96 protein-coding genes, 1 tRNA gene, 1 rRNA gene and 1 pseudogene (1 of these 99 only partly in view) are annotated in these 103,282 nt (G+C 44.3%); 53 read left to right on the top strand and 46 right to left on the bottom strand.

Annotated features, from left to right (window positions below):
- The first annotated feature begins 11 nt into the window (after positions 1 to 11).
- Positions 12 to 123: ribosomal RNA gene (gene rrf / locus L0659_RS20850) — 5S ribosomal RNA — on the top strand.
- Positions 124 to 287: 164 nt separating this feature from the next.
- Here rrf and L0659_RS20845 read toward each other — a convergent pair.
- From L0659_RS20845 to hpt, 3 genes are all read right to left on the bottom strand, one after another.
- A tRNA-Leu gene (locus L0659_RS20845) sits at positions 288 to 371 on the bottom strand.
- A gap of 74 nt (positions 372 to 445) precedes the next feature.
- Complete coding sequence (locus tag L0659_RS20840; protein WP_235128509.1) at positions 446 to 1,846, bottom strand: MBL fold metallo-hydrolase RNA specificity domain-containing protein; 1,401 nt, start codon at positions 1,844 to 1,846, stop codon at positions 446 to 448.
- Between the two features lie 12 nt (positions 1,847 to 1,858).
- Positions 1,859 to 2,386, bottom strand: coding sequence for a hypoxanthine phosphoribosyltransferase (gene hpt / locus L0659_RS20835; protein ID WP_235128508.1), 528 nt, complete (start codon positions 2,384 to 2,386; stop codon positions 1,859 to 1,861).
- 174 nt (positions 2,387 to 2,560) lie between these two features.
- On the opposite strand from hpt, the gene L0659_RS20830 reads away from it, so the two are divergent.
- Complete coding sequence (locus L0659_RS20830; RefSeq protein WP_235128507.1) at positions 2,561 to 3,787, top strand: lipopolysaccharide assembly protein LapB; 1,227 nt, start codon at positions 2,561 to 2,563, stop codon at positions 3,785 to 3,787.
- A 15-nt stretch (positions 3,788 to 3,802) separates the two neighbouring features.
- Here the strand turns inward: L0659_RS20830 and L0659_RS20825 are convergent, their stop codons facing one another.
- The 4 genes from L0659_RS20825 to prmA form a co-directional block, all read right to left on the bottom strand.
- Positions 3,803 to 5,176: a dipeptidase gene (locus tag L0659_RS20825; protein WP_235128506.1), complete on the bottom strand. Its 1,374-nt coding sequence runs from the start codon at positions 5,174 to 5,176 to the stop codon at positions 3,803 to 3,805.
- 103 nt (positions 5,177 to 5,279) lie between these two features.
- Positions 5,280 to 5,933, bottom strand: coding sequence for a glycerol-3-phosphate 1-O-acyltransferase PlsY (gene plsY / locus L0659_RS20820; protein ID WP_235128505.1), 654 nt, complete (start codon positions 5,931 to 5,933; stop codon positions 5,280 to 5,282).
- Between the two features lie 153 nt (positions 5,934 to 6,086).
- Complete coding sequence (locus L0659_RS20815; protein WP_235128504.1) at positions 6,087 to 10,766, bottom strand: hypothetical protein; 4,680 nt, start codon at positions 10,764 to 10,766, stop codon at positions 6,087 to 6,089.
- Between the two features lie 11 nt (positions 10,767 to 10,777).
- Positions 10,778 to 11,608 (bottom strand): 50S ribosomal protein L11 methyltransferase, encoded by an 831-nt coding sequence (prmA, locus tag L0659_RS20810; RefSeq protein WP_235128503.1) that lies wholly within the window; start codon positions 11,606 to 11,608, stop codon positions 10,778 to 10,780.
- Positions 11,609 to 11,733: 125 nt separating this feature from the next.
- On the opposite strand from prmA, the gene L0659_RS20805 reads away from it, so the two are divergent.
- Positions 11,734 to 11,967: a hypothetical protein gene (locus tag L0659_RS20805; protein ID WP_235128502.1), complete on the top strand. Its 234-nt coding sequence runs from the start codon at positions 11,734 to 11,736 to the stop codon at positions 11,965 to 11,967.
- Positions 11,967 to 12,365, top strand: coding sequence for a type II toxin-antitoxin system VapC family toxin (locus L0659_RS20800; RefSeq protein ID WP_235128501.1), 399 nt, complete (start codon positions 11,967 to 11,969; stop codon positions 12,363 to 12,365). The genes L0659_RS20805 and L0659_RS20800 overlap by 1 nt, the downstream gene beginning before the upstream one ends.
- A gap of 50 nt (positions 12,366 to 12,415) precedes the next feature.
- On the opposite strand, the gene L0659_RS20795 is transcribed toward L0659_RS20800, so the two are convergent.
- A complete protein-coding gene (locus L0659_RS20795; protein ID WP_235128500.1) occupies positions 12,416 to 14,230 on the bottom strand; it encodes a glycogen synthase in 1,815 nt (604 codons plus the stop codon).
- Positions 14,231 to 14,610: 380 nt separating this feature from the next.
- Here L0659_RS20795 and L0659_RS20790 point away from each other — a divergent pair, with 380 nt between their 5' ends.
- Both L0659_RS20790 and L0659_RS20785 read left to right on the top strand, forming a co-directional pair.
- Positions 14,611 to 16,128, top strand: coding sequence for a glycoside hydrolase family 10 protein (locus L0659_RS20790; RefSeq protein WP_235128499.1), 1,518 nt, complete (start codon positions 14,611 to 14,613; stop codon positions 16,126 to 16,128).
- Positions 16,129 to 16,131: 3 nt separating this feature from the next.
- Positions 16,132 to 17,349 carry an NADH-quinone oxidoreductase subunit D gene (locus L0659_RS20785; RefSeq protein ID WP_235128498.1) on the top strand — a complete coding sequence of 406 codons (1,218 nt, stop codon included), beginning with the start codon at positions 16,132 to 16,134 and terminating at the stop codon, positions 17,347 to 17,349.
- A gap of 58 nt (positions 17,350 to 17,407) precedes the next feature.
- Here L0659_RS20785 and L0659_RS20780 read toward each other — a convergent pair whose 3' ends face one another.
- Positions 17,408 to 18,418: an aspartate-semialdehyde dehydrogenase gene (locus tag L0659_RS20780; RefSeq protein ID WP_235128497.1), complete on the bottom strand. Its 1,011-nt coding sequence runs from the start codon at positions 18,416 to 18,418 to the stop codon at positions 17,408 to 17,410.
- Positions 18,419 to 18,571: 153 nt separating this feature from the next.
- Positions 18,572 to 19,153 (bottom strand): 5-formyltetrahydrofolate cyclo-ligase, encoded by a 582-nt coding sequence (locus L0659_RS20775; RefSeq protein WP_235128496.1) that lies wholly within the window; start codon positions 19,151 to 19,153, stop codon positions 18,572 to 18,574.
- Positions 19,154 to 19,309: 156 nt separating this feature from the next.
- Between L0659_RS20775 and L0659_RS20770 the strand changes: the two genes are divergently transcribed.
- Together L0659_RS20770 and L0659_RS20765 are read left to right on the top strand one after the other, a co-directional pair.
- On the top strand, positions 19,310 to 20,521 hold the full coding sequence (locus L0659_RS20770) for an NADP-dependent isocitrate dehydrogenase (protein WP_235128495.1): 1,212 nt from the start codon (positions 19,310 to 19,312) through the stop codon (positions 20,519 to 20,521).
- 193 nt (positions 20,522 to 20,714) lie between these two features.
- A complete protein-coding gene (locus L0659_RS20765) occupies positions 20,715 to 21,878 on the top strand; it encodes a hypothetical protein (protein WP_235128494.1) in 1,164 nt (387 codons plus the stop codon).
- Here the strand turns inward: L0659_RS20765 and L0659_RS20760 are convergent.
- Positions 21,875 to 22,342, bottom strand: coding sequence for a type II toxin-antitoxin system VapC family toxin (locus L0659_RS20760; protein WP_235128493.1), 468 nt, complete (start codon positions 22,340 to 22,342; stop codon positions 21,875 to 21,877). The genes L0659_RS20765 and L0659_RS20760 overlap by 4 nt on opposite strands.
- Positions 22,332 to 22,550 (bottom strand): hypothetical protein, encoded by a 219-nt coding sequence (locus tag L0659_RS20755; RefSeq protein WP_235128492.1) that lies wholly within the window; start codon positions 22,548 to 22,550, stop codon positions 22,332 to 22,334. Before L0659_RS20755 ends, L0659_RS20760 begins: the two co-directional genes overlap by 11 nt.
- 197 nt (positions 22,551 to 22,747) lie before the next feature.
- Here L0659_RS20755 and L0659_RS20750 point away from each other — a divergent pair, with 197 nt between their 5' ends.
- Both L0659_RS20750 and L0659_RS20745 read left to right on the top strand, forming a co-directional pair.
- Positions 22,748 to 23,977, top strand: a complete 1,230-nt coding sequence (locus L0659_RS20750; RefSeq protein WP_235128491.1) for a pyridoxal phosphate-dependent aminotransferase — start codon at positions 22,748 to 22,750, stop codon at positions 23,975 to 23,977.
- Positions 23,978 to 24,073: 96 nt separating this feature from the next.
- On the top strand, positions 24,074 to 25,141 hold the full coding sequence (locus L0659_RS20745) for a ferredoxin--NADP reductase (protein ID WP_235128490.1): 1,068 nt from the start codon (positions 24,074 to 24,076) through the stop codon (positions 25,139 to 25,141).
- A gap of 61 nt (positions 25,142 to 25,202) precedes the next feature.
- Here the strand turns inward: L0659_RS20745 and L0659_RS20740 are convergent, their stop codons facing one another.
- The 7 genes from L0659_RS20740 to L0659_RS20710 form a co-directional block, all read right to left on the bottom strand.
- Complete coding sequence (locus tag L0659_RS20740; protein ID WP_235128489.1) at positions 25,203 to 27,119, bottom strand: M56 family metallopeptidase; 1,917 nt, start codon at positions 27,117 to 27,119, stop codon at positions 25,203 to 25,205.
- Positions 27,120 to 27,121: 2 nt separating this feature from the next.
- Positions 27,122 to 27,496 (bottom strand): BlaI/MecI/CopY family transcriptional regulator, encoded by a 375-nt coding sequence (locus tag L0659_RS20735; RefSeq protein ID WP_235128488.1) that lies wholly within the window; start codon positions 27,494 to 27,496, stop codon positions 27,122 to 27,124.
- A gap of 254 nt (positions 27,497 to 27,750) precedes the next feature.
- Complete coding sequence (dnaN, locus tag L0659_RS20730) at positions 27,751 to 28,875, bottom strand: DNA polymerase III subunit beta (protein WP_234606011.1); 1,125 nt, start codon at positions 28,873 to 28,875, stop codon at positions 27,751 to 27,753.
- A gap of 107 nt (positions 28,876 to 28,982) precedes the next feature.
- Positions 28,983 to 30,635: a gliding motility-associated ABC transporter substrate-binding protein GldG gene (gldG, locus tag L0659_RS20725; protein ID WP_235128487.1), complete on the bottom strand. Its 1,653-nt coding sequence runs from the start codon at positions 30,633 to 30,635 to the stop codon at positions 28,983 to 28,985.
- Positions 30,636 to 30,738: 103 nt separating this feature from the next.
- On the bottom strand, positions 30,739 to 31,746 hold the full coding sequence (locus L0659_RS20720; RefSeq protein ID WP_235128486.1) for a phytanoyl-CoA dioxygenase family protein: 1,008 nt from the start codon (positions 31,744 to 31,746) through the stop codon (positions 30,739 to 30,741).
- Between the two features lie 83 nt (positions 31,747 to 31,829).
- Complete coding sequence (locus tag L0659_RS20715) at positions 31,830 to 32,723, bottom strand: DUF1080 domain-containing protein (RefSeq protein ID WP_235128485.1); 894 nt, start codon at positions 32,721 to 32,723, stop codon at positions 31,830 to 31,832.
- An 85-nt stretch (positions 32,724 to 32,808) separates the two neighbouring features.
- Positions 32,809 to 33,180, bottom strand: a complete 372-nt coding sequence (locus L0659_RS20710; RefSeq protein ID WP_235128484.1) for a GxxExxY protein — start codon at positions 33,178 to 33,180, stop codon at positions 32,809 to 32,811.
- Between the two features lie 54 nt (positions 33,181 to 33,234).
- On the opposite strand from L0659_RS20710, the gene L0659_RS20705 reads away from it, so the two are divergent.
- Positions 33,235 to 33,450: a hypothetical protein gene (locus L0659_RS20705; protein WP_235128483.1), complete on the top strand. Its 216-nt coding sequence runs from the start codon at positions 33,235 to 33,237 to the stop codon at positions 33,448 to 33,450.
- Here the strand turns inward: L0659_RS20705 and rnr are convergent, their stop codons facing one another.
- Genes rnr through lipB form a run of 4 tightly spaced genes read right to left on the bottom strand, consistent with a single transcriptional unit; the run spans position 33,451 to position 37,796 of the window.
- Entirely contained in the window at positions 33,451 to 35,838 is a 2,388-nt protein-coding gene (gene rnr / locus L0659_RS20700) for a ribonuclease R (protein ID WP_235128482.1), read from the bottom strand.
- Between the two features lie 57 nt (positions 35,839 to 35,895).
- Positions 35,896 to 36,630 (bottom strand): 3'-5' exonuclease, encoded by a 735-nt coding sequence (locus L0659_RS20695; RefSeq protein ID WP_235128481.1) that lies wholly within the window; start codon positions 36,628 to 36,630, stop codon positions 35,896 to 35,898.
- 27 nt (positions 36,631 to 36,657) lie between these two features.
- The gene (locus L0659_RS20690; RefSeq protein ID WP_235128480.1) at positions 36,658 to 37,071 is read right to left on the bottom strand and encodes a hypothetical protein; all 414 of its coding nucleotides are present in this window, start codon (positions 37,069 to 37,071) and stop codon (positions 36,658 to 36,660) included.
- Positions 37,072 to 37,082: 11 nt separating this feature from the next.
- Complete coding sequence (lipB, locus tag L0659_RS20685; RefSeq protein WP_235128479.1) at positions 37,083 to 37,796, bottom strand: lipoyl(octanoyl) transferase LipB; 714 nt, start codon at positions 37,794 to 37,796, stop codon at positions 37,083 to 37,085.
- A gap of 166 nt (positions 37,797 to 37,962) precedes the next feature.
- On the opposite strand from lipB, the gene L0659_RS20680 reads away from it, so the two are divergent.
- From L0659_RS20680 to L0659_RS20670, 3 genes are read left to right on the top strand one after another with little or no spacing between them, the layout of a single operon-like run.
- Positions 37,963 to 38,169 (top strand): hypothetical protein, encoded by a 207-nt coding sequence (locus L0659_RS20680; RefSeq protein WP_235128478.1) that lies wholly within the window; start codon positions 37,963 to 37,965, stop codon positions 38,167 to 38,169.
- Positions 38,159 to 38,485 carry a type II toxin-antitoxin system RelE/ParE family toxin gene (locus L0659_RS20675; RefSeq protein WP_235128477.1) on the top strand — a complete coding sequence of 109 codons (327 nt, stop codon included), beginning with the start codon at positions 38,159 to 38,161 and terminating at the stop codon, positions 38,483 to 38,485. The genes L0659_RS20680 and L0659_RS20675 overlap by 11 nt, the downstream gene beginning before the upstream one ends.
- 16 nt (positions 38,486 to 38,501) lie before the next feature.
- On the top strand, positions 38,502 to 38,861 hold the full coding sequence (locus L0659_RS20670; RefSeq protein ID WP_235128476.1) for a YraN family protein: 360 nt from the start codon (positions 38,502 to 38,504) through the stop codon (positions 38,859 to 38,861).
- A gap of 5 nt (positions 38,862 to 38,866) precedes the next feature.
- On the opposite strand, the gene L0659_RS20665 is transcribed toward L0659_RS20670, so the two are convergent.
- From L0659_RS20665 to L0659_RS20655, 3 genes are read right to left on the bottom strand one after another with little or no spacing between them, the layout of a single operon-like run.
- Positions 38,867 to 39,202 carry a DUF86 domain-containing protein gene (locus tag L0659_RS20665; protein WP_235128475.1) on the bottom strand — a complete coding sequence of 112 codons (336 nt, stop codon included), beginning with the start codon at positions 39,200 to 39,202 and terminating at the stop codon, positions 38,867 to 38,869.
- Positions 39,195 to 39,497 (bottom strand): nucleotidyltransferase family protein, encoded by a 303-nt coding sequence (locus L0659_RS20660; RefSeq protein WP_235128474.1) that lies wholly within the window; start codon positions 39,495 to 39,497, stop codon positions 39,195 to 39,197. Before L0659_RS20660 ends, L0659_RS20665 begins: the two co-directional genes overlap by 8 nt.
- 49 nt (positions 39,498 to 39,546) lie before the next feature.
- Positions 39,547 to 40,416 carry an AraC family transcriptional regulator gene (locus L0659_RS20655; protein ID WP_235128473.1) on the bottom strand — a complete coding sequence of 290 codons (870 nt, stop codon included), beginning with the start codon at positions 40,414 to 40,416 and terminating at the stop codon, positions 39,547 to 39,549.
- A gap of 136 nt (positions 40,417 to 40,552) precedes the next feature.
- Between L0659_RS20655 and L0659_RS20650 the strand changes: the two genes are divergently transcribed.
- The 3 genes from L0659_RS20650 (at position 40,553) to L0659_RS20640 (ending at position 42,299) form a co-directional block, all read left to right on the top strand.
- The gene (locus L0659_RS20650) at positions 40,553 to 41,371 is read left to right on the top strand and encodes a phytanoyl-CoA dioxygenase family protein (RefSeq protein ID WP_235128472.1); all 819 of its coding nucleotides are present in this window, start codon (positions 40,553 to 40,555) and stop codon (positions 41,369 to 41,371) included.
- 95 nt (positions 41,372 to 41,466) lie between these two features.
- Positions 41,467 to 41,787, top strand: a complete 321-nt coding sequence (gene rhaM / locus L0659_RS20645) for an L-rhamnose mutarotase (RefSeq protein ID WP_235128471.1) — start codon at positions 41,467 to 41,469, stop codon at positions 41,785 to 41,787.
- A 65-nt stretch (positions 41,788 to 41,852) separates the two neighbouring features.
- Complete coding sequence (locus tag L0659_RS20640) at positions 41,853 to 42,299, top strand: barstar family protein (protein ID WP_235128470.1); 447 nt, start codon at positions 41,853 to 41,855, stop codon at positions 42,297 to 42,299.
- Here the strand turns inward: L0659_RS20640 and pnuC are convergent.
- Positions 42,281 to 42,895: a nicotinamide riboside transporter PnuC gene (gene pnuC / locus L0659_RS20635; protein WP_235128469.1), complete on the bottom strand. Its 615-nt coding sequence runs from the start codon at positions 42,893 to 42,895 to the stop codon at positions 42,281 to 42,283. The two genes, L0659_RS20640 and pnuC, sit on opposite strands and share 19 nt — an antisense overlap.
- 255 nt (positions 42,896 to 43,150) lie before the next feature.
- On the opposite strand from pnuC, the gene mfd reads away from it, so the two are divergent.
- The gene (gene mfd / locus L0659_RS20630; RefSeq protein ID WP_235128468.1) at positions 43,151 to 46,504 is read left to right on the top strand and encodes a transcription-repair coupling factor; all 3,354 of its coding nucleotides are present in this window, start codon (positions 43,151 to 43,153) and stop codon (positions 46,502 to 46,504) included.
- A 133-nt stretch (positions 46,505 to 46,637) separates the two neighbouring features.
- On the top strand, positions 46,638 to 47,909 hold the full coding sequence (locus L0659_RS20625; RefSeq protein WP_235128467.1) for an SUMF1/EgtB/PvdO family nonheme iron enzyme: 1,272 nt from the start codon (positions 46,638 to 46,640) through the stop codon (positions 47,907 to 47,909).
- Between the two features lie 51 nt (positions 47,910 to 47,960).
- Here L0659_RS20625 and L0659_RS20620 read toward each other — a convergent pair whose 3' ends face one another.
- Complete coding sequence (locus L0659_RS20620; RefSeq protein WP_235128466.1) at positions 47,961 to 48,653, bottom strand: ComF family protein; 693 nt, start codon at positions 48,651 to 48,653, stop codon at positions 47,961 to 47,963.
- Between the two features lie 47 nt (positions 48,654 to 48,700).
- Between L0659_RS20620 and L0659_RS20615 the strand changes: the two genes are divergently transcribed.
- Positions 48,701 to 50,062, top strand: coding sequence for a dihydroorotase (locus tag L0659_RS20615; RefSeq protein WP_235128465.1), 1,362 nt, complete (start codon positions 48,701 to 48,703; stop codon positions 50,060 to 50,062).
- On the opposite strand, the gene L0659_RS20610 is transcribed toward L0659_RS20615, so the two are convergent.
- The 3 genes from L0659_RS20610 to L0659_RS20600 all read right to left on the bottom strand — a co-directional run bounded on the left by L0659_RS20610 (position 50,045) and on the right by L0659_RS20600 (position 54,399).
- The gene (locus L0659_RS20610; RefSeq protein WP_235128464.1) at positions 50,045 to 50,470 is read right to left on the bottom strand and encodes a (deoxy)nucleoside triphosphate pyrophosphohydrolase; all 426 of its coding nucleotides are present in this window, start codon (positions 50,468 to 50,470) and stop codon (positions 50,045 to 50,047) included. The genes L0659_RS20615 and L0659_RS20610 overlap by 18 nt on opposite strands.
- 83 nt (positions 50,471 to 50,553) lie before the next feature.
- Entirely contained in the window at positions 50,554 to 51,579 is a 1,026-nt protein-coding gene (gene ruvB, locus L0659_RS20605) for a Holliday junction branch migration DNA helicase RuvB (RefSeq protein WP_082216826.1), read from the bottom strand.
- A gap of 57 nt (positions 51,580 to 51,636) precedes the next feature.
- Positions 51,637 to 54,399 carry a PKD domain-containing protein gene (locus L0659_RS20600; protein WP_235128463.1) on the bottom strand — a complete coding sequence of 921 codons (2,763 nt, stop codon included), beginning with the start codon at positions 54,397 to 54,399 and terminating at the stop codon, positions 51,637 to 51,639.
- 335 nt (positions 54,400 to 54,734) lie between these two features.
- Between L0659_RS20600 and L0659_RS20595 the strand changes: the two genes are divergently transcribed.
- The 3 genes from L0659_RS20595 (at position 54,735) to L0659_RS20585 (ending at position 57,677) form a co-directional block, all read left to right on the top strand.
- Positions 54,735 to 55,766 carry a type IX secretion system membrane protein PorP/SprF gene (locus L0659_RS20595; protein ID WP_235128462.1) on the top strand — a complete coding sequence of 344 codons (1,032 nt, stop codon included), beginning with the start codon at positions 54,735 to 54,737 and terminating at the stop codon, positions 55,764 to 55,766.
- Between the two features lie 143 nt (positions 55,767 to 55,909).
- The gene (locus tag L0659_RS20590; protein WP_235128461.1) at positions 55,910 to 56,656 is read left to right on the top strand and encodes an NIPSNAP family protein; all 747 of its coding nucleotides are present in this window, start codon (positions 55,910 to 55,912) and stop codon (positions 56,654 to 56,656) included.
- A 10-nt stretch (positions 56,657 to 56,666) separates the two neighbouring features.
- Positions 56,667 to 57,677, top strand: coding sequence for a zinc-binding dehydrogenase (locus L0659_RS20585; protein WP_235128460.1), 1,011 nt, complete (start codon positions 56,667 to 56,669; stop codon positions 57,675 to 57,677).
- A gap of 3 nt (positions 57,678 to 57,680) precedes the next feature.
- On the opposite strand, the gene murQ is transcribed toward L0659_RS20585, so the two are convergent.
- Entirely contained in the window at positions 57,681 to 58,484 is an 804-nt protein-coding gene (gene murQ / locus L0659_RS20580) for an N-acetylmuramic acid 6-phosphate etherase (protein WP_235128459.1), read from the bottom strand.
- A gap of 321 nt (positions 58,485 to 58,805) precedes the next feature.
- Here murQ and ilvD point away from each other — a divergent pair, with 321 nt between their 5' ends.
- The 14 genes from ilvD to L0659_RS20510 all read left to right on the top strand — a co-directional run bounded on the left by ilvD (position 58,806) and on the right by L0659_RS20510 (position 73,845).
- Positions 58,806 to 60,491, top strand: a complete 1,686-nt coding sequence (ilvD, locus tag L0659_RS20575; RefSeq protein WP_235128458.1) for a dihydroxy-acid dehydratase — start codon at positions 58,806 to 58,808, stop codon at positions 60,489 to 60,491.
- A gap of 357 nt (positions 60,492 to 60,848) precedes the next feature.
- Positions 60,849 to 62,609 carry a biosynthetic-type acetolactate synthase large subunit gene (gene ilvB, locus L0659_RS20570; protein ID WP_235128457.1) on the top strand — a complete coding sequence of 587 codons (1,761 nt, stop codon included), beginning with the start codon at positions 60,849 to 60,851 and terminating at the stop codon, positions 62,607 to 62,609.
- Positions 62,610 to 62,627: 18 nt separating this feature from the next.
- Complete coding sequence (gene ilvN / locus L0659_RS20565; RefSeq protein WP_026631940.1) at positions 62,628 to 63,161, top strand: acetolactate synthase small subunit; 534 nt, start codon at positions 62,628 to 62,630, stop codon at positions 63,159 to 63,161.
- Between the two features lie 61 nt (positions 63,162 to 63,222).
- Positions 63,223 to 64,269, top strand: a complete 1,047-nt coding sequence (ilvC, locus tag L0659_RS20560; protein ID WP_082216817.1) for a ketol-acid reductoisomerase — start codon at positions 63,223 to 63,225, stop codon at positions 64,267 to 64,269.
- A 102-nt stretch (positions 64,270 to 64,371) separates the two neighbouring features.
- The gene (gene ilvA / locus L0659_RS20555) at positions 64,372 to 65,628 is read left to right on the top strand and encodes a threonine ammonia-lyase (RefSeq protein ID WP_235128456.1); all 1,257 of its coding nucleotides are present in this window, start codon (positions 64,372 to 64,374) and stop codon (positions 65,626 to 65,628) included.
- 1 nt (position 65,629) lies between these two features.
- Entirely contained in the window at positions 65,630 to 66,478 is an 849-nt protein-coding gene (locus L0659_RS20550; protein ID WP_235128455.1) for a helix-turn-helix domain-containing protein, read from the top strand.
- Positions 66,479 to 66,529: 51 nt separating this feature from the next.
- Positions 66,530 to 66,817, top strand: a complete 288-nt coding sequence (locus L0659_RS20545; RefSeq protein ID WP_235128454.1) for a nucleotidyltransferase family protein — start codon at positions 66,530 to 66,532, stop codon at positions 66,815 to 66,817.
- Positions 66,810 to 67,151, top strand: a complete 342-nt coding sequence (locus L0659_RS20540) for a DUF86 domain-containing protein (RefSeq protein WP_235128453.1) — start codon at positions 66,810 to 66,812, stop codon at positions 67,149 to 67,151. Before L0659_RS20545 ends, L0659_RS20540 begins: the two co-directional genes overlap by 8 nt.
- A gap of 201 nt (positions 67,152 to 67,352) precedes the next feature.
- Entirely contained in the window at positions 67,353 to 68,756 is a 1,404-nt protein-coding gene (gene leuC, locus L0659_RS20535) for a 3-isopropylmalate dehydratase large subunit (RefSeq protein ID WP_235128452.1), read from the top strand.
- Between the two features lie 18 nt (positions 68,757 to 68,774).
- Positions 68,775 to 69,371, top strand: coding sequence for a 3-isopropylmalate dehydratase small subunit (gene leuD, locus L0659_RS20530; RefSeq protein ID WP_235128451.1), 597 nt, complete (start codon positions 68,775 to 68,777; stop codon positions 69,369 to 69,371).
- Between the two features lie 21 nt (positions 69,372 to 69,392).
- Positions 69,393 to 70,964 (top strand): alpha-isopropylmalate synthase regulatory domain-containing protein, encoded by a 1,572-nt coding sequence (locus L0659_RS20525; protein WP_235128450.1) that lies wholly within the window; start codon positions 69,393 to 69,395, stop codon positions 70,962 to 70,964.
- Positions 70,965 to 70,985: 21 nt separating this feature from the next.
- Positions 70,986 to 71,264 (top strand): nucleotidyltransferase family protein, encoded by a 279-nt coding sequence (locus L0659_RS20520; RefSeq protein ID WP_235128449.1) that lies wholly within the window; start codon positions 70,986 to 70,988, stop codon positions 71,262 to 71,264.
- A gap of 88 nt (positions 71,265 to 71,352) precedes the next feature.
- Positions 71,353 to 72,423, top strand: coding sequence for a 3-isopropylmalate dehydrogenase (gene leuB / locus L0659_RS20515; protein ID WP_235128448.1), 1,071 nt, complete (start codon positions 71,353 to 71,355; stop codon positions 72,421 to 72,423).
- A gap of 264 nt (positions 72,424 to 72,687) precedes the next feature.
- Positions 72,688 to 73,845 carry a 2-isopropylmalate synthase gene (locus L0659_RS20510; protein WP_235128447.1) on the top strand — a complete coding sequence of 386 codons (1,158 nt, stop codon included), beginning with the start codon at positions 72,688 to 72,690 and terminating at the stop codon, positions 73,843 to 73,845.
- Positions 73,846 to 73,984: 139 nt separating this feature from the next.
- Here L0659_RS20510 and purU read toward each other — a convergent pair whose 3' ends face one another.
- Positions 73,985 to 74,794, bottom strand: a complete 810-nt coding sequence (gene purU, locus L0659_RS20505; RefSeq protein WP_235128518.1) for a formyltetrahydrofolate deformylase — start codon at positions 74,792 to 74,794, stop codon at positions 73,985 to 73,987.
- A 143-nt stretch (positions 74,795 to 74,937) separates the two neighbouring features.
- On the opposite strand from purU, the gene L0659_RS20500 reads away from it, so the two are divergent.
- Complete coding sequence (locus tag L0659_RS20500) at positions 74,938 to 75,423, top strand: GAF domain-containing protein (RefSeq protein ID WP_235128446.1); 486 nt, start codon at positions 74,938 to 74,940, stop codon at positions 75,421 to 75,423.
- A 59-nt stretch (positions 75,424 to 75,482) separates the two neighbouring features.
- Here the strand turns inward: L0659_RS20500 and L0659_RS20495 are convergent, their stop codons facing one another.
- Entirely contained in the window at positions 75,483 to 75,779 is a 297-nt protein-coding gene (locus L0659_RS20495; RefSeq protein WP_234605939.1) for a muconolactone Delta-isomerase family protein, read from the bottom strand.
- A gap of 279 nt (positions 75,780 to 76,058) precedes the next feature.
- On the opposite strand from L0659_RS20495, the gene L0659_RS20490 reads away from it, so the two are divergent.
- The 5 genes from L0659_RS20490 to L0659_RS20470 all read left to right on the top strand — a co-directional run bounded on the left by L0659_RS20490 (position 76,059) and on the right by L0659_RS20470 (position 81,590).
- Positions 76,059 to 76,628 (top strand): RNA polymerase sigma factor, encoded by a 570-nt coding sequence (locus L0659_RS20490; RefSeq protein ID WP_235128445.1) that lies wholly within the window; start codon positions 76,059 to 76,061, stop codon positions 76,626 to 76,628.
- Positions 76,597 to 78,174, top strand: a complete 1,578-nt coding sequence (locus tag L0659_RS20485; protein ID WP_235128444.1) for an outer membrane beta-barrel protein — start codon at positions 76,597 to 76,599, stop codon at positions 78,172 to 78,174. The genes L0659_RS20490 and L0659_RS20485 overlap by 32 nt, the downstream gene beginning before the upstream one ends.
- A 78-nt stretch (positions 78,175 to 78,252) precedes the next feature.
- Positions 78,253 to 79,488 carry a serpin family protein gene (locus tag L0659_RS20480; RefSeq protein WP_235128443.1) on the top strand — a complete coding sequence of 412 codons (1,236 nt, stop codon included), beginning with the start codon at positions 78,253 to 78,255 and terminating at the stop codon, positions 79,486 to 79,488.
- A gap of 194 nt (positions 79,489 to 79,682) precedes the next feature.
- Positions 79,683 to 80,975, top strand: coding sequence for an LVIVD repeat-containing protein (locus tag L0659_RS20475; protein WP_235128442.1), 1,293 nt, complete (start codon positions 79,683 to 79,685; stop codon positions 80,973 to 80,975).
- A gap of 27 nt (positions 80,976 to 81,002) precedes the next feature.
- On the top strand, positions 81,003 to 81,590 hold the full coding sequence (locus tag L0659_RS20470; RefSeq protein WP_235128441.1) for a hypothetical protein: 588 nt from the start codon (positions 81,003 to 81,005) through the stop codon (positions 81,588 to 81,590).
- On the opposite strand, the gene L0659_RS20465 is transcribed toward L0659_RS20470, so the two are convergent.
- Both L0659_RS20465 and L0659_RS20460 read right to left on the bottom strand, forming a co-directional pair.
- Entirely contained in the window at positions 81,587 to 82,699 is a 1,113-nt protein-coding gene (locus L0659_RS20465; RefSeq protein WP_235128440.1) for a glycosyltransferase family protein, read from the bottom strand. The two genes, L0659_RS20470 and L0659_RS20465, sit on opposite strands and share 4 nt — an antisense overlap.
- Complete coding sequence (locus tag L0659_RS20460; RefSeq protein WP_235128439.1) at positions 82,696 to 83,568, bottom strand: UDP-2,3-diacylglucosamine diphosphatase; 873 nt, start codon at positions 83,566 to 83,568, stop codon at positions 82,696 to 82,698. Before L0659_RS20460 ends, L0659_RS20465 begins: the two co-directional genes overlap by 4 nt.
- A gap of 177 nt (positions 83,569 to 83,745) precedes the next feature.
- Here L0659_RS20460 and L0659_RS20455 point away from each other — a divergent pair, with 177 nt between their 5' ends.
- The 5 genes and pseudogenes from L0659_RS20455 to L0659_RS20435 all read left to right on the top strand — a co-directional run bounded on the left by L0659_RS20455 (position 83,746) and on the right by L0659_RS20435 (position 89,323).
- Complete coding sequence (locus tag L0659_RS20455) at positions 83,746 to 85,197, top strand: energy transducer TonB (protein ID WP_235128438.1); 1,452 nt, start codon at positions 83,746 to 83,748, stop codon at positions 85,195 to 85,197.
- Positions 85,198 to 85,330: 133 nt separating this feature from the next.
- Positions 85,331 to 86,194: pseudogene (locus L0659_RS20450) on the top strand (SPFH domain-containing protein).
- Between the two features lies 1 nt (position 86,195).
- Positions 86,196 to 86,357, top strand: a complete 162-nt coding sequence (locus L0659_RS20445; RefSeq protein WP_235128437.1) for an Arc family DNA-binding protein — start codon at positions 86,196 to 86,198, stop codon at positions 86,355 to 86,357.
- A 36-nt stretch (positions 86,358 to 86,393) separates the two neighbouring features.
- Positions 86,394 to 88,574: a DPP IV N-terminal domain-containing protein gene (locus L0659_RS20440; protein WP_235128436.1), complete on the top strand. Its 2,181-nt coding sequence runs from the start codon at positions 86,394 to 86,396 to the stop codon at positions 88,572 to 88,574.
- An 11-nt stretch (positions 88,575 to 88,585) separates the two neighbouring features.
- On the top strand, positions 88,586 to 89,323 hold the full coding sequence (locus L0659_RS20435) for a hypothetical protein (protein ID WP_235128435.1): 738 nt from the start codon (positions 88,586 to 88,588) through the stop codon (positions 89,321 to 89,323).
- A 47-nt stretch (positions 89,324 to 89,370) separates the two neighbouring features.
- Here L0659_RS20435 and L0659_RS20430 read toward each other — a convergent pair whose 3' ends face one another.
- The 5 genes from L0659_RS20430 to L0659_RS20410 all read right to left on the bottom strand — a co-directional run bounded on the left by L0659_RS20430 (position 89,371) and on the right by L0659_RS20410 (position 93,454).
- Positions 89,371 to 90,903, bottom strand: coding sequence for a M20/M25/M40 family metallo-hydrolase (locus tag L0659_RS20430; protein ID WP_235128434.1), 1,533 nt, complete (start codon positions 90,901 to 90,903; stop codon positions 89,371 to 89,373).
- 37 nt (positions 90,904 to 90,940) lie between these two features.
- Positions 90,941 to 91,348 (bottom strand): PIN domain-containing protein, encoded by a 408-nt coding sequence (locus tag L0659_RS20425; RefSeq protein WP_235128433.1) that lies wholly within the window; start codon positions 91,346 to 91,348, stop codon positions 90,941 to 90,943.
- Between the two features lie 3 nt (positions 91,349 to 91,351).
- On the bottom strand, positions 91,352 to 91,588 hold the full coding sequence (locus tag L0659_RS20420; protein ID WP_235128432.1) for a hypothetical protein: 237 nt from the start codon (positions 91,586 to 91,588) through the stop codon (positions 91,352 to 91,354).
- A gap of 58 nt (positions 91,589 to 91,646) precedes the next feature.
- Positions 91,647 to 92,633 (bottom strand): porphobilinogen synthase, encoded by a 987-nt coding sequence (gene hemB / locus L0659_RS20415; protein WP_235128431.1) that lies wholly within the window; start codon positions 92,631 to 92,633, stop codon positions 91,647 to 91,649.
- A 134-nt stretch (positions 92,634 to 92,767) separates the two neighbouring features.
- Positions 92,768 to 93,454: a response regulator transcription factor gene (locus tag L0659_RS20410; protein WP_235128430.1), complete on the bottom strand. Its 687-nt coding sequence runs from the start codon at positions 93,452 to 93,454 to the stop codon at positions 92,768 to 92,770.
- Positions 93,455 to 93,517: 63 nt separating this feature from the next.
- Here L0659_RS20410 and L0659_RS20405 point away from each other — a divergent pair, with 63 nt between their 5' ends.
- The 3 genes from L0659_RS20405 (at position 93,518) to L0659_RS20395 (ending at position 96,419) form a co-directional block, all read left to right on the top strand.
- Positions 93,518 to 94,537, top strand: coding sequence for a carboxylesterase (locus tag L0659_RS20405; RefSeq protein WP_235128429.1), 1,020 nt, complete (start codon positions 93,518 to 93,520; stop codon positions 94,535 to 94,537).
- 113 nt (positions 94,538 to 94,650) lie between these two features.
- Complete coding sequence (locus L0659_RS20400) at positions 94,651 to 95,472, top strand: enoyl-ACP reductase (protein WP_235128428.1); 822 nt, start codon at positions 94,651 to 94,653, stop codon at positions 95,470 to 95,472.
- A 170-nt stretch (positions 95,473 to 95,642) separates the two neighbouring features.
- A complete protein-coding gene (locus L0659_RS20395; protein WP_409019298.1) occupies positions 95,643 to 96,419 on the top strand; it encodes a hypothetical protein in 777 nt (258 codons plus the stop codon).
- 6 nt (positions 96,420 to 96,425) lie between these two features.
- Here L0659_RS20395 and L0659_RS20390 read toward each other — a convergent pair whose 3' ends face one another.
- From L0659_RS20390 to L0659_RS20375, 4 genes are all read right to left on the bottom strand, one after another.
- The gene (locus L0659_RS20390; RefSeq protein ID WP_235128427.1) at positions 96,426 to 97,001 is read right to left on the bottom strand and encodes a Uma2 family endonuclease; all 576 of its coding nucleotides are present in this window, start codon (positions 96,999 to 97,001) and stop codon (positions 96,426 to 96,428) included.
- Between the two features lie 45 nt (positions 97,002 to 97,046).
- Complete coding sequence (locus L0659_RS20385; protein WP_235128426.1) at positions 97,047 to 98,588, bottom strand: YifB family Mg chelatase-like AAA ATPase; 1,542 nt, start codon at positions 98,586 to 98,588, stop codon at positions 97,047 to 97,049.
- A 93-nt stretch (positions 98,589 to 98,681) separates the two neighbouring features.
- On the bottom strand, positions 98,682 to 99,530 hold the full coding sequence (locus L0659_RS20380; protein WP_235128425.1) for a TIGR01459 family HAD-type hydrolase: 849 nt from the start codon (positions 99,528 to 99,530) through the stop codon (positions 98,682 to 98,684).
- 47 nt (positions 99,531 to 99,577) lie between these two features.
- A complete protein-coding gene (locus tag L0659_RS20375) occupies positions 99,578 to 100,618 on the bottom strand; it encodes a hypothetical protein (protein ID WP_235128424.1) in 1,041 nt (346 codons plus the stop codon).
- Between the two features lie 148 nt (positions 100,619 to 100,766).
- Between L0659_RS20375 and L0659_RS20370 the strand changes: the two genes are divergently transcribed.
- The gene (locus L0659_RS20370) at positions 100,767 to 101,741 is read left to right on the top strand and encodes a 1-acyl-sn-glycerol-3-phosphate acyltransferase (protein WP_235128423.1); all 975 of its coding nucleotides are present in this window, start codon (positions 100,767 to 100,769) and stop codon (positions 101,739 to 101,741) included.
- On the opposite strand, the gene L0659_RS20365 is transcribed toward L0659_RS20370, so the two are convergent.
- Entirely contained in the window at positions 101,738 to 102,793 is a 1,056-nt protein-coding gene (locus tag L0659_RS20365) for a VOC family protein (protein WP_235128422.1), read from the bottom strand. The genes L0659_RS20370 and L0659_RS20365 overlap by 4 nt on opposite strands.
- A gap of 293 nt (positions 102,794 to 103,086) precedes the next feature.
- Between L0659_RS20365 and aroB the strand changes: the two genes are divergently transcribed.
- Positions 103,087 to 103,282 carry the beginning of a 3-dehydroquinate synthase gene (gene aroB / locus L0659_RS20360; protein ID WP_235128421.1) on the top strand. It continues 839 nt past the right edge of the window, so the window shows 196 of its 1,035 coding nt (coding positions 1-196); it begins with the start codon at positions 103,087 to 103,089; its stop codon lies beyond the right edge, outside the window.

The following is a 103,282-nucleotide window of genomic DNA, read 5'->3' as shown; positions in this document are numbered from 1 at the left end:
ACAAAGACCTTGTTGGTGACTATTGGCCTGGTGTTCACCTCTTCCCATCCCGAACAGAGAAGTTAAGCCCAGAACCGCCGATGATACTTGGATCAAACCTGGTAAAGTAGGTAGTCGCCACAATACCATTAATCTAAAAGCCTCCCAGAAATGTGAGGCTTTTTTTGTGCTTAAGGAAATTTCGAAATAATAATGCAAGGCAATTATAAGCCGAACATCTATATCATTGAAAAGGCACAAAAAAACCTCAACTTGCTACTTACTAGCTCATTGAGGTTTAAATGTTGTGCCGAAGATGGGACTCGAACCCACACAGGGCAACCCCCACACGCCTCTGAAACGTGCGTGTCTACCAATTTCACCACTTCGGCATAAAAAACTGGTTGGCAAAAATAGTAATGTTTTCTGCTTTACCAGATGTCAAAGCGCAAAAAGTGAAAACTTTTTAAACTTTGACGTTTTCGAACTGTGCAGGGATATGAATGTCCTTAAAACCCGCTGCCTGCAATTTTAATTTAAAGGCAACTTGTGTTTCATATTCTCCGTGAACCAGAAAGATTTTTTTCACCCTTTCTGGAGTCTGGCAGGAAAGGAACGACAGCATTTCATTGTAGTCGCCGTGCCCGGAAAATGATTCCATTGAATCTACATGGCAAACAACGTCAAACTGCTCACCGAAAATATTGACGGTTTTGTCTCCACGTTTTAGCGCGCCTGCAAGCGTGTTACCCGATGCATAGCCAACTAAAAGGATCGTGCACCTGGCATCGCCAATGTTGTTTTTGATATGATGTTTGATCCGACCAGCTTCTGCCATTCCCGACGCGGAAATAATGATACACGGCTCATCTTTGTCATTCAATGCTATGGAATCATTTACGTCGGAAATATATTTTAGATATGGAAAGGCAAATGCGTCGCCGTCTTTCTCAATATATTCCAGGATTTCCGGATTGAAGCATTCATCGTGCTCCTTCATGATCTTCGTCGCCCGGATTGCCAGTGGACTATCAATGTATACGGGAATCTGCGGAAGCTTTCCTGAACTGGAAAGTTGATCTAATGCGTAAATCAGCTCTTGTGTGCGGTCAATAGCAAATGCCGGGATAATGAGCTTACCTTTACGGACAACACAGGTTTCATGGACGATTTTGAGAAGATGTCCTTGCATATCCGTTTGCTTCTCGTGCAACCTATCTCCATAAGTTGATTCGCATATAATGAAATCTGCTTGTGGAAACGCATCTGGCTTTCGCAAAATGCGGTCTTCCGGCCTGCCTATATCTCCGGTAAATGTGAGTTGCTTAAATGAGCCTGCATCCGGAATGGTGAGGTGAACAGCAGCGCTGCCAAGGAGATGTGCAGCGTCCGTTAACAAAACGGCCACTTCTTTGTCCGGCCCCAGATAAAAAGTCTCGCCGTACTGGGCTGTTTTAAATAGACTTAATGCATGAACAGCATCTTCGGTGTTGTATAGCTCATCCAGCAACGGCCGGCCTTGTTTTTCCCGGCGCCTGTTGATACGTTCCAAATCCTTTTCCTGAATGTGGGCACTATCCAGCAGCATAACCCGGCATAAATCTGCCGTTGCCGGTGTACAATAGATTCCACCACTAAATCCTTGCTTTACAAGGCGGGGAATCAAGCCGGAATGATCAATGTGCGCGTGTGATAAAACAAGATAATCCACATCAGCAGGCTTGAAACCAAATCTTTCATTGAGCTCATCTGTCTGAATGCCTTGAAACAGTCCGCAGTCAAGCAGTATTTTTGTTCCTTTTTCTGTTGTAATCAGGTGCTTGCTTCCAGTGACTGTTCTGGCAGCTCCAAAAAATTGAATATTCATAAGTTTTTTAATTCAAGCTAAAACATATAGAGCGTCAAGGTTCCGGCCTAAACCATCATAATCCAGGCCATAGCCCACGACGAATTTATTTTCAATATCAAATCCTGTATAGCGAATTTCAATCGGGGTTTTTAATGCATCCGGTTTATGTAACAGAGTTGCGATAGCGACCGATGCAGGGTTGAGATTTTCGATTTGTTTTACCAATTGTGCCATGGTAAGGCCAGTATCCACAATGTCTTCAATAATGATGATATCCCGTCCTGTAATGTTATCGTCCAGCCCTATAATTTCCCTTACGGATCCCGTAGACATTGTTTTGGAATAGGAAGCCAGTCGTATAAATGTAATTTCGCAGGATAGGGCGGTCCGTTTGACCAGTTCACTCGCAAATAAAAACGCACCATTCAGAACAACAATAAAAAGCGGACAACTTCCTTCGTAATCTTTCGTGATCTCAGCGGCGATCTGAGCGATCCTGCTTTCTATAACTTCCCTGGAAATCAGTGGGGTGAATTTTTTATCAAGAATATTGATCATAATTTGAGGTGTCGTTTTATCAAAGGCCATAAAAAGTCGATGATAACATTATAAATATATTGTCAAAAACCGCGGAAGGGTCTGAGGATCAATATTAACTCTTTTTTCAAAAACCCTGCCCGTGGCAAACGTAAAATATAAATCCCGCGTTAAATAGGGAGATTTACCCCTGATATGAAAAGTCTAATAACACATATAGCCACATACTGTCTTTTAACTGCATTTTCAATCCAATTTGCCTCAGCTCAATTGTATTCGTCCGCTGAACTGGACAAGAACTACGATATGATCCTGAAAAACCCGAGCGTTCAGATTGAATCGACGGAGGCAATTAATATGTTATACAATTACAAATTTGCGGAAGCGGACACTGAATTCCGCTGGTTAAAATACAGATATCCAAAGCATCCGATGCCCCATTTTCTGATGGGCCTGGCGGAATGGTGGAAAATTGTGCCGAACACGGACAACGAAACGCATGATAAGGCGTTTCTGGCGCAAATGGACTCTACCATTAATCTTGCCGAACAGCTTTACGACAAAGAAAAAAACAAGGTAGAGTCGGCATTCTTCCTGGCTGCGGCCTATGCGTTTAAGGGAAGGTTATATGCCGAACGCGAGAGTTGGACAAAAGCAGCATTCGCAGGTAAAAAGTCTTTGAAATATTTCGAACAATGTAAAGGAAACGGCGATCTGACGCCAGAGTTGCTCTTTGGTGATGGACTTTACAATTATTATGCAGAATGGGTGCCAAAAGAATATCCGATCTTAAAGCCTGTTATGTCGCTTTTTCCAAAAGGAAACAAAAAGCTCGGTGAACAACAATTGGAGAAAGTAGGGAATAATGCATTCTACACGCGGGTTGAAGCCAGGTATTTTCTGTTGCAGATTTACAGCATGGAGAATGAGTATGGAAAGGCTTACGAAATGGCCAAATACATGTGGCAGACCTTTCCTAATAACCCCTATTTTGAAAGATATTTCTGCCGCACCGCATTTGTAACCGGAAAGATGGCCGAAGCAGAAAAAGCTGCATTGAACATTATCGAAAAGATCAGCTCAGGCATGCCTGGATACGAGGGAGTAAGCGGACGAAATGCGGCTTATGTGCTGGCTTATTACAATATGACATATCACAAAAATTATGATGCGGCATCCAAGTATTATCAAAAGGCAATCGACTATTCTACCCAAACGAATTCGCTAAACGCAGGTTACTACGTTTCGTCGCTCATAGGATTGGGCAAAATAGCTGAGATCAAGAAGGATTACGATGAAGCCCTTCGCTATTACAAGCAAGCGGCCGATAAAGCTGATAAGAAAACCAGTCAGGATCGGGAGGCAAAAGCAGCCATTGCTAACCTGAAAAAAATGAAAAGGGATCAGCGGAGAAAAAGATGATTGAAATTAACCCGGCTATGATTTAGCTGGGTTTTTTAATGCTGCATAATGTTTGAAAAACAGAGGAATTGTTTCTATTCCTTTATAATAATTAAAGAGCCCGTAACTCTCGTTCGGAGAATGCAAAGCATCAATGTCCAGGCCAAAGCCCATCAGAATGCTTTTGCAGCCCAATTGCTGCTCGAATAGCGCCACGATAGGAATGCTGCCGCCTCCTCTTGTAGGAATTGGTTTTTTACCAAATGATTCTTCCATCGCCATTTCTGCCGCTTTATATTCCAGGGAATCTGTTGGTGTCACATAAGGCAAGCCACCATGATGTGGTGTAACCTTTACCTTCACCGAAGCTGGTGCAATGGATTCGAAATGTTTGGTGAATAATGCCAGGATCTCTTCATCGGTCTGATGCGGGACCAGGCGCATGGAAATTTTAGCATTAGCCTTTGATGGAAGCACCGTTTTTGCGCCTTCACCAATATATCCGCCCCAAATTCCATTCACATCCAATGTCGGCCGAACGGAAGTCCGCTCAATGGTTGAGTAACCGTCCTCGCCCATAATGTCATCAATTTGAAGATCTTTCTTATATTCTTCCAGATCAAATGGCGCTGCGTTTAATGCTGCACGTTGTTCGGATGAAAGTTCTTCAACATGGTCATAAAAACCAGGAATAGTAATGTGTCCTTTCTCGTCTTTTAGCGAAGCGATCATTTCACACAATACATTAATCGGATTTGCTACGCCGCCGCCGTAAACACCGGAATGCAAGTCCCGGTTAGCGCCAACGACCTCCACTTCCACATATGTGAGTCCGCGAAGCCCCGTTTCAATGGAAGGCACGTCATTGGCAATGATGCTGGTGTCGGAAATCAGGATCGTGTCGCATTTCAGCATTTCCCTATGTTCGCTCACAAATGACGCGAGGTTGGAGGAACCAATTTCTTCTTCACCTTCGATCATGATTTTTACATTGCAAGGCAGATTACCGGTCGCCAACATGGTTTCCAGTGCTTTGATATGCATATAAAACTGCCCCTTATCGTCGCAAGATCCCCGTGCATAAATGCGCTCGTTTTTGATTACAGGCTCAAATGGTGGCGAATTCCATAGCTCATACGGATCGGCGGGCTGCACGTCGTAATGTCCGTAAATGAGGACGGTAGGAAGATTTTGGTCAATAATTTTTTCCCCATAAACCACCGGATGCCCCGCTGTTTCGTAAATCTCAACGCGATCGGCCCCGGCTTCTGAAATTCTGTCTTTTACAAATTCGGCCGCTTTGAGCATATCCTGCTTGAATTTGGAATCTGCACTTACCGATGGAATGCGCAGCAGGTCCAGAAGCTCGTTCAGAAATCGGTCGCGGTTGTCGTTGATATAATTTAGCATTGCTGTGTTTTTATCGTGTAATGTGCCTTAAATGGCGTGTCAAGATAAAAAAATAGCCCCTAAGGTCGTCCCTCAGAGGCTGTTTTTTTGATATTAGTTTAAACTATTTGCGGTTTCCTGACTTTTTTGAAAATAGGTTAACCCTGTTCTCATTTCCATTTACAAGCCTGACAATGTTTTTCTGATGCGTAAAAACAACAAGAACGAACATAGTAAATCCGAAAACGATTAATAGCGGCTCGGGATGGCCAAAAACGCCGATCCAGGAAAGCACAGGGAAAGCCAACGTCGCTAATATAGAACTCAATGAAACATATTGAGAAGCAAGCAGTGTCAGAATAAAGATCGTGATACAAACAGAAGCAAGTTCGGGATGGATAGCGAGCACCATACCCAGCAATGTAGCAATTCCCTTTCCGCCTTTAAACCGGACAAAAACAGGAAATATATGGCCGATGATCGCGATTATACCAAACAAGATCTTGAACATCAGCAGCTCGGTCTCGCCGATTGCATTCATATAAAATAACATCGAAGCGAGGCAGGTCGCAGTCCAACCCTTCAATACGTCAATAAGCATTACAATTGTTCCGGCACGTTTGCCTAAAACCCGGAAAGTGTTGGTAGCGCCGGCATTTCCGCTGCCATGTTTTCTTACGTCAATTCCAAAATATCCTATTCCGTACCAAACTGAACTCGGGATTGATCCTAACAAATAGGCAGCGATAATCGTAGTTATTAATAAGGCAATACTCATATTGTACTATTCGCAGAAAATTTTAAACGTTAAATTGTTTTGTTCAAAAATACGATAGTTGAGGGATTTTACAAGCAAAACGGATACAAAACTAACATTATACAAGCGATTTTTCAAGTTGTAGCATTAAGTATTGCGAATTCTACATTAACATCAAAATCCTTCGGTAGGCTCCACTTTTTTCTTTTTTTCCACCGGAACCACTTTTTTCTTGGTTGTTTTAGCAGCCAATTTGGCTTTTTTAACAGCCGGCTGGTAGAAATCGTCAAACCGGTTTACAAACGCATCTTTCTCCTCCGATCCGATCGACACCAGCGACATATCCTTCGATTTTACGTTTTTCGACTTTGCAGTAATCTGATCATTGAAGTCGACCTGCGACGAGACTACGCCAAGCTCTCCGAGTTTGTAATCAAAATAATACCACACATCTGGCGAAGCCTGTAAAAACAAACTGAATTCGTCTCCATCCACCGAACGCCTGATCTCCAGAACACCTTCCATCTGCGCATTAATGTTGTTTCTGCCCAAATTCGCTACGCCAATTGGACCTTGCGAATAATACGCACCATGCGAAGCCGACCAGTTCAAATTTACATTGGACAGCAACATAGGGACGTCCAGCGCCGGAGAAGCGTCATATAGTGGTTTGTAGCCCGCAGCAGTAAGCTTAATGTACGCATCCAGAGCCTGCGGCCCGATTAGTGCCGATAACTTATTATTCAATTGCTCCGCATCATCATCGGCTGCTGTGCTGTTTTGCTCTTCGAGATTCACTTCAACAATTTTCGCAGCCAATGGTTGTGAAATAGGTTCCAATGCGGGCAGTTTCATCAACAACATTGTATTAAATGAAAACCTGGAACTATCCACCTGCGCTTCGCCGGTTCCCACAGCTTGCAGCCAGGTGGCGCCAGTTAGTTTAAGCGGGCCTGAGAATGTTGCGAGTCCGGTTTTGTCATCAAAACGCAATGCATTTGCCTCGTCAACTAAACCATCAGCTCCTGGCGGCGGCATTACTTTGAAGGCTTTTTCGTCCTCATCATAGTTCAATGCGCCTTGCGCCTGGTAAATGTCTTCGTCCCCATCCGAATCCTTCGGCGAGAGGAACGACATATACATTCCTTTTGCCTCATTATAATGCAAGCCCACCGAAAGCGGAATGTCGTGCTCGTTTTTCAGGTCTTTATCAATTTTAATGGCCACAGTCTCACCGGGCGCATCTTTATAGACAATCCACGAACTCTGGAAATCCTTCCTGAATTTGATAACTGGCTTCACAAACCCATCCAATTGCAAGGAAGGCTCATAGGCAATCAGGTTAATTCCTCCTTTATATTGAATACGAGGGGAAAGAAGCAGGTTTTCGGTCTCCTTAATGTCTGCACGGGCCGTTGTATAGTATTTTACAGTTGAAGGAGCCTGATTGTCAGAACGTTTTTTCTTGCCTTCCTCGGCCGCACCAATTTCTCTCAATTCGAAATTCTGCATTTTGATATTGAAAGTGTCTTTTCTGGCCGTGATATATTGGTATGTAGCCGAACCTTCGAAATGGTTACGGGAATCGATGCGGATGTCTGCATCGCGCATTCTGTGGGACGTATTTAATGTATCAATCTCAATGCGCGCTTTCTTTAAAGGAGCGATTTTTCCTTTGCTATCCACACTCACCAATCCGCCATCCGGAATGATCTTCACATCCGCAGTTTGAATAAAAGGAACGCCCTTAATATTCAATGTCACTTTTTCCACATCATAAATCGCCTCAGATCCATTGAATGTCAGCCCTTCCTGATCCGGATCCATCGATGTGTAAGATGAGGTTTCGCCAAACCCTTTCATCAGGATCGTTTTCTTAGTCATATCCCACTTTGCGCTTCCGATCAATGTCTTGTAAGAAGCAGTTGGGATTTCCATCCCGGATGAGTCGGAGCCAAAGCCCGTCTCGTCCGTTAAGAAGTTGGCAATGCCGGTTTTGAAGTTGAAATCAATGTTTACATTTTTACCGGTAAGCAGCTTTTTTGTCGATTTTTGGTCAACACTATTGATTGCAAATTCGGAGCGATTGGCCAGATAACCATCCTTGTTGAACTTAATATCAGGCGAAGAAAGCTCAGAATCAGGTCTTTTCAATTTTCCATTTCCGTATAATCCCGTAGAACGCAGCAAAAGCCCGCCTTCCAAGCTGGTTGTTCCATTGTAAAATGAAAACGATTTGCCTTGCGTGTTGATGAACATACTGTCTGTATTAGGATACCATTTCAATGCATAATCCTTTAACTGAACAGCCGGAAAATAGCCCTTTCCGATGGTTGCTTCTTTAATGCTTGCCACTTCTCCGGATGCCATTAAGGAATCGGCTGTAAGCAACATGTCCTTCGCAGTCATGGAAGCAGATAAGTATTTCAAAATCCCTTTGGAATGCAAACCTGTGTTGTCCATCGTCAGCGTATCCGTAAATTTCGCCAGTGCTTTTCCCTCGTAAAGCTTCATATCCGTCACCGGCGGCTTGTATTCAAACCCAAGCGAGTTGTCCGGCATGCTTTTCAGGACCGTCTGAATGTTGGGAATGATGCCATTTGCATTGAATGTTCCTTCAAAAATCACATCGCGCTCATCCAGACCGCCCATATCGATCTTGGGAATTTTGAAATTGACTTCTCTCGGATAAACGACAGTTCCGCGCTCAGGTTGATCAAAATAAACCATCATCCCTTCCTCAACAACCAATCGCGGTGATTTCTTAACCCCTTTTTGCAGCCCGGATTTATTCTTCGGATCACTCAAATAGAATGTTCCCCCTTTTTCATATTTCACGTGACCGCCCACTTCGCCTTTCTGCCCTTTCGCAAACTTATCCCTCGGCGTAAATGTGATGGAATCGGAAGGGGCAACGTTCACAAAGAACTGGTTGTAGTCAAATTTGATGTTCTGCCCCCTGAACTGATAGTTGGAGGCGACCATTTGGCCGTTTAATGTGAAATTCCTGTTTTTACCAATGATCAGTTTTTTATCCTGAGGAACTGCGTAGATTTTCAGCGAATCACTGACCACGAACCGCGAAACACCCATAACGGTAAGCATTGTATCAGGCAGATAGATCGTGGCATTAGCAGTTTCGTCATTGGCTGTAAACTGAGAAGTTACCTGGAAGTTGTCATAATCGGCCTTATCCAGGTTTGCCAGCACAAACAGGATCCCTTTTTTACTTAACCCAAATTCATCCGTTGATTTATTGTAGATAAAATATTCTTCGAGCGTAAGCCTTTGCAGCGCATTACGCATGATTTCGGGTTTCTGCTTAAACTTCCGCGCAAGGTCATCCGCTAGGAATGCTGATTTTTTTTCCGTCTGCGTATAATTGGCAGCCATAATCAGCGGCTGGAATCCATATTCTTTACTAATGTCTTTAAAACGCTCCTTTTTGAAATAATCCAATGATTCCAGCTTTACAGGAGCAACCTGCTTACCATTAATGCGGAAAAATTCAACCTTATCATTCGGAAACCGCCACCGCATCGCCTGCGACCAGATGTTCATTTTATGATAAGTGTCTTTATAGGGAAGTGGCGCGTAATCCGTTCTTTCAACGCGGCCTAATTTTACCAATCCTTCGTCATCATTATACCTGAATGTCACACCCGGATGATACAGCGAATCGCCGCCGAGCGGCATGGAATAGGTCGCAAAGGAGGCAGCAATGACCGAATCTTTCAATTCAAACTTCTTGCTCTGAGCCGTGAAAGCGAGCTTATCCTTATATTTTACCTTGATTGTTGATGGAAGATCGCTCAATGACGAACTATACATTTCCGTCCCGATCAATGCGAAACCACCCTTATAATCAATGTTCTTGCGCGTATCTTTCAACCGGGCGTCAATTCCGTTAGAAACAAAACGCGGATAGGGAGCAGGCTGGCCTTTTACTTTCTTAACGCCGCGATATTCGAGCGTTCCTTTGATCGGCGCGGCAAGTTGTGCGTCGCTGTGCAGCGTCACATTCTCCGCTACAAGTTTGGGTTGGGAAATATTAAAGGAATAACTGTCCAGATCGGCGTAGATCGACGAGTCCCCGGCGGCCTGCCAGTTGAGCTTGCCACTTTTACCTACAAAAATTCCGTCTTTGAGCGAAACACTGCCATTAGCCGGCCCAAAAACAACCGAATCACCCGCCGTAACCATGGCAAATGTGGCATTCTGCAAATCCATTAAAGCGCCGGTAATGGCAGGCAGCGGATTGGATTTGGGTGTAATTACATAATTCGAGTCAACCGGCGTGTCCCAGCTGTCATTAGCAGCGGCAACATTTGCCTCTGTATTCGCTGTTACCGCATTCGTGGTGTCAAAACGATATTTATAGGTTCCGTTTAAAAGGTAAAGTGAGTTATAATTCGCAGCGTAAAGTTTATTGGTCTCATTAATCGTCCTGACCGTTTCCAGCACTTTCTGCAATGTTTTACCATCATATTTCTCTCCGGAACTAGCCGCAAGGCTCAGGAATCCTTCCAGATTTTCGGGGGATTGCTTCGCAAATGCATGCGTATTCCGAATTAAGAGGAACATGACAGGCCCTGCTTTCTGGCCTTTGGAGATCTGTGTCTTAACAATGTTGATGAACTTCGTCTGCTGGGAAGCATTCAGCGCAGACATCCACACGCTGTCGAGCTGCGCGGTGGATCGAATGTATTGCGGGTTGCGGCTGCCGTCCATGAGTTTGCGCAATTGCACCATAAACTGCCCCGGATCATCCGAAAGTTTTAGGTTTTGAGCAGACGCGGTTGAGCCCGCCCATGCCAGAATGCAGAAAAGTAACGCAGTACGAAGTATCCTCATTTGTTTGTTTCTCAACTTTTAAATACAACACAGGCCCATTGATTCCGGGTATTGGAATTGATCTTAGTTAAACCGTTTTCAAATGCACATTGCTCAATATCAGCCTGATCTGTTTCATAAAATCCGCTTGTTACCAGCCAGCCGCCGGGCTGCAAATGCTTCACGTAAGCGGGTATTTCGCTTAATAATATATTTCTGTTGATGTTTGCCAGAATGCCGCCAAACATGCGCTCCTCAGGCACCTCAGTGATTGTTCCCTGGAAAACCTCAGCCTCTGAACCCAGATTATTCATTAAAAAATTCTCCTTGGTATTTTCAACGGCCCATTCATCAATGTCAAAACCCAGTAAATGCGTTGCGCCTAATTTCGAAGCAAGAATCGACAGGATTCCCGTTCCACAACCCACGTCCATTACAGCCAATCCTTCATTTGGCAAACTTAGCTGCTCGTTCATCACGAGCCACGTTGTTTCGTGGTGTCCTGTACCAAAAGACATTTTCGGCTGGATCAGCAAATCGTATTTAAATGCAGGGTCCGGCTCGTGAAAGGTGGCCCTCACCCGGATTTGGTCACCAACTTCTATTGGCTCGTAGCTTTTTTCCCACTCCTCATTCCAATTTCTTCTTTCTAACGATTTCCACGTCGCCGCTATTGTCGTTAATTCCAGGTATTTGGCAGTAAGATCGTGCAAGTTTTGTGCATCAAAATCATTTTCCTGAATATAGGCCAAAAGCCCCTCATCCGTCTCCACAAAAGACTCAAACCCAGCCTCCCCCAACTCCGCCATCAATATTTCCGAAAAATCCGGGTCAACTTTAAGATCAACTTCTATGTAATTCATGTTCCACTAAATTTTGATTTTTAAGGCCACAATATCATCCGACCCTTATCCGTATTGATTAATATAGTAGGCTTTTTGGATACTGACGCCTATTATGTGTAAATTTAGGATAAAGCTTATCTCTTATGTATACTGCCGTTAAAGGAATTTACGAGAATGGTGAACTGAAATTCACAGAAACGCCGCCTTCCATCGAAAAATCGGAGGTCGTAATTCTGTTTATGGATGAAAAAGATGAAAGCGTGTTTTTAGACGAAAAGCCTAGGTTTGGAGTAATTTTGGGAAGTTTGGCTAACAAGGGATTGAGACTTCCTGATGACTTTAATGATCCTATGGATGATCTGAAAGACTACATGTAATGCAGAGATATTTAATAGATACTCAAATTCTCATTTGGTCTCTTATTTCTCCCGACAAACTCAGCGCTGACATTTTGAAGCGCCTATCGTCAGGTCAAATCTACATTTCCCAATTAAGCCTTCTTGAAATTGCAATAAAGCAAAAGATCAATAAGCTTCCTGAATTACAAATCGCGATTGAGGAATTGCAGCAAATCATTATTACAGACGGGTTTCAAATCATTCCATTGAAATTAAAGCACATAATCGCTTACAAAGAGATTCCGTTATATGCTCATCACCGAGATCCATTTGATCGTCTCTTGCTAGCAACAGCGTATGCTGAAAACATTTCAATTATCTCAGCCGATCTCAATTTCAAACTTTACGGCGATGTGATTCAACTCGTTGAAGCATAAAAAACGCGCTCACATCATTAAGACATAAGCGCGCTTCTCCATTATTATCATCAAGGCTTCCGCCGCTTCGCGGCTAAATCATGCGCGGTATCGTAATATGATCTTAAATTCATCCAGTCGAACACGTCTGAAATGTTTTCGACGCGGTTGCGCTGCATGATGCGGTCGCGGCGTTGCATTCTTACGAATTTGAAGAGGATATCGGCGAGCTGGTCGGCGGCCTGTGTGAATGTTTGAGATTTTCGGTTGATTACATAAATGCCGCGGTTTTCGTAATCCCTCATGATCTGCATAATGTAATCCCCAAATCCGGAAAGATCGCTTGTCACCGTCGGCACACCGCGAACGACGCATTCCAGCGGCGTATAACCCCAAGGTTCGTAGTAACTCGGGAAGACGCCTAAGTGACAACCCCGGACAAATTGTCCATAATCAAGCCCGAAAAGTGGGTTTGTTGAGGAAATAAAATCGGGGTGATAGACGATTTTTACGCGGTCACGCTCATTGTTGACAAGATTTGCCGTCTTGCAAAATTCTGTAATGCCGTCTTCTGCTTTCAGATCATGCGTGACGAAAGCGGGCAATTTGTCTGTTTTCCAGGTTTGAATGGTCCTTCTGAGCCTTAATCTCCAATATTCATCAACGAAATTGTTAAGATCTGGCATTTTATGGTCTGCACCTGAGGCTGTTGCCAGGAAAAGCTTTTCGCCAACCTCTTTTTCGATGGCTGTACAGGTCTCCTGCAACTCATTTAAAACAGCTCTTGATTGCAAAACATCCGGGTTAACGGAGTAATAAGGCTGTTTGGTCACAATGAACATCACGACCGTCATATCCATATTAGCCTGCACCATTTTCCAGTTTAACCTCGCCAATGCTTCCAGCGTGAGGTCATAACCCTTATTACTATATTCGTAACGGCCCGAAGTGAAGAAATAAAGCGTTTTATCCAGATCAAATGAATAGCTCGGGAAAAAATGTCCCAGCACAAATTCATGAATGCGCTCCTTATGCTTTAAATGCAGATTCTGAAATTCATGGACTGCCTGAAAACGCACGACATTCAGACCATTAGGCGTCACCAGATCCGGCATCCTGCCGAGGAAAACCTCACATTCACGTGCTGTAACATCGCTTACCGTTGTCAAAACATGCGCGCTTAATGCTGCTTGTCGTTCAACCGAACATTGTGCGAGAATCCCGTAATTTTTGGCTTCCTGTTCCCAGTCAAAGAAGGGGAGCTTGCTGTAAAATCCGCTTACATTCTGCGCCAGATAGCGGCCCAGCATGGTGGCGTGGGTCGTAAATGTGGTTGCGATTTTGACATTATCCCGTTTCAGATCCGGCAGGCCGCTGCTGGCCATCCACTCGTGGAACTGGGCATAAATTTCTTCGCGCTTCGCATTTTCTTCGGCGTACTCCTTTAAAAACAACCGTACAAATTCGCCAAAACAAAGTGTTTGATTGACCAGCGGCTCAACATTAATGGTCGGAATACGGCTGCGTTCCCAGAGATTAAATTTAATGGTATCCAACTCATGTGCAATGCTTTCCAGGTCAAAAAGGATCACACGCGGCTTTCCTGTAACCAGCCAATAGCCATAAAAAACATTATAGCCCATGTCGCGCATGCGTTTCACGACGCGGCCGGCAGGCGAATCTTCCAGATCAGCAATTATTTCAAATTCGGATGACGCTTTTTTCTCGAAATATGGGCCTAGCAAAAAGTAGTTATCTTCCCACTTTTCTACCATTGCAGGGACCTTGGTCCGTATTACAGTATAAATTCCTCCAACTTGATTACAAACCTCCCATGCAATTTCAAACAGGACGTTTTTCTTAGTGGTTTTGACAAATGGTTCCAATACGGGATGTAGGTTTAAACGTTATTAGCTGCATTTGCAAAGCTTGTTGTTTTCTTTAAGTCACAAAAATCCTTGTAATTACACAATAAATATGCAGAAAAATTATTCAGAATTACAACAATCCATTGTTTGTTTCTTTGTCCTCTAACAAAGTAGAATCAGCGTCTGCACGCTCAAAATATAACAAAGTCAAGAATGTGGCTTATATTAATATGTCCTCGGACAAAGCCAAATGAAACCCTCATGACATGAATTTAAGACGGTTCTCGGCTAACTTTGTTCCAAATTACGTTACTTTGGTTGGATTAACATTTTGCATTGGTTAGATAGTGAAAAAAATTAAAATAGTTGCGCTTTCCTTTACATTCCTTCTGTTTATAATGGAAAGTTGTATTGCCCAAAGTGCCGAAACTGAAGAAATTTTACCTCCAAAAAGGGAATTCAGGGCAGTTTGGATCGCTACTGTTGATAATATTGATTGGCCTAGCAGCAAAAATCTTATACCAGAGGAACAGCAACAGGAGTTTTCGGCGCTTCTTGATTTCCATAAAAAAGTAGGGATGAACGCCGTATTCGTACAAGTGCGGGCGGCCGGTGATGCATTCTACGCTAAAAGTCCTGAGCCCTGGTCGGAATGGCTGACGGGGCGGCAGGGAAGGCAGCCATTCCCGATGTGGGACCCGTTGGATTATATGATTACAGAAGCCCATAAGCGCGGGCTCGAATTTCATGCATGGCTTAACTTAAACCGGCTTGTACACAAATCTTCAACCAGCGTTTCAGCCGATAATGTCAGTAAAATACATCCCGAGTGGATCCTGAGCTATGATGGATACAAACTCTTTAATTTCGGGATTCCGGAAGTAAGGCAGTTTATCACGGATATGACGGTGAATGTGGCCAAAAATTATGATGTTGACGGGATCCACTTTGACGATTATTTCTACCCGTACGCCGCGCCCGGGCAAGTTATCCAGGATGAGGCAACGTATCAAAAATATGGAGAAGGTTTTGCCACCAAAGCAGATTGGAGAAGGCACAACATTGATTTATTGGTTAAACAAATTCACGACGGGCTGGCAGCAGTGAAGCCAAAGCTGAAATTCGGGATCAGTCCTTTCGGGGTGTGGCGAAATAAAGACCGCGACGCGGAAGGGTCCAAAACCTATGGTGCACTGGCTTCCTATGATGATCTTTTCGCTGATAGCAGGCGCTGGATCAAGGAAGGGTGGGTCGATTACATCGCGCCGCAGGTTTATTTTTCTTCCGGATTTTCACGTGTTCCGTATAAAAACCTGGTCGATTGGTGGACAGAGAATTCTTACGACAGACATTTGTATATAGGAATGGGCGCTTACCGCGTCGGAAATAAGGATAGGGACAAACATTGGAATAACCCCCTCGAGATTCCTAATCAAGTCCGTTATTTCAGGGAAACCGAGACTGACGGGGCGATCTTTTTCAGTTCCCGTTCTTTAAGAGGCAATAGCCTGGGTTTTGTGGATTCGCTCCGCCGCGATTTTTTCCGTTATCCTTCGCTGGTTCCTACCATGCCCTGGAAAGACCGCATTGCACCATTATCCCCAAGAAGTTTAAAAGCAACATTGCTGACAAAGGGCCTGGAACTGACGTGGGAACGGCCAGAGCCTGCGTCTGATGGTGATTTGGCCTGGTATTATGTAATCTATCGTTTTGGGCCGGATGAAAAGGCAACAGCGCATGACCCGAGGCGCATTATCGGCATGTGTTATGAGGGTGAAAGATATGTAGACATGACGGCCGAGGCAGGAAAACGATACATATATTATGTTACGGCAGTCGACCGGTTGCATAACGAAGGACGCCCGATTGGGCCGTTAAAAGTGGAAGTCCACGATCAAAAGCTTGTGAGATTTTAGCATATGAGCAATACAATTCAATACGAATATAAACCTGAATATCTGGCGGTTTCAGTACCAACAAAATATAACTCCGAAACACTTCGTAGCGAGGAAATGGTGTTGAATATGGGTCCGCAACATCCTAGTACTCATGGTGTTTTGCGTTTAGAAGTGGTTACCGACGGTGAGATTATCGTGGATGTAGTTCCGCACCTCGGATATTTGCACAGGTGTTTCGAAAAGCATGCAGAATCATTGCCATTTAACCAGGTTATACCTTATGTAGACCGCCTGGATTATGTGGCTGCTATGAATTCTGAGCATGCCTATGTAATGGGTGTGGAAAGGATGCTGGGCATTGAAAACGACATCCCAAAACGCATTGAATACATCCGGGTTGTTGTTGCGGAATTAAACCGGTTGGCTTCACATTTTGTAGCATTAGGAACCTACGCCATGGACATTGGTGCTTATACGCCTTTTCTGTGGATGATGCGCGACCGGGAGCAAATCCTGCGCTTGCTGGAATGGACTTGCGGCGCCCGAATGCTTTATAACTATATCTGGATAGGCGGATTATTTTACGATCTGCCCGTTGGTTTCGAGGAACGCTGCCTGGAATTTATCAAATATCTGAAACCCAAATTGACAGAGTTACAGCAACTCGTAGTCGACAATAAAATCTTTATCCAACGCACAGCCAATGTTGGCGTCCTGCCGTTGCCCGTTGCCATTAATTACGGTTGCACAGGCCCAATGTTACGCGGTTCGGGTTTGCGGTATGATCTCAGAAAAGTGGATGCATACTCCGTTTATCCCGAGCTGGATTTTGAAATCCCCATTGGAGAAGGCGCTATGGGCACAACAGGCGATTGCTGGGACAGGACCTGGGTTCGTGTGGTTGAATGTTGGGAATCTGTGAAGATCATTGAGCAAAGTCTGGAACAGCTCACCGGAAATTTCAAACGCACCCGCGACTTCGATCCACAAGCCGTTGTACCCAAGAAAATCCGCCCGAAAGCAATGGATTTTTACGTTCGGGGAGAAAGCCCGAAAGGCGAACTGGGCTTCTTTTTCCGATCCGACGGCCGTTCCGATGTCCCAATCCGCTGCAAGGCTAGGTCATGCTGCTTTCATAACCTCTCGGTGATTGGTGAAATTACAAAAGGATCATTATTGGCGGATCTGGTGGCGGTTATTGGTTCAATAGACGTAGTGATGGGGGAAGTGGATCGCTAGGGCAAAAAAGAAGCCGCCTTTCAGCAGCTCCTTCTTTCTCTCCTATTTTTTTCTAAACTTAAACAGCCTGCGCAACGCCTACCAAATCATGCTTGGCCAAAAACTCGGCAATCTGAACTGTATTTGTTGCTGCTCCTTTGCGAAGGTTGTCCGCTACAATCCACAAGTTCAATGTTTTAGGCTGCGATTCGTCGCGGCGGATGCGGCCTACGAAAGTTTCGTCTTTTCCGTGAGCGGTTAATGGCATTGGGTAAAGTGCTTTTTTAGGATCATCCTGCAAAATCACACCTTCCGCCTCGCTCAGAATCTGACGCACTTCGTCAATATCAAATTCGTTTTCAAATTCAATGTTAACCGCCTCAGAGTGACCACCGATCGTTGGGATACGAACCGTCGTTGCAGTTACTGCAATGCTGTCGTCGCCCATGATCTTTTTCGTTTCATTGGTCATTTTCATTTCTTCCTTCGTGTAGCCGTTATCCAGGAACACATCGATGTGCGGCAACACATTCAGGTCGATTTGGTGCGGGTAGACTTTTCCTTTGCTATGATCGCCGGCGCGTTCCGAAAAAAGCTGGTCAACTGCCGCCTTACCCGTTCCGGTTACAGACTGGTAAGTGGAAACGACAACCCGTTTGATCTTATATTTTTGATGCAAAGGATTCAAAACCACCACCATTTGAATGGTTGAGCAGTTTGGGTTTGCAATGATTTTATCTTCTCTCGTCAATTCACCCGCATTGATTTCAGGAACAACCAGTTTTTTGGTCGGGTCCATTCTCCATGCCGAGGAATTATCGATTACTGTAATGCCGGCTTCTGCGAATCTTGGGGCAAGCTCCAAGGATGTGCCGCCGCCAGCTGAAAATATCGCTATCTCAGGTTTGGCTGCAATGGCTTCCTCAAATCCGATCACCTTTATCTGTTTACCCTTGAATGTAACTTCCTTACCAACAGATCTTTCAGATGCAACGGCTAATAATTCCGTCACCGGGAAATTACGCTCTTCGAGCACTTTGAGGATTTCGCCGCCTACCAAACCGGTAGCGCCTACTACTGCGATTTTCATTCTAGCATTAAGATAAAAAGTGAATAGAAAATTGATCTTGCTTTTGCACTGCCTGAGCAGGTGAAAAGTGCCGCAAATTTACGAGGAATTTTAGAATGAATGTGGATTTTTACATTTTAAGCATTGAACTTCCGGCCAAGAAAGCCAAATGCATTACCAAAACCAGGTTTTTTCAGGTGTTATGCAGGCATCCATGCGAATGTCATAAATATCAACATCGCTAATGTTAGCAACAGGTCCGAAGTATGAAAGTCCCGTTTTAACCGCATCGGGCCGACATTTAGCTAAAAACCGATCATAATATCCGCCACCATAACCGACTCTGTAACCTTGCTCATCAAAAGCCAGCAGGGGAATAAAAATATGGTCAATCTCCTGAACCGGAATAGTTTGAGAAGTCAAAGGATCGGGTTCAGGAATGCCCCACTGGTTGGTGATCAGATGGGTTTGTGTGTTGAGAATATAGTGTTCCATTTCCTTTGTTTTCGGGATTACGTAAGGAACTGCAATGCGGATGTTAGGAAAGGCAATCTGTAACTGCCTGATAATGTTCCAGGTGTCGATTTCCTTTTTGTTTATTTGGGGTAAAAAAATGTGAATGTTTTCCGTGCCGCTTAATGTGAGCGATTCCAGCACATTTCGACAAATAAGATCATTTTTAATGGCGGCCTCCTCCGGCGTCAGACTTATTCTCTTTAAAAGAAAATCCTTACGCAATGTTGCCTTATCCATCATTTGAGTGTTTTAATTCTTTTGGCAATATCAAAATTTAGGTCTTAGCCGCCAAAGTTAACTCCTTAACAATGTTGTCCTTTTTTCGCCTTTTTACGCTATTGTTCGTACTTTCACGCTCGCATTTTAAATTCTTTAACCATAGTTTATAAACAAGACATGAGCAAAATTAAAGTTGCAAATCCCGTAGTGGAGCTTGACGGAGACGAAATGACCAGAATTATCTGGAAGTTTATTAAAGAAAAACTTATTCTGCCATACCTGGAACTGGATATCAAATATTACGATTTGGGCGTGGAATACCGCGATGAAACGAATGACCAGGTTACCATAGATGCAGCGAATGCGATTAAGGAATATGGTGTGGGTATCAAATGCGCTACGATCACACCGGATGAAGACCGCGTGAAGGAGTTCAACCTGAAACAAATGTGGAAATCACCAAACGGAACAATCCGCAATATTTTGGACGGAACCGTTTTCCGTGAGCCTATCGTAATGAGCAATGTGCCTCGTTTGGTAACAAACTGGACTGCGCCTATCATCGTTGGACGTCACGCATTTGGTGATCAATATAAAGCAACTGATTTTGTTGTTCCTGGAAAAGGAAAGCTTACCATTAAATTTGAAGGCGAAGATGGCAATGTGATTGAGCACGAAGTGTATCAGTTCAAAGGCCCGGGCGTTGCGATGGGAATGTACAACATTGATGAGTCCATCCGTGGATTTGCTTATGCTTGTTTCAATGTGGCATTGGACAAGGGATGGCCATTATATCTTTCTACAAAAAACACGATCCTTAAAAAATACGACGGTCGCTTCAAAGACATTTTCCAGGAAGTTTACGAAAGCGATTACGCAGGAAAAGTGCATTACGAGCACCGTTTGATCGATGACATGGTTGCTTCTGCATTGAAATGGGAAGGAAACTTCGTTTGGGCTTGTAAAAACTATGATGGTGACGTTCAGTCAGATACAGTTGCACAAGGTTTCGGTTCATTGGGTCTGATGACTTCTGTTCTGGTAACACCAGATGGCAAAACCATGGAAGCGGAAGCAGCGCACGGAACGGTAACACGTCACTATCGCGAGCACCAAAAAGGAAAACCAACTTCTACCAACCCGATCGCGTCTATTTTTGCGTGGACACGCGGCTTGGCTTTCCGTGGTAAATTGGATGGAAACCAACCATTGATCGATTTCAGCCTTGCCCTTGAAAAAGTGTGTATTGAAACGGTTGAAAGTGGAAAAATGACCAAGGATCTTGCGGTGAACATTCACGGAAACGACGTGAAACACGGCGAACATTACCTTTATACTGAGGAATTCCTTGACGCAATTGATGAAAATCTGAAAGCTGCATTGGCTTAATCCATTTATAATTGTTTACAAAACGCCACTGATTCATTGCGGATCGGTGGCGTTTTTGTTTAGGTATCATTTTGGTATAATAGGATTTATTACAAATGTTACCCCCATCAATACATTGAAGCGCAATTTTCTACGCATATGGCTGCTGTTTCTGTGCCTGTCGCTCACAGGTCTGAAATTGTATAGCCGTCCCATGCAAATCTCTGACCATAAGCCTGTTGCTAAGGCAGATTCTGTCGAAAAGATTGTTTTGCAAAAAGACATTATCGATGTACTCAAAGGCCTGCGTAAAAAGCATCGCCAGGATTCGGTAAAAGTGGATACGGTTTTGAAAACGGGGAAGGTTCTGTTCTCCATTGTTCCGGCGTTCGGGTATACCTTAACCTCCGGTTTAATCGGGTCGATGAATGTGAATTCTGCATTTTATTCCAGCAATCCGCATAAAACGAGGTTATCGAGCATTACTGCAAACTTCATTTACACCCAATACAAACAAATCACCATTCCCCTCCAGGCCAGCATCTGGACGCGGGATAATGACCTTAATATCCTGACCGATTGGCGTTATTTCAAATATCCGCAAGACACGTATGGACTCGGACCAAACAGTGAAGTAAGTAATGCCTCAAAGATCGATTACAAGCACATTCGGCTGCATCAAACGGTTTTGAAGAAAGTAACAGAGTCATTTTATGCCGGAATCGGGTATTTTTACGACTATCGCTGGAAGATTCTTCAGGAAGACAGCAATGCAGACGTCACCAGATACGGGCTAACACCGAAATCAATCTCGTCCGGGCCGGTTGCCACATTGGTTTACGACAACCGCATCAACTCCATCAATCCAGAAAAAGGCTTTTACACCAGCGTCCAATATCGGTCGAGCCTTAAAAAGCTTAATAGCACGAGTAACTGGAATTCAGTTGTTGTTGATATCCGAAAATACTTCAATCTCCCGCAAGGCAGCAGAAACACACTCGCATTCTGGAATTATAACTGGCTGGTTGTAAGCGGCAAGGCGCCCTATCTCGATCTTCCCAGCACCGGCTGGGACCCGGCCACTGCCATGGGGCGCGGCTACATTCAAGGCCGCTTCCGCAGTCCGAAATTGCTCTACTTTGAAACAGAATACCGCATGTCCCTCACTCAAAACGGCCTGATAGGAGCAGTAGTTTTCGGCAACGCCCAAAGCGTCTCCAACTGGCCCGCCAACAACTTCACCAAAATAGCCCCCGGCGGAGGCGTCGGACTAAGAATTAAAGTCAACAAAAAATCCAGGGCGAATGTTGCTATTGATTATGGGTTTGGAATGAATGGGTCTAGGGGGTTGTTTGTGAATTTGGGGGAGGTGTTTTAGCCGGGGAGATCGGAAATGTCCTGAATGAGCCGAATGTTTTCCATCTGGCAGGCCTGGGTGAAATCGGTCTTATCAAATGTTGCTAATGCGTTAACATTATGAAGCTTGCAAGAAGATAGTATCAAGGCATCATTAGGTAAAAGATTATATCGCCGCATCATCCTCAGGTACAAAGGAATTATCTCATTTCCGTTTTGTAAGACTTTAAAAATAGAGAGGAATTCTTCCGGCTGGTCATGATCCAGGATATGTCGTATCTCCTGACTTTCTTTAACAGAGCGAGGCGATTTTTCGCCCTCAATGGCAAGGAGATAAAACGTATATTCGCTCAAAACGATTGGATTGACCAGGAGTTCTAAGTTGGGGAAGGTTAGAAAGTGGAGAAGCAGTTCCGGACGGGAACGTTTTTTAAACTCTACCAATATAGAACTGTCAACAAAAATGCGTGTTATTTCACTGCTCATGGGGGTCAAACTTATCTGGATCAAATGAGGATTTTTTAGATCGATCGAGATATTGTTGAGCAGTGTTAAAGCGGGAATTTTGAGAAGCTGTCTCCTTATTCTCCAATGAAAGGATAATTACTTCGACCATATCGTCATCAAAATAATCAGGAAGCGAAATCTTGATCTCCCTGTTTTGAGGTTTTTCGATAAGTCTTAAAGCATTCATCAGGACTGTGTTTTTTCAAATTTAATAAATAATAGTCACTATTCCCGGCTTTGGTTGAAGGTAAAGCCAGATCCTTAACAACTTTCTCAATAATCTTTCTTCGCATTACACAATACAACTTCTAAAAAACACGTACCTTTGCGGGCAATTTGTTCATACAGATCGCAGTACCTTCTTTAACTAAATTATTTGTTGCAATGTCCGCAGTAGCAGAGCAAACCCAGGTTGCACCCCGGTTATTGGCCGACCGGATCAACGCACTCGAAGAATCTTCGACGCTTGCGATGACGAAAATGGCGCGTGAATTGGCCGCACAAGGCCATAGAGTAATCAGTCTGAGCGTTGGAGAGCCGGATTTTAAGACGCCCGCACACATTTGCGAGGCTGCTAAGAAGGCCATCGACGATGGTTTTCACGGTTATTCACCCGTTGCAGGTTATCCTGATCTGAGAAAGGCAATTGCGGATAAGTTAAAGCGCGACAATAATATAGATTGGAAACCGGAGAATATAGTCGTTTCAACAGGGGCGAAACATTCACTGGCTAATGTGATCCAGGTTTTGATCAATCCGGGCGATGAGGTTGTCATCTTTGCACCTTACTGGGTTAGTTATTCCGAAATGGTGAAACTGGCTGAGGGTAAATCAGTTATTGTCAATGGTGCTTTTGATAATGATTTCAAAGTGACCGCAGCGCAATTGGAAGCGGCTATCACACCACGCACAAGAATCGTAATGTATGCTTCTCCAAACAATCCAACGGGAGCAGTTTACTCAGAAAAAGAATTGAGAGAAATCGCAGCAGTGATCGAAAAACACGAAGATGTGTACGTTCTGGCTGACGAAATCTATGAATATATCAACTTTACAGACGAAGGACATTTCAGCATTGGCTCTATTCCAGCATTGAAGGATCGCGTGATCACTGTGAATGGTGTTGCAAAAGGTTATGCGATGACGGGATGGAGAATCGGGTTTACGGCTGCTGCGAAATGGATCGCCGATGGCGTTGAAAAATTGCAGGGCCAGGTTACATCCGGAACAAATTCCATCGCCCAAAAAGCGGCAACAGCTGCATTCAACGGCCCTATGGAACCTTCTATCGAGATGACAAAAGCATATGCACGTCGTCGTGATCTGGTTGTTGGTCTGCTGAGAGAAATTCCAGGATTTAAAGTTAATATGCCCCAGGGAGCGTTCTACGCGTTTCCGGACGTAAGCTATTATTTTGGAAAATCAGATGGGACAACACAGATCAATGACTCAGACGACTTCTCTAACTGGCTGCTAAACAATTCATATGTTTCGACAGTGGCCGGTTCAGGGTTCGGCGCACCGGATTGCATTCGTATTTCAACGGCTGCTGCTGATGAAGCACTTGTGGAAGCAGTTCAGCGGATTAAAGACGCGGTTGCGACTTTAAAATAATAAAAATTGAAATCATAAAAGCCTCATAGGTGTTACCTGTGAGGCTTTTGTATTCCCCGGCAAGCGGAATTGGCCGTTCATCGCAACATTATATCAATGAGTAAGTATTATTTTTTGAAGGTTAAGGAAATTGAGAAAGAGACTGAGGAAGCTTCTACGCTGCATTTTTGGCACCCGCTAAATGAGGTGGTGGCTTACCGACCGGGACAATTCCTGACTTTACTTTTGCCGGCTGATGATAAGAAGATCAGGCGTTCCTATTCCATGTCGAGCTCGCCTTACACGGATGTTTCCCTAGCCATTACAATCAAAAGGGTTCCGGGTGGTTACGCTTCCAATTTGTTGCTTGATTCCATTCAAGTAGGCGATACATTGGAGGTTATGGAGCCTATGGGCGCATTTTTTCCAAAACAGAGCGATGACCAGATGCGGCAAGTTGTCTTTATAGGGGCCGGAAGTGGCGTTACACCATTGTTTTCTATTTTGAAATCAATATTGATGGTGGAGCCGGAAAGCGAGGTTTTCCTTATTTATGGTAGCAGAAATGAAGAAAGCATTATCTTCAAAAATAAGCTGGAAGCATTGCAGGCCAAATATGGTGAGCGCTTAAAAGTGGTGCATACATTAAGCCAGCCTTCGGAAAACTGGGAAGGGGAGAAGGGACGGTTGAATAAAAGCCATTTGCTTAAAATCGTTGAGAAACTGCCAACATTGAATAAGTCCGAAGCCGAATTTTTCCTATGCGGACCGGAAGATATGATGGAAGAAGCGCACCGTGCATTGGCAATTTTAGCCGTTCCTGAAAACAAGATTCGGAAGGAAAGCTTTATGACAGCAACTGCTGCACAACCGGGCGAAGTGACTTTGGAAGAGGAAGATGACACATTAAAAACCCGCGAAATCACATTGTTTTATGAAGGCGCGGAATATAAGCTATCCGTAAAACCGCACGAAACAGTGCTGGAAGCAGCATTGAATATGGACATCGACTTGCCATACTCATGTCAGGCGGGCATGTGCACAGCTTGTTTGGGCAGGTGTACGTCCGGAAAAGTGCATTTGGATGAGGAAGACGCCCTTTCCGAAGCAGAATTAAAAGAAGGTTTCATTCTGACTTGCGTAAGTCATCCAATGAGCGATGATGTGATCATTGAGGTGGAATAATATAGAATAGCAGGTCAAAAATAAAGCGGACAATGATCACATTGTCCGCTTTATTTTTGACCTATTTGTTTGGAATGGGAGGTTTCGGTGCCGCAGGGGCTTTTGCCGGCTTGGCAGAAGCAGGAGCAGGCGGTGGTAGCGGTGGTGCTTGTCCGCGGCGGATTGTGGTCGTTTTCGCCGGACGCGCGCCTTGGACAACCCTTACTTTTGGAATGGATCTGGCTTCATATCTAGCAAGACCAAGTGATTCAATGCCCATTTTCTCACTGATAGACTCCATTTTTTCGCGAAGTCCTTCAACCTCTTTTTCAAGATTACGGATAGGCTCTTCGGCTTTTAATGTTTCTTTTCTTGTGGAGGCGATTTGTGCATTCAAATCTGAGATGGCTTGTTCCTGCACTTTGATTTGCTGCTCAAAATCATTCAGTTGCTTTTCCAGCTCCGATTCATTTGTTTTGGCGTCGTCAGACCGGGACCTTTCCAGAAGAGACGATCTTTTTTCCATCAGATCTTCGCGCAGTTCCATTGCGCCTTCCTTCTTCCATTCGAGTTTTTCCATATTTCTCTCCACACGCTCAACATCAAAACGGTATTTTTCCATTTCCAGATTGATTTCTTCAATGCGCTGATTATATGGCTCCATCTCAGCTTGAAGCGCTTGCAACTTGCGATGGATCTCGTTCATTTTCTTCTGCGTCGAGTCGTTCATAAATGGAACATCCGCCATACCAGCGAGATCGATATCAGGGATTTCAAATTCCGGGATTTCAAATTCTGCCATGTCGATGTCCGGGATTCCGATTTCGGCCAGTTCAACATCAGCGTCGATGTCGCTTGCTTCTGAGATCGATTGGCCGCTTGATTTAAATTTATGTGTCGACTGCTTTTTCTTCGCAGCATGCTGTACCGATTTCTTCGCCTTTTCCTTTTCGCTTTTTTGGGCAACAGCATACATGGAAACGCCAATCACCAAACTCAAAGCAACGAGCATGATCGGGAAGTTTCCGAATGTCCTCGAAGGTTTGGTTTGAAGTCCGAGCACCCGCTGCACTCTTTGTAATAGCAATGGTTTTTTTGAAGCAAAAGCCATTGCCATACGAGGCGTTGCCTGCCATTCAGCCACTTTTACGAGTGCATGCGCCAGTGACATTTTATCTCCGCAAACAGCCAGCGCAATGTCGTCGCAGCAATGTTCACGCTCAGCACGGATGCGGTCCGATAGCCACCAGATGGCAGGATGGAAGAAGAAAACAACTTCCACGAATGATTGCAACATATTGATCAGATAATCATTACGTCTGATATGCGCCAGTTCATGTGCTAAAATCGCCTCGACTTGTGCAGTTGAAAACCCGGATAGCAACCCGATCGGAATTAATACAACCGGACTGAAAGCGCCGATGACCATGGGCGTGACAATTTTTGCCGTCTCCCGAAATTCAACGGATTGTGTAATGTTCATCTTAGCAGTAATTACACCGAAACGTGCCCGCCATTCCCTGTCCATTACAATGTTAGCTTTGGCGCGCAATCTTTCTGTGAAAATCCAACCGCCCGCAAATCGCAAAAGAAGAAATGCCGCGCCGATAAGCCAGCAAACGACAAGCTCGTTCAAATGAGCAGACAACCATAGTTGCACCTTAAAGGAAAGGGGAAGTTTGTAGTTGGTTGCGAAGCTTACGGTTGAACTGGCCAAATGCATAATTCCAGCAGATTTTGCAAAAGTTGCTGCACCCGCTAATGGCGCTGAGGTTGCTTTAAAATAATAATAAATAAATGTAAGTACGGATACGAAAACCTGGGCCGACATAAAACCGACGCCGGCAATGTATTTCAAATTGGCAGATTTACGACGAAGCAGGTAAAAAGCTGCGAAAGCGATGAACAAGATGAATGCCCCTTGCCAAATCGAATGGATCAATGTCCATCCAAAGCAAGTAATGGCTGCGTCAGAAAGAAGGTTTTGGATAAGTTTCATGGCTAACGATTGTTTTCGAGGTTGTTTAATAACGCACGTATTTCATCTAATTCTTCTTTCGAAGTCGAGTGATTCCCCAGCGCTTGCATTACCACTTGCGCCGCTGATCCTTGAAAAGCAGTCTCCACTAATTTACCCAACAAGTTTTGCTGTGTCTCCTCTTTTCCAAGTAACGCCACATAAATATGTGATCGTCCCTGCTCTGTACGATATAAAAGTCCTTTGTCATGCATGATTTGCATCAGCTTCAATGTGGTTGTATAACCTACATCTTTGGTTGCAGACAAAGCATCATGAACAGCACGAACCGTACTCGGCCCGGCTTGCCATAAGTAATTTAAAATTTCCAGTTCGGAATCGGTTGGCTTAATATACATGGCGAGAATGTTATACGATAATCTTCGTATCAAATGTCTACGAAAAAAATCGTACATGCAAGGCTTAACTACGATTTTTTTCGTAGTAAGATGTTAAATTAACTTAAAGAGCTGATTGAGAGGGTAAAAACGAAACATCCGGCTAACCTAGCCGGATGTTTCGTTTGGGTATTTAAACCCCTAAATCCCTAATGGGACTTTGCATTGCGCATATCTTATTATTCAATCCCTCAAAGCGTTGGGGGAAATCTAGTCTACACGTAAGTATTCAACATCACCGGCATCACCAACATCAGAATATCTTCATTCTCTTCCTGATCAACCGGGATGATCAGACCTGCGCGGTTTGGAGCGGATAATTCGAATGTGATTGTTTTGCTTGAAAGGTTACCTAACACTTCGATCAGGAACTTAGCATTGAAGCCGATTTCCATGTCGTCGCCATTGTATTCGCACATTAAGCGCTCGTTTGCTTCATTAGAATAGTCTAAATCTTCCGCAGAGATAACGAGGTCGTTTAACGACATTTTCAGGCGAACCTGGTGCGTTGTTCTGTTGGAATAAATGGAAATACGTCTTAGCGAGCTAAGGATTTCCATTCTGTTAATCGTAAGCGTATTTTGATTATTGGTAGGAATTGCATTTTCATAATCTGGGAACCGCTCGTCGATCAGACGGCAGATCATACGGATATTTCCAAAGCTGAAAAATGCATTGCTGGAAGTAAATTCAGCTTTAACCGGCAGATCCTCAGACGGAAGACATGATTTTAACAAGTTCAATGCTTTGCGCTGAATGATCATCGACGTGTCCACTTCCGACTTAATGTCTGTGCGGCGATATCTTACCAACCTGTGACCGTCTGTTGCCACGAAAGTTGCGTTTTCAGTTCCCATTTGAACAAAAACACCCGTCATAGCAGGACGTAGATCGTCTGTGCTTGTTGCAAATAATGTATTTGCAATGGCTGCGCCTAAGGACGACGAAGAAAAGTCTACGGATTGACCGCGATTAACGGCTGGTGTTTTCGGGAAATCAATCGGATTTTCGCCTGACAGCTTATAGCGACCATTGTCAGAAATGATTTCCGTTCCAAATGTTTCGCTGTTTACCTGCAATGTAATCGGTTGTTCAGGCAGCCCGCGCAGCGTGTCCAGCAATAATTTTGCAGGAATGGCGATGGCTCCTTTTTCGGACGATTCCACTTCAATTTCAGTAATCATCACCGTTTGAAGGTCGGAGGCCGTCACCGTTAATGTATTTCCTTCCAGTGATAAAAGGAAGTTTTCGAGAATAGGCACAATTGGGTTCGTTGAAACGACACCGTTTATAGCAGACAGCTGTTTTAATAGAACTGATGACGAAACGACAAACTTCATAATTCGTGACGTAAGTGTTTAGATGATAAATTTATAGAATCACAGATTTCGAAAATCTGTTTTGTAGGGGACAAAAGTATGAAAAATAACCGACGAAGCAGCCTCTATCAACTGAATTTTCGAAGCCGGAAATAATAACGTAATGCTCCGAAAATGCCGATCAAAGCGATTGGCAGCAGTAAATTAAGTGCCTGCCAGAATTTCTTGCTTTCCTGGATCTGGATTTTGTCCAATGCCCGGATATCGATCTGTTTGTTGCGGGCTTTGATCAATCCGTTGGCATCTGTCATGTAATCGAGGGCGTGCATCACGAAGTCCTTGTTTCCGAATGTCTGTTTTGTTACGCGGTCGTAGCCGAGCGGAAGCGGCGCATTCCTTTTATAATCATAATTATTCACGATCAGATCGCCGTCCGAACATATGATTACTTTCGCCGGATTTCCTTTGGATTTAAATTTTGCAGCACGCGGATCTCCCGGCAAAATCCTGTTAGCAAAAAGAGAAGTGAACGATCCTTCCAAGAGCACGCCCGCCAATTTTTCACCATTATTGTAAGTTGCTGGATCCGGATCTTTTCTCGCTTCATTATAACCAACCAGCGCAGGCGCATTAACCACCTGCGTGTAACCGGAAGTCATCAGCAATGGAATTTTATTAATCTCCGGAGCGCCGCCAACCGTGTCAATAGAACTTAAAAATCTGGTATAAACAGCATTAAGGTTCCTCGTGATTGTATGCTGACCAAAATTATTAAGCAACGGGAAAAAACGCCAGGGCATTGGCCGGATCTCGGGTTTATCACCCATATTACCAACATTCAACAGGATTTCTGCACACTTCAAATCCTTAACAAGGTTCGTGTTAACACGCGCACCCCATTTGAAAAACAGATCATTCAGGTTAAGATCCTGTGGCTGGGCATAATTTCCATCCAGACTAACGCTGTCCACCCGCGCGCCATCAATGAAGAAAAGTGCTTTACCTCCTCCCACAATGTATTGGTCTAGCTTATATTTTTCATCGTCCGAAAAAGCGCTGTCGGGTTTCAGCACAAGCAATGCGTCCAGTCCTTCATAAGACTCGGGGTTATTCATGTCCAGGAACACGTCGTAGCTCTGCTGAATGGTCGCGATTAAATCGCTCAGTCTCGCCGGCGAGATTTTGGTATGGCTCACAACGAGCCCCACTTTTTTATGTTCCTGATTGCCTAACAGCCTGATTGCGGATGCAATTTCGAATTCTACGCCTTCATAAGACTGGTTGAGCTGCTCTTCGGGAGAGCTGGATTTATTTCCTTTCAAGAGCTGTACCGGCACGGATAATGTGTCCGCCTGAACGATAACGCCAGGGAAAATGATCTTTTCTGTCCGCTTACCATCTTCATGTGCAAAGACATTTGTGGGTGTTAACCCTCTGTCGACCAAATTTAAATATTGCTTTTGCCTTTGCTCTTCACGGGTTGCCTCGGAAGGGTCCGAGTAGTTGACGATCAGATGACCGTTTGAGTAGGTTTTAAATTCCTCTAATGTTTCCCGCGTCGCGCTTTCCAACCGTTCGAAACCAGCGGGCAGATCGCCATTTAAGTAAACATTGACAATAATGTCTTTATCCAACTCACCTAAAAGCTGCTTTGTAGCATCCGAAATGCTGTAACGCTTATCCGCTGTAAGATCCCACCGAAAGAAGAATTGTGAAGCTAAAAAGTTTACTCCGGCGAGCAAACCTACAATCAAGACAAACCGGAGTGCTGTATTTTTCATTCAGGGAGATTGGATTAGAAACAAAAAATGGACGATGCTGTGTCCAGTATAAACGTCCATTTTTTGCAAAAATATAAAAAACCAAAAATGAATTGGTTATTAATTATTTCAACACATCCTCAGATTGGGGGAAAACAGGGTTATTGTAAATGTAAACACCATTATACTCTTGTTTGACAGGCTCCTGGGTCACAAAATTCCGGTGATAAGGCAATGCTTGTTCAGTAGAATAGTGGCAAACGAACGATTTTCTGGTTTGGTCCGGATTGGTGATCATTGATCCGCCATGCGCGAGCGCCGCGTGCCAGATCAGCACATCGCCTTTCTTAATGAGCAATGTTTCTTTTGGATATTGATGTTCTGTGCACGTTTTGTCGAGATACTGAGCAAATTCGAGCGGTGATTTGGTTGAGTCTTTTTTGAACAAAATACCACTTCCAAAGTCAAATTTTGGCATTTTATGTGAGCCAATGTAGTAATAAAGCGGGCCTGAATCAATCTTAATGTCTTCCAAAGCGATCCACGCTGCGGCCAGATGACTTGGAATCTTGGCTGTTACCCAGGGAAAATCCTGGTGCGTAGGTTGCTGGCTTCCATACATGAACACCAGACTTTGCATGACCACGACTTTTTGATTAAAAATCGCTTCCAGAAATGAAACAATGGAAGGATGCGTCATCAGCTTTTTCCCGGCCACCGAGGAATTATGGAAGTCGTTGATCTTCACATATTTGCCCAACAATGCTTCTTTGGGAAATTCTTTAATGTTACGTTCCTGATTTGGCTTGAATTCATCCAGATCAATGCGGACAGAAAGGTCATATTTATCCGGATTTTGCACCAGCTCCTGAAAATCGCCCCAGAATTTATCGATCATTTCTTCCGGGATAACATTCTCGAGAACGGCGTAACCTTTTTGTTCCCAGTTTTCGAGCTTTTCAGCCATGTTGTATGGCACTTTGTTTCGAGGCGGATGTTTTGCCAGATAGTCGGCAATGTTGGCACCAGGCTTGTCAATCCAGGGGAGCGTAGAAGAGTCAAATTCTTTTAAAGGGAAATAATGGTCTTTAAGAGATTCGGCCTTGCGTATGACGCGCTGAACAATGCTCATGTTGTAATGGGTTAAAGAAAATATGATGTTACCAAATATAATCAAAACTATCTGGCGTGACGGAGCAAACGCGTCACCGCTGGCTACTTCTTATTAAACGTGCAAGTGCTGTTATCAGCATACTGATAATACGACTTATAATTAGACGCTTTCGGATCCATACAACCCTTTAAATTGAGCAATTGAATGTTTCTGAAATCAATCGGGTGGCTTTCGGCCTGAAGTGCGATGTAGCCGCTTCCGAGTGGTGTGTTGTCTTTTCGGACCCACTCCGCTTCACTGCCGACTTTTCCGTCTTTAAATGTATGATTTTTACCAACATAACCGCCACCAATCTTCGGATTTGTAAACACAAGCACTGTGTCGCCTTCGATCATATGGTAGACAATGGAGTCGCCCAAAACAATCGCCTCAGCCGTGACCCATTGGTCTCCGTTATAGGTTTTTGAACTAGAATTGATGCAATGTGCCTCATCCACTTTGCCATTAATCTCAACAATGGTGCCCGGTGTACAAAGGTTACCGGTTGCGCGTTCGCCAGCATTTAGTCCACCTAAGTATTGCATTTCGAGAGAAATCGGGAAGTCCTGGTCCAGGCCCAAGCTCGCAGCAGACTGCGAATGAAGCATGATGCCGCTGTTCCTCACATTCCACGAAGCCCCGCCTGGCACCTGGTTGCCGGTAAAGCGATATTGCAACCTGATTTTATAATGTGAGAAGGGCTTATTGTAATACATATGCCCGTATTCCGTCGTAAAATTATCGTATTCCTTATAATTCACCCGGATCATGTTGTCCTCAACAATGAAGGTGTTTTTGTAATTATCATTCACCTTATGCCCCGCAATCTTAATGTCCCAGCCCGTCAGGTCTTTGCCATTGAACAATGATTGCCATTCTTCCTTGTCAGCGGCTTTTTGGGCTTGCGAGGTGAGGGAAATGAATAGTAGGGATAGGAGACTGAGATATTTTAGCATTTTTTTGGTTTAAAGTTTTTAATGCCACTAATACACCAATGTCCACGAATGAATTAGTGAACATTGGTGCATCCGTGGCATAACTTCAAAGCACCAACCGCTTATATTCTAACTTACCCCTGGCAAAATTAACCAGTAGCCCAAGTTTGTTTCCAGAAACTTTCAAATAGTTAATAGTCTGAGCTATGTGTTCATCAGTAAGAACTGTTACACATTTCACTTCAAGAATAATAGAATCAAAAACCACGAAATCCGCCCAAAACTTATGTTTAAGCAGAATACCTCTAAAATAAACGGGATATTCTTTCTCTCGTTCAAAATAAATGTCAGCCTGCGTAAAAAGAATTTCCAGCGCATCCTTATAGACAATTTCCAGAAAACCATGTCCCAATTCATTGTGCACTTCCATGCATTTGCCAATGATCTGATATGATTCTTCTTTATAATACAGTTGCATAGTATGATAGATTTTGGTTCTATCATTAGACGGACTTTAAATCAAAAAGTAACGATGAACAATCATTTAATCCCAAAATCCCTACAAACCGCATACGCCAGGTTTGCAACATTGGAAAGCGATGAAGAGAAAAACGAATTGTGGAAGGAAATGGCCCGAGACAAAGATCAATTTGCTCTCGGGACATTAGATATGGAAGTTGAAAAAGGTCTGATAGCCTTATCTGACAGAGTTGATGAACTTCTGAAGAAAGTTAAACAACCCGCCTAACTATCGCCGCTTGCGTCGCTCTTTCGGCTTCGACGACGAAGAGGAACGGGACGATGAAGATGAAGATGAGGAACGCCCGCTTTTTCCGGAAGAACGCGATTCGCGCGATTCCCGCGGCCGCCTGTCGCGGTCACCCGAACCGTTGTTACTTCTAGCCGGCGACGGGATCGTCCCAGCCAGATACAGATCCATGCTTCTCCTTGCGAGGTTTGTATCTTTTACTTTTACCTTCACCTTGTCGCCGAATGTGTAGATCTTCTTAGTACGCTGACCGAGAAGCCGGTAGTTTTCCTTATCCAGCTCATAATAGTCATCGCCCAGGTCGGTCATACGGATCAGGCCTTCGGAAGCGGTTTCTGTTATTTCAACAAAAATCCCGAATTCTGTGACGCCGGTAATGATCCCGTCAAACTCGCGGTCTCTGTCCATCATACTCATGTACTCAACCTGCTTGTATTTGATCGAAGCCCTTTCAGCCTCCGCAGCAAGTCTTTCCCTTTCAGATGAATGCTTCGACGCCACTTCATAACTTTCGCTCGGCACCGAAGTGCCACCGTCGAGATAATGTTGTAACAGCCGATGCGCCATTACGTCCGGATATCGGCGAATGGGTGATGTGAAATGTGAATAGCGTTGAAAAGCCAGTCCAAAATGCCCTAAATCATCAATGCTGTATCTTGCCTTTGCCATGGTTCTCACAGCAAGGGATTCGATCAGGTTTTGCTCTGGTTTGCCTTCCACTTTCGAAAGCATGCTGTTCATGGATTTGGCGATTTTATTTTCCTCCTCCACTTCCAGTTTATAGCCTAGTTTCCCAACGAAATTCGCAAAAGTTTGTAATCGGTCAGTGTCCGGTGCTTCGTGGACGCGGTATACCATTGTATTTTTGTTCTCGCCTTTTGAAAGTGAAAAAACATATTCCGCAACCCGTTTGTTCGCAAGAAGCATGAACTCTTCAATCAGCTTGTTAGAATCGTGGCGTTCTTTGGTGTAAATCCCCAGCGGTTTTCCCTGCTCATCCAGTTTGAAACGAACTTCCGTTGTCTCAAAGTTAATAGCGCCGTTTTTAAACCTTTCTTTTCTTAAAATTTTAGCCAGCGTGTTTAATGTGTTCAGCTCACGCGGATAATCTCCTTCTCCTGAGTCCAGAACGGCCTGTGCTTCTTCATAGGAGAATCGCCTGTCCGAATGTATGACTGTCCTGCCAAACCATTCTTTAAGCAGTTTTCCTTTCGGGCTTATTTCAAAAATTGCTGAAAACGATAATTTATCCTCGTTAGGACGAAGGGAACAAAGGTTATTTGATAACTTTTCAGGGAGCATGGGGACAGTCCGGTCCACCAGATAAACCGATGTGGCACGGCGGTAAGCCTCTTTTTCCAACTCTGTTCCGGGCAGAACATAATGCGAAACGTCCGCAATGTGCACGCCGACTTCAACATTGCCCTCGTCCAGATAACGCACAGAAAGCGCGTCATCAAAATCTTTCGCATCAACCGGGTCAATCGTAAACGTCAGCACATCACGGATATCTTTCCGTTTGGCAATGTCTTTTTTGGAGATCTTATCAGGAATTCGCTGCGCTTCTGCTTCAACTGTTTCAGGGAAATGATAAGGAAGTCCAAATTCAGCAAGAATCGCGTGCATTTCCACATCATTATTCCCTGCTTTTCCAAGCACCTCAACGATCTCACCTTCTGCCTGGCTTCTCCGCGTTGGCCATTGGGTCACTTTTACAATAACCTTATCACCATTTTCTGCGTCCTTAACCTCTTCTGATTCAATGTAAATGGGGTCAAAAAGCTTTTTGTTATCAGGCTGAACGACCGCATAACGAGAAGTGATTTCGATAACTCCTACAATGTCAGTGCCCGAGCGTTCTACAATCTCCGCAACACGTCCTTCCACCCGGCTTTTCCCCGAATCATTACGGCCGGATCTTGAATTCCGGCTGTTTTTTGTCAATGGCTGAACCGTCACAATATCGCCATCCCAGGCGCCGTTCAGCATTTCTGATTCTATATAAATGTCGTCTTCACGACCCTCAATGATCACAAATGCAAACGACTTATTCACTCGATCTACGCGACCTGTGAGTCCTTTTTTAACTTCCTTATTCGGCCCGGCCGTATAACCGCCGTCTTGGTGCACAAGCCTTCCGGATTCTTCCAGCTCATGTATAATTTCATTGATGAGCGCCCTAACCTTCTTATCCTGAACGCCGAAATGATCGTGGATATCAAATGGCCGGAATGTTTGTTCGCTGTTCAAATCAAAAAAAGCCGCAATGTCAGCCTTCAAATTATCGATGTAGGAAACGATATGATGAGGCGTATTGGCCTCTTTCTTACCATTGCCTTGTTTATCTTTTATCTTTTTATCTCTCATTTATTCTTAATGTAAATGCTTTCACAAATGTAAAAGCGGATTGCTGGCTCCGTCCACTCATTCTATCCGGATTATATTCTCCGGCTGGACGGCTTTGAAACAGTGTAATCTCAGATAAAGCTGTGCCAGCACGACCACGTCTTCTCTGCAATATCGGCAAATTTTGGCCAGATCTTTTTCTTCCCAGTAAACCCGCGTAACCTGGTCGCCGCTCATTTCGTTTTTGCTGCCCGGAATATCGAAAACGGCTGCAAGCAAATCCAGGGAAGTGTAACTTTTATAGTCACCAAATTTCCAAAGGTCCATCGTGTCCTGATGCAGGATTTCCCATGGTTTTTTGCCAGAAATTTGTAGCGCTTTTGGAATTTCAATGCAATGGATCAGCATTCGACGGCATAGGAAGGGGAAGTCGAATTCCTTGCCGTTATGTGCGCATAAAATGAGTTGCTCGGGCGGATATTTTTCTAGCAATGCTTTGAATTGCAGGAAAATATCCACTTCATTATCTCCTGAAAAACTGCTGACTTTAAACGAAATCTCATCGTTGTCATTCCAGTAAAATGCGCCGAAAGCAATGCAGACGATCTTTCCAAATTCTGAGTAAATCGCGCCGCGGTCATAGAAATATTCCGCGTTGGACAGCGCCTCATCACCTTTTTTGAAACTCAGGGCTTTCTTGTCCCAAAGCTTTTGCATCCGTTCGGGAAGCTGGTCATAGGAAGCAAATGCGGAGACCGTTTCAATGTCAAGTAACAAGAAGTTCTTGGCACGTCTTCTAAATTCATCTGTCATAATGTGTGTTTTGTATAAAAATTCCCGCTACTCGTGCACTATTCCTTGCAGACCAAGCGGGCTGATCTGGATCAGGTTATCTTCAATAATGCTGTCGGGCACGAAGATAAACTTTTTATCGTATATCTGATTTCCAATGAAATAGCTGACCCAAAATTCATTGTTAAGATGAAAAACATCCGGCATAATAGGCTCTACAACAGCATGTTCGCTTGCTTTGATCTCGGGGAAGAAATGTCTTAATGTAGAAGTGCGCTGGTCGGAATTAATGCCTGATTCGCCACTGCCGTAACCTTTTGATGTAACAAAAACGTTGGTGATCGGCTGCTCATTCCGGTTGATCACGATCACGTTCCATTCTTCTGCCTGCGCTTCATTGATACTCCTTACAATCGCAACCTGTATGCCCTGAACGGGGTGAAATATGATGTCTTTTTTCATTAATTCTCTACTTACAGCTCCATTTGGAACAGTCCTGCTAAATGATTTTTTAATTTATCGGAAACTTCCTGCATATCCAATTCCCTTCCCAATTCTGCCGCCATGGAAGTCACCGCCTTATCCTGAATGCCACAAGGCACAATGTTTCCAAAATAAGAAAGATCCGTATTAACATTCAATGCAAAACCATGCATCGTAACCCACCGGCTCGATTTCACGCCTAATGCACAGATTTTCCTGGGATTTTTTTGTTCTTCAAAATCAAACCAAACACCCGTCAAACCATTGATCCTACCAGCACTTAATCCATAATCAGCCAATGTTAGGATAATTGCTTCTTCCAATGTCCTCATATAGAGGTGGATGTCTGTGAAAAAATTGTCCAGATCAAAAATCGGGTAACCCACGATCTGGCCGGGTCCGTGATAAGTAATGTCGCCGCCGCGGTTGATTTTGTAATATTTTGCCTGTTTTGCTGCAAGATCATTTTCACCAAGGAGCAAATGGTCCGCTTTTCCACTTTTCCCTAGCGTGTAAACGTGCGGATGCTGGCAAAAAAGCAAATAGTTCGGAGTTAAAAGCTGCTCGTCCGTACCAAGATTCCGGTTCGCCGTCTTCACAGAAATAGTCTCCGCAAAGATTTTCTCCTGATAATCCCAAGCCTCCTGATAATCAATCAGCCCCAGGTCCTGAAAATGAACGTGTTTATTGATGAGGGTATTCATTTAAAAAAAATTTCAAAAAAATTTAGAAGATCATGTGACTTCGGGAACGGTTCCGCGTCTAAATGCAGAAAGGCATCGAAAGCCCGCGTTTTCTTCTTTATTATAATAACACTAATTTGCATTAGAAATGTTCGAAACAAATCGATTACGGCTCAAATTCAGCAACATGAAAGTCCTGCTTGATATTAAGGATGAGAAAGCTCCCTTTGTAATGGGCCTGTTACAAAGACTTCCGTTTGTTACAGCCAAGCCATTGTCCTCTTTTCACAGTAAAGTATTGGAGGACATGAAGGAGGCGGCCGAGCAACTGAATCTCGTAAAGGCCGGAAAATTACCTGCCAGGGACGCAGAAGACCTTTTCAATGAGCTTTAAGGTCAAAACCATTCCCAAATTTGAATCAGAACTTAAAAGGCTTGCCAAGAAATATCTGTCATTAAAAGCAGAGTATTTCGAACTTATCCAATCGCTTAGAATCAATCCTGCTCAAGGAACCTCACTAGGCCAAAGCTGCTTTAAGATCCGATTATCCATTGCATCCAAAGGTAAAGGAAAATCCGGTGGAGGCAGGGTTATTACTTGCTACCAAGTTTCCGAAACGACGGTTTTTCTTCTCGCGATATTCGATAAAAGCGAACGTGAAAACATGCCCGACAAAGAACTTAAAGATCTGCTAAAAGAACTTCTTTAAACCACACATTATCAATATGGCAGCACATAACGACCTCGGAAACTGGGGTGAGGATCAGGCAGCGGCGTTTTTAGCGCAGAAGGGGTTTGAGATTTTGGAGAAAAATCACCGCAACCGATATTCCGAAATTGACCTCATTGTTACAAAAGATAAAATGCTAATCTTCGTCGAAGTCAAAACGCGTAGCAACACAGGTTTCGGCATGCCCGAAGAATTCGTAAATGTCACCAAAGCCCGCCTGATCATGCGCGCAGCCGAACATTACATTTTCGACAAAGACTGGATGTTCGACATCCGCTTCGACATCATCTCCATCCTCATCCAACCAGACGGAAAGTCTGACATTTATCACATTGAGGATGCTTTTTGTAAGTAAGTGTTCTAAGAAAGCATTTTTTCGATTTCTGCTTTTAGTTTCGGAAGGTGGTTAATAAGGATTCCCCACACCATTTCATCTGAAATTGAATCATAGGCGTGGCTTATCCTGTTTCGGGTGGCAATAATCTGGCGAGCATTCGTTAGTTGAAAATCAGGCTTGGCCTTTACGATCCTGTTGACAGCTTCGCCAATAATTTCCAAGTCTCGCTCGACGGCCCGCTTTGTTTTAATATCTTTTGTGTAGAAGTCATATCTACGGTTGCCAGGCTCAAAATAACTATCGATCTCCTTAATAGATTGAAGGATATCGAATAGCCATGTTTTGATATTTTCATCCATAAATAAGCTGTTTGCCTGAGTTGATAGATTTCAGCAGATATGGATTTTTGATTGCCTGTTCTTCAAGGAGGTCAACATCCCGCTTAAATATCTCTTCAAGAGAGAATTTTAAATCGAAATAATTGTCGGGATAATGTAGTAGCTCAATAGGCTGGAACCTGACGATTAAGTCAATGTCACTAGTCTCAGTAAATTCGGGTGTTACGACCGACCCAAATGCATAAAGTTTTTCCACTTTGTGTTTTACGCACAAACTGCCGATCGCTTGAAGATTTTGGCTTACTAACTGGTTCATGCTCAAATTTAAATAACTATCTGGTTATCTAGTGCAGTTTAAACAAACATCAAAGCCCTTTCTGAAAGCTTTTTCTATAATTCAGCGGGCTCATTTTCATGCGTCTTTTGAAAAGTTTATAAAAATGAGACACGTCACCGAAACCGCTGTCGAAGGAAATTTCGGAAACCGGGCGGTCTGTTGAAAGCAGTTGCTGTACGGCGAAATTAATGCGGTAATCAATCACTGTGTCCAGAAAAGTTTTGTTGGTTACTCTTTTGAAATATTTGCAGAAAGCATTGGGCGACATATTCACGACTGCTGAAACTTCATTCAGGACAATGTCGTTTCTGAAATTATCGACGATATAGCCCAGTGCAGCATTAATCCGGTCTTTGTTACTATTAATCTGGGTAGCCGCAACGCCGTCCTGATCGAGCAGCACGAATTCCCTGGAATCAGCCAGATCTTCGAGAATGTCCAGTAATAGCAGCATTTTCCGCAATGCATTTTCTTCTTTTGCCAGAACGGTCATTCTTTCGCTAATCTCCTTTGCAGTCTGCCCTGTGAAATGAATGCCATGTGCGCTGATTTTCAGCAGATTGCGAATGTTGGATAATTCGGGCCTGTCAAAGAAATCGGTTCCCAGGAAGCTTCTGTCAAATTGCGCAACGATGGATTTGGCGTGCAGGCCGGGTGTTGAAATGTTTTCAGACTTCCAGGAATGTGGCAGATCTGAGCCTAATAACACTAGATCTCCTGAGTCGAAATCGGCCATTTGCTTGCCTACATAGCGTTTTCCTTTGCCTTTCAGGATCAATGTCAGTTCAAACTCGGGATGAAAATGATAGGGAACGTCAAACTTCTCCAGGCTGAATGAGTTTACCAGAAATGAAGCATCCGATCCGGAATTGATCGTCTCAAATAAAGCCTTTATCATTGACTATTTTAATCGTAGTAGTTTTGCAAAGATAAAACTAGATAATATTCGCCACAAAATATCCATTATTAGCCTAACCGCCAACAACAAAAGAGCCGAAATTTGAAATTGATTATTCCTAAACTCTTAAAAAGTTATGACGACCTTAACTGCTCCTGATCTGGCTGATTTTAAGGCAATTTCCGAAACTGAAAAGAATGCATTCAGAGAGAATGGCCATGTGCTCATCCCGGGTGTGCTGAACCAAGCCGAAGTGTCTCATTACAGGGACGTTATCAATTCCGCCGCGACCAAATTCAACACCGAAAAGCGTAAGCTGGAAGACCGGGACACGTATGGAAAGGCTTTTTTACAAATCACAAATTTGTGGGAAGTCGATGAAAATGTGAAAAATTATGCACTGGCCAAACGCTTCGGAAAAATTGCCGCAGACCTGCTGGGAGTAGAAAATGTCAGAATTTACCACGACCAGGCTCTCTATAAGGAGCCTGGCGGTGGTTTCACCCCTTGGCATCAGGATCAATATTACTGGCCTGTCGACACCAACAACACCATTACCATGTGGATGCCACTCATCGATATCGATGTGGATATGGGCATGCTTACATTTGCTTCGGGCTCTCACCAGGCCGGATTTGTTGAAAATGTGCCTATATCTGATGAATCGGAGGCCATGCTTGAAAAATTTATTCAGGATAAGGGCTTTCACATTGCGCGCGCGCAAACCATGAAAGCGGGCGACGCAACCTGGCATTATGGCTGGACATTGCATTCGGCCCCAGGAAATAAATCCGCTGACACCATGCGCGAGGTTATGACCGTTATTTTCGTAGCCGACGGCGCAAAAGTTACCGAACCCAAAAACAAACACCAGGAAGCCGACAGGCAGCGCTGGATGTGCGGATTGCCAGCTGGCAGCACATTAGATTCCCCATTAAATCCATTGATCCTCTGAAAAGCGTGCACAGAAACCGGGTAGGGATCGCAACTTGAATGCTTACACGATGTAAGCGGCCAGTGGCAGCATTGAACCTACAAATAGACGGCTTGATGGACCAGGATAAGATTTTAGCGTTCCGGATGCAATTGAAACCGGGCAATGAAGCGGAATATAAAAAACGCCACGACGAGATCTGGCCGGAATTGGCTGACTTGCTCAAAAATGCGGGCATTAAGGAATATTACATCTTCCTCGACGAAGTAACATTAGCACTTTTCGCATTCCAAAAAAGAGGAAGCAACGACCAGACAGCAGGTCTAGCTTCGTTACCCATCATGAAAAAGTGGTGGGATTACATGGCCGATTTGATGGAAGTCAATGAAGATAATTCACCGATAACCGTTTCCTGCCCCGAGGTTTTCCGACTTTGACAAATGATTTGCAATGTTGCCAAGTTATTTTTTCTAACTTGCACCATTGTAATTTGCCGAAAAATATGAAGAACACACACTTCCTGATAGCCAGGGAGCAATCGGATGTCCGGACTTTGTTTCTGGGCGCCTTCATCGCGCAAATCGACGGCCAAAAGGCCACTTCTCTCAAAGATTTTTATCAGGAAATTTCCACAGCCATGCATTTCCCCGAGTATGACGGGAAGAACCTGGATGCGCTGGACGAAATGCTGAATGATCTGGAATGGATCAAAGAACAAAAAGTCATTATATACATCGAAAACTCGGCTGATTGGCTGATCAAGGAGAAATCGGAGGAAAAGCTTCTTTCGGTGATCGATATCCTGGATGCAACGGCAGAGGATTGGAAATGGATGGACGAGGAAGAAGAAGGCACGCCTAAGAAAGAATTACAGATCATTTTCCACGATTCGGAACGCATCAGGACATTGCTTGAAGAACAGGAAATTCCTTACTGGGTCCTGAGCTGAGTCACATCCCTTTTCCACTGCACATAACCGGCAATGGCGAGTGCTAGAAAAACACCATATAATATGGCTGTCAGATGCAGGTCTTTGTAAAAATACATGACCACGTAACACGCATCTGCTATAATCCATAATATCCAGTTTTCCAGATATTTACGTGCCATCATCCATTGTCCGATCAGGCTGGCAATGGTTAATGCAGAGTCGGCATAAGTGAGGCTGGCATTTGTAAATTTCCCTAATAAAAATCCCCAGGAAGCGGTTATAACAAGAAATATCAGCCCAAAAATGGGATACATCCGGGCCGGCATCCGCGTTACAGTTATCCCGTCATGATTTTTCCCGCCAAATTTCCACATCCACCAGCCGTAGATGCTCGTCAGGAAATAATAGCCTTGCAAACCCGTATCTGCATAAAGCCTGACCTGCCAGAAAACAATCGCATAAAGCACTGCATTAATAATCCCGAAAAACCATCCCCAGACATTCTGCTGTGTGTTAAGGTAAACGCAGATCGCACCCGTAATGAAGCCCAGAATTTCAAGCCAGGTTGTTGCAATGCCAGCCAAAGAAATGGTTTGGTTGAGCCAATCGGTCATATTTTAATGCTTTCCAATGATTTTTGGCTAAATATATTCCAAAATGTCCAGCTCCCGGCGGATTAACAATTTTGTAATTTGCCGTGTTCTGTGTTTCAAGCTATTTTTGTTGGAATAATAATGGTTTTCCGACGGTCTGTGGCAAACATTTTGTACAAAACCGTTGTTATTTTAAATGCCGGTCGGGAAAAATCCTGAAACGGCTTTTTGCATTTACATTCACTGAGCGAATCACCGCTTTTTATTTCTATATAATTGGAAGTTAAAGACTTACTAACGCTTTATAAGGGAGACAGTTACCTGGACATCCTGAGTACACAAATTGCCTCGAAGGACCCGGAAGCGGCGCATGTTCAGATCAAAGGACTTGTTGGGAGCCTGGATGCGGTTGTAGCCGCATCTATCCAGGAAAAAAAGAAGAGCCCGGCCGTTTACATATTAGGTGACAGGGAAGAGGCTGCCTATTTCCAGAACGACTTACAGAATCTGATCGGAAAAACGGAAGTTTTGTTCTACCCGACTTCCTACAAACGCCCTTACCATTACGAAGAAGTGGATAATGCCAATGTGCTGATGCGGGGAGAAATTCTCAACAAGCTGAGCGCAAGCAAGTCACTTCCTATGCAGATCGTGACTTATCCGGAGGCTTTATTTGAAAAAGTGATCAATAAACGGTCGCTTAAAGCCAACACTTTTTCGGTAAAAGTGGGAGAGAAGCTTGATCCGTCGTTCCTGACAGAATTTTTGACGAGTTACGGTTTTGAAATCACCGATTTTGTTTTTGAAGCAGGTCAATTTTCAGTTCGTGGGGGAATTTTGGATGTGTTTTCTTTTGCTAACGAGCATCCTTTTCGGATTGAACTTTTTGGCGATGAAGTAGAAAGCATCCGTTCATTTGACCCGGATACGCAGCTTTCGCTCGAAACGGCGAAGCAGATCAACATTGTGCCGGACATTCAGCAGAAGCTTTCGCAGGAAACGCGCGAATCGTTCCTTAATTTCTTTGCGCCGGAAACCGTTTTGTGGTTTAAGGATGCCGAGCTGACATTGGAAATCATTGAAAACTGTTACGAAAAGGCAGAAAAAGCATTGGAGGAAGTCACCGGCGGAGGCATTCAGATTGTTTCCAATCCACAAGACCTTTTCGAAACACGCAGGGGATTTCTGAACCAGGTTAAGAAGTTCAAAACCGTAGAATTTGGTAAAAAAGGTTATTTCAAAACAGAAAGCAAGCTTCCGTATGCTTCAAAACCGCAGCCTTCCTTTAATAAGGACTTTAAAAGGCTGCTCGACGATCTTTCTGAAAACCAATCCAAAGGCTATGTGAACGTGATCGTAGCCGAGCAGCCCAAGCAACTCGACCGGCTGGAAAGGATCTTTGAAGATCTGGACCCATTTGTAAAATTCCGGCCGATGCACATTTCGCTTCGGGAAGGATTTGTGGATGATAATTTAAAGATCGTTTGCTACACGGATCACCAGATTTTCGCCCGTTTTCATAAATACAAACTGAAAGAGAAATTCAGTAAGTCTAAGGCAATCACACTGAAAGAGCTGAAATCGCTGCATCCTGGCGATTTCGTGACCCACGTGGATTACGGGATCGGCCGTTTTGCAGGCATGGAGCGGAAAGATGTGAATGGTAAGGAGCAGGAAGCGATCCGTTTGATTTACCGCGACAATGATCTGCTTTATGTGAGCGTGCATAACCTGCACAAAATCGCAAAATATACGGGTAAGGAGGGCACGCCGCCTGCCATGAGCAAACTCGGGTCGGGTGAATGGGAGGCTAAAAAATCCAAGGTTAAGAAGCAACTTAAAGACATTGCGCACGAGCTCATTGCGTTATATGCCAAGCGTCGGCAAGCGCCTGGATTCCCTTTTTCCCCTGACAACTATATGCAGGCCGAGCTGGAATCTTCCTTTATATATGAGGACACGCCCGATCAGGCGACTGCGACTGCGAACGTGAAGGAGGACATGGAAAAAGCACACCCTATGGACAGGCTTGTGTGCGGTGATGTGGGTTTTGGTAAAACAGAAATCGCGATCCGGGCAGCATTCAAGTCGGTTTGTGACAGTAAGCAAGTTGCGGTTTTGGTTCCTACGACCATTCTGGCGATGCAACATTTCAAAACTTTCAGCGAGCGTTTAGCGGATTTTCCAGCGAAGGTGGGTTATATCAATCGTTTTAAATCTACAAAAGAGATCAAGGAAACGCTGAAAGAAGCTGAGGAAGGCAAAATTGACATATTAATAGGAACCCACCGCATTCTGAATAAGGATGTGAAATTCAAGGATCTGGGGCTGCTTATCGTTGATGAGGAGCAAAAATTTGGTGTAAAAGCCAAAGATCGTTTGAAGGAAATGCGCGTAAATGTGGACGTTTTGACATTAACGGCAACGCCAATTCCAAGAACATTGCATTTCTCCCTTATGGGCGCGCGTGACCTTTCGGTGATTGCTACGCCACCGCCTAACCGTCAGCCGGTTACGACGGAAGTGCATACATTCAGCGAGGAGTTTATCCGCGACGCGATCAGTTTTGAAGTGCAGCGCGGCGGGCAGGTTTTCTTTGTCCATAACCGCGTTAATGACATCGAATCCATTGCCAACATTATATTAAGGCTCGTTCCGGATGTGCGCATAGGCGTTGCGCACGGGCAGATGGACGGTGATAAGCTCGAAAAAGTGATGGTCAATTTCATTGAGGGCGAATATGATGTGCTGGTTTCAACCAACATTATCGAATCAGGAATTGACATTGCGAATGCGAATACGATCATTATTAATTCGGCGCATATGTTCGGTTTGTCAGATTTGCACCAGATGCGCGGACGTGTGGGACGTTCGAATAGGAAGGCATTTTGTTATTTGCTAACGCCTTCTGTTTCAACATTAGCGAGCGATTCGCGGAAACGTTTGCAGACATTGGAAGAGTTTTCGGAATTAGGTGATGGTTTTAAGGTAGCAATGCGTGACTTGGACATTCGGGGTGCCGGGAATTTGCTGGGTGCGGAACAAAGTGGTTTTGTGAATGATCTGGGTTATGAATTGTATCATAAAATGCTGGACGAAGCCGTTTCGGAATTGAAAAATAATGAGTTTAAAGACTTGTTCTCCAATGCATTAGGCTTGCCTTCCAAACTGGTTCCGGATTGCCAGATCGAGACGGATTTTGCAACATTGATTCCTGACGATTATGTTAAAAATATTTCAGAAAGATTGTCGTTATATACCCGCCTTGACAACATTTCGACGGAAGAAGAACTGGCGAAGTTTGAAAAGGAGATCTTAGACCGGTTCGGCCCGATTCCTGCGGAAGTTGGTGATTTGCTGAAAATGGTGCGTTTACGTTGGGAAGCAGAGCTTTTACACTTTGAAAAATTAACTTTGAAAAGCAATACATTGAAAGGCTACTTCGTTACTTCGCAGAACGATGAATTCTTTCAGTCTCCGAAGTTCGGAATGGTGATTGATTACATTAAACAACACCCAAGAAAAATTGCTTTAAAAGACCAGAAAGGCAAGTTAATGCTCATTTGTGAAGACATTAAAAGCATCGAACAAGCCAGAAACGTCCTGATGGAGATGACTGGGACCAAATGATTAGGTCACTTTGACCAGTTCACGACGACCAGTAATTGATTTTTAGTAAAAATTTCATTTCATTTCTTACATTTGCGGTTTCGCATACTATATTAATACCAAACACTTAAGTCACTTTAAAGCAATGATTTGCATGCATAAGATGGGTATCCGGTCGATCGCGTTGATTCTGATTGTGTTATTAGCGGCTACTGCCTGTAGTAAAAAGAAGCGACCAACCAGTCTTAAACCTGGTAAAACAAGCTCTAAAACGGGTTTGGCTTACAATGGCAAAGATGGGTTTGAGGTCAAACAGTACAAAGCATTGCCAGCAGGCCCCGACCTTGTTTATATAGAAGGTGGCCGGTTTACAATGGGTTCGTTGGAGGAAGAGGTGATGAGCAGACGGGATAATCCAAAACGTACTGTCAGTATCCAATCCTTTTATATGGACCAGACAGAGGTGGCAAATGTCCATTATCTTGAATATCTAAACGCAGTTCAAAGAGATTCATCTGAAGAATTTTACAGTAAAGCATTACCCGATACCAATGTTTGGTACAATGAATTATCATTTAACGATTCATATGTAACCATGTATTTGCGTCACCCGGGTTTCCGTTTGTATCCGGTTGTGGGAGTTTCATGGGTTCAGGCAAATGATTATTGCGCATGGAGAACCGCAGCAGTGAGTCTGGCTAACAATACAGCCGGACAAGCAGCATCGGGACCTAAGAAGAAAAAAGGTTTCTCTTTTGGCAAGAAGAAAAAAGATGCGGCGGCGGCAGATGCAGCAGTTGCTTCTACGGATGCACCGGCACCACAGCTTAGAATCGAAAGTGGTTACGTAATGCCTCCTTACCGTCTTCCAACAGAAGCTGAATTTGAATACGCAGCGATGGCAATGATCGGAACACAGTATTCTGATGAAAACCAGTCTAACCAAAGAATTTATCCATGGGATGGTTCCACAATGCGTCAGCCACGTGGCCGTAAGCAGGGAACAATGCTTGCAAACTTCAAACGTGGTCCTGGTGATTACGCGGGTATTGCAGGAAAATCCAACGACGGAGCGATCATTACACAAGAAATTCGTTCATATCCTGCTAATGACGTAGGATTGTACGATATGGCTGGAAACGTTAGCGAATGGGTTTATGACGTTTATCGCCCACTTTCAAACAGCGATGTAAATGACCTGAACTCTTTCCGTCGTGACGGATATCAGGATGAAGCAAAAAATTACGATAGCAAAAACAGCAACTCACTTGTAAGCGATAATTTGAGAGTTTACAAAGGCGGTTCATGGTCAGACGTTGCATACTGGCTTTCCCCAGGAACGCGCCGCTACATGGATCAGGATTCAGCGACTGCAATGGTTGGTTTCCGTTGCGCAATGATTGCTACCGGAAGTCACAAAGAATAGGAATAAGATTTTAAGTTTTTATGAAGGCGTTGCTCATGAGCAACGCCTTTTTTAATGCTCGGCTAATGCGATGGTTAGGATTGTAAAGGATTCGCAGCCAGCTAATTTTAATGTTTGAACGCATTCTTCCAGAGTCGCGCCGGTGGTCAATACGTCGTCGATAATGATCACACTTTTGTGCTTCATGTGCTCTTTTACTGCAAAAACGCCTTTTACATTCTCCCTGCGTTCTGTTTTACTTTTTCCGGTTTGCGTCGCCGTGTGTTTGGTTCTTTCCAAAACCGTTGCCGACCATGGAATCCCGGTTGCATTTGAAAAGCCTTCTGCCAGCAGATCACTTTGGTTGTAGCTTCTTAATTTCTTTTTCCTGGCATGTAAAGGGACACTAATGATCAATCCGGCATCCGGCAGCATTCCTACAGAAAGCATTTCCTGGCCAAACATAAAACCCAACAGCAATCCGACATCCTTATTTCCTTTGTATTTCAATGCATGCAATAGCCGCTGCACTTTTCCTTTTTTAGTAAAAAGCAGAAAAGAATGCGTCAATGTCACTTCGGGTACATTCACGAATTTATAGCGAATGACATTCTGGTGCAGGCCGTTCAAATGGATTCTTGGTAAGGAAATCATGCAGGACGTGCATATTGTGGCTTCGTTTCCAACTAATGAACAATCGCAGGCTTCACAGCACCTTGGGAAAATCAGGTCACTGAAATCACTTAAAATTTTTTTCAGATTCATTTTTAAGGGTTTTGAATAACTTTGCATCACATCAAAATTTACCCCGAATGACCACGCTGATCGTAAATGCACAAGTAGTAAATGAGAATGAGATCAATGAATTAGACGTAATAATTGAAAATGGTCACATTCATCGCATTGGAAAAGATTTACAGCACATTGCAGCGGACCGGGTTATTGATGCAAAAGGTCAATATTTAATGCCTGGCGTCATCGACGATCAGGTGCATTTCCGCGAGCCGGGACTGACTTACAAGGCCAACATTTACACAGAATCAAAAGCAGCGGTTGTAGGCGGCGTAACGTCGTTCATGGAAATGCCGAACACGGTTCCTAACACGCTTACGCAGGAGTTACTGGCAGATAAATACAAGATTGGGGCAGACACTTCGCTTGCTAACTATTCCTTCTTCATGGGCGCTTCCAATGATAATTATGAGGAAGTGATGAAGACGAATCCGGCGGAAGTTTGTGGGATCAAGATTTTCATGGGTTCGTCAACGGGCAATATGCTCGTGGATGCACCGGAGGTTTTGGAAAAAATATTTTCAAACGCGCCCTGCATTATCGCCACGCATTGCGAAGACGAGCCGACTGTTCGTCAGCGGATGGAGCATTTCAAAGAAAAATACGGTGAGAATGTCCCTTACAACATTCATGCGCTAATCAGGAACGAAGAAGCTTGTTTGAAATCATCCACCTTCGCGAGTGGACTTGCGCATAAACACGGCACAAAACTCCATATTCTACACATTTCGACGGGCGATGAAGTTGTGCTTTTTGAGCCTGGAATCAGAAAAAACGGACAGATTTTGCTCAGCGACGGGACGCCAAAATTAGTAACGGCCGAAGCGTGCGTACATCATTTGTGGTTTGATGCAGAGGATTATCACACATTAGGGAATAAAATCAAATGCAACCCTGCCATCAAAGCGCCGCATCATAAGGAAGCCATTTTGCAAGCCGTTTTGGACAATCGCATTGATGTGATCGCAACAGACCACGCACCGCATACGATCGAGGAAAAGGCGCAGGGTTACTGGCAGGCGCCTTCGGGATTGCCATTGGTGCAGCATACGTTGAATGTGATGTTGGAATTAAATAGGGAGGGGAAAATTTCAGTTGAAAGGATTGTCGAGAAAATGAGCCACGCCGTCGCCGACTTATTTCAGATCAGCAACCGGGGTTATATTCGGGAAGGTTATTGGGCAGATTTGATCCTCGTGGACCCGAATGCGCAAACCAAAGTGGAAGCGGCCAATATTTATTCCAAATGCGGCTGGTCGCCGTTTGAGGGAGTTCATTTTCAATCCAGCGTGACCCACACGTTTGTGTCAGGGAACCTGGTTTATGAAAATGGGAAATTTAATGAAAATCAGAAGGGGCAAAGGTTACTTTTTAGCCGCTAAATAACCATAGTAATTTTCGATCACATTAAGGTCGGCTTCGGTCCAATCCAGCGTTGGTAATTGGCCGGGCGTAAGCCATAGGATTTGTTCGTGCTCAGACAATGTAATGTTGAGCGTTTTGAGCGTACAAACAAAAGGAACGAGAATGATTTCGCGCCAGCCCTGGTCTTTTGAAGTTTCAGGAAGTCTGCTTAAAATTTCTATTTCAACGTCGAGCTCTTCCTTGATCTCGCGGGCGAGCGCTTCTTCGTCTGTTTCTCCTTTTTCCAGCTTGCCGCCGGGAAACTCCCATTGCAAAGGGAATGATAATGCAGCGCTACGTTGTCCAGCCAGTACTTTTCCATTATGTTCAATCACAGCACAGGGCACTCTCACAACCAATTTTTCGGAAACCAGTACTTCAATCATAGAGGCGGTTAGTAATTTACCGCAAAAATACTAATTTCAATGTTAATTCGCGATTATTTCTTAAAACTTCACGGAGTAAATATTCAGAAAAGCTCGCCGGAACGGTAAGTAGGCAGAATCCCTAAGTGCTTGTAAGCCTTCTCCGTAACCTCCCGGCCGCGCGAAGTGCGTTTCATATATCCTTCCTTGATCAGGAACGGCTCATACACTTCTTCAATCGTCTCCGCTTCCTCGCCACAAGCCGTCGCAATAGTTGACAATCCGACTGGACCGCCTTTGAATTTTTGGATGATTGTAGACAGGATCCGGTTGTCCATTTCATCAAGCCCGTTCTGGTCTACATCCAATGCCAGTAAGGCAATTTCAGCGATTTCAACAGTCACTTTTCCATTTCCTTTCACCTGTGCAAAGTCACGCGTGCGGCGCAGAAGATTATTGGCAATCCGAGGTGTCCCACGACTCCTACGAGCGATTTCGAAAGCAGCGTCTTCTTCCAGCGGTGTGCCGAGAATGGCTGCGGAGCGTTTCAGAATGGTGGATAGCAATTGTGCATCGTAGTATTCCAGGCGTGCATTAATGCCAAATCTTGCGCGTAAAGGCGAGGTAAGCATGCCCGCACGCGTTGTAGCGCCGATTAATGTAAAGGGATTTAATCCAATCTGAATGCTGCGTGCATTAGGCCCGCTATCCAGCATGATGTCAATCTTATAATCCTCCATCGCCGAATACAGGTATTCTTCAACAATGGGATTCAACCGGTGGATTTCATCAATAAATAAAACATCGTGCTCCTGCAAGTTGGTTAGCAAGCCCGCAAGGTCGCTGGGTTTGTCCAGAACAGGACCGGAAGTGATCTTAATTCCAGCGCCAAGCTCATTGGCGACAATGTTGGATAATGTTGTTTTCCCCAATCCCGGAGGACCGTGCAACAACACATGATCCAACGCATCACCACGCTGCCGCGCTGCCTGAACGAAGATTTTAAGGTTTTCAAGAATTTTGTCCTGACCCGTGAAGTCGTCAAAAGTAAGCGGGCGCAATGCCCGCTCAATTTCTTTTTCAGTATTGGAAAGATTTTCTTTATCTCCGGACAAATAATCCTGACGCATAATAATCGGCTAAATAAACTTAACCAAAAATACTCGTTTTAATCTGCAAAAAGAAGCTTACCGGATGATCATTACCGATCCGCGCTTCACGTTCGGGGCACGTTCGGGATAGTAAAGGGCCTCGTAAGAGATTACGTAAGGGTAGGCTCCGGGCTGCACTTTTAAGCCCTTATAGGTTCCGTCCCAGCGGTCTTCAATGTTCGTAGAAGCATAAATTACTTCGCCCCAGCGGTTATAGATCCGGATCGAAAAATTGGTATAATATGCTCCGAAAATTTCTAAAATCTCGTTATGCCCTTCTCCATCCGGAGTGAATGCATCCGGAATAAAGAACCTCGGCTCGCACCGGTCGACCACTTCCGTTGACTGTTCCGTCACGCAGCCCTCTTTGTTCACCGCAATCACCTTGTAAGTTCCCTCCGCGCCGACTGTTACTGTTCGGGTAGTGTCCCCGGAATGCGGCCATTCGTACGACATGACGCCCTGTCCGTTCGCATCCAGGATGACAGACTGCCCATCCGGAATACAAATCGCATATTCAGGCGCAAGGTTTAAAATTGGCGAAGGACGCTCGCCCACTTGAATCGTATCTGAGTTATAGCAATCGTTGCGGTCTTTTACAATCACAAAATAAGAACCTGGCTGAGCCACTGTAACGTCCCTGGTGTCTTCGCCGGTGCTCCAGTTGAACTCGATCCATCTTTCGCTTGGCACTGTAAGGACGATTGAACTATCGCGGCACAATGTGGTGTCCGGGCCAATACTAACTGCCGGCGGGCGGCGCAATGTGATTTCAATGGTGTCGGCAGAAAAACACTCGCCTTGCGGGCCGTTAAATGCAACAGCAATGTAACGGCCTGTGGCAACAGCATTATATGTTTTGCCACGTCCGACGACCCTTCCGCGGTTGATCCAGGCATAAACCTCAGCCTGAACGCCCATATCCAAAGGAACAAACGCACCGCAAGTGTCCTTATCAGCACCCAAATTGATTGCAGGGGGCGTTTCGTAAATGGTCACTTCCTGAACAACTGTTGTGTCCTTACATTTATTGGTTGCACGCATACGCACCATATATGTGCCTGGCTGTGTGTAGGTGTAAGTTGCTTTTTGTTCTTTGGATGGCGCTGTGAAGCTTCCGTCACCTAAGAAATCCCACTGATATGTGTCCTCAATCGGGTCGCAGATCGGGCTGGCTTCGAAGGTTGTAGGTTCATTGGTACAAAAACCATTTGCCTCAAAACCCGGGCCGGATGATTCCTGCGTGAAATCCTGAACCATATTAGGCAATCCCAGCTGACTTTTCTTGCCGCCCAAGCTCACGCCATCACGCTCATATTCAACGCCAGTTAGTGAATTCCCTTCCGGTTCGCCGATGACTGCCAGATAATCACTGCCTTCAATGGCCATATAAATCTTCCCATCAGGAGCGAACTGCAATGCGCCGAATTTCCGGTTTGCGGAGCTGTCAATGGTTATGGCCGTTTCTTCCAGCAAGCTGTCGGGCAATGTGAGGTCATATTGTTTCAAATAAGAGCTTGTACCGTTCTCCCCCGAAAATGAAATGTACATTTTTTCTCCGCTGGGCGAAAATTCGATCCCGTACGCCTTGGGAGGCGCGGGACCGAGATCGACCGTTTTATCATAGGTTAATGTGCCTGTTGAATCATTGAAACTAAATAATTCAACATAATTTTTTGGAGGCCCGGGAATGATAACGGCGAGCCTGCGCTGTCCTGTTGCACTGTCGGGCGACGAAAATTTCATATAACCTTCCGCTTTTCCTAAGCTATCATGCGCCATTCCCAGCTCAGGAGCGCTGGATTCGACCAACCCGCCCGTTGTGGCGTGGAAAATGCGGAATTTATTTGTTCCGTAATCGTGAGAAATAACCCAGTAAGTGCTGTCACGGTCATTACGTGCAGACACTATACGTTCGGTCGTTGGTTGTTGTAATGTTGTGTTGGTTTCAATGATCGCACCCAGACCATTGTTGCGCCGCATATCCACAACGCTCACTGTTAACAGCTTTTCACCATTAATATCCGACGTTGTAAATATGTTAAATAAATATTCGCAACCCTTACAAGTAGGCTGGGGGACAATGAGGACGGATTGGGTGGAATTCGGACTTCCTTTTAACGGCGGACAATTGGGCTGCTCGAAACAGGGCATGACGTCGCCATTCTTGTTCCAGACCGTTATACCATCGGAATAAAAGAGCAACTGGCCTTTGGAATTGGCAATGGACGAGGTTCCTTCGGGCGTATTTAGTTTGCCATCGGTAATGGGCGTGGGCGGATTATTGGAAAAATCAAGACCCGCATTTCCTCCAAAAAACCATTTTGCCCCTTCCTGATTGGAAGGCTCCATACAAATTTTCACATTAACCCGGTCCTGGATTTTACAGCCATTGGGTAAAATCACTTCTACCGAATAACACCCTGAACTATCAACATTCAATGTCTGAGTCGTGTCGCCTTTGGGATACCAAACATATCTTGCCCCAGCCGGCGCACCTTGGGGGTAAGGATCCAGGATTAATGTATCGCCCGGACAAATTGTCGTATCGGTTTTCCATTCCTGAAATGCAGGTGGTAACTCGCCGATTTGAACAACTTTGGAAATCGTTTGCTGAGCGCCGCCTCTGATCGTACGCGTAAGTGTGACATTATACTGCCCGGGAGCGAGGTAGGAATGCTGCGCAATCCTGCGGTTGTCCGTCGCGCCGCCTTCTCCAAAACTCCATTGCCACGCAATAGCCGTACTTAGCGTATCTCTGAATGTCGTCGAGTCGGCTTCGCAATCCGGATTTTGCATACACTGCCCTTCGACTATAAAGTCCTGAGCACGCGCACACACTGTGGCCAGCAGTATCAGAAAAAATGTTGAATAAAATATTTGTTGATACTTATTATAAAATCGCCCCATGTTTCGTTACTTGTTCAAACACCCCCACGCACCACATTTAATATTCAGGTTACCCGACAATACTAACGAAAATAAAATGTTAAAATTTTGTGCGGTAATGTCGTAAAAACCACTCTAATTTGAATATTAATACGCAATTTGATGATATTTTGTGAATTTAATTTTGTATTTTTTTTGAGCCCGTTTTCCCTCCGCACGTTCTTGTGCGGCAATAAGAAATATTTATGACAAAGCGTTTACTTCTCCTTTTTGTACTGACACTGCTTTGCCTGAAAGGTTGGAGCCAGGACCCACAGTTTTCGCAATTTTATGCAAATCCCCTGTATCTGAATCCGGCTTTGGCGGGAGGTGCGCTTGCACCGCGTGCAACCATTAATTATAGAAACCAATGGCCATCGCTATCAGCCAATTTTGTTACAACTTCGATAGGTGCAGACGTTTTTTTGCCTAATTATAACAGCGGGCTCGGCGTACTGGTGACCATGGACAGCCAGGGCCTCGGTAACCTGAAATCAACTGATATAGCGCTTCAATATTCTTATCAGATCCGTTTAAATGAAGTTACATCGCTTCGTTTGGGGATCCAGGGCGGGTTTGCTTCAAGGAAACTGGATTATTTCGGACTTACATTCGGGGATCAATATAACAATGGCGGGCTTACGGGTGTTCCTTCGGAAGACCCATTTGCACAAGGCGGGCCGAATGTCAATTATGCTGATTTTGGCTCAGGCTTGATGTTGTATTCAGATTGGTATTGGGCTGGACTTTCTGCGCATCACCTGAACCGTCCTAACCAGGCATTTTCTTCGGTTTCCGAAGCCCGGTTGCCCGTTAAGACGAGCATTCAGGCTGGGTTGAGGATTCCCTTTGCAGGTTATACATTCCTGGGCGATGAAATTGATAAAGAAAAGACGATTTCTCCTGCCATTATGTATAAAAAACAGGGAAAGTATGATCAGTTTGATGCGGGGTTGTATGCGACTATTGAACCATTGGTTTTGGGCGTTTGGTATCGCGGAATTCCTTTCAAAAAATATGAGCAGAACATTAACAACCACGAAGCGCTTATTTTCCTAGCGGGTTATCGTCAGGATAAGTTTTCTATTGGTTACAGTTACGATCTAACTATTTCAACGTTAGGAGCAAGCAGCGGCGGGGCGCATGAAATTTCGCTTTCCTATGTTTTCGATCCCATCGAATCCAAGCCGCGTCGCAGCAAGAGCAGTAAAAAGCAGCTGTCTTGTCCTAAGTTCTGATTTTTCAGAAACATTAAATCTTATTGGTCATTTAGGGTAGAGCAAAAGAACCGTAGTCTTTTTCTTTACAACAATCACCTATTTTAATATTTAAAAGTTTCATGAATCCACGCTTTAAAATCCAATCTTTACTCTTGCTATTTATGACAGTGGCATTTGCCGCCGTTGCAGCTCCCCCGAAAAGAGAATTTTACGAAATCAAAATCTATCACGTCAAAGATGCAGATCAAGCTGCAAGGGTAGAAAATTATTTGAAAGACGCCTATGTTCCTGCCATGCACCGCGCTGGCATTAAGAATGTTGGGGTTTTCAAACCTGCGGCATTTGATACAGTGAATGCAGGTAAATTAATTTACGTTTTCACGCCTTTAAAATCGCTGGAACAATTGCTGGACATGTCAAAAACATTGGCAAAAGATGCAGCATATGCTTCTGCCGGAAAAGATTACATTGACGCTGAGTATAAAAATCCGCCTTACACCCGCTTTGAATCCATCGTTTTGCATGCGTTCACAGGCATGCCGATGCACAAAAAGCCAGGCTTAACAGGTCCAAAAGCGGATCGCGTTTACGAGCTGCGCAGCTATGAAGGTCACACGGAGAAAATTTATCAGAATAAAGTAAAGATGTTCAATGATGGCGGCGAAGTTCCTCTTTTTGAGAGATTGGGCTTTAATGCAGTCTTTTATGCAGAAGTTGTTGCAGGCAGCCACATGCCTAACTTAATGTATATGACCACTTTTGATAACAAAGCTTCCCGCGACGAGCATTGGAAAGCATTCAGTGCCGATGCGGAATGGAATAAACTGAAAGTGAATCCGGAATATCAAAACAATGTTTCGAAAAACACGAGCTTCTACCTGACGCCAACTGATTATTCAGATATTTAATTAAGAATTAATGAAAGCTGCCGTATTAAAGAACCTTCACGAGCCATTGGTGATCGAAGATGTTGAAAAACCACAGGCCGGTCCCGGCGAAGTGATTGTTCAGCTAAAAGCAGCTTCATTAAATCACCGCGACGTTTGGATTCAAAAAGGACTTTATCCTAAGATTACAACGCCGATCATTCCCGGTTCTGATGGAGCAGGGATTGTAAGCGAAGTAGGTGAAGGTGTTGATCCGGAATGGATCGGCAAGGAAGTGCTTATTAATCCATCGCATAATTGGGGTAATAATCCAGCTTTTTACGGAGCGGATCATAAAATATTAGGCTTGCCGGATAACGGGACTTTTGCTGAATTTGTCAAACTAGAAGCCCGTTATCTGGTCAAAAAGCCAGCTTATCTTTCTTTTGAGCAAGCCGCAACATTGCCACTCGGCGCGTTAACGGCGTGGCGTGCGCTGCACACGCGCGCAAATTTTCAGTCGGGTGATAAAGTTTTGGTTACGGGTGCAGGCGGAGGCGTTGCACTTTTTGTCATTCAGTTTGCCATTGCAGCAGGGGCGGAGGTTTGGGTTACTTCCGGTTCAGATCAAAAAATTCAAAAAGCGATTGAATTGGGTGCTAGAGGCGGGATTAATTATAAAAATCCAACCTGGTTCAGAGATCTGTTAGTCAAAGCAAGAGGTCCGAAGCTGGGCTATTTTAATGTTATTATTGACAGCGCAGGCGGTGCAGGATTTGCAAAATTAATTGACATTGCCGCTCCGGGCGCCAGAATTTGCTTCTATGGCGGCGGAACCGGCAACATTACCGACATTGTTCCTGCCAAAGTCTTCTTCAAGCAGCTCAACATTCTTGGCACAACCATTGGAACCGAATCCGAATTCAATGACATGATCCAGTTTGTCGAAGAAAAAGAAATTATGCCCATCATTGACACCGTTTTTCCATTAGACGAAGCTGAAAAAGCCTTGCGCTTAATGGATTCCGGGCAGCAGTTTGGGAAAATTGTTTTGAAAATCTAGCTCCTATTTCTGCACGGATTCGATTGCTCCGCGGACACTTCCATATTGATCTAACAATTTCTCAGCTTCTTCCGGAGTAACATTGAGCTCATCAATGATCATCTGTTGCGCACGATTCACCAATTTTTCGTTGGTAAGCTGCATATCAATCATTTTATTGCCCTTCACTTTGCCTAAACGGATCATTACAGCTGTTGAAATCATGTTCAAAACCAATTTCTGAGCCGTTCCAGATTTCATACGCGTGCTCCCTGTCAAAAATTCAGGCCCTACAACCACTTCCACCGGAAATTCCGCAGCTTTTGCAACCGGCGAGCCATTATTACAAACAACACAACCTGTTAACAAACCCGCTTTTTGCGCTTCATTCAACCCACCGATGACATAAGGCGTGCGGCCAGAGGCTGCAATGCCTATTAACGTGTCATTTTCATTTAATTCATAAGGCGCCAAATCCAGCCAAGCCTGATTCCAATCATCCTCCGCATTTTCAACGGCCTTCCTAATTGCCTTATCTCCGCCGGCGATGATTCCAACCACCAAATCAAATGGAACGCCGAATGTTGGTGGACATTCCGAAGCATCCACAACGCCTAATCTTCCGCTCGTTCCCGCGCCAATATAAAATAACCGTCCACCTTTTTGCATGCGTGGAACGATCTGCGAAACAAGTGCTTCGATTTGCGGGATAGCTTTTTCAACAGCATTTGGAACCGTTTTATCTTCTTTATTAATAGAAAACAAAATATCCTGAACACTCATTTTTTCAAGATCCTGGTAATTTGAAGATGACTCAGTGGTTAGCATAGCAATGGATTTTAGAAAGGTCAAAATTAAATATTTTCCTGAAACCATTCTTTACCAAACATTAATTTGGTATTTATCCCAGAATAAGGTCAAAAAATCGGGCGAATGTTTGGAAAATAAAAAGATACCCTCCTAATTTGTAACACAAACACAAAATCAGCGAAATTTCGCTAGACTTAAATCTTACGCTAATGAAATTCATTTTGATCGTCCCAATCCTAATTCTAGTCACGCGTTAGCGTGAGTGAGGACGATCGCATATAACTTGGCACCTCACTCACCGCACTGAATGAGGTGTTTTTTATTTACAACATATTCACCATGTCGACAGAACTTAACAGATTTTCGAAAACCCTTACCCAAGAAGTAACCAATCCGGCAGCGCAAGCAATGCTTTACGGCATTGGGTTGAAAGAAGAAGATTTTGCAAAACCACAAATCGGGATTGCGAGCACAGGTTATGAAGGAAATCCTTGTAATATGCACTTAAACGGACTTTCTGTTTATGTGAAACAAGGGGTGACTGCCAATGAAATGGTGGGTTTGATTTTCAATACAATCGGCGTTTCCGACGGGATGACCAACGGAAATGATGGAATGCGTTATTCTCTACCAAGCCGTGACATTATCGCGGATTCGATCGAAACAGTGGTTTCTGCACAATGGTATGACGGCGTAATTGCGGTTGTGGGTTGTGATAAAAATATGCCAGGCGCAGTGATGGCGATGGCGCGTATCGATCGCCCTGCGATTATGGTTTATGGGGGAACAATTCGCTCGGGACATTATAAAGGACAAAAACTGGATATCGTTTCTGCATTTGAGGCGCTTGGAAAGAAGTTTGCCAACAACATTTCAGACGAAGATTTCAAAGGCGTTATTCAAAACTCAATTCCTGGTCAGGGCGCTTGCGGTGGCATGTACACGGCGAACACAATGGCGGCTTCGATCGAAGCGATGGGAATGAGCTTGCCATTCAGCAGTTCTTACCCGGCTACGCACGAAGGCAAGCAGGAAGAATGCAAGAAAATCGGCGCTGCAATGAAAAAGCTTTTGGAACTTAATATTACTCCAAAGCAGATCATCACGAAAAAGTCGCTTGAAAACGCATTAACCGTGGTTATGGCGCTTGGTGGTTCTACAAATGCAGCATTGCACTTCTTAGCGATCGCACGTTCAGCGGGTCTTTGGCTAACATTAGATGACATTCAGGCTATTTCAGATCGCACACCATTTATCGCGGATTTGAAACCAAGTGGAAAATATTATATGGAGGATATTTTGGAAATAGGCGGTGTTCCTGCAATTACTAAATATTTGTATTCCAAAGGTTTGATCCACGGCGATTGCATTACAGTAACGGGTAAAACAGTTGCTGAAAACCTTGCGGAAGCGCCAGACCTTAATTTTGATACACAAAAGATGGTGTTCCCATTGGAGCAAGCCATCAAGTCAAGCGGTCACATTCAAATTATGTATGGTAACCTGACGCCAACGGGTGCAGTTGCAAAAATTACAGGAAAAGAAGGGATGACTTTCGACGGCGAAGCAAAAGTTTGCGAGCACGAATCGGAGATCATTACGATGCTTTCCAAAGGTGAAATCAAAGAAGGACACGTGGTTGTAATCCGTAATGCAGGACCGAAAGGTGGCCCAGGCATGTCGGAAATGTTGAAACCAACTTCCGCAGTAATGGGAGCAGGACTTGGAGACAAGATCGCATTGATCACAGACGGTCGTTTCTCCGGCGGAACACACGGATTCGTTGTGGGCCACATTACACCGGAAGCATTCGACGGCGGACCAATCGCATTAGTAAAAGACGGCGACCGCATCTCCATTGACGCCAACACACGCCAGCTAACATTGCACATTTCCGACGAAGAAATGGCAGCACGCAAAGCACAATGGGTTCAACCCGCACCCCTTTTCACAAAAGGAATGCTAGGAAGATACATCAGAACCGTAAAATCCGCCAGCGAAGGCTGCGTGACGGACGAAGCGTAAACGAACAAGCTTATGAAAAGCGAATTTAAATTAGACAGGACAGCATTTCACGCAGGCTCTCATCAGGAAACCGAAAAGTATTATGCTAAAAATCAGCCAAAGACACCAAATGAAAGGTTGTCAGCAGCGAATTACCTGAATAGTGTCGCTTTTCAATTTGACATAACTAATCCGCCGAAAATGGACAGAACGGCCTTTTCAATGCGGAAACACACATTATAATGGCAAATATCTTTAATGATGACTTTCAGGATTTTTTGAAATCATTAAATGAAAGTCAGGTTGAATACTCGGCCGAGAGATATAAATGACATTGAAAATCTTGAAAATTCATCCGACTAAATAAATAGAGGAGTCATGGGATTTAATGAAAATCAAACACAAACAATGCAAGCGGTTGAGCCGGTGGCTTCGATTGCTAAGCCGGAGTTGATCAATGGTTCACATGCGGTGATCCAGTCGCTGATCGCGGAAGGGGTTGAGACCATTTTCGGTTATCCGGGTGGGGCGATCATGCCGGTTTATGACGCGATTTACGATTATCAGGATCAGGTTAACCATATTCTGGTGCGTCACGAGCAAGGTGCGGCACATGCGGCGGAAGGTTTTGCACGCATTACGGGTGAAGTGGGCGTTTGTCTGGTAACATCAGGCCCAGGAGCAACAAACCTTGTAACTGGGATTGCTGATGCGATAATTGACTCAACACCAATGGTTTGCATTGTTGGACAAGTGGCGTCTCATTTGTTGGGAACGGATGCATTCCAGGAAACGGATGTGATGGGCGTTACCATTCCGATCACGAAATGGAATTACCAGATTACCAATGCGGATGAAGTGCCGGAAATAATTGCCAAAGCATTTTATATAGCAAAATCCGGTCGCCCAGGACCTGTCCTGATCGACATTACCAAGGATGCACAGCAAAAATTGATGACACGGCCATTTGTTCATAAAAAATGTGAAAAATTGGTTAGCTATCACCCACGCTTATCTCCAAAAGAAGAGCAAGTTGCTGCGGCTGCCAAATTAATAAATAATGCAAAACGTCCGTTCCTGTTCTTCGGGCATGGGGTGCAGATTGCAAATGCAGAAGCGGAATTGATCCAATTCCTTGAAAAAACAGATATTCCTGCGGCTTCTACATTGCTTGGACTTTCTTCGGTTTCTTGTGACCATCCGAATTATGTAGGCTGGCTTGGAATGCATGGAAATTACGGGACTAATGTTTTGACCAATCAATGCGATGTCATTATTGCAGTCGGAATGCGTTTTGATGACCGTGTTACGGGAGATTTGAGCCGCTATGCAAAGCAGGCGAAGGTCGTTCACATTGAGATTGACCCAGCGGAAATTGATAAAATTGTCAAAGCAGATGCGCCTGTTGTGGGTGACGCCAAAAGAGCGCTTGAAATGTTGCTTCCATTGGTGAAGGAAAGCAAACACGAAGCATGGCGGGAGGAATTTAAAAGATACGATGCGATTGAGGATCAGAAAATTACGCAGCCCGAACTTGCTCCGACGACGGAAAAGATCAAAATGGCTGAGGTGATCCGGACGCTTTCTAATAAAACAAAAGGTGAGGCGGTGATCGTAGCGGATGTAGGTCAGCATCAAATGATGACTGCGCGTTACTATCAGTTCAAAAAACCGAATTCCTTCATCACTTCCGGCGGATTGGGAACAATGGGTTTTGCACTGCCCGCTTCTTTTGGGGCGAAAGTAGGAGCGCCTGATCGTGAGGTTGTTGCGATCATTGGCGACGGTTGTTTCCAAATGACTATCCAGGAATTGGGAACCATCGCCCAAAGCGGTTTGCCGGTTAAGATCATCATTTTGAATAACAACTTCCTGGGAATGGTGCGCCAGTGGCAACAGCTTTTCCACCAGAAACGCTATTCATTTGTTGAGCTGCAAAATCCGGATTTTATCACCATAGCAAAAGGTTTTGGCATCGACGGACACACTTGCGGCGCGAGGGAAAACTTGAATGATTCGCTGGACAAAATGCTGGCTTCCGATAAACCTTATTTGTTGGAAGTGTTGGTTGAAAAAGAAGAAAATGTGTTCCCAATGGTTCCAACTGGAGCTTGCGTGGCAGATATCAGATTGGAATAATATAGACATTAATTGATCATGACAACATACACCATTTGTGTTTTTACAGAAAATACGATTGGTATTCTGAACAAGATTACCACCATTCTGACACGCAGACGCATTAATATTGATAGTCTTACAGTTTCCGAAACGGAGCGTAAGGGTATTTCAAGGTTTACCATCGTCATTCGCCATGAGTCGCGGGATGCAGTTGAAAAACTCGTTCGCCAGATCCGTAAAGTGATTGAAGTGCTGGCTGTTTTTGGGTATCTCAATGATGATATCGCTTACAATGAGATCGCATTGTTTAAAATCTCAACACCAATCGGTGCAAAACCACTTGACATTGAGACCATTAACAAGACTTATAAAGCTTGGGTCGTTTATTGGCACTTGACTTATGTGATCATTCAGAAGACGGGCACGGAAGAAGAAATTTTTGAATTCTTTGACTATATCAAACCCCACGAGATCCTGGAATTTGTAAGATCAGGCCGTGTTGCGGTGAGTAAATCACCTCAGACGCTGGTGGATTATCTTCCTGAGGCGGAGTGGGAGTATTATCAGTAGGCGGACAACTTTACCTAATATTGTTTTTAAATCGAGTAATCAATAATCCAATCAATAATCAATGGCAAAATTAAATTTCGGCGGGGTCGAAGAAGAAGTAGTAACCCGTGAAGAATTTCCTCTTGAAAAGGCACGTGAAGTACTTTCTAATGAAACCATAGCTGTAATTGGTTACGGCGTACAAGGCCCAGGCCAAAGCTTGAACATGCGTGACAACGGATTCAATGTGATCGTTGGCCAACGCAAAGGAGGTAAATCGTGGGACAAAGCCGTTGCTGACGGATGGGTTCCTGGCGAAACACTTTTCGAATTGGAAGAAGCATTGGCAAAAGGAACAATCATTTGTTACCTGCTTTCCGACGCCGCTCAAATTGAATTATGGCCGACCGTTAAGGCAAACCTTACTGCTGGAAAATCATTGTATTTCTCACACGGTTTCGGTGTAACATACAAAGATCAAACTGGAATTATCCCTCCTGCTGACGTAGACGTATATTTGGTTGCTCCAAAAGGATCAGGAACCTCACTTCGCCGCTTGTTCGTAGAAGGAAAAGGCTTGAACTCTTCTTTTGCAATATTCCAGGATGCAACGGGCAAAGCACGTGAGAAATGTATCGCAATGGGAATCGGTGTTGGCTCAGGATATTTGTTCGAAACTGATTTTTACCGTGAAGTTACGTCGGACCTTACAGGCGAGCGCGGAACATTGATGGGTGCTATCCAGGGAATTTTCGCAGCACAATACGAAGTGCTTCGCTCAAATGGACACTCGCCATCAGAAGCATTCAATGAAACAGTTGAAGAATTGACGCAATCATTGATGCCGCTTGTTGCTGAAAACGGCATGGACTGGATGTATGCAAACTGCTCTACAACAGCACAACGCGGTGCATTGGACTGGTGGAAACCTTTCCGTGACGCTACTAAGCCTGTTTTCGAGCAACTTTACAACTCTGTAAAAAGCGGCGAACAAGCTAAAATTTCCATCACTCGTAACTCACAATCGGATTACCGCGTGAAATTGGAAGAAGAACTTGCCGAGCTCCGCGAATCAGAAATGTGGCAATCTGGCAAAACTGTCCGCAGCCTGCGCCCAGAGAATAATTAATTAGATTTTTTTTCTTTGCCGTTGGCTTAAGCCAACGGCAATTGAGAATTGAGAAAGAAATTTGAAGCTTTGCAGCATGCAAGGCTTTTTTTATTAACAGTAATGGATACAGCTCACTCCGCTCCGACATTAGACAACATTTTTCTTGCCGCTGAAAGGCTTCGAGGCGTCATTAACCATACGCCAATCTTCTATAATGCACATCTTTCCGAGCAATATCAGGCTAACATTTACCTGAAAAGGGAAGATTTGCAAACTGTGCGTTCCTACAAAATTCGCGGCGCTTACAATAAAATGGCTAGCATGTCCGCAGAGGCACTTGCAGGCGGGATCGTTTGCGCGAGCGCAGGCAATCACGCACAAGGCGTCGCATATGCATGTAGGAAAATGCTGGTTAAGGGAGCGATTTTCATGCCCACAACAACGCCTCAGCAGAAGATCAAACAGGTAAGGTTATTCGGGAAAGAATGGATTGATGTGCATTTGGTCGGCGATACATATGACGATGCCTATTATGCGTCAAAAGAATATCAAACTGTAACTAATGCCGTTTTTGTGCATCCGTTTGATGATCTGCAAGTGATTGAAGGACAAGGAACAGTGGGTTTGGAGATTTTCAAAGATGCCGATTTTAAGATTGACTATTTGCTGATGGCGATTGGCGGCGGCGGTTTGGCATCGGGCATTTCAACAGTTTTCAAACAACTTTCACCCAGAACCAAGCTGATCGGCGTTGAGCCGGAAGGCTCGCCAACCATGTATCAAGCCATGCAAGACGGGCATGTGGTAACATTGGAGCACATTGATAAATTTGTCGATGGCGCAGCTGTTCGCAGAGCGGGAGACATTACATTTGAGATTTGCAGCAAAAGCTTGGACAAAGTAATCCTCGTTCCGGAAGGTAAAGTGTGCTCGTCTATTTTACAGCTTTACAACGAAGAAGCCATCGTTGCCGAGCCGGCAGGAGCGCTCACAGTTGCCGCGTTGGATCTAATAAAAGATGAAATCAAAGGCAAAAATGTCGTCGCATTAATTAGTGGAGGCAATAACGACATTACAAGAACGGAAGAAATCAAAGAGCGCTCCTTGCTTTACGAAGGTCTAAAACATTACTTCATCATCCGCTTCCCCCAACGCTCCGGTGCATTCCGCGAATTTTTGAATGTCCTCGGCCCAAATGATGACATCGCCAGATTTGAATACGTGAAGAAAACCAACCGCGAACAAGGTCCCGCATTAGTAGGCATCGAGCTAAAAAACCGCGAAGACTTTGCACCACTAATCGAACGAATGGATGCCAATCGGGTGGTTTATGAGTATTTGAACGATCAGCCGGATTTGTTTCAGTTTATGGTTTGATATGCTACGCGTCCCTTCAGATATCAGCTCACAGGAATTTGAATCTTTGAAGATTCAGGATATGACTTTTGTTGCCTATCGCAATGAGGTTTATCCTTCCAAGTACGATGTATTTTTTGAAGAGCACGCGGTGATTGTGGTTTTGGAAGGGGAGAAGAAATTCACAAGTCCGACGCAGGAAGTGCATGTTGAGAAAGGAGATATTCTGTTTGTGCAGCGCGGCTTTTACTTAATGTCGGAGTCGATTAATGAATCTTACAAAAGCCTTGTTTTCTTTTTTGATGAAAAGCTGTTGAAGGAATTTGTTAGCCTGCATCCGGAACTTTTCAATCCTGCAAAAGCGATGCCGGTTCTCGAAAATCCTATCCTGTTGTTGAAATCAGACGAGAATTTCGAGAAGTTCATCCAATCGGTTTTTCCCTATTTCAAATCAAGAACTGAATTGAAGAATCATTTTCTAAGGCTTAAATTCCAAGAGTTACTGCTTCATTTACTCGAACTGGACGATTCGAAACAACTCCGCGCGATTCTTTACAGTTTATACAAAGGTGAAAAGGCTGATTTGTCGTTCATGATGAATAGTTATTATTTGAAACCTTTAACATTAAATGAATTAGCGAGGTTATCAGGAAGAAGCCTTTCCGCTTTTAAAAGAGATTTTCAAGACGAATTTAAAACTTCACCGGCACTTTGGCTTAAAAATAAGAGACTTGATTATGCAGATTTCTTGCTAAGAAATAGCACTAAGAACGTTTCAGAAATCAGCACAGAGATCGGGTATGAAAGTGTTTCGCATTTTATTAAGACTTATAAAGAGAAACATGGAAGGACACCGAAGAAACATAGCTGATTTGGGTTTTTGTTTTTAAAAGCCTAGATTGAATGGTGATAATTTATTTCTATGAACACTCAGACTGTTTTAGATCGGCTCAACAAATCCAAAGGATATTTTTTTAATAAATATCCTTTGAAATCGATGGCTTTGTTTGGCTCCTATGCTAGAAACGAGGCTAATGAAGGCAGCGATATCGACATTCTCGTGGAGTTTTCTGCGCCAGTCGGATTTGAATTTATTGATCTCGCAATGGAATTAGAAGATATTCTGCAAACAAAAGTGGATCTGGTAAGCAAAAAAGGCTTGAAAGCTCCTTTACTGCCTTTTATCGAGAAAAATTTGATTTATGTCTGAAAGAGCGCCTTCGATTTTATTTTCGGATATGCTCGATTCAGTAGAATCTGTTCTTGAATATACAGCAGGGATGAATTTTGAAGGCTTTCTGGAAGATAGAAAAACCCGCGACGCTGTAATTAGAAACATTCAAGTGTTGGGCGAAGCTGCAAATCGGGTGCCGAAGGACATCAGGGAAGGTTATCCAGATATTGAATGGATGAGAATTATCAGGTCAAGACACATACTGGTTCATGATTACGCTGGAATAGACTACGAAATTGTTTGGCGAATTATTGAAGTTCACCTTCCTCCCCTTAAAGAAGCGCTTCTTAGAATGAGTAAGGAACATTGATCTGCAAATGTTCCAATAACAATTTCCGCTCAAACTTCTCTTAAAAACCAAAATCACTATTTTTTGAACCTTTAACGTTATACTTATTACCTTGAATTTGTGGTAATTTGTAATCTCATTTCTCCTTTTGAGAAAAGCGCGATTTTATTCGCTATTTCTTGAAAGTCAGTCTTGAAGAGGCGAAATTTTAATAATAAAAAAATGAGTAATCAAGCGAATACCCTTTTCGACAAGGTGTGGGATGCACACGTTGTTCGCAAAATTGCAGATGGTCCGGATGTGTTCTTTATCGACCGTCATTTTATCCACGAAGTAACCAGCCCGGTTGCATTTTTGGGACTCGAAAGCAGAAATATTGGCGTAATGTATCCTGAAAGAACATTCGCCACAGCCGACCACAATACACCAACGATTAACCAACACCTTCCGGTTGAAGATCCGCTTTCTGCTAACCAGTTGAAAGCATTGGAAACAAATTCAGCTAAATACGGCATTTCTCACTGGGGCCTTGGCCACGCGAGAAACGGAATTGTGCACGTGGTGGGTCCTGAGAATGGAATTACACTTCCCGGCATGACAATCGTATGCGGGGATTCGCATACATCTACGCACGGCGCTTTTGGTGCAATTGCCTTTGGTATAGGCACTTCTGAGGTTGAAATGGTGCTTTCTTCGCAATGCATTATGCAGCCTAAGCCTAAGAAAATGCGTGTAAATGTTGTTGGAGAACTAGGCAAAGGCGTTACACCAAAAGACGTGACACTTTATATCATTTCAAAACTGACAACAGCCGGCGCAACAGGATATTTCGTGGAATACGCAGGTGACGTTTTTGAAAAAATGAGCATGGAAGGCCGTATGACGGTTTGCAACATGAGCATTGAAATGGGTGCGCGCGGTGGCATGATCGCTCCGGACGAAACCACTTTTGCATACATCAATGGCCGCGACCAGGCTCCAAAAGGAGAGAAGTGGGATGAAGCATTGGCTTACTGGAAAACATTGAAAACAGACGAAGGCGCTGTTTTTGACAAAGAATATACTTTCGATGCAGCCGACATTGAGCCAATGATCACTTACGGAACGAATCCGGGAATGGGTCAGGGAATTTCAAGGAATATTCCGACTTCGGAACAAGTTGAAGGAGGAAAATCTACATATGATAAGTCGTTGGCTTACATGGGCTTTCATGAAAATGAATCCATGCTAGGCAAGAAGATTGATTACGTTTTCATTGGAAGCTGCACGAATGGACGCATTGAAGATTTCCGTGCATTTGCTTCGATTGTAAAAGGTCGCAAAAAGGCTGATAATGTAACGGCTTGGGTTGTTCCGGGCTCACACATTGTGGAGGCGCAGATTAAGGAAGAGGGGATTTTGGATATTCTTACGGAAGCTGGATTTGAGCTTCGTCAGCCTGGATGTTCCGCTTGTCTGGCAATGAATGATGACAAGATTCCGGCTGGGAAATATGCTGTCAGCACTTCAAACCGCAACTTTGAAGGTCGTCAAGGACCGGGTGCGAGAACGCTTCTGGCAAGTCCGTTGGTGGCTGCTGCTGCTGCTGTAACCGGAGTAGTTACAGACCCAAGAGATCTTCTTTAATTCAAACCCGACATTCAAATGGCTTACGATAAATTCACATTATTAAGAAGTACGGCAGTGCCTTTGCCGATTGAAAACGTTGATACAGACCAGATTATCCCTGCGCGTTTTCTTAAAGCGACCAAGCGTGAAGGATTTGGTGATAACCTTTTCCGCGACTGGCGCTATAATGGTGAAGATACACCAAAAACGGATTTTGTACTAAACAATCCGATTTACAAAGGAAAAATCCTGGTAGGTGGTCACAATTTTGGAAGTGGATCAAGCCGCGAGCATGCTGCCTGGGCGATTTATGATTATGGTTTCCGTTGTGTTGTTTCCAGCTTTTTTGCAGATATTTTTAAGGGTAACTCATTGAATATCGGCATATTGCCTGTGCAAGTAAGTGCGGAATTTTTGGATAAAATATTCCAGGCGATCGAGGCTGATCCGAATGCGGAGTTTGAGGTGAATCTTGAAAAACAAACGATCACGATTGTTGGCTCAGGTGAATCTGAATCTTTTGATATCAATGGTTATAAAAAGCATAACATGATCAATGGATTTGATGACATTGATTATCTGCAAGCCATGAAGGGAGATATCAAAGAATTTGAAGCAGTAAGAATTTATTGAGCCGACGGCCGCACGCCTCCTATGAACAGCCGCTATATTGAAATAATGGACACGACACTCCGCGATGGTGAGCAAACCAGCGGCGTGTCGTTTTCCGCATCAGAAAAATTGACCATTGCGCAAATCCTTTTGCAGGAAGTGAAGGTTGACCGCATTGAAATTGCTTCTGCCCGGGTTTCGGAAGGAGAATTTCAGGCTGTTCAAAAAATCACGGAATGGGCAAATGCTAATGGTTTTCTGGATAAAATTGAAGTCCTGACATTTGTTGACGGCGATGCTTCCATCAACTGGATGCTGGAATCGGGTGCGCGGGTCATGAATCTTTTGACCAAAGGTTCGCTGAATCATTTAAAATACCAGCTCAGAAAATCACCTGAGGAGCATTTTGAGGACATTCGAAAAGTGATCGAACTGGCTGATGCAAGCGGCATTGCCTGCAATGTTTATCTCGAAGATTGGAGCAACGGCATGCGGAATTCGCCTGAATATGTTTTCCAATCGCTTGATTTTCTTGTAACTCAGCCTGTAAAACGGATTTTGTTGCCGGATACATTGGGCATCTTAACGCCTTCCGAATCTTACACTTTTGTAAAATCCATCGTTGACCGTTATCCCGATAGCCATTTCGAGTTCCACGCGCATAACGACTATGACCTGAGCATTGCGAATGTCATGGAAGCATTGCGAGCGGGTGCGCACGGGCTGCATTTGACCGTGAATGGAATGGGCGAAAGAACGGGAAATGCGCCACTCGCAAGCACAATCGCAGTGATTAATGACCTAATGCCAGAGTTTAAAACTTCTGTAAACGAGCGATCATTATATACGGTTAGCAAGCTGGTTGAAACATTTTCTGGTGTTCGGATTCCATCTAATAAGCCTATTGTTGGTGAAAGTGTGTTTACGCAAACGGCGGGCATTCATGCAGATGGTGATAAGAAGAACAATCTGTATTTCAGTAAGTTAATGCCCGAGCGTTTCGGTCGTCAGCGGCTTTATGCTTTGGGCAAAACTTCCGGAAAAGCGAATATCGAGAATAATTTGAGAGATCTGGGAATTTCACTTTCTGATTCAGATCTTAAAAAAGTCACGCAGCGGATTATAGAGCTAGGCGATCGCAAAGAGGCTGTAACGCCTGAGGATTTGCCTTACATCATTTCCGATATTCTGGCGAGTAATGCGATTGAAGAAAAGGTCGTCATCGTCAATTATGTGCTGACACATTCAAAAAACCTGAAACCTTCTGCGACGTTGCAAATCAAGTTTGAGGATGAAGTTTTTGAAGAAAATGCACAGGGAGACGGTCAGTATGACGCTTTTATGAATGCGTTGAAAAAAATATATTGCCGCAAAGGAATCAGTCTGCCGATGCTGACGGATTATGCAGTGCGAATTCCGCCCGGCGGAAAAACGGATGCCCTTTGTGAAACAATCATTACTTGGGAAATCAATGGTAAGGATGTAAAAACGAGAGGCTTAGATTCCGATCAAACCGTTTCCGCAATCATGGCCACGCAGAAAATGCTGAACCTGATTGGCATTCCGAAGGCAACAGAGCTAACGGCAGAGATTCCTTTGGTTGTGGCTATTTAACATTGCAACTCACTTTTTGAAATGGACAAGTCACAGTTATATCAAAACCTCAAAAACTATCTTTTGCAAAAAAAGGTAACAAAGGCCACTGTATTTGGTTCTTTTGCGAGAAATGAGGAGAATGATGATAGTGACATTGACTTAATGATTGATGCCAGCGGTCTTACTATGTTTGACATTCTTCGTATCGAGGACGAGCTGCAATCCATTTTCAGGCGCAAATTTGATTTGGTTGAATTTAAAGCTGTTAAATCCTCTATTCGCAAATATGTTTTTGAAGACACGGTTGAGCTGATATGATACGAAAAGACTAATAATAGAAGACTTGCCGCCGCTTTTGGCAAAACTTAAACAGATTTAAATTACTGATTATCAATTCAAAAAATTAATGAAGAAAAATATTCTAATCGTTCCGGGTGATGGAATCGGACAGGAGGTTACAGAAGTTGGGAAAAGTGTTTTGGTGAAAATTGCTGAGAAATTCGGTCACGAATTCAGCTACGACGAAGCATTAATGGGTCACGTTGCGATTGAAGCAACGGGAAATCCGCTTCCTGATGAAACGCTTGAAAAAATGCGCAATTCGGATGCAATCCTTTTCGGAGCGGTGGGCCATCCTAAATATGATAATGATCCAACTGCAAAAGTTCGTCCGGAGCAGGGCTTGCTGAAAATGCGTAAAGAACTTGGCTTATATGCCAATTTGCGCCCTATCAAATTGTTTGACGAGCTTCTAGGCGCTTCTTCTATTAAACCTGAAATCCTGAAAGGTTCGGATATTCTTTTCTTCCGTGAGCTTACGGGCGACATTTATTTTGGAGAAAAAGGCCGTAAAAATGATAATAACACAGCTTACGACATCGCGGAATACAGCAGATATGAAGTAGAACGCATTGGCCGCAAAGCATTCGAAGCTGCCCGCACACGTGGCAAAAGATTAATGTCGGTTGACAAAGCTAACGTTTTGGAAACGAGCCGCTTGTGGAGAGAGGTGATCCAGGCACTTGCTCCTGAATATCCGGACGTTACGGTTGAACACCAGTTTGTGGATTCGGCGGCAATGTTGCTGATCAAAGACCCAAGACGCTTTGATGTTGTGGTTACAGCCAATTTGTTCGGTGATATTTTGACGGATGAAGCAAGCCAGATTGCTGGTTCAATGGGCATGTTAGCATCTGCGTCTGTGGGTGATAGCACAGGTGTTTACGAACCGATCCACGGTTCTGCGCATGACATTACCGGAAAAGGAATTGCTAATCCTTTGGCTTCTGTTCTTTCGGCTGCATTGTTGCTTGACATTTCATTTGGCTTGAAAGAAGAATCGGATGCAATTATTGCAGCAGTTGATAAGTTGCTTAAAGACGGTTTCAGAACAAAAGATATTGCAGATGCTTCAACGCCTGCGCACCTGCTTTTGAACACGCAATCGGCTGGTGCTGAGCTTTTGAAAAGAATCTGATTTTTTTGAAGATTTACCAAATAATATTTGTCGGAAGGAAAACTTATGTTTTCTTTGCAGAACAAATCTAATGTTAGCGAAATTTCGCAACTTGATATCATGAACGCACTCGAATTGAACCTTAATCTGCTGATTCTACTTACACCGTGAAGACGGGAAAGGTTGTGTTTTGATTCGTTTAAAACCCTTTCTCTAATCCGGAAAGGGTTTTATATTGTTTGAAATTTATTAAATTCGTATCCATTAAAATTTTAATTCCCACCAATGAGTAATCGAGTTCAGATCTTCGACACAACTTTGCGCGACGGCGAGCAGGTTCCTGGCAGCCAATTAACGACAGAAGAAAAGGTTGTTGTAGCCAAGCAACTCGAAAAACTCGGTGTAGACATTATCGAAGCAGGTTTCCCCGTTTCGAGCCCTGGCGACTTCCGTTCGGTTGTTGAAATTTCTAAAGCGGTTCGTGAGCCTATCATTTGTGCGTTGTCGCGTGCGGTGCAGGGCGACATTGATGCGGCTGCTGATGCATTGCAATTTGCACAGCGCGGCCGGATCCACACGGGGATTGGATCTTCGGACATTCACATTCAGCACAAATTCAATACGACAAGGGAAAAGATCATCGAAAGAGCCATTTTTGCGACGAAATACGCTAAATCTAAGGTGGAGGACGTAGAATTTTACTGCGAAGATGCCGGAAGAGCTGATCTTGTTTTTCTTGCCCAATTGGTTGAAGCGGTGATCGGAGCGGGTGCAACGGTGGTGAACATTCCTGATACAACCGGCTATTGCCTTCCTGACGAATACGGTAACAAGATCAAATACATTTTCGAGAACGTTTCCAACATACATAAAGCCATCATTTCCATCCATTGCCACAACGACCTTGGCCTTGCAACGGCTAATTCAATTGCCGGAATAAGTCAAGGAGCGCGTCAGGTGGAGGTTACGATCAATGGAATTGGGGAAAGAGCCGGAAATACTTCATTGGAAGAAGTCGTGATGGCATTAATGGTTCATAAAGAACTTGGTTTGGAAACGGGCGTAAATACGCAATTCATTTACCCAACAAGTCAGCTGGTTTCAAAAATGATGCGGATGCCGGTGCAAGCAAATAAGGCCATTGTCGGCCGCAATGCATTTGCGCATTCTTCGGGAATTCACCAGGATGGATTTTTGAAAAATACGTTGAATTACGAGATTATGAACCCGAATGACGTGGGTGTTGACAAATCTGACATTGTGCTTACAGCGCGCAGCGGCAGACACGCATTGAAGCACCGCCTAGAATTACTTGGGTTCAGCTTCGACAAGCCTACACTGGACGAATTGTATACGAGATTCCTGGAAGTGGCCGATTTGAAGAAGGAAGTGAACGATGCAGATCTCGTTGATTTGGCCCGGACAGCGATCCCAGTTGAATAGATTAGAAATTCATTAAAAAGCATAACCCCTTGAATCTGAATTTGATGTTTTAAAGAATTATTTGTAACATTACATATTCAATAACATCCATCAGATTGCAAAAAGCCCTCGGTGATTCTGACTAAGGGCTTTTTTCTTGTTATAGGATAATGGTTCGGTTGCCGTGAATAAACACGCGATCATTGAAAACCAGCTTCAAAGCCTTCGACAAAACTCCCTTTTCTGTGTCCCTTCCTAATGTAGCCATATCTGACGCAGTTTGTCGGTGATCAACTGACTTTACATCTTGCGCAATGATAGGTCCTTCGTCTAAATCATTGTTTACAAAATGCGCTGTGGCGCCTATGATTTTCACACCGCGTTCATAAGCTTGTCGGTAAGGATTTGCTCCGATGAATGCGGGAAGGAATGAGTGGTGAATGTTGATGATCTTATCCGGGAAGTGATTGACGAAATTTGGCGTGATCACACGCATATATTTTGCCAAAACCAAATACTCCGGTCTGTAAATGTCCAGGGTTCTAAGAATTGCCTCTTCGTGTTCTTCTCGTGAGCGGTTTTCATGAGAAATGAAATGAAAAGGAATGCCAAATTTGCCTACAAGCGGCTGTAATGTGTTGTAATTACTGATCACAGCCAAAATTGTCGCATCCAACTCGTCAAAAGCATAGCGGATCAGCAGCTCGCCGAGACAATGATGTTCCTTGGTGACCATCAGCACAATGTCCTTCTTTTTCTTTGGATTGATGCGCAGGTTAAGCCCGGCCGGCAGCTCGTTTTGCAGCACTTTTAGCAGCTGGTCAATGTCAGTTTCCCCTTCAAACTCCGTCCGCATAAAAAAATATTTGGAAGGGCTCACGTATTCATCATTTCTGATAATGTTTTGATTATGAGCAAAAAGAATGCGGGTAACCTGGTAAATCAAGCCCTTATGATCGGGCCCGTCCATTAATAAAATGTGTCTTTGGATCATTGTTTTAAACTAAAATCACTTAAAAGTAACATTTAAGCGTGTGATATTTTGTTGAATGTGCGGGTAACTTATGCGGGCACGTGTGTGTTCGTAATGTGCAAATGTAAAATTTTATCAAAATGGCAGAAGAACTATTAGTCCCCACAGACACGGACAGAGCAACGGTTTACAATGCACTATTCCCGCAAATCCAGGCATTGGTAGAAACTGAAAGTGACCTGATTGCAAACCTGGCGAACATTAGCGCAGCCTTGAAGGAAGCTTTTGGCTTTTTCTGGGTTGGTTTTTATATCGTGAAAGAAGGTCAATTGGTTTTAGGCCCATTTCAGGGACCGATTGCCTGCACGCGGATTGCTTTTAACAAAGGTGTTTGCGGAGCCAGTTATAGTCAGCAAAAAACCATTGTTGTTCCTGATGTGGAAGCATTTCCAGGACACATTGCCTGCAATTCAGCATCAAAATCAGAAATCGTTTTGCCTGTTTTCCATCGGAATGGGACGGTTGCTATGGTCTTGGATGTGGACAGTGATCAGCTCGACGATTTTAGTGAAGTGGATGCAGCACATTTGGGGAAAATCTTGAAACTGATAGAAAGAAAGCTTTAAATAAAACGCAAAAAAGCCCTGCTGGTTGAACCGGCAGGGCTTTTTTGTATTTGAAAAACCTAGTTTAACGAAAACATAGGCAGCCTCAGCGCTACAACATTGTTGAACATGAGTTTGGATATTTTTGGGTCCATGTAATCAATCAGCGGAAATTCCGAGACGAGTGACATTACCTCAAACTCGCTGTCTGCTCTTACCACGCACCAAAGTTTGGAATAATCATCCGAAAGGGCATAGGACATTAATCGTCCCTGCTCCATCATTTCATTAATTTTTTTTCTCTGAGCAGGTATTTTCGCTGTAAAATCTTCCGACATAACAGCCGGAAGTTGGATCTCAACCATGTATTGGCTCATTGGTGATAGAAGTTAGGTGTACAGAAATACCTTAGCGTTTACTTCACTGATAATAAAAGGATATGTTGTAATGATTAGTTCCTAAGTGTAATGTACTAAACATTGAACAAAAACCTTTTTTACTTTTTCCAACCAATTGGAAACAAATCGTGTCCACCTATTACGAATTGCCGCGTCCAGAATTGTGCAATCCGGCAGTCATAAAACAGTATTCAGTTATCTTTGGGATAGTGGTGCTGATTTACAAATAAAACCGAACGAAGCACCCCCAAACTTCGGATGACCTTTAACGAACAGGAATTAGTGCAAGGCTGCAAGCAGCGCAACCGCATTGCCCAGAAAAAACTTTACGAGGTTTTTGGGGGTAAGCTGTTCGCTATATGTCTGCGTTACACTAAAAACCGTGCGGATGCGGAGGATGTTTTACAAGATGCATTTATAAAAATTTATGAAAATATAGATTCATTCAGGAACGATAGCCCATTAGAGTATTGGCTCCGTTCTGTAGTGGTGAATACAGCATTAAACCATCTGAGGCAGCAAAAGCATTTGAAAGACCTGGATGACATTGATTTACACCATAATGGCATCGCTGATAAGGAAGTAACATTGGGGGATTTTCAGTTGAAACAACTTTTGGAAGTGATAAAAGAGTTGCCAACCGGATGTCAGACCATTTTTAACCTGTATGCCATTGAAGGTTATCAGCACAATGAAATAGCCCAAAAGCTGGGCATATCAGAAGGAACGTCTAAGTCGCAATATGCGCGGGCAAGAGGGCTTCTTCAACAAAAATTGAACAAAGAAAAAAGATTTAATGATGGATCCGTCCGAGATAAACAACTTTGAAGATCAGTGGCGTAAGGCTTTGAAAGAAGCCTCCGAAGCTCCTCCTCAATCCGTTTGGGAGGGCATTGAGGCGCGTCTTGATCAGCAGGATAAAGGAATGATACTGCCGCTTTGGTGGCAGTCGTCTAAGATATGGTATGCAGCAGCCTCCATTGCAGCATTGCTACTGGTAGGTGGTGGAATTTGGTATTCAAATTCAGGAATGAAAGGGAATAAAGTCAATACTGAAATTGCCGCAAAACAAATTGCAAAAGAGTCCGTATCGTCTGAAAATAAGTTTTCTGAAAAGGCATCACCCGAAGCTTCCGTAGGCGCGGATGCCGGTAATCAACAACTTGCATTGCAGGATAATAAACCTGAAAGTTCAAAACCCGCAGGTAAGCCGGCAATTCGCAGGGAAAACCAGACATTAGCATTTGAAAAATCGGCACAAAGCACTTCGGATGCTCTGAGAAATAATGCATTGAGATCAAATGGTAAAGGCTTAGTTTCAGCTGCAAAAAATTCTGATTCAGCAGCAGGAAGCTCAGGCAATACGCCAGCAGGGGACCGGGATGTAGCATTGGCCAAAGCTGAAGATCCTGTAACCACGCCGGTTGAGACCAATGTTAGTCGGGATGCTGCTGCCAGTGGAGGCCATGTGAATAATCAAGTTGCTGCTGCGATTCAATCCACCATGGCGTTAGCTTTATTGCCTACAACGCCTTACAACGACCTGGACATTCACATGCAGAAACGTTATGTGTTTTTCCGTCCTGAGGTTATCAAGGAAGAGCCTGTCGCACCGGCGAAAAACACCGAATACTACGCTGCACTGAGCCTTATGCCTGCGTCATTTAATCCGAATCTTACCGTGAAAGAAGCGCCTGTGGGCTTTTCCGGACAATCATTATCGACAAGAAGGGCCGTTTCAGGAACGAGCGAGGCAGGTGCTTCCTATGCCGTTCAAACGCAAGGTGGAATGAGGATTTCCAAGCATTGGTCTGTTGAAATGGGTTTGAGTTATTTAAAAGGAAACTCGACTTACGAAGGCGGTGGCTATGTACTAAATGCATTCAGCAATAAATCTGCGAATGTTTTGGAGAATGCTTACGCTGGCGTTGCACCGGGTTATGCCGGAATGAATGGAGATAAAGCGGCTGATTTTTTGAATAACGGGGCGCTTTACATTGATGTGGCCAAAACTGTAAGCAACAATTATCAATATCTGCAACTGCCCGTTCAGGCTGGATTTACGATTTATCCTGAGAAAAAATTCAATGCTTCGATTTTGGGCGGTATGATGGCTAATTTCTTCCTAAGCAACGACTTGGAATCGGCATCGGGTGAAATCATAACCACCAAAGCGAGTGACGAAATTTACAGAAGCATGAACTGGGCCGCAACAACCGGCTTGCGGTTCAATTACAGGCTTTCTCCGCGCTGGAATGCGAACCTGACAGGATCCTATCAGAAATCAGTAACATCTGGTTTCAGGTCGAATCAAAGCCTGGATTCCCGGCCTTATCTGTACGGCGTCTCATGGGGAATGCGCTATTCTTTTTGAAATAAATCCAATCAGGTTCCAACCATTTTTTGATTTTAGGTTTCTAGGATAATGTAGATTAATAAAAATCTATTAGCCATGAATAAGATCATTAAAGTGTTATTAATCCCGGGAATCATTGCCAGTACGATTTTAAGTTGTACCAATGATAATCCGGGTCCGGATAATCTGCCGGACCCGGTTTTTCCGGTTCAGGTTCCGGCGCGCATTTCAGAAGGCACAAATGAATTTTCATTTAATTTCCTCCACACATTACAGCAAACACAAGCGCCGGACGAAAACCTGTTCGTATCGCCGCTAAGCCTGCATATCGCATTGGGCATGTTGCTGAATGGGGCTGAGAAGGAAACCGCTGAGGAAATACTGAAAGCACTTCAGATGGAAGGCATTCCACTCACGGACCTCAACAATGCATACAAAACGCTGCTTAACGACCTGCCCATTGCTGATTCCAAAGTAAGCCTTGGCCTAGCTAATTCCCTTTGGTATAAAAGCGGTTTTGATGTGAAGCCTGATTTTCAATCGGTGTTGAAAAATTCTTTCAATGCAGAGGCAACCGGCCTTCCATTCGATAATGCAGCCAAAGACAAGATCAATCAGTGGGCGAGCGATAAAACGAATGGTAAGATCAAGCAAGTGATAGAAAAGATCGAGCCCGACCACGTCATGTTCCTGCTTAATGCATTGTATTTCAAGGGCGACTGGAAATACCAGTTTGATGCAAAGAATACGAGGGACGAAACATTTAAACTGGAAAACGGAAGCGGGAAACCGGTCAAAATGATGTTTGCCAAATCAAACTTCAAAACAACCAGCACCGAAACATACTCCGCAGTCCAGCTCCCATATGCGAACGGGCAGTTTAATATGACAGTACTCGTTCCGAAAGGGCAGAATACGGTGGATAAAATGCTTGCAAGTTTCAATGCGGACGACTGGGAACGGATTCGTGCCGGAATGCCGGAAACAAATGTGGAAGTGGGCCTGCCGAGGTTTATATTAAAGTATTCGGCGCAGCTGAAAGAAACCCTGAAAGAAATGGGCATTCAAAAAGCATTTACTTCCGGAGCAGAGTTGGGTAAGATTCATGCAACAGCACACCTGGCCGTCGATTTTGTAAAGCAGGACACTTATTTAGGCATTGAGGAAAAAGGGACCGAAGCTGCGGCAGTCACTTCAATCGGCATCGGCCTCACATCAGTAGGTCAGAACCAGCAGGTGATCTGCGACCGTCCGTTTGGATTGATTATCAGTGAAAATACATCCAATACAATACTTTTTATGGGGAGGATCAACAACCCCGAAAGTAAATAGCCTTATCTGTTAGCCAAAAATATTAAAGATAAAAAATGCCGGTAGTCCTGGCATTTTCGGGGTGCGTTATCGTCCGAAGGCCTTGCTTTCGGACGATTTTGTTTTTGCGGTTACAACCAATCACAAAATAGGCGTGTCATGTAATAAACCATGGATAAATGTAATTATTGCTAGCCTCTATAAACCTAACCGCTATGAAAACCAACTCTTTACTCTTATTCGTAATTCTTGCAGCCACAATGTGCTGGTCATGCAACGACCAATGCACGGAAACGCGTATTACCAGACGCTTCACCAATGTTACGCACTCGCTTCTGGAGTTGCGGACAATGGTCAAAAATGAATCCCCAAAGGCACTGGAACGTCCTGGTAAAATGTACATTAAGGGAGATTATCTCTTTGTAAATGAAATAAAGGAGGGCATCCACATCATCAATAACAAAGACAAGTCGCATCCCGAATTTATAACATTCATTCAAATCCCCGGAAACGGTGATATGGCTGTTCGTGACAACATTCTATATGCAGACAGTTTTTCAGATCTCCTTGCGATTGACATCAGCGATCCACACAATCCAAAGGAAGTCGAGCGGATCAAAAATGTTTTTAAGAATGGTCTTTTCGATGGCGGCACCTGGACATTAAACGAAACAACCGGCGCTATTAACGACCAGAATGTCGACTTTGTAACTGAAACTGTAACAGTAAACTGTGAAGAAGATGTGGCTCCGGGCTGGTGGGGCGGATGGCTGAATGACAGCTTCGCCCAATCTTCATTTTCCGGATCAGCGGCCTCGTCAGCCAGTTCCGGTGGCAGCAGTGGAAAAGCGGGGTCTATGGCCCGGTTTGCGCTGCATCAGAACTTTCTTTACACGGTAACACAAAACAGTCTTCATCTTTTCGATGTCGCGAAACCCTCGAAACCAAAGGATTTTTCAACCATAGAATTCGGATGGGGAATTGAGACCATTTTCCCTCACGAAAACAAGCTTTTCATTGGTTCCAACACCGGAATGTTCATCTTCGATAACAGCAATCCGGCCGATCCAAAACAACTCTCCACTTTCCAGCATGGACGCGCCTGCGACCCGGTGGTGGTGCAGGATAACATTGCCTATGTGACGATCAGGACTGGTACATTTTGCCAGGGCTCGCAAAATCAGCTGGATCTTGTGGATGTGAGCAATCCGTCTTCACCGCAACTGATCAAAAGCTATCAAATGGAAAATCCGCACGGTTTGAGCATAGATTCGCCTACATTATTCCTTTGCGAAGGAGCACACGGACTTAAAGTTTTTGATGTCAAAGATAAATTTAAAATCGACAAGAATCTGCTAGCCCATTTCAAGGATATGGATGCATTTGACGTGATTTCATTGGGAAAAACATTGCTGCTGATTGGAAAGGATGGATTCTGTCAATACGATTCCAGCAATCCGAAAGATCTGCGACTACTCAGCAAAATACCAGTTGGCAAAGCGATCTAAGCTAATTTCTCTTCAAACATCATCCCGATGAAAAAAATAGCTTTTGCAACAATTGCAAGCTGCTTGCTCATAGCAAACAGCCTGCGGGCACAAAATCACGTCCCGCTCAAATACACGAACCATACCGAATTTGGCGGCCTGTTTGGCAGGGCTAAATTTCAGAACCCGGGCAATCCAAACGAACGATTTGTGGATAACAGACTGAATATGACCTTGCAGACATTCAATGGCGTTATGCTCAACAGCCGCCTCGCCGCTGGTGTTACTGTGGGAATTGATTGGTATAAAACAGCCTTGCTCAACCCAATTTCGGCAGGAGTAAGATTTGACCTGACAAGGAAGGGCGAAGTGAGGTTATTTACAACCGCAGATATTGGATACGGCTTCGCATGGTTTCATGATGACTCTGATGGTTTTGGAACAACCGGCGGACTCATGATAAACCCTGGAATAGGCCTTCGGATGGGCAAGCCGGGCGGCACGGCAGTAACCTTTACAATGAGTTATAAAAGGCAGGAAGCGCACATTACCAAAGTCCCCTTATGGAATCAGGTGGAACGCTGGGAAGACCGGGTTTATAACCGGCTGGCGCTAAGGCTGGGAATCAGCTTTTAAATCTGGGCAACAGCAACATTGCTTTTCTTATCAAAAGCCTCAATTTCTGCCAGAAACATTGCTTCGCCGCGGTGATACCAGGTGCGGAATTTCTGCGCCTGGTCTATGTGTTTAGGTAAATAGTCGAGGATAACAGATAGATCGAACGATTTGGAAGTGACGCCAGCTCCTGAAATGACTCCGTCCATTGCATTGCATTCCTGCTCAAAATGATTGGGAACAGGGACCATCATCACCGGCTTGCCTAGATACATGGCCTCACAAACCGATTCAAAGCCCGCCGTTGTTACCAGCGCGGTGCAGCTTGCCAGCATTTGCAGGTATTTTTTGCTGTTAATGCGATGAAAGGTCAACGTTTCATCAAAAACAAACTCATCCGAAACCTCAGCATTATCCCAAAAACAATGCAATCTAACCTCTGGATGCGCCAGATGCCATTGAATGATTTGCTTGCTAAGACTGTGATGCGTCATGTAAACCAAAAAGAAATCGTCCTTACGCGTCTGCATATGAACCACTTCCCTGCGCAGAAGCGGAGGGACAACTGTGATTTTCAGATCATTTCTTGATTCGATCTCCCTGAACGACAGCGCCAGACGCTTATCTGAAAGCCAGGAAGTGAGATTTGAATTGAAATTGATAATCAGCTGGTTGACTTTGCTGTTTTTTGGAAAAATAAATCTTGGATGCAGCAGAAGATACTGGTGTGCTACGCAAACCATAGGAATTTTGGAGCGATACAGCGCATTATACAAACCGCTGAACGTCTCGTAAAAGCTAATGATCAAATGCGGCTTAATGTCCTGAATGGTGTGATGGATCAGCCGTAACCCGGCTAAATATGCGGTGTGATTTTTAAGCAAGTTGTAAACAGTGGCCTTTAAATTAATCCCCTCAGCCTGGTTGTTATACACAATGTTAGGCGCAGAAAAATGGAAAACCGGGGCTGAAACCTGTTCTTCAAAAAAAGCCGGAATAACGCGCCCGGGCGACACGCCTACCATTGCCGCCGCAATTTCATGCCCTGCATTGCGCAGAATCTGGCTCATAGAAATGGCCTGTGTCAAATGCCCGCGACCTTCTCCCTGAACCAAAAAGAGAATTTTCATAGGAACCGCTGGTTTTTTCCAGGAAGTAGGCTTGAAAATGCGACTTGCTTATCCATGTTCGCCGGAAAGTTTTCAATGATGGTTTTATTCGGCGATTTTTTAGAAAAACCCTTTTCCTGGACAGTATGCTGGTCGTAATAAAGCAGGCTCCAGTTTCCCTCGAAATCCTCAACCAATGCACTTAATGTTTCAACCCAGTCACCGGAATTCATGTACATAATGCCGTCAATTTCCCGGATCGCAGGATGGTGGATGTGCCCGCAGATCACACCATCGCAATTCCTCGAACGGGCCAGCTCTGTAAGCTTTTCTTCAAAATCAGTCATGTAATTCACCGCCATTTTTACAGACTGCTTAATGCGCTGCGACAGTGAGTAATACGATAATCCGCGCCATTCGCGATATCTGTTATAGAGCTTGTTCACCCACAAAAGGAATGTATAACCCATATCGCCCAGGTAAGCGAGCCATTTTAAGTGTGTGGTAATAGAGTCAAAAACGTCGCCGTGTGTAATGTAATATCGTTGAGAACCCGAGGTGAGAATGTAATCTTTCCGGATCTGAAAGTGCTTTCCAAGCCTCAGCGGAATGATTTGATCCAGAAAATCATCATGATTTCCGCGAATGTAAATCACCTTGGTCTTGTTTTCTTCGATCATTTTCAAAACCCGCTTGAAAAACATGGTATGCTTCCGTTTCCAGACCCCGTATTTTTTCAACTGCCAGGCATCAATAATGTCGCCGTTCAGGATAAGCTTTTTGCAGGAATAGCTTTTCAGAAAATTAGTAACCTCTTCCGCCTTCGAACCACCTGCTCCGAGGTGTAAGTCAGAAATGATGATTGTTCTAAAGTGAGTTGTATCTCCCATATTACAAATATTCTCATTTAACATTACCTGGATGTTACTGGCAGGTTATCAGATGATTAAGAAAATAGAATAAAGTCCTTAAAATGCGCTTGTAGAAGTATTTTGAGGTTATTTGCGGTTACATAGGAAATTAAAAAGAATACTTTTTTTATATTTGATTGAACATTATTACAAACTATGGGCCGGCTTATTCTCTTACTCTGCTTGTGCAGTGCATCCGTTTTTGGGCAAAAAATTTACCTTCCCTACGAAGTCGAGAAAGGTGCCGAGCCGATGGGAGGACCGGTTCATTTAAGCCAGTTCATAGCTTCCAATGTGCAGGTTCCATTTTTGAGCGGGGTAAAGGGCGTTACTGGTCGGGTTTATGTCAAAGGAATCGTTGAGCCGAACGGGAGCATGTCGCAGCTCGAAATTTCAAAAGGACTGGACTCCCTGACAAATAAAGAGGCGATCCGAATCATGAGCCTGTATAAAGCCTGGAAACCGGCGACAGTGGATGGCGAGAAAGTGCGCCAATCCATGATTTATCCCATCGCTTTTAAAACACCTCCTAATCCCAACTTCGACAGCACCAGATTTGCGCTGGTTAATTATTTTGATGGCCGTTACAGGATCTCAAAAGAGCCTAAAAAGTATGAATACAGGAGCATTATGCCTGTTAATGAACAGGGTTATATCAACAATGATGTGATCTATGAGCAATTGAAAGGCTCGAAATGGAAGGAAGTGGCCCGCGTTCCCTTTAAAAAGAAGGAAATCTGGTATCACACCGATCTTTTGGAAAGGGGTGTGGACTCCGTAAAGGCGTACCAGGTCATTGCCAGGGATGACAACGAGGCCAGTCATTCATCAGAAGCCACATTTCAGATGAACGGAAAGCTGCTCGCTTACACCGAATATGGGCCGGGCAATAAAGCGTCACTGATCAAAAAATATGACCTGAGCGGCTTGGTAAGGGATATCACTGTTGTTTCCGACAGCGCCAGCCTGCAATTGTCCTGGTATGACAACGGACAAATCCGTACTGTAACAGAAATTCCGGCTATGAAAGTAAACGAATACCGGGAGCGAATGTTTTTCAATGCCTGGAACAGGGACGGGACCCAGATCGTAAAGGATGGCGATGGTTACTGGAAGTCTGTGACGAAAATCAGCGCGTCGAAATTGCTCACCGAAGAAGGGCCGGTTACAAAAGGACGGAAAAGCGGGAAATGGTATGGCAAATGGGCAGACAGCACCCTGCATTACGAGGAAATATATGATGATAAGGGAAAATTGGAGCAAGGGATCGCGTACGAGAATGGTGAGAAACGGACTTATGATAATGCAATCGTTCAGCCGCAGTTTAAGGGTGGGCTTAATAAGATGTACAGATTTTTAGGCGAAAACATCCGCTATCCCACGGACGCGTCGCAAAAAGGCGTCACCGGTCGCGTGTATCTCTCATTTGTCGTTTGCGAAGACGGCAGCATGTGTGACTATAAGGTTGAAAGCGGCGTTGGGTTCGGTCTTGATGACGAAGCATTGCGCGTAGTAAAGAAAATGAGCGGAATGTGGGAGCCGGGCATGATGCGCGGGAAGGTTGTGAGGGTAAGATACAATCTGCCAATCAATTTTCAGATAGACTGAAATCGCTTAATCTGCCACTTATCCAATTCCAAAGCCGGTCAAAAGCTTTGGAATTTTTTTGTACCAAAAAATAATGAAGTTTGATCTTGATTTGATAATATTGTGATATCACTTTACTATCATATTTATGACCATGAATGAGAAAGAATTACGATCGTCCTCAGGTTTCGCCCTCTTTGGGCTCGGCCTGCTTTTAATGTTTGGCGGCGTTGGTTTTATTGCAGCAACAGGCGGCCCGATCGGTGGCGGTCTCATCTTTGGGATAGGCTTCATTATTTTGATCGGCCTGACGGTTATTAATCCCAATGAAGCAGTGGTAACAACATTTTTTGGAGACTATATGGGCACCATGAAGCAAAGTGGCTTGCGCTGGGTGAACCCACTGTTTCGCAGAAAAAAGATCAGCCTTCGTGCCAGAAACCTCAATGGCCAGAAACTCAAAGTGAATGATAAGCTTGGTAACCCCATCGAAATCGCTGCGGTTGTGGTTTGGCGTGTCGGGGACACAGCCAAGGCATGATTTGAGGTGGATGATTATGTAAAATATGTTGAAATTCAGTCGGAAGCAGCGGTAAGGCATCTTGCAGGGGTGTATGCTTACGACACAATGGAAGATGAAGATCTGCAAATCCAGGAAGTGACATTGAGGGACGGAAGCGGGAAAATCAACGAAATGCTGGAAGCCGAACTCACCGAACGTTTGAGCCGTGCCGGCATTGATGTGCTGGAATCGCGCATTAGTCACCTTGCTTATGCGCCGGAAATCGCAGGAGCCATGTTACAGCGCCAGCAGGCTTCGGCAGTGGTCGCAGCGCGCCGGCAGATTGTGAATGGTGCCGTAGGAATGGTGGATATGGCCTTGGCAATGCTTTCGGAAAAAGGGATTGTCCAGCTGGATGAAGAGCGGAAAGCGGCTATGGTAAGTAATTTGCTTGTTGTACTTTGCGGCGAAAAAGCGGCAACACCCATCCTGAACGCGGGCACTTTGTATCCTTGATATGGCAGAAAAAAAAGCATTTGTTTTACGCGTAAATCCTGATATGCTCAAAGAACTCGAAGCTTGGGCACAGCAGGATTTTCGTAGTTTGAATGGCCAGATCGAATTTCTGCTCAGTGAAGCGCTTAAAAAACAGAAGCGCGGGAAGGAAAAAAATGCCTAACTTAGTTGTCTTACTATCTAATATTTTGAAGTTCTTATGAAGCACTTTGTCACAACTTTAATCCTCACATTACTTTCTTTTCAACTTTTTTCCCAAATCCCCGACACATTTCAGTGGCTTCCCGACGGAACCGGATACCGCGACGTAACCGAGCAGGGAATCGTAGAAACTGCATTGCCATCCCGACAAGAAAAGGTGATCGTAGCGCAGGATATGCTTAAAAAAGCGGATGGGTCTCCAATGGAAATCAGAAGTTATACCATGAGCCAGACTGGTGATAAAGTGTTGATATACACCAATTCAAAGCGCGTATGGCGTTACCAGACGCGTGGAGATTACTGGGTTTTTGATGTGGCAGGGAAAACATTGAAACAACTCGGAAAAGGCTTGCCGGAATCGTCACTAATGTTTGCCAAATTTTCTCCTGATGGAAAAAAAGCAGCTTACGTAAGCAAGCATAATGTGTATGCAGAAGACATTCAAAGTGGTGAAATAAAGCAACTTACCACTGATGGAACCGATCGCGTCATTAATGGGACATTTGACTGGGCTTATGAAGAGGAGTTCGATTGCCGCGATGGTTTCCGTTGGAGCGGAGACAGCAAATCCATCGCTTACTGGCAACTTGATGCGCGCAAGATCCGTAATTTCCTGATGATCAATACAACGGACTCTATTTACTCATTTAATGTTCCTGTGGAATATCCAAAAGTTGGTGAAACGCCTTCTCCCTATAAAATCGGTGTGGTGGACATTGCCAGCTCCCAAACCAAATGGATGAACATTCCTGGCGATCCGCAGAACACTTATGTGCCCAGAATGGAATGGTCGGGCATGCCTAACGAGCTGGTGATCCAGCAATTGAACCGCAAACAAAACGAAAGCACGCTTTTATACATTAACACAACCGACGGCAGCGCAAAACCATTTTTTACAGAAAAAGATGCAGCCTGGATTGACATTAAGAGCCGCTGGGAGAATGATCCGATGGGTTGGGACTGGATCAATAATGGCAAGGAGTTTCTTTGGGTAAGCGAAAAAGACGGCTGGCGTCACACGTATCGCGTGAGCCGCGATGGGAAAAAGGAAACATTGGTAACCATCGGAAATTTTGATATGATCAATCCGGTGCGCATTGATGAGAAAAATAATGCTTACTATTTCACCGCATCGCCGGATAATGCTACACAGACTTATTTGTATAAAATTTCATTGGACGGTAAAGGAAAAGCGGAGCGCATAACGCCTGCAAACCAATCAGGAACGCACAATTACGAGATTTCTCCGGGCGGAAAATTTGCAAGACATCAATTTTCCAATGCCAAAACCGCACCATTGCAGGAGTGGATATCATTACCAAAACACGTTTCTATTGACCCTTCAAACTCAATCGCGCAATCCGCTGACAAGATCAATGCTGCGAAGCTGAACATTGAGTTTTTCAAAGTGAAAACAGAAGAAGGAATCGAAATCGACGCCTGGATGGTGAAGCCAACCAATTTTGATCCAGCCAAGAAATATCCGATCGTGTTTATGGTTTACGGTGAGCCCGCAGGAAGCACTGTGAAAGACACTTATGGAACCGGTCGCAACCGTTTATACGCAGGAAGCATGGCTGACGACGGCTATATTTATGCATCTGTGGACAATCGCGGAACGCCATCACCGAAGGGCGCCGCGTGGCGCAAAGCGATTTACAAGAACATTGGGACGATCAACATCAAGGATATCGACGGTGCCGCAACGGCCATGTTCAAGCAATATGCATTCATTGACACCAGCCGCGTTGCCGTGCATGGATGGAGTGGGGGCGGTTCATCCACATTGAATTTGTTATTCCAATATCCGCAGCATTTCAAAACTGGCATTGCAGTGGCTGCTGTGGCCAATCAGCTCACTTACGACAACATTTACCAGGAGCGATATATGGGCGTTCCGCAGGAAAACCGGGAAGATTTTGTGAAAGGTTCACCAATCACGCATGCCAAAAACCTGAGAGGAAACTTGCTTTACATTCACGGAACAGGGGATGACAATGTACATTACCAAAATGCTGAAATGCTTGTCAATGAGCTTATTAAGAATGATAAAGTATTTCAATTCATGCCATATCCCAACCGTTCGCACGGAATCTCGGAAGGCGAAGGCACATCAAAGCATTTGAGAAGTTTATTCACTGATTATCTTAAAAAGAATTGCCCTCCGGGAGCAAGATAATGTTGAGCTAAATGAAACACTTTTTTTGCTTGGTAACAGCGCTGGCAATGTCAGTCGGCGCTGTTTATGCACAATTGAGCGAAGGAACAAAAGTAGGCGTAGCAACGGGAAAAGGCCTGAATGCAGACAGGCCTGGTGTTTTCTGGTCATCGCCCACCGAGTCGTCCAATGTAATCGGCGACTTTTACATTGACTCACTATGGCGTGAAGGATCCGTCAAGCTGAACGCGCCCGTAACCCAGTTTGGAGGCTTGGAATCGGATAGTCTGGCAGGCATAACCATCCGCTACAATGTGCTGAATGATGAGTTGGAAGTGCTGGCCAAAAAGAATGACATCCGGGTTATTAAATCCAGCTATTTGAAAAGTTTTGAAACCAAAAATAACGGCACACCACAACGCTTCACCAGCATCAGGTCCCTGGCGCCCAACACCGACCTCAAAGGCGTCTGCGAAGTGCTTAGTTCCGGCAAGCTCACCTTGATCAAACATTACAAACCAAGAATCACAAAACCCAACTACAACCCAGGCTTCGGAACCGGCCAAAAAAACACGATCGTGCGATTGGATAGTGACTATTATGTTATTTCAAATGGTAAGTCGGAGAAGTTGAATGCTGGTAAAAAGGCTGTGTTGGCTGTGATGGGAGATAAAGAGAAGGAAGTTGACGCTTATTTAAAAGAAAACAAGGCCGCCTTGAAGAGCGACCTTGTTTTGAAAGGTGTTTTTGATTTTTATAATAAAAAGTAAGGCGTCAAAATAAACACATCATTGTCATGCTGAGCGAAGCCGAAGCACTACTTCCCATACAACTTCTTCCCAGCCGCTTCATACTTATCCCCCACGCTCCACTGCGGCGCCACTTTCCGGTCTGCGATCAAGCGGGTTGCGTATGTGTATGCCTGGCTGAATTTTAGCAGATAATTAAAGTCAATCGTCTCGGGATTATCAGAAACCTGGTGATAGTTTTTCATGATATCACCATTGAATTCTTTGAAACCAGGCGTGAATGTCGGGGCAGGGATTCCTTCTTTGGCGAAATTCACATTGTCCGAACGGTCAAATAAGCCTTGCTCTGGCGAAGGATCCGCGAAAACGCCGAAGCCGAATGCCTTACAGGCTATTTCAATTTCCGCTCTCGCACCCGTTCTTTCCAATCCCATTACGGAAACAATGGTCGTATCATTATAGCCGGCGCCATCGGAGTTCATGTTGAAAATGCATTTGTTCAAAGGCAATAGCGGATGGGCTGCGTAATATTTACTTCCTAGCAGGCCAACTTCCTCACCTGTCAAAGCAACAATCAGCACAGAACGTTTGGGAGGATTTTTGGACAAAGCCTCAGCGGCAGTCAGTAGCGCAACTGTTCCAAATGCATTGTCACGCGCACCATTAAAAATGCTGTCTTCGGCTGTGAAAGGCTGCCCGCCTTGCTTACCTACGCCAACATGGTCATAATGAGCGCTTAATAGTACATATTCTTCTTTTAATTTCGGATCTGAACCGGGAATGTAGCCCACTACATTATAGCTGCCAACGATCTGGGACTTTCTTCCGGCTGTTTTAAATTCAACTTCTTTAACAGCTCGCAATGCACGGGCATATTTGGCTTCCTTACCGTTCACCCACGCGTGAGGAATGGATTTGACTACCGCGCCATCGCCCTCCGCCAGTCCTAGTTTCTCTCCACCAAAAGATTTGGTCACAATGTTCCAGGGAATAGGCGCATTGAAGAGCTCAATAATCGCAACAGCACCTTTGTCCATCGCGATTTTCCGCTTTTCATTTGATGTGTTGATGATTTCGCGCGGAGTTTGTGTCTCAGCCGTGCCGCTTTCAACCAGCACGATCTTGCCTTTTACATCCAAACCTTTGTAATCATCCTGATTTTTGGCAGCATTTTCCAAACCAAAACTCGCATAAACAATCGGGGCTTTAATGCTCATTGCCTCACCATTCATGAGGATCCAATCTTCACCGCTTTTCATAATTTCCGCATCAGCAATGATCTCCCCGCTGCCGTTAGAGCCCATTTTCTCAAAAGGAACACTTTGAAAATAAGTCGAATTATTAGCACCATTTCCCGGAACCGGCACGACGCCCAGCTTACGAAACTGTTCCGCAATGTACCGTGCGGCAACCAAATTCCCCTGCTCCCCGGTCCGCCTGCCCAGCAACTCATCCGCCGCCAAAAACCGCATATGCGCTTCCGTATCGGATTTTTTGATTTGAAACTCGGGTAGGGAGTTGGTTTTCTTTTGGGAGAAGGCTGTTTGGGGCAAAAATGGCAAACAGCAGAAAAGGAGGATAAGGTTTTTGTTAAATCTCATGGCGGAACGAAGCGCTATAACTTTGAAAAAATTTGACTTATAATATGATAATGTCTAATGGACTCAATTTTTTAATGCGGCTAAAATCAGACTTGTTATATGTATAAAACAAATCACAATTAAGACTTTCCGCGACAGCCGCATGAAGGCAATCATTGATGTGTTTAAAACCAATTGCCTCAGACAATTGCAAGGCTCTGGAAAGATGCTGCTTCTGAATGCTGGTTATGTTTAGAGAAAGCAAATAATCAAGTTCGTACTTAATCGCATCGCTTTTGAGCTCAAACCTCGCGAGCCCATAACCAACTTCCTGAATGACTAGTGTGGAAATAACAAACTGATCTTGTGCAATGGCTTCAAGTATCAGGTGATTTGCCTGGTCGTGTTTGACAGCATCTTGAATTACAACATAATTAAAGATCACATCGGAGTCAAAGTAATGCATTGACTATAAGTTGATATCATTGACCACATCATTAAAATCCGTTTGATCCGAAACCACTTCAGAAGGACGGTTTTTCCTATGATCGAGAAATCTTTTTACCTCTGTAGTCTTTAATTCAGGGTTACTTGTCTCAACATCTTCAACAATTATTTTAATGTCCCTTTTACCAAAAAGAGACTTTATAGATGTCAAAAACTTTGCATCAAGCTGCGTTGTGTTGATTTGAATGGTGTGTTGCATAGCTATTTTCTTGTTCTAACAAATATAGCTTTTTCCATAACAAATAGAAATCAACCTCTTACCGGGCACCATTCAAAATCACCGCGGCTTCCTTTGCAAAATATGTCAATATGCATTTGGCTCCGGCCCGGCGGATGCTCATGAGGACTTCCATCATGGCGCGGTCGCCGTCGAGCCAGCCGTTTTGAGCGGCGGCTTTGATCATGGCGTATTCGCCGGAGACGTTGTATGCTGCGATGGGAATGTCGAAGTTTTCGTCCAGTAAGCGGATAATGTCGAGATAGGATAAAGCGGGTTTAACCATCAGCATATCAGCGCCTTCTTCGAAATCCAGCTGTGCTTCAAGCAATGCTTCGCGCTTGTTTGCAGGATTCATCTGATAAGTTTTTTTGTCCCCAAATTTCGGAGCAGATTCCAATGCATCGCGGAAAGGTCCGTAAAATGCACTGGCATATTTGGCCGAGTAAGACATGATGCTGACATCCGTAAAGCCATGATCGTCAAGGTGTTTGCGAATGTAGCCCACACGCCCGTCCATCATATCGCTTGGTCCCAGAATGTCGGCACCTGCTTTTGCTTGTGCGAGCGACATTTTTGCAAGTATTTCTAATGTGGCATCATTCAGGATCTTACCGTCTTCCACAAGCCCGTCGTGGCCGTCTGAACTGTAGGGGTCCATGGCAACATCGGTCATAATCACCAATTCAGGGAATTTTTCCTTGATGGCCGTGATGGCTTTTAGATAAAATGTGTCTGCATTATAGCTTTCTGAGGCAGTGCGATCCTTTTTGCTTTCCGGATAATTGGGAAAAAGATCGATAGCGCGAATGCCCAGATCTGTAACTTCTTTCAGTTCTTCCAGCAGGTTATCCAGCGAAAAACGATGGATTCCAGGCATGGATTTGACCTCAATTTTAAGGTTAGTCCCTTCCTGAAGGAACATTGGATAAATGAAATCGGAAACCTGAAGCGTCGTTTCCTGAACCAAATCCCTGATGGCAGAAGATTTTCTATTGCGTCGCGGACGACGGGATACATTGATCATGATGGGCTGGCGGCGATCAGCGGTGGCTGTCGGCTTTTTTACTGTTTTACTAAGTAAAGAACCAACCGGAAAATTTTAGAGTTTCCCGGCGAAAATGTTTTTTGCAATTTCTTTACCCAAATCCCACGCCGGGATCACCCAACCATGAGTTTAAAACCCTCGCCGTGCAAATTCATGATCTGAATTGAAGTGTCTTCACGCAGATATTTCCGAAGCTTTGTAATGTAAACATCCATACTTCGCGCATTAAAATAAGAATCATCGCCCCAAATGGTTTTCAATGCAAAACTGCGGCTGATCGGCTGGTTGAGATTTTGGCAAAACAACTTAAGCAATTCAGATTCCTTGCTCGTTAGTCTCACCGATTTATCATTCGCGGTTAGCTGCTGGTGGCTGTAATCAAATGAAAACTGGCCGACCTGATATATTTTCGCTTCTTCCTGATTGTCAGGCTGTTTTTTGTAACGACGGAGAATGGCTTCAATGCGCAATAACAATTCTTCCCGGTCAAACGGCTTGGTAACATAATCATCCGCTCCGACCCGAAACCCTTGCATAGTGTCCTCTTTCATGGATTTGGCTGTCAGAAAAATGATCGGCACATCTCGCCCGCTCATCCGGACTTCCTTAGCGAGCGAAAATCCGTCTTTTTTCGGCATCATGACATCGAAAATGCAGAGGTCGTATGTTTTGTCAACAAATGATTGCCAGCCCTTTTGCCCGTCAGTAGCTAAATCGGTAGGAAAGCCTTTATCTATCAAATATTCCTGAAGCAAAGATCCCAGGTTGGCATCGTCCTCGACGAGTAAAAGATTCGGCATGGGGAAGGATAATTAAATTATGTTTGCAAGATAATTATGATAAACCTTCTTAACTCATAAAAAATGTTAAAATTCCTACTTTGGATCATTGGAATCATCGCGGTTCTGGGCATCGTTTACATGGTGGGCCCGACAGTTCCGGAGGCTAAGCTCACACCGGTTTTGCCTACGGTCACCTCTGATCTTACAGCATTGGAAAAGGAAGTGATCAGCACCGAGAAGTCGATTCCAGATTTGAAACCCGACAACGAAGCCCGCATTATCTGGGCTGATTCGTCGAAAAAGCAGAAAACTACATACAGTATCGTCTACATTCACGGCTTTGGCGCCAGCTGGGCGGAAGGCGATCCGATTCACAAAGATCTTGCAAAAAAATATGGGGCTAACCTTTACCTGGCGCGTATGCATGATGCCGGTATCAGTGATACCAATGCTTTGGAGGACCTTACCCCTGTCAACTTCATGGCAGGTGCAAAGCGTGCGCTTGCGATAGGTAAAGTGCTGGGCGACAGTGTGATCGTGATAGGAACTTCTGCAGGAGGATTACTGACGACCTATCTGGCCGCAACGCATCCTGAAATCAAAGGTGTCGTGCTTTATTCGCCATGTATGGAAGTGGCGAATTCGACATTGAAACTGATAACGCGTCCATGGGGCAAGCAGATTTTGCACACGGCCATTGGCGAACACAATGGATCGAGAGACACAATTCCTGAGCGCGCGCAATTCTGGCTGCAGGGTTACCATACCAATGGCCTCATCACCTTGCAGCAAATGATGGATGCTATCTCGAAGCCGGAAGTTTTTGCACAGGTTAAAATGCCGATTTTTGTTGGTTATTATTACAAAAATGAAGAGGAGCAGGATAAGGTTGTTTCTGTAAAAGCGATAGAAAAAATGTTTCCTGAACTGGGCACGCCTAACGATCAGAAAGTTTTGAAAGCGTTTCCTGAAAGCGGGGACCATGTGATCGCGTCGCATTTGCGCTCGAAAGACGTGAATGGTGTGTTTGCAGCCACAGACTCGTTTTTTCAGCAAAAGCTGCATCTTAAACCAGTAGAAAATAAGGTTTTACAGCCTTGAATTCATGGCTTTGAAAAAGCAGATCAGGCAGAGGATCTGGTTTAACAAGCCAAAAATGCTTTACTTTGCCGCCTTAAACGGACATCCTAATTAATCAATTATAAAAGGAAAACATGGCTTACGGTTTATTAAAAGGAAAAAGGGGGATTATCTCAGGCGCATTGGACGAAAATTCGATTGCCTGGAAAGTAGCACTGAAAGCAAAAGAAGAAGGAGCCACATTTACATTAACAAACGCGCCGATTGCCATGCGTATGGGCGCTATTAATGATCTGGCCAAACAATGCGACGCACAGATTATTCCCGCCGATGCCACTTCTGTTGAGGATATCGAAAATCTTTATACACAATCGATGGAGATCCTCGGCGGAAAAATTGATTTCGTTCTGCATTCCATTGGTATGTCTGTTAATGTTCGTAAGGGGAAATCTTATGGTGACCTGAATTACGAATGGATGCAAAAAGGCATTGATATCTCAGCCATTTCTCTTCATAAATTCTTGCAGGTTGGCGAAAAGTTGGACGCGATCAATGATTGGGGATCAGTTGTAGCACTTTCCTACATTGCGGCACAGCGCACGTATTCTTTTTACAGCGATATGGCGGAGGCGAAAGCGATGTTGGAAAGCATTGCGCGCAGCTATGGTTACCGTTACGGAAAGGCTAAAAACGTCCGTGTCAACACCATTTCACAGTCTCCTACCAAGACAAAAGCAGGTTCAGGCATTGAAGGATTCGATGCATTTTATGATTTTGCAGAGAAAATGAGCCCATTAGGAAACGCAACAGCCGACGATTGCGCCAACTACGCTATTACATTGTTCTCAGATCTTACCCGCTTTGTTACCATGCAAAACCTGTATCACGACGGCGGCTATTCTTCAACCGGGATTTCAGAAGAACTGGTTACCATGATCCAGAATCAGCACAAATAGCATTTTCGAAAATACATTTTGGAACCCTTCAAGGCATACGTTTTGAAGGGTTTCTTTTTTTGTATAAAATAATGCAGCCGATCATCCGTTTGGCGTTGTGTAATATTTGTGAACCAGTTAGTTTCGCTAAATAAATTGACCCTATGGATTTAAAAATAAAAAAGTCTTTAATGCTTCACTGGAAGCTCGTTATGCTTTCCCTAACAATGCTTTCGCTTGCATCTTGCGGAGGTGATAAGGAAGAAGAAAAACCCGCAGTGGCCGATGCACCGGTTTATACATTGGTTTTTTTGGATAAAACACAAAGCGTGCATGTGGATAAGGCTTACGTCAATGATAAATATCGCCAGGCTTTAACGGACATTATCGAAACCAACATGAAGAACAAAGGCGATAAGCTGGAAGTCTATTTTATACACGAAAACACCTCCAAAGCACGCGCATTATCGCTTACTGTTAGAAGTGAGAAAGACAATACAGAAGGTTCCAGCGCCACGGACCGCGAAGGGATTGAGACGGCATTTCAGCTTTCGTTGCAAAAGGAAAAGAGCATTTATTTAAGACAACTCCTGGCAAAGCTAAACCAGCAGAATACAGGCGCATCGAATCAATCAACAGACATTTGGGCAAGTTTGCCTGTGATTGCGAAAGCTGGGGAAAGTGGTTCTGAGGTAAAAGTTTATTATTTCAGCGATATGGTGGAGAGTGTAAAAGGCCCGGATCGCAGGGATTTCCATATCAAGCCGCCCAAGTCGGATTCAGAAGCTGAAACAGATGCGAAAGAAGACGTCAAACAATTAGAAAAATACGCCATCGGCTCCCCGCAAGTCACCATCGTCTCCCCATTCGAACCAACCGCATCAAGCAAAGAAAACAACCCGCATGTTACGCATTACTGGTCAACGTTGTTTCAGGAATTAGGCGGGGTAAGTGTAGAGGAACTTTGAGTAGAATTAAATGTTGCGCATTGCTTTTGCATTTTCTCTCTTATCAAAAATAGCCGCAATAGGGATTTTAAAGCCTTTAACGGCAAAGCTCTCAATAACACTTTTGGAAGAATGAAGAATGAGTGAGTATTCCGTCTCAACCAAATGATATTGCTCAACAACTTGATTATCAGCATCAATAATCCAATACTCCTCAACACCGTGGGATTCGTAATCTTTAAATTTAACGCCTCTATCCCGTGATTCAGTTGATGGAGAAAGTATTTCAACAATGAGATCCGGTATAGGAAAAAACATTTGATGTTCCTTAAAGTGATCTGCCTTATCTGATTTGAAAAAGCAAATATCCGGCTCATAATCATTTCTGGTTAACTTGATCATGATTTTCTCGGCTCCTACAAATCCTAAATCGTGTTCATTAGAATACAGGTTAAGAAGTTGAGCAAGTAGCAGCATTGCGCGGTTGTGCTGCATTTTGGCAGGAGAGTGCACGATAATTTCTCCATTAATGAACTCGACTTTTTCTTGTTCACTAATGTCATTGTAGAAATTAATTCTTCGTTCCTGCTCTTCGTTTAGCATAGCAGTAATTGCATTAATGATAGAATGCGTTGTGTTTTCAAACGATCACCCAGCCCAGTTCTCCCTATCCAGACTCCTGTATTGAATAGCCTCAGCCAAATGCTGCACTTGAATGTCAGCACTGCCGGCGAGGTCGGCGATGGTTCGGGAGACTTTTAGGATGCGGTCGTAGGCGCGGGCGGAGAGGCCGAGGCGTTCCATGGCGGTGCGTAGGAGGGCTTTGCCGGGATCGGAGATAATGCAGATTTCCTTCACCATTTCGGGAGACATCATGGCATTGGAATAAATCTCTTTGTTGTTTTTGAACCGTTCTGTTTGCATTTCACGCGCTTTGATTACCCTTGCGCGGATTTGTTCGCTGCTTTCTGATTTACGAGTGGAGGCAATTTGGTCGAAGGAGACGGGCGTAACTTCAACATGCAGGTCAATGCGGTCCAGAAGCGGGCCGCTGATTTTATTGAGATACTTTTGAACAACACCCGTTCCGCAAACACATTGTTTCTCAGGATGGTTGTAATAGCCGCACGGGCACGGGTTCATGCTGGCAATGAGCATAAAATTGGCTGGAAACTCAACCGTCATTTTTGCCCTGGAAATGGTCACCTTACGCTCTTCCAATGGCTGCCGCATGACTTCGAGCACCGACCGCTTGAACTCAGGCAACTCATCCAGAAACAACACGCCATTATGCGAAAGCGATATTTCTCCGGGTTGAGGAAAACTCCCGCCGCCAACCAGCGCGACGTCGCTGATCGAATGGTGCGGCGCACGGAAAGGGCGTCTTGAAACCAGCGTAGCGCTCTTTCCAAGCTTACCAGCAACCGAATGGATTTTCGTAGTTTCCAATGCTTCGGGCAGACTTAATGGCGGCAGAATACTCGGAATTCGCTTCGCCAACATTGTTTTTCCGGCTCCTGGCGGGCCGATCATAATTGCGTTGTGGCCGCCCGCAGCAGTAATTTCCAGCGCACGCTTAATGTTCTCCTGTCCCTGAACGTGCTCGAAATCAGCATCATACTCATTCTGTGAAGTAAAAAACAGATCTCGCGTATCCACAACAATGGGTTTAACATCGGATTTGCCTTCAAAAAAGGCAATGGCATCGGCAAGCGTTTCCGCAGGAATGACATCAATGTTGTTCACAATCGCAGCCTCGTGTGCATTTTCAGCTGGCAGGACAAAACCTTTGAATCCTTGCTTGCGCGCTTCAATGGCAATGGGCAAAACGCCTTTGATAGGCCTCAGAATTCCATCCAGGGAAAGCTCTCCCAGGATAATGTAGTCTTCGAGGTTGTGCTGGCAGTTGAGTTGTTCCGAGGATTGTAGCACGCAAAGAGCAATGGGCAGGTCGTAAGCAGAGCCTTCTTTGCGAATGTCGGCAGGGGCGAGGTTCACCACCAATTTTTGGCGGGGCATTTTGTAGCCATAATATTTAAGCGAGGCCTCAACGCGCTGCTGGCTTTCTTTTACAGAACTATCGGCCAGCCCGACCATATAAAAGCCCATTCCCTGGGCCACATTCACTTCGATCGTCGTGATCGTAGCATCAACGCCGTAAACGGCACTTCCGTAAGTTTTGGCAAGCATGTGTGTGTGATTTAGTTTTTGGCAAAAATAGCAGGAAATCGGAAAAAGAAATCATTAATCCAATAATGCTTGCCAAAAACTGCTAACCGCTTGTTACTCAACTACCGCAGAAACACAAATGTAAGTCGGGATAATTCCGGTGGCACGAATGCGCACTTCCGCGTCCTCGGCTTGCGTATTTCCAGTGAGAACCAGCGCTGTGTCCAGTCCGAATTTATTTCCGCCCAGAATGTCCGTATGCAATGTATCACCAACCATCAGAATGTTCTGTTTGCTGACGTCGGGATAGTTCTTAATGTGCTGATAGGCAAATATAAACATCTGTGGATCAGGCTTTCCGAAACGAATGAATTGTCTTCCGATCGTATCTTCAATCATTTTTGCCAATGCGCCCACTGCAATTGACAGACGGCTTTTTGAAGCAGGATAAGTTTTGTCCGTATTAGCCACGATCACGGGAATGTTCCGTTTCCGAAGCAGATTTAATGTTTTTGTCAAATCCGTGTTCCAGTCAAAACCTTCGTCATCGAGAAAAACCAATGCATTAACATCATGAACTGCGTTAAGATCCAGTTCCCTGATTGACAGCGTTTTTAGGTCGGTGGAGCCAATGTAGTGCGCAGAGTTGTCTGTCCCCAGGTAGGCAACCACGCCTTTTCTCACCTTTAATTCAAGATATTCTCTCGCCAGCATACCCGAAGAAATGATTCGGTCGGGCGTGACGTCGTCGATGCCTAATTTCACGTAGGATTCTGCCAGTTGCTCGGGGCTGCGCGATGCGTCATTTGTCACCACATAAAAATCCTTACCCGTCTCGCGCAAGTAAGCAAAAGTGTTCTCAATGCCTGGAATAAGGCCATTATAAGTTTTAAGAACGCCAAAAGCATCAAAGAAAATTACTTCATATTTTGAGATTACAGACTTAAAATTGTCAAGGATCATTATGGGTGGTGTCTTAGGAGTGAATAAAAATGAGCGCTAAAACTAGGTTATAAATTAAGCGCTTTCAGGATCTTGTCTTCGTCAAAACCATCGATCGAAGGGAAATAAAGTTCGTATGCTTCCTTTTGTAATTTGGTGCAATAGGACCTGTGAAAGAAGTATTTACCATATTTGATCACATAATTGAGAATAAAAAACCTGTAAGCTTCCTTCATAAATCGCACTTCATTGACTGTCAGTGGGTACACTTGGTGGTATTCTTTCAAAAAAATCATAAAACGGTCCTCCATCAAAGGCCCCAGCAGATAACTGAAAACCGTCCTGTCGCCCACATTGGAACAAACCCGGGCAAAAAAGTAAAAGTCCATGATCCTGGAAGAAACGCGAAACCAGTCATAATCCCATCTCGAATATAGCTTCAGATCATCCGTTACGGAGAAATTTCCAATGTTCCAGTCCACGAAGACAGGCATTTTATCGAAAGAACTCACATTCAGACGCTGGATATTCTTCATGAAAATATCGCATTGCTTTCGTAGCAGCTGGATATAGCCGCGATGTTCATACTGCCCGGTGTCTGTATCCAGGATTTCCAGCAAATGCTGAATGTCCGTCCGCAGGTTTTTTGAAGATTTCGGAATGGATTTCCCTGCCCGCAGGCAAGCAAGATGAAACTTTGCAGTTTCGCTCCCTAACTTCTTGATTTGTTCATCATTAAGTCGTTTAGGCAGCCGGTTCATTGCCCTGATCGGGTTATAAAAAACGACCCATGTATCTACAAAATCTTCCTGATAGCGATAGGTATAAACCTGGTTGTTTTTTACAAGCGACCTGGCGAGCACATTCTCAAAAGGGTAGAGCAAATTATTGGCAAGCGCCTGAATGATCCGGTGATCCTCTTTGAAATGTTCATATTTGCCAAAATAGGACAGTTTGGCAACAACAATATCATCGTTATCAAGCGTCACCCGAAAGACGTGATTGGTTGACACTTTGGCACTTATATCTTCAACAAACTTAACTCCAATCGAATTATCAAACCCTGCCCAGGCCTTCCGGATAATTTCGGGATAATCTTTTAAACGCATTGATTATATTATTTGGGCATTGCAAAATGTTGATGCTATGCTCTTTAAGAGCTCAATTCAGTGTCAAAGTTAGCAACTTCGGGGGAGCGGACACGAGCATATATCGAAACTTTGAATAATTTTGCGGGTCATTTTTACCGTATACATTTTGTTCTTCTACTTCTCCCGTTTCCTGGTCCGCCTGGCGCTGCCGATCTATCTTAAAAAGCTTTGTGTAACAGGCTTCGAAAAGCTGCATAAGGGACCATTGCTCATCGCTTCCAATCATTCAGGCTCATTTTTTGACGCTGTTGTGATCGGTGCAATCCTGCGTCATCCCATACATACGCTTACTCGCGGAGATGTGTTCAAGAAAAAGGCGGCAGCATTCTGGCTCCGGCAGATCAAACTTATTCCGGTGTTCAGAGGTTCTGAGGGGCGACAATACGTTAAGAATCATGATGTTACCGTTCAGGAAGGTTATGATGCTATGAAAGGCGGCGGCGCCGTGATCATATTTTCGGAAGGCGTTTGCGTTAATGAATGGCGGTTGCGTCCGCTGGGAAAAGGAACCGCAAGAATGGCATACCACATCTGGTATGGCGATAACGCGATGAAAAACATGGGTGTCGTACCGACGGGAGTTAACTACGAACACTTTCGTGGGCCGGGAAAAAGAGTTTCTCTGCGCTTTGGAGACGCTATTTTAATTAATGATATAAAAACAGATCCCCTCGAATACGAGAGATGGCTGCGTGAATTCAACGAAATTTTGGAGCGGAAAATGAGTGCAGAGGTTTGGTCTATTCCGGCTGAAATTTCAAAAGACGAAAAAACGCAAAAGCTGAATACATTATTTGCAGACTGTACAATTCCAGCAAAAGGGAATGCGTTTCAAAATGCAATAGGCTGGGTAGGGCGGACCATTCACCGTCCATTTTATAATTTTTTGGAAAGGAAAACAGCCAAACTTACCGCGAGATCTGTGTTTTACGATTCGGTTTTGTTTGGATTGCTCATGTATCTCTATCCTACAGTGGTCGTTTTGCTGTCGTTGATTTTGGGATTAGTTGCCGGCTGGCCAGCAGGATTAGCGCTATTCTTTGCATTGCCCATTCTGGCCTGGTTCGGAGCCCGTTATTAATCCTTCACCCGGCTCAAACCCATCAATTTCAGCATCCAGTCGGGTAGCGGCTTTTGATGTTTTCTTTTCTGAATGTCCAGGAACCAGCCGATTTTCTTCAAAATAGGCAGCTTATGTGTTTCCACGAGCTCGATCAATGTGCCGTCGGGATCTTCCAGATAGGCAAAACGCCCTGCTGCTGATTCCATGCCGAAAGATCTTTCGCTGTCGATCGTGAAAGGATATCCCTGTGATTGCAATTTGGATTTCAATGTATCCATATCAATGGTATCGAAACACAAATGGATAAAGCCGCAATCACCCCAGAAACGGTTTTCGAATATTTTCTTAGGCGTTCGGTCGAGCGCCTGCACAAGCTCGATTTGTATGTTACCCAGCAAACGGCTGAATGCACCATGTGGGGTAAATTTTTTCCTTAACAAAACCCTCCTGAAACGCTGACCTTTAATCGACGCGGGAATGTCTTCAAAAACGCCAGATTGGTCGTAAACAACTTCCAGCGGTTGAAGCAGATTTTCGTAGAAAACCAGCGATTCGTCTATATTGGAAACGCCCACAACAACACCAGAAACTCCGCCAACCGGTTTCCCTGTATTTTGGAACCATGTTTCGTCGCTTGTGATTTGGAATGTATTCCCATAAGGATCATTTGCCCAAAATCCTTCTCCTTCCGGCAACGCGGCCAATGGTCCGACAGCTTCTTTTGACTGACTTTTAAGCCATTCATGTGCCTTTTTCACATCAGGCGCTTTGAAACGGATTGCATTAATGCCTAAATCTCCGATCTCAACCTTAAAATTCGCAGGCTGCGACTTCCTGCTCGTAAATGACCAGATCTCCAATCCACCTCCACCAGCCAGGTTAATAGCCAAAACCGCGTGTCTCTGATGCACTTCCCCGCCCGTATATGGCGTCATAAGCGGCGCTTCGGCCTTTTCATCAAACACCGGCACATCGAAACCGAGCATCCTGCGATACCATTTCCATGCGTCGGGCACGTTTTGAACACCAATTCCTACCTGTTGAATTCCTGAAATCAGCGGAGCACTCATTCGTTAAAATTATGATTGGTTAAAGGCTTAATATTTCAATTCCGGGTTAAGCGGACGGCAATTTTACAAAATAAAACGCAAACGGGACACCTGTAAACGCAATTGAGATGAAAATGGGACATGTCGAAAAATATTCTTGGGATACAAAACCCAATTGCATTTTTGGTAAACATAATAATTCATATCTTTAAATGAGATTTCCAGAATATTATTTCTAAAATCCTGGATATCAACGCATCCATTATGGTGCATTCATCGTATGTGTTACGAGCGCTGTCTCACAAAATAGTAGAATGAACGAGTCCGTAGTCATTGCCCCAATTAGTGAAAGTTTAAGTGAATTTTTGAGTTCGTCTGAGTATTCCAAAGTTTTTGTCATTGCGGATAACAATACAAAAAAGCATTGTTACCCGTCTTTTAAGGCGATTTTGCCGCCGCATAGCATTGTAAGTGTGCCCAGCGGAGAATCGAATAAATTGTTGTCGACCT

Source organism: Dyadobacter sp. CY347, from assembly GCF_021502655.1.
Lineage (GTDB): Bacteria > Bacteroidota > Bacteroidia > Cytophagales > Spirosomataceae > Dyadobacter.
Note: the sequence above shows the minus strand (reverse complement) of the source record. Positions and strands in the feature narration are given on the sequence as shown.

Excerpts from the sequence above, each read along its gene's own strand:
- L0659_RS20475 (WP_235128442.1), top strand. The coding sequence starts at position 79,683 with ATGAAAACCAACTCTTTACTCTTATTCGTAATTCTTGCAGCCACAATG.
- L0659_RS20400 (WP_235128428.1), top strand. The coding sequence starts at position 94,651 with ATGGCTTACGGTTTATTAAAAGGAAAAAGGGGGATTATCTCAGGCGCA.
- L0659_RS20770 (WP_235128495.1), top strand. The coding sequence starts at position 19,310 with ATGAGCAAAATTAAAGTTGCAAATCCCGTAGTGGAGCTTGACGGAGAC.
- L0659_RS20690 (WP_235128480.1), bottom strand. The coding sequence starts at position 37,071 with ATGAAAAAAGACATCATATTTCACCCCGTTCAGGGCATACAGGTTGCG.
- L0659_RS20745 (WP_235128490.1), top strand. The coding sequence starts at position 24,074 with ATGAGTAAGTATTATTTTTTGAAGGTTAAGGAAATTGAGAAAGAGACT.
- L0659_RS20785 (WP_235128498.1), top strand. The coding sequence starts at position 16,132 with ATGAGCAATACAATTCAATACGAATATAAACCTGAATATCTGGCGGTT.
- L0659_RS20660 (WP_235128474.1), bottom strand. The coding sequence starts at position 39,497 with ATGAACCAGTTAGTAAGCCAAAATCTTCAAGCGATCGGCAGTTTGTGC.
- L0659_RS20800 (WP_235128501.1), top strand. The coding sequence starts at position 11,967 with ATGCAGAGATATTTAATAGATACTCAAATTCTCATTTGGTCTCTTATT.
- L0659_RS20665 (WP_235128475.1), bottom strand. The coding sequence starts at position 39,202 with ATGGATGAAAATATCAAAACATGGCTATTCGATATCCTTCAATCTATT.
- L0659_RS20735 (WP_235128488.1), bottom strand. The coding sequence starts at position 27,496 with ATGTATATTAAGCCAACCGATTCCGAACTGGAAATTTTAAATTACTTA.
- L0659_RS20425 (WP_235128433.1), bottom strand. The coding sequence starts at position 91,348 with ATGCATTACTTTGACTCCGATGTGATCTTTAATTATGTTGTAATTCAA.
- L0659_RS20405 (WP_235128429.1), top strand. The coding sequence starts at position 93,518 with ATGTTAAAATTCCTACTTTGGATCATTGGAATCATCGCGGTTCTGGGC.
- L0659_RS20675 (WP_235128477.1), top strand. The coding sequence starts at position 38,159 with ATGAGCTTTAAGGTCAAAACCATTCCCAAATTTGAATCAGAACTTAAA.
- L0659_RS20760 (WP_235128493.1), bottom strand. The coding sequence starts at position 22,342 with ATGAGCAGTGAAATAACACGCATTTTTGTTGACAGTTCTATATTGGTA.
- L0659_RS20460 (WP_235128439.1), bottom strand. The coding sequence starts at position 83,568 with ATGGGAGATACAACTCACTTTAGAACAATCATCATTTCTGACTTACAC.
- L0659_RS20715 (WP_235128485.1), bottom strand. The coding sequence starts at position 32,723 with ATGCTAAAATATCTCAGTCTCCTATCCCTACTATTCATTTCCCTCACC.
- ilvB (WP_235128457.1), top strand. The coding sequence starts at position 60,849 with ATGGGATTTAATGAAAATCAAACACAAACAATGCAAGCGGTTGAGCCG.
- murQ (WP_235128459.1), bottom strand. The coding sequence starts at position 58,484 with ATGCTAACCACTGAGTCATCTTCAAATTACCAGGATCTTGAAAAAATG.
- ruvB (WP_082216826.1), bottom strand. The coding sequence starts at position 51,579 with ATGCGTCAGGATTATTTGTCCGGAGATAAAGAAAATCTTTCCAATACT.
- L0659_RS20640 (WP_235128470.1), top strand. The coding sequence starts at position 41,853 with ATGAAGAACACACACTTCCTGATAGCCAGGGAGCAATCGGATGTCCGG.
- L0659_RS20495 (WP_234605939.1), bottom strand. The coding sequence starts at position 75,779 with ATGAGCCAATACATGGTTGAGATCCAACTTCCGGCTGTTATGTCGGAA.
- plsY (WP_235128505.1), bottom strand. The coding sequence starts at position 5,933 with ATGAGTATTGCCTTATTAATAACTACGATTATCGCTGCCTATTTGTTA.
- L0659_RS20625 (WP_235128467.1), top strand. The coding sequence starts at position 46,638 with ATGCATAAGATGGGTATCCGGTCGATCGCGTTGATTCTGATTGTGTTA.
- L0659_RS20490 (WP_235128445.1), top strand. The coding sequence starts at position 76,059 with ATGACCTTTAACGAACAGGAATTAGTGCAAGGCTGCAAGCAGCGCAAC.
- L0659_RS20790 (WP_235128499.1), top strand. The coding sequence starts at position 14,611 with ATGGAAAGTTGTATTGCCCAAAGTGCCGAAACTGAAGAAATTTTACCT.
- L0659_RS20520 (WP_235128449.1), top strand. The coding sequence starts at position 70,986 with ATGGACAAGTCACAGTTATATCAAAACCTCAAAAACTATCTTTTGCAA.
- prmA (WP_235128503.1), bottom strand. The coding sequence starts at position 11,608 with ATGAATTACATAGAAGTTGATCTTAAAGTTGACCCGGATTTTTCGGAA.
- L0659_RS20420 (WP_235128432.1), bottom strand. The coding sequence starts at position 91,588 with ATGCAACACACCATTCAAATCAACACAACGCAGCTTGATGCAAAGTTT.
- leuB (WP_235128448.1), top strand. The coding sequence starts at position 71,353 with ATGAAGAAAAATATTCTAATCGTTCCGGGTGATGGAATCGGACAGGAG.
- L0659_RS20780 (WP_235128497.1), bottom strand. The coding sequence starts at position 18,418 with ATGAAAATCGCAGTAGTAGGCGCTACCGGTTTGGTAGGCGGCGAAATC.
- L0659_RS20695 (WP_235128481.1), bottom strand. The coding sequence starts at position 36,630 with ATGACAGATGAATTTAGAAGACGTGCCAAGAACTTCTTGTTACTTGAC.
- L0659_RS20710 (WP_235128484.1), bottom strand. The coding sequence starts at position 33,180 with ATGCAACTGTATTATAAAGAAGAATCATATCAGATCATTGGCAAATGC.
- L0659_RS20540 (WP_235128453.1), top strand. The coding sequence starts at position 66,810 with ATGTCTGAAAGAGCGCCTTCGATTTTATTTTCGGATATGCTCGATTCA.
- hpt (WP_235128508.1), bottom strand. The coding sequence starts at position 2,386 with ATGATCAATATTCTTGATAAAAAATTCACCCCACTGATTTCCAGGGAA.
- purU (WP_235128518.1), bottom strand. The coding sequence starts at position 74,794 with ATGGACGGGCCCGATCATAAGGGCTTGATTTACCAGGTTACCCGCATT.
- L0659_RS20385 (WP_235128426.1), bottom strand. The coding sequence starts at position 98,588 with ATGCTTGCCAAAACTTACGGAAGTGCCGTTTACGGCGTTGATGCTACG.
- L0659_RS20465 (WP_235128440.1), bottom strand. The coding sequence starts at position 82,699 with ATGAAAATTCTCTTTTTGGTTCAGGGAGAAGGTCGCGGGCATTTGACA.
- L0659_RS20615 (WP_235128465.1), top strand. The coding sequence starts at position 48,701 with ATGACCACGCTGATCGTAAATGCACAAGTAGTAAATGAGAATGAGATC.
- L0659_RS20765 (WP_235128494.1), top strand. The coding sequence starts at position 20,715 with ATGCAAATCTCTGACCATAAGCCTGTTGCTAAGGCAGATTCTGTCGAA.
- L0659_RS20470 (WP_235128441.1), top strand. The coding sequence starts at position 81,003 with ATGAAAAAAATAGCTTTTGCAACAATTGCAAGCTGCTTGCTCATAGCA.
- L0659_RS20620 (WP_235128466.1), bottom strand. The coding sequence starts at position 48,653 with ATGAATCTGAAAAAAATTTTAAGTGATTTCAGTGACCTGATTTTCCCA.
- L0659_RS20705 (WP_235128483.1), top strand. The coding sequence starts at position 33,235 with ATGAACAATCATTTAATCCCAAAATCCCTACAAACCGCATACGCCAGG.
- L0659_RS20545 (WP_235128454.1), top strand. The coding sequence starts at position 66,530 with ATGAACACTCAGACTGTTTTAGATCGGCTCAACAAATCCAAAGGATAT.
- L0659_RS20750 (WP_235128491.1), top strand. The coding sequence starts at position 22,748 with ATGTCCGCAGTAGCAGAGCAAACCCAGGTTGCACCCCGGTTATTGGCC.
- L0659_RS20550 (WP_235128455.1), top strand. The coding sequence starts at position 65,630 with ATGCTACGCGTCCCTTCAGATATCAGCTCACAGGAATTTGAATCTTTG.
- L0659_RS20600 (WP_235128463.1), bottom strand. The coding sequence starts at position 54,399 with ATGCAAAATCCGGATTGCGAAGCCGACTCGACGACATTCAGAGATACG.
- L0659_RS20610 (WP_235128464.1), bottom strand. The coding sequence starts at position 50,470 with ATGATTGAAGTACTGGTTTCCGAAAAATTGGTTGTGAGAGTGCCCTGT.
- dnaN (WP_234606011.1), bottom strand. The coding sequence starts at position 28,875 with ATGAAGTTTGTCGTTTCGTCATCAGTTCTATTAAAACAGCTGTCTGCT.
- L0659_RS20480 (WP_235128443.1), top strand. The coding sequence starts at position 78,253 with ATGAATAAGATCATTAAAGTGTTATTAATCCCGGGAATCATTGCCAGT.
- L0659_RS20755 (WP_235128492.1), bottom strand. The coding sequence starts at position 22,550 with ATGAATGCTTTAAGACTTATCGAAAAACCTCAAAACAGGGAGATCAAG.
- L0659_RS20455 (WP_235128438.1), top strand. The coding sequence starts at position 83,746 with ATGGGCCGGCTTATTCTCTTACTCTGCTTGTGCAGTGCATCCGTTTTT.
- L0659_RS20525 (WP_235128450.1), top strand. The coding sequence starts at position 69,393 with ATGAACAGCCGCTATATTGAAATAATGGACACGACACTCCGCGATGGT.
- ilvD (WP_235128458.1), top strand. The coding sequence starts at position 58,806 with ATGTCGACAGAACTTAACAGATTTTCGAAAACCCTTACCCAAGAAGTA.
- leuC (WP_235128452.1), top strand. The coding sequence starts at position 67,353 with ATGAGTAATCAAGCGAATACCCTTTTCGACAAGGTGTGGGATGCACAC.
- L0659_RS20485 (WP_235128444.1), top strand. The coding sequence starts at position 76,597 with ATGATGGATCCGTCCGAGATAAACAACTTTGAAGATCAGTGGCGTAAG.
- L0659_RS20720 (WP_235128486.1), bottom strand. The coding sequence starts at position 31,746 with ATGAGCATTGTTCAGCGCGTCATACGCAAGGCCGAATCTCTTAAAGAC.
- ilvN (WP_026631940.1), top strand. The coding sequence starts at position 62,628 with ATGACAACATACACCATTTGTGTTTTTACAGAAAATACGATTGGTATT.
- L0659_RS20445 (WP_235128437.1), top strand. The coding sequence starts at position 86,196 with ATGGCAGAAAAAAAAGCATTTGTTTTACGCGTAAATCCTGATATGCTC.
- L0659_RS20380 (WP_235128425.1), bottom strand. The coding sequence starts at position 99,530 with ATGATCCTTGACAATTTTAAGTCTGTAATCTCAAAATATGAAGTAATT.
- L0659_RS20585 (WP_235128460.1), top strand. The coding sequence starts at position 56,667 with ATGAAAGCTGCCGTATTAAAGAACCTTCACGAGCCATTGGTGATCGAA.
- ilvA (WP_235128456.1), top strand. The coding sequence starts at position 64,372 with ATGGATACAGCTCACTCCGCTCCGACATTAGACAACATTTTTCTTGCC.
- L0659_RS20805 (WP_235128502.1), top strand. The coding sequence starts at position 11,734 with ATGTATACTGCCGTTAAAGGAATTTACGAGAATGGTGAACTGAAATTC.
- L0659_RS20410 (WP_235128430.1), bottom strand. The coding sequence starts at position 93,454 with ATGCCGAATCTTTTACTCGTCGAGGACGATGCCAACCTGGGATCTTTG.
- L0659_RS20365 (WP_235128422.1), bottom strand. The coding sequence starts at position 102,793 with ATGAGTGCTCCGCTGATTTCAGGAATTCAACAGGTAGGAATTGGTGTT.
- L0659_RS20395 (WP_409019298.1), top strand. The coding sequence starts at position 95,643 with ATGCTTCACTGGAAGCTCGTTATGCTTTCCCTAACAATGCTTTCGCTT.
- gldG (WP_235128487.1), bottom strand. The coding sequence starts at position 30,635 with ATGAAAAATACAGCACTCCGGTTTGTCTTGATTGTAGGTTTGCTCGCC.
- L0659_RS20390 (WP_235128427.1), bottom strand. The coding sequence starts at position 97,001 with ATGCTAAACGAAGAGCAGGAACGAAGAATTAATTTCTACAATGACATT.
- leuD (WP_235128451.1), top strand. The coding sequence starts at position 68,775 with ATGGCTTACGATAAATTCACATTATTAAGAAGTACGGCAGTGCCTTTG.
- L0659_RS20680 (WP_235128478.1), top strand. The coding sequence starts at position 37,963 with ATGAAAGTCCTGCTTGATATTAAGGATGAGAAAGCTCCCTTTGTAATG.
- L0659_RS20815 (WP_235128504.1), bottom strand. The coding sequence starts at position 10,766 with ATGAGGATACTTCGTACTGCGTTACTTTTCTGCATTCTGGCATGGGCG.
- L0659_RS20440 (WP_235128436.1), top strand. The coding sequence starts at position 86,394 with ATGAAGCACTTTGTCACAACTTTAATCCTCACATTACTTTCTTTTCAA.
- L0659_RS20840 (WP_235128509.1), bottom strand. The coding sequence starts at position 1,846 with ATGAATATTCAATTTTTTGGAGCTGCCAGAACAGTCACTGGAAGCAAG.
- hemB (WP_235128431.1), bottom strand. The coding sequence starts at position 92,633 with ATGATCAATGTATCCCGTCGTCCGCGACGCAATAGAAAATCTTCTGCC.
- L0659_RS20595 (WP_235128462.1), top strand. The coding sequence starts at position 54,735 with ATGACAAAGCGTTTACTTCTCCTTTTTGTACTGACACTGCTTTGCCTG.
- L0659_RS20830 (WP_235128507.1), top strand. The coding sequence starts at position 2,561 with ATGAAAAGTCTAATAACACATATAGCCACATACTGTCTTTTAACTGCA.
- L0659_RS20655 (WP_235128473.1), bottom strand. The coding sequence starts at position 40,416 with ATGATAAAGGCTTTATTTGAGACGATCAATTCCGGATCGGATGCTTCA.
- L0659_RS20430 (WP_235128434.1), bottom strand. The coding sequence starts at position 90,903 with ATGAGATTTAACAAAAACCTTATCCTCCTTTTCTGCTGTTTGCCATTT.
- L0659_RS20435 (WP_235128435.1), top strand. The coding sequence starts at position 88,586 with ATGAAACACTTTTTTTGCTTGGTAACAGCGCTGGCAATGTCAGTCGGC.
- L0659_RS20670 (WP_235128476.1), top strand. The coding sequence starts at position 38,502 with ATGGCAGCACATAACGACCTCGGAAACTGGGGTGAGGATCAGGCAGCG.
- L0659_RS20650 (WP_235128472.1), top strand. The coding sequence starts at position 40,553 with ATGACGACCTTAACTGCTCCTGATCTGGCTGATTTTAAGGCAATTTCC.
- pnuC (WP_235128469.1), bottom strand. The coding sequence starts at position 42,895 with ATGACCGATTGGCTCAACCAAACCATTTCTTTGGCTGGCATTGCAACA.
- L0659_RS20775 (WP_235128496.1), bottom strand. The coding sequence starts at position 19,153 with ATGATGGATAAGGCAACATTGCGTAAGGATTTTCTTTTAAAGAGAATA.
- ilvC (WP_082216817.1), top strand. The coding sequence starts at position 63,223 with ATGGCAAAATTAAATTTCGGCGGGGTCGAAGAAGAAGTAGTAACCCGT.
- L0659_RS20510 (WP_235128447.1), top strand. The coding sequence starts at position 72,688 with ATGAGTAATCGAGTTCAGATCTTCGACACAACTTTGCGCGACGGCGAG.
- L0659_RS20375 (WP_235128424.1), bottom strand. The coding sequence starts at position 100,618 with ATGCGTTTAAAAGATTATCCCGAAATTATCCGGAAGGCCTGGGCAGGG.
- lipB (WP_235128479.1), bottom strand. The coding sequence starts at position 37,796 with ATGAATACCCTCATCAATAAACACGTTCATTTTCAGGACCTGGGGCTG.
- L0659_RS20500 (WP_235128446.1), top strand. The coding sequence starts at position 74,938 with ATGGCAGAAGAACTATTAGTCCCCACAGACACGGACAGAGCAACGGTT.
- L0659_RS20740 (WP_235128489.1), bottom strand. The coding sequence starts at position 27,119 with ATGAAACTTATCCAAAACCTTCTTTCTGACGCAGCCATTACTTGCTTT.
- L0659_RS20590 (WP_235128461.1), top strand. The coding sequence starts at position 55,910 with ATGACAGTGGCATTTGCCGCCGTTGCAGCTCCCCCGAAAAGAGAATTT.
- L0659_RS20825 (WP_235128506.1), bottom strand. The coding sequence starts at position 5,176 with ATGCTAAATTATATCAACGACAACCGCGACCGATTTCTGAACGAGCTT.
- rnr (WP_235128482.1), bottom strand. The coding sequence starts at position 35,838 with ATGAGAGATAAAAAGATAAAAGATAAACAAGGCAATGGTAAGAAAGAG.
- rhaM (WP_235128471.1), top strand. The coding sequence starts at position 41,467 with ATGGACCAGGATAAGATTTTAGCGTTCCGGATGCAATTGAAACCGGGC.